Below are 115,343 nucleotides of genomic sequence, written 5' to 3'. Positions count from 1 at the left end.
CGCCGATCAGGATCGCATCATTGCGCCCAGCGCCCTGTTCCAGCACCGCCGACAGCCAGGCAATCAGACTGTCCCGGTCCTGCACCTGAGCGTCCGCAATCGCGCTTTCCAGCCCGTGCGAAAAGACGAATGCGCCCACCGGATAGGCGGGCGACAGCCATTGCGTCAGGGTCAGTAGCTGTTCAGTGGTGATGGTCATGGCGATGGGGGCGCAGGTTCGGCACGCCCTCGTGGGAATGATCGTGGTCGTGGTCATCATGGTCGTGGTGATGGTGACCATCCTCGGCCCCCGCAGGGGCGTCGCCCGCCATCAAACCATGCAAGCGGTCATGGCCATCCACATGGGCGTGATCATGCGCCGTGTCGGGGCCATGCGAATGACCCCCATGCGAATGTCCCATCGTGCGTCCGTGGCCATAGGCTCCGCCTTCGGGGCGAAAGGGCTCGCGGATGGATTTCACCGCCGCGCCAAGGCCGCGCAGCATGTCTTGCATCACCTTATCCGCGCGGATCACAAGGCGGTCCATCTCGATCTGGCAGGGCGCGTGGCGGTTGCCGATGTGCCATGCAAGGCGGTGCAGATCGCCCTGCACTTCCAGCAGATCCTCGTCCGCCGCGATGATTGTGACCTGCCGCCCATCGCTGAGGACAAAGGCGTCGCCCTCGTCCAGACCGACCGTTTCGGGCAGATCGACCATGAACGACAGCCCGCTGGCGGTGGTGACGCGCTTGCGCCGGATCAGCCGCTCTTCATAGCTCATCTGGATGAAATCGGCCGGGGTCGCGTCGCTTTGGCGGGCAATATCATGGGCATGCAGGGTCATTGGCGTCTCAGAACAGGAAATAGCGCTGCGCCATCGGCAGGGTCTTGGCTGGCTCGCAGGTCAGCAAGACGCCATCGGCGCGCACCTCATAGGTTTCGGGGTTCACCTCGACCTTGGGGGTCGCGGTGTTCAGCTTGAGATCACGTTTACCAATATTGCGGGTGTTTTGCACGCCAATCAATCTCTTGCCGAGGCCAAGGTTGCGCCCCAGATCCGTCGCGGCGGCGGCGGCAGACACAAAGGTCACCGCATTATGCTCGACGGCCTTGCCAAAGGCGCCGAACATCGGTCGCGTATAGACCGGCTGCGGCGTCGGGATCGAAGCATTGGGATCGCCCATCTGCGCCGCGACAATGCTGCCGCCGATCAGGATCATTTCCGGCTTTACGCCGAAAAACGCCGGGTTCCACAGCACAAGGTCAGCCCGCTTGCCCTCCTCGATCGAGCCGGTCTCATGGCTGATACCATGCGCGATCGCGGGGTTGATCGTGTATTTCGCAATATAGCGGCGGACGCGGAAATTGTCGTTCAGGCCAGTTTCCTCGGGCAGACGGCCACGCTGCACCTTCATCTTATGCGCGGTTTGCCATGTGCGGATGATCACCTCGCCCACGCGGCCCATGGCCTGGCTGTCCGATGCGATGATCGAGAACGCGCCCATGTCGTGCAGGATATCCTCGGCGGCGATGGTCTCGCGGCGGATGCGGCTTTCGGCAAAGGCGACATCCTCGGGGATGGATTTGTCGAGGTGGTGGCACACCATCAACATATCCAGATGCTCCTCCAGCGTGTTCACGGTGAAGGGACGCGTCGGATTGGTCGAGGCGGGCAGGACGTAATCCTCGCCGCAGATCTTGATGATATCGGGGGCATGGCCGCCGCCTGCGCCCTCGGTGTGAAACGCATGGATGGTGCGCCCGGCCATCGCCTTTAGCGTATGTTCGACAAAGCCCGATTCGTTCAGCGTATCGGTGTGGATCATCACCTGCACATCCATCGCATCGGCGACGGTCATACAGGTATTGATCGCCGAAGGCGTCGTGCCCCAATCCTCGTGCAGTTTCAGACAGGCGGCGCCTGCGAGGACCTGTTCCTCCAGCGCGGCGGGCAGGCTGGCGTTGCCCTTGCCCGCGAACATCATATTCATCGGAAAGGCGTCAGCCGCCTGCAACATGCGGGCGATATGCCACGGGCCGGGGGTACAGGTGGTGGCCAAAGTGCCATGCGCGGGGCCGGTGCCGCCGCCGATCATGGTGGTCAGGCCCGAATGGAGCGCATCTTCGATCTGCTGGGGCGCGATGAAATGGATATGGCTGTCGATGCCGCCGGCGGTCAGGATACGCCCCTCGCCCGCGATGGCCTCGGTGCCGGGGCCGATGATGATATCGACGCCCGGTTGCGTGTCGGGATTGCCGGCCTTGCCGATCTTGTGGATGCGACCATCGCGCAGACCGACATCGGCCTTGTAAATACCGGTATGGTCGATGATCAGCGCATTGGTGATGACGGTATCGACCGCCCCGCCCGCACGGGTCACCTGGCTTTGGCCCATGCCGTCGCGGATCACCTTACCGCCGCCGAATTTCACTTCCTCGCCGTAGATCGCCGCATTCGCGCCCGAGCCGCCGCTGACCGCCGCGCCCACGTTCAGCGCGGTCAGGTCACGCTCGACCTCGATCACCAATTCGGTGTCGGCAAGGCGCATCTTGTCGCCCGTCGTCGGGCCATACATCGCGGCGTAATCGGCGCGGGAAATTTTCGTAGACATCTGGCGAACTCCCTAAAGCGGACCGGCGATCAGCGCGTTGAACCCATGCACGATGCGCGCGCCCGACAGCGGGATCAGATGCACATCGCGGCGCTGGCCCGGCTCGAACCGGACAGCGGTGCCCGCGGCGATATCAAGGCGCATGCCGCGCGCGGCGGCGCGGTCGAAATCGAGCGCCGGGTTCACCTCGGCGAAATGGTAATGGCTGCCGACCTGAATGGGCCGGTCACCGGTATTGGCGACCATCAGGGTGATGGCCTCGCGGTCAGCGTTCAGGATCAGATCGCCATCGGCGGGGAAAATCTCTCCGGGTATCATCAGGGCCCCCTGTCAGCGGATCGGGTTATGGACGGTCACGAGTTTCGTGCCATCGGGAAAGGTCGCCTCGACCTGCACGTCATGGATCATCTCGGCGATGCCCTCCATACATTGGGCGCGGGTGATGACATGGGCGCCCGCCTGCATCAGATCCGCGACCGAGCGGCCATCGCGCGCGCCCTCGACCACGAAATCGGTGATCAGGGCAATCGCCTCGGGGTGGTTCAGCTTGACGCCGCGCGACAGGCGGCGGCGGGCCACCTCGGCCGCCATGGAAATCAGCAGCTTATCCTTTTCACGGGGGGTCAGTTGCATGTCAAAGGCTCCAAGTTCGAGGCAGCGGGGCGCGGGTTAAGACTTCTAAAATCGGCACGAGGCTGCGGCGCAGCGCATAGCCGTCTTCGGCTAGAATACGGATAAACAAAACGCCGTCCCGCACAAGGCTGGCCCCCGCCGTGGGCGGCAAAAGCGTGCGAATGCGTAAAAGTTCAGCATCTGCGTCCGGCGCGGCCAGCATGACCTGCGCCATGGCCGTCGCGCCATCGGCGATGCCGATCCGATCGGCCAGATCCTGCACGGGGCCGCGCAAACGCAATGTATCAAGGAAGATCAACTCGCCGCCGCGATGCACCTGCCAGCGGTCGGTCAGATGGGCCGATGTCACCCGCTCGCCCATCGCGCGGCGGCCCAGAATCAGCGGCTCGCACAGGACAACACGCGCGCTAGGGTGCATGTCGATGTGCAAATCGCGGTCCAGCCCCGCGCCGTCAAACAAGATGGTTTCCTGCGGCAGCCAGTGCAGGGTCGCGCCCGCCTCGGCCCGCAGGCGGGTGGTAATGCTGCCGGGGCGGTCGCCCGCGATGCGATAGGCACGCTCGGCGGCCTGTGTGGATAGGGTCAAGGCGGCGCCCGCGCCTGCGACAGCCTCGGTATCAAAGCGGTCGCCGCCGGTGACGCCGCCCGATGTGTTCAGCATGATCGCCAGCACATCGCCGCGTGCGCCATGCGGAAACAGCGCGCGGAACGACCCTTGCTGGCGCAACTCGTCCAGACGCGAGCGCCCCTCCGCATATTTCGCGGTGATCACCAATTGCCCGACCGAGCGGGGCTGTTCATGGGGCAGGCGGGCGGGTTCGTGCAGCATAAGCGGCAAGTTAGGCGAGGCGCGCGCAAAGGAAAAGGGGCGGCAGCGCCGCCCCTGCCCCGTCAGTTCGGGTTATCCATGCGCACAAGGCAGCGCATCGTGCCCTTGCACGTCGCGCCAAAGGTCAGCCGCGCCTGCCGGTTGCCGGTGCCATATTCGACATCGACCAGCGGGCTTTCATAGACCGATCCGCCGTTCGATGTGGTGATCGCGCCCAGCGGGACCAGTGCCTCGACCGTGCGCAGGCGGCCATTGAAGGGCAGGTTCGATCCGCCACTGATCAGCCAAGTACGGCTTTCCGAGGTCTGGCTATGCGTGACGCTGAGGGGGTTGCGCGTCTCGTTCGTCACCGCGTTGAAGACATTGCCGGTGAATTGCACATTGCGGATCCGGCTGAAATCGAGGTCGGCAAACGTGGTATCCACCCGCTCGACCCGCTCGACCGTGCCCGCGATGGTGCGGAACACGTTGTCATTCACCGTCAGCCCCTGAATGTAATGCCCCGCGCCGTAAGGCTTGATCACGATCCAGCTAAACCATGTCGCCACATTCCCGGCGGTGAAATTGTTGCCGGTGATCGTCAGGCCGCTAAAGCTGAACTGATTGCCGAGCGCAGGGCTTGAGGAATGTTCATTGGTCCATTCAATCGAATTGTTGTCGATGTAATTGCCGACAATCGTCATGCGCGGGTTCGGCAGCGTGATGACCAAACCGCCGAACCGGATGCCCGTCCCTTCGGAATCGCCCGCGAAAAAGTGGTTGTTGCTGACGATATTGCCCGATCCTGCCATGACACCGAAATGGCGGAACATCACGGCGCGGTTGTCGCGCAATTTCAAGTCGTTGGCGTTGGTGTTGAACCCGATGGACACACGGCTGCTGACCGGCAAATGCTGCTCGGCCGACAGGAACTGACAGCGGTCGATCAATAGGCCCTGACAGCCCCGCCCGATGGATGTGATGCCGCGATCTTGCGGGCGGGTGAAGAAACAGTCGCGGATATGAAACGCAACGCCCCCGCGCGCCAACATCACGCCGCTGGCGCGCGACAGACATTGAAAGTCGATATCCGACAGCACCACCTGCGTCAGCGTCTCGTAGCCCGAGAAATCCAGCAGATATTTGAACCGCGTAAAGGTAAATTGCTGCGTGCCCTCGGCGTCATATAGCTCGGCGGAAAGCGTCAGGGAATTGTTGGCGGGATTCACCTCGGTCACATAGACCTCGCGCCCGACGCCCGCGCCGGTGACCAGACTGCCACGCTGGATCGCGCCAATCGCGGCGATGCCGGTCAGTTGGGTCGGATTGGCGGCAGAATAGGTCGCCTGCGCGGTGATCACATCGGACAGCCATGCCGTGCCCTCATCCGGTTGGAAACAGCCGTTGCGGATCACGCGGCGCTGCGCGAATGTGGTGCGCGAGGGGTCACAGGCCTGCATATCCAAGGGCCGCGTCAGCGTCACGCGCCGCCCGCCCATATCCAGCCCCTCGTGATCCGCGTTATTCAGCAGCGCCTGCCAGGCCTTGCGAAAGGCCTGTTCCTCGTCGCCAAAGGCATCGACATAAGACGGCAGGTCGAAATTGCTTTGCAGGATAAAGCGGCGGGCGTCGGGGACAATTACTTTACCTTCAAACCGGACGCGGCTTTGCAAGGTGACATCAGCATCCAGAAAATAGCTGCCCGCAGGGACAAAGACCTCGCGACCCGCAGCGGCGGCATCGGCGGCGGCAAAGGCGGGCGCGTCGTTCGTCACGCCATCGCCGCGCGCGCCGTAATCGCGCACATCAACCTGCGCCAGCATGTCGCGCAGAAAGACATGGGTGATATCCTCGATCTCGATATCATCGATGCGCAGGATCGCGCCATTGGGGCCGGTAAAGTTGATACCGAAATAACCATAGGCGGCACTGGGCCAATACATGTTCACGCCGCCGCGCAGGCCGGTGCCGACGATGGCCGAGACCTCGACCACCTGACCATAGGCCGTCAATTGCGTGGGGGCCGCGGTGACCGTCAGGCCCGATATCGCCCCGCCCGAGCCGTTCGTCGGATAGCCCGCGATCTGCACCGCAGGCAGCGCGCCCGCGATGGCCTTGACCCGTGCTTTGATCCGCAAATAAAGGCCGGGCAGCATGGGCGTTGCGACCATATAGCGGATTTTCTGGGTGGCGGTGGTTTTCTGGATTTCCAAGGCCGCGCCGAAATCCTGATCGGCAGGGACAAAGCTGCCCGCGCCCGACATGGCATAGGTATCAGACCCCGGCACCCCGTCGCCGCGCGACCATTGCCCCAGGCCCGCCGCAAAGCTTGCGGGCATCAGCACCAGCCCGTCCGTGATCACCTTATTCATCGCTTGCCCCCTCTAGCGGTTCGGGCAAGTCTTTAGGCAGCACGGGTTGACAACGCGCAGCAGCACCGCGCGTTGTCATGCGTGTTTAAGCGACCAGATCGCCCGCCAGCGCGCGCTCGATCAGGGCAATCGTCTCATTCACGCCGTAAAGCGCGATGAAACCGCCAAAGCGCGGGCCCTCGGATGCGCCCAGCAGCACTTCGTAAAGCGCCTTGAACCAGTCACGCAGCGGTTGGAATTCATGCTTATTGCCGATGGCGAACACAAGGTTCTGCAGCGCTTCGGCATCCGCGCCGCCTTGCCAGACGCGCAGCTCGGCCAGCAGGTCTTCCAGCGCGGCGCGCTCGGGCTCGGTCGGCAGGCGGAAGACTTTGGTCGGCTTCACCTTGTCATTGTAATAGCGCACCGCGAATGCGGCGGCGGCATCCATGCCGGGGTTCTGCTCGGGGCTCGCCTCGGGCACATAGCGGGCGATAAAGCCCCACAGCGTCTCTTTGGTCTCGGCGCTGGACACGGAGGCCAGGTTCAACAGCATCGCAAACGGGATCACCATATCCGAGGCCGGCACATTGCCGCGATGGATGTGATAGACCGGGTTGTTCAACTGCGCCGCCGCATCTTGCGTGGCATAACCGCGCAGTTGTTGATGGTACTCATCCACCGCCTTCGGGATCACGTCAAAATGCATCCGCTTGGCGGTTTTCGGCTTTTGATACATGAAATACGACAGGCTCTCGCTGGAGGCGTAGTGCAGCCATTCGTCGATGGTCAGGCCGTTGCCCTTGGATTTGCTGATCTTTTGACCCAGCTCGTCCAGGAACAGCTCATAGGTGAAATGGTTCGGCGCGCGGCCGCCCAGCGTGCGACAGATGCCGTCATAGATCGGCGTATTGGTCGCGTGATCCTTGCCATACATCTCGAAATCGACGCCCAGCGCCGCCCAGCGCGCGCCAAAGTCCGGCTTCCACTGCAGTTTCACATTGCCGCCGGTGACGGGCAGCGTCCATTCGCGGCCGGTTTCGTCGTCAAAGGTGATCGTGTAATCCTTGGCGTTCACCTCTTTCATCGGAACATACAACACGCGGCCGGTTTCGGGATGGATCGGCAAGAAGGCGGAATAGGTCTGCTGACGCTCTTCGCGCAGGGATTTCAGCATGATGGCCATGATGTCGTCATAGCGCTCGACCATCAGGCGCAGGGTCGGATCGAACTGGCCCGAGCCATAGAATTCGGTGGCCGAGTAGAATTCATACTCGAACCCGAATGTGTCCAAAAAGCGGCGCAGCATGGCGTTGTTATGTGCGCCAAAGCTGTCGTATTCGCCGAACGGATCGGGCACCGATGTCAGCGGCTTTTGGATATTGGCGTAAAGCATCTCTTGGTTCGGCACGTTTTCCGGCACTTTGCGCATGCCATCGAGGTCGTCCGAAAAACAGATCAGGCGCGTCGGGATGTCGGAAATCACCTCAAAGGCACGGCGGATCATCGTCGTGCGTAGCACTTCGCCAAAAGTGCCGATATGCGGCAGACCCGAAGGGCCATAGCCGGTCTCAAAAAGCACGTAGCCCTTTTCCGGCGGCGCCTTTTCATAACGTTTGAGCAGCGCGCGCGCTTCTTCAAAGGGCCAAGCCTTGCTTTGCATCGCGACGTCGCGCAGATCAGACATCTTTTTCATCCATTCTTTCACGGCCGAAGGTAGCCGCAGCGCCCCCAATTAGGGATTTGCGGGCGCAGCGTCAACAAACTCGCATCTGGCGCGGCCTGAAATGCCAGCTAATATGCCGCAAAACAGGAGCTAACCATGCTGGATATTCCCTCGCTCAGCCCGCAAGACGCGCTAGTCGCCGTGATGATCAGCGTTTCGGCTGCGGATGAAAATATCCGCACCTCGGAGTTGGTGCAGATCACCACGATCATCAACACCTTGCCGATCTTTGCAAATTTCGATTCTGACCATCTGTCGCTGGTGGCGCGGACGGTGTTTGACCTCTTGGATCAAGAGGACGGGCTGGATGCCTTATTCGGTCTGATCCGCGATGCATTGCCCGAAAAGCTGTTCGAGACCGCCTATGCGCTGGCCTGCGATGTGGCGGCTGCCGATGGCGTCATCACCAGCCCCGAAGGCCGGATGCTGGAAGAGATTCGCGACGAGTTAGAGCTGGACCGCCTGCACGCCGCCGCGATCGAGCGCGGCGCCCGCGCCCGTTACATGGTGCTGTAAAGCGCGCCCCAGCGCTGGATCAACTGCTGCTGCAAGCGCCGCGCGCGCGCGTTCCACGCGCGCGAGCCTGCGGGCACCTCGTCCAGCCGCGCCGCCTGACGCGCGGCGGGATCGGACGAGAAAATCGCAAAGACCAGATCCTCGCCTGCGGGCGGGTCGATATAGCCGACAAGGGCGCTGGTGAAATTCAGCGTGCCGGTTTTGGCGGCGACCTGCGTATCGGGGTTTGGCAGGCGGTCGCCTTCGGCATCGGTCAGTACAACGGGGCGCAGGATACCGCGCAGCGGGCCATCCGCGCCGCCGCGCAGCAGGCGCACCATCTGATCGGGCGCGATCTGCGCCGCGCCGCCAAGGCCGGAATGATCGACCAATCGCATCTGCGCGCCGTGCTGCAATAGCACCCATTCTGCCATCGCCGCCGCCGATTGCGGCAGGCTGACCACGCCCGGATTATCGCGCCGCGCGGCGGTCAGGCCGATGACCTCGGCCGTGATATTGGTGGAATATTCCAGCATATCGCGCAACATGATCAGCAGTTCAGGGCTTTGATGACGGGCATAGACATTGCCGGCGATCAAGCGACCCTCCGGCTGGGGCGTAGGCAGGGTGATACCGCGCGCGGCGCAAAGCGTGCGGAACACATCCGCCGCATAGGCACCGGGGCTGCGCACCGGCAACCAGCGCGACCCGCCGTTCCCCAGCGCGCCGCTGGCAACGGTCCAGCGGTCGATCACGCCATCTTGCCGATAGCTGAACGTCGGCGCGCCGCGATCGGCCAGCGCCATGGTCGCGATGCTGACAGCCGGGGTGACATTGCCGCCGCGCGCATCCATCGCCAAGTTCCACGCCCCGCCCGCCCGCGTCCATTCGAAATGCACGCGGTTGAAATTCAGGTTCAGCCCAGAAATCGCCGGATTGTAACCCGCCTGCGGCAGTTGGCCGCCGGGATCGATTTCGGTGATGGCGGGCAGTGCGCCATCGAAATAGGAAAACGTGCCGTTTACACGCCGCACGCCCGCCGCATGAAGCTGGTCGACCATCGCCACCAGATCGGGGGGTCGACAGGATCGGATCGCCGCCGCCCGCCAGCATCAGCGTGCCTTGCAAAGTGCCCGCCTCCACAACGCCCTGCCCCAGCACCAGCGTTTCGAAGCGGAAATCAGCACCTAGACGGTCGAGGGCGTAAAGCGCAGTGACGGCCTTGGCCGTGCTGGCGGGGGCAAGGGCCATACCGGGGTTGTTCCCCTCGATCACCTGACCGTCCGACAGGCGCGCCGCCAGATAGGATACCCCATTGCCCAGCCGCGCCTGCTGCAACATCTGCGTGGGCGTCTGGCGCAGCGCGGGATGGATACGCGCAGGCCGCGCAAGCGGGCGCAGCACCGATTGCGACAGCGCGGGCGTCGCGGCAGCGGCCAGCAGGCTGGTGAGGAAGATGCGGCGCGAATAGCTCACCAGCCCCCCTTCGCGCGGATCGCGCTGGATGACATTGCATTCAAAGGAATATGCGCAAAGGCCCAAGCGGGCGCAGGCGCAAGGCCAAGGCGCGGGCCTTCGCTTTCGCGCAGCCGCGCCCAGCGATAGGCGCGCGCCGCGGGGGCGAGTTGCGCGGACAATCCCGTGCCGGGCCGCGCCAGCACACCTATCGGCACGCTGTCCATGATCTTGCGCCAGCTTTGCCAGCGATGGAACTGCGCCAGATTATCCGATCCCATCAACCAGACGAAATGCAGATCGGGACGCAGCCGTTGCAGCGCCGCGATCGTATCGGCGGTATAGCGGGTGCGCAGGCGCGCCTCGATATCGGTGATCGAGACGCGCGGGTCGCGCATCATGGCGCGCGCAGCGTCTAGGCGACGCACCATCCCAGCAGGTCCGTTTGATTTCAGTGGGTTACCGGGGCTAACCAGCCACCAGACGCGATCCAACCCGAACCGCGCCAGCGCCTGACGTGTGATGGCGACATGACCAAGATGGGGCGGATCAAACGACCCGCCCAACAGCCCCACAACCTGCCCCCGCCCCGCGGGGGGAAGGATCAGGGCACCACCCATATTTTAGCGGGTGAACTTCTTGAACTTGACGCGCTTGGGTTCCAGCGCATCGACGCCCAGGCGGCGCTTTTTGTCCTCTTCGTAATCTTCGAAGTTGCCTTCGAACCATTCGACATGGGCATCACCCTCGAAGGCGAGGATGTGGGTACAGATCCGGTCAAGGAAGAAGCGATCGTGGCTGATGACAATCGCGCAGCCCGCGAAATCAACCAGCGCATCTTCCAGCGCGCGCAAAGTTTCCACGTCAAGGTCGTTGGTCGGCTCATCGAGAAGCAGCACATTGCCGCCGTCTTTCAGCAGCTTGGCCATGTGAACGCGGTTACGCTCACCGCCCGATAGGATGCCGACTTTCTTTTGCTGATCGGTGCCCTTGAAGTTGAACGCACCGCAATAGACGCGGCTGTTCACGGTCGCATCGCCCAGAACGATCAGCTCGGCACCGCCGGAAATCTCTTCCCAGACGGTTTTTTCGGGATCAAGCGCGCCGCGCGACTGGTCGACATAGGACAGCTTGACGGTATCACCCAGCACGACAGTACCGGAATCGGGCTGTTCATGGCCGGTCAGCATCTTGAACAGGGTCGATTTACCCGCACCGTTCGGACCGATGACGCCAACGATACCGCCGGGGGGCAGCATGAACGTCAGGTCTTCGATCAACAGCTTGTCGCCCATGGCTTTTTGCAGATTGGTGACCTCGATGACCTTACCGCCCAGACGGGGACCATTGGGGATGACGATCTGCGCCTTGGTGATCCGCTCGCGTTCGGACTGATCGGCCAATTCGTTATAGGCGTTGATACGGGCCTTTTGCTTGGCCTGACGGGCCTTGGCACCTTGACGGATCCACTCCAATTCGCGCGACAGCGTGTCTTGGCGGCTCTTGTCCTCGCGGGCCTCTTGCAGCAGGCGCTTGGCTTTTTGTTCCAGCCAGCTGGAATAGTTGCCCTCATAGGGAATGCCACGACCGCGGTCGAGTTCCAGAATCCAGCTGGTGATGTTGTCAAGGAAGTAACGGTCGTGGGTAACGACCAGAATAGTGCCCTTGTAGTTCATCAGGTGGTTTTGCAGCCAGGCGATGGTCTCGGCGTCAAGGTGGTTGGTCGGCTCGTCAAGCAGCAGCATGTCGGGCGCTTCCAGCAGCAGCTTGCACAAAGCGACACGGCGACGCTCGCCGCCCGACAGGCTTTCGACATCGGCATCGTCATCGGGACAGCGCAGAGCCTCCATCGCGATCGAGACTTGCGTGTCCAGATCCCACAGGTTCTCGGCGTCGATTTCATCCTGCAGACGGGCCATCTCGTCGGCGGTCTCGTCCGAATAATTCATCGCCAACTCGTTATAACGCTCGAGTTTGGCGGTTTTGGCGCGCACGCCTTCCATGACGTTGCCGCGCACGGTCAGCTGCGGGTCGAGTTCCGGCTCTTGCGAGAGGTAGCCGACTTTGGCGCCCTCTGCGGCCCAGGCCTCGCCGGTGAAGTCCTTATCCGTGCCGGCCATAATGCGCAGCAGCGAGGATTTACCCGCACCGTTCACACCGACCACACCAATTTTCACGCCGGGCAGGAAGTTCAGACGGATATTCTCGAATACCTTCTTGCCGCCGGGGTAGGCTTTGGACACGCCGTCCATGAAATAAACGAACTGGTAGCTGGCCATGTCGAACCCTCGTGTTGAATGTGCATGATCGGAAACTTCAGCGCCCTCACATAGGGGTAGATCAGCGAAAGGGCAACGGTATGCTTGATCACTTGCGGCTGTAGAATATGGTTTTCGCGCATATCGGCAAAGAAACGAAATCCTTTTTCTTGCCTGAACGGGCATTGCCCTTTATGGTACTAGTGCAAGTTATCTCTATCGACCATCTGACTCCCAGCCGGGCCCAGCTGCTTCGACTAGCGCTGACGAGCCGGTCCGCTGCACTTCCGCGAGCGGAATTCTACGAGGAGTTCTCACGATGGCCACCGGCACCGTGAAATGGTTCAACACTACCAAGGGCTATGGTTTCATTGCCCCCGATGGCGGCTCGAAGGACGTTTTCGTTCACATTTCGGCTGTTCAGCGTTCGGGTCTTGAAGGCCTGAAAGACAACCAAAAGGTTCGTTTCGACATCGAAAGCAGCCGTGATGGCCGCGAGTCGGCTGTCAACCTGTCGGTTGAATAAGTCTTTCCAGTTCTGGAAATGAAAAGGGCGGGGATTTCCCCGCCCTTTTCTATTACAGCCCCTGCGGTGCAGGTTTCACTTGGAACAGCGGCAAAATGTCCGCCATTTCCGGGCCGTGTTCCGCGCCTGTCAGCGCTTTGCGCAGCGGCATGAACAGGCCTTTGCCCTTGCGACCCGATTGCGCCTTCACATCATTCAGCCAGTTCGACCAGCTATCAGCGGCATAGGGCGCGGCGGGCAGGATGGCCAAAGCTTCGCGGATAAAGTCTTTATCCTCGTCGGCAACGCTGCCTTTGTCACCTGCGGCAAAGACCTGCCACCACGGCGCAATATCAGCGCGGGTGGCGATGTTTTCACGGATGATCGCCCAAAATTGCGGCGCGACAGCATCCGGGACGCCAGCGGCGGCGACATCTGCGGCGACCTGATCCAGCGACATTGCCGCCAGCACTTTGGCGGTCAGCGGCCACAGGTCGTTCTCGTCGAATTTGGTTGGCGATGCGCCAAAGCTTTCGACTTTGAAATTCGCAACGATCTCGTCGATCGAGCCGCGCATCTCGACCGGCTCGGACGAGCCGAGGCGGGCCATCAGCGACAGCACCGCCATCGGCTCGAGGCCTTTTGCCCGCAGATCGCGCAGCGACAGCGCGCCAAGACGTTTGGACAGGCCCTCGCCCTGCGGGCCGGTCAGCAGCGAATGGTGCGCAAAGCGCGGCACCGTGCCGCCCAGCGCCTCGATCATCTGGATCTGGGTCGCGGTATTGGTGACGTGATCCGATCCGCGCACGATATTCGTCACGCCCATATCAATATCATCGACCACCGAGGCAAAGGTATAGAGCCACTGGCCGTCGTTCTTGATAATGACCGGGTCCGAGACCGAGGCCGCATCGATCGAGATCGCGCCCAGAATACCGTCTTCCCATTCAATGCGCTGGTGATCCAGCTTGAAGCGCCAATGCGAGCCACGCTCGGCCCGCAGTGCGTCCTTTTCTTCGGCAGTCAGCAACAGCGCGGCGCGGTCATAGACCGGCGGCTTGCCCATATTCAGTTGTTTTTTACGCTTCAGATCCAGCTCGACCGGGGTTTCAAAGCATTCATAGATGCGACCCTCGGCAATCAGTTGATCGCGCGCGGCCGTATAACGGTCAAAACGGGCCGACTGGCTTTCCAACTGATCCCATGTCAGGCCAAGCCAGGTCAGATCGGCTTTGATGCCGTCAATATATTCCTGTTTCGACCGTTCCAGGTCGGTATCATCGATGCGCAGGATGAACTTTCCGCCCTGCTGCCTGGCGATCGCATAGTTGAACAAGGCAGCCCGCAGGTTGCCGATATGGATCCAGCCAGTTGGTGAGGGAGCAAAACGGGTCGTTGTCATCTGAAATCATCCTTAGCCGATAAGGGCGAGGCGGGCGGCAAAACAGCCGCGCGCAGTGGTCAGCCTCTTTCACAATGCGTGCATTTTGTCCATATGAAGGACATGGACCATATTGCCCCTTCGCTCGATGAAATTGAAGAACTGGCGCGCGAGACTGTCGCCAACTTCCCCCTGCCCTTTCGCGAACGTGCGCAGGCGGTAGCGCTTTGCGTTGCCGAATTCGCCAGCGACGAGATCCTCGAAGAGATGGAGATCGAGCCGTTCGAGTTGACCGGCCTTTATGACGGCATCCCCCTGACCGAGAAATCGAACTGGGACGTGCCGCGCGGGCCGGACACCGTCTGGCTGTTCCGCCGCCCCATTCTGGATGAATGGGCCGAGCGCGGAAATGTCACCATTGCCGAACTGGTCAGCCATGTGACGATCCACGAATTCGCGCATCATTTTGGCTGGTCGGATGACGATATCGCCTCGATCGACCAGTGGTGGCACTAGCAAGCATGCTAAGGTTACCTTCAGGTAACTACCTGTTTTTCGTAAACAAATGTAATGCGGCGTGTAAAGAAATGTAAAAGAAGCCCTCTCACATTCCTGTGAAGAGGGCTTTTTAATGCTTAATTTCTAAAAATTTTTACAAATTCGTGCCTGCCTAAAAAGCAGGTTTCTCTTTGAAACCCAAGACTTCGCCGGATTGTTTAACGACAAGAGGGAATTTCAAGTCTAATTTCGATCACAAAATAGGCTGAATTTTGTGATCTTGCACGCTCTGGAACATTTTTGAATCTCGATCCAACTACGGTTCACACAACGACGATACGGCCCGGCGCAAACGACCACAGCGTCCCACGCCCCGCCCCGTCGCTATAACCGAGTGCCGCGAAAACTGGGCTGATCCCAGGCGGCGATATAAGGATGACGAAGATGAAAAACCTGTTTGCTCTGACCACTGCTACTGTTCTGGCCGCTACCGTTGCGACCGCATCGTTCGCAGCTCAATCGGGCGGCTTTATCGACACCGCTGAAAAAATCTCGGCCAGCCAAGGTCTGAACATCGACCTCGTGAACGCCAGCAGCGCCGCTGTTTTGGAAGTTTACACGCTGACCAACGGCGCTGCTGACCAACTGGTGTCCAGCCGTGATCTGGCCGCTGGCGTCCACACCGACCTGCGTCTGAGCAGCACCAAAACCCCGACTGCTGACCTGATCGCTGTGCTGAAAATCAACGACCAAGTTGTCGACAGCCAAATCATCGAACTGAACTAAGCTCCAGGGTTCAGATCTTTGCGAACGGGCCAGCCTGCAAAGGCTGGCCCCTAGCGTTTATGGCATCGGAATACTTAGAACGATTCTAATATATCCCTTGACCGATGACGGCTTTGGTCACATATTAGCATCAACAGATGCAAAGGCTGCGCCATGTTCATCCAAACCGAATCGACCCCGAATCCCGCGACATTGAAATTCCTGCCGGGCCAGCAAGTGCTGGAACTTGGCACGGCTGATTTCCCCTCGGCCGAGGCGGCCACGACCTCGCCGCTGGCCAAACGGCTTTTCGCGGTGGATGGCGTCACTGGCGTCTTCCTTGGCTATGATTTCATCACCGTCACCAAGACGGATAATCTGGAATGGCCGCACCTGAAGCCCGCCGTACTTGGCGCGATCATGGAACATTTCCAATCCGGCCAACCCGTGATGGAAGGCGAGGCGGTTTCCGCCCACCGCGCGCATGACGGCGAAGACGGCGCGATTGTCGAGCAGATCAAAGAGCTGCTGGATACCCGCGTGCGCCCGGCTGTGGCACAAGATGGCGGCGATATCACCTTCCACGGCTTTGATCGCGGTGTGGTCTATCTGCATATGCAGGGCTCGTGCGCGGGCTGCCCCTCCTCGACCCTGACGCTGAAAATGGGCATCGAGAATCTGCTGCGCCATTACATCCCCGAAGTTCTGGAAGTGCGGCCCGTTGCGGCCTGATGTCCTATGATTTTGGCGATTGATACCTCGGCCGCGCATTGCGCGGCCGCTTTACTATCGGATGACGGCCAGATCTGGGTGCAGGTCGAGGCGATGGACAAGGGTCAGGCGGAACGTCTGATGCCGATGATCGCCGCGCTGCTGGCCGACCACCACGTGGCCCCCGCCGATCTGCGCGCGGTCACAGTCGGCACCGGCCCCGGCAATTTCACCGGTATCCGCATTGGTGTTGCCGCCGCACGCGGGCTGGCGCTGGGCCTTGGCATTCCCGCCATCGGCATCAGCCAGTTCGAGGTGCTGGCCCAGGGTCAGCCCCTGCCCTGCACCATCACCTTGCCCGGCAATCGCGGCCAGAATTATCGCCAATCCTTTGATGCCGATGGCGCGCCCGGCGCGCCCGCCGTTGTCGATGAGGGCGAGGCGACCCCGCTGCCCGTGCCCGCGCTATTGGTGCAGCAGATGGCCCGCATGACGCCCGCGCGCCTGACCAGCCCTCAGCCACGCCCCGCGCCGGTCTATGTCCGCGCCGCCGATGCCGCCCCGCCGCGCGATCCGGCCCCCGTGATCCTTGACGCATGACAACGCCCGCTGCGCTGGCCGCCACCCATGCGCTGGCCTTTACCGATCAGCGCCCGTGGTCGGCGGATGAATTCGCCGATCTGATGGACCAATTCGGCGTGGCCGTGATCGGGGACGCCCACAGCTTCATCCTGACCCGCACCATCGCAGGCGAGGCCGAGATCCTGACCCTCGCCACCGCCCCCGCGCACCAGCGCAAGGGCCTTGCCCGAAACCACCTGAAAACCCTGCTGGAACAGAGGCTTGATCGCGTATTCCTCGAGGTTGCGGTGAACAATGTGCCCGCCATCGCCCTTTATACAGCGGCGGGTTTTCAGATCATCGGGCGACGCAGGCATTACTATCACCTGACCTCGGGCGAAATGGTCGACGCGCAGGTGATGGCATGGGCGCCCAAGCCATAGGCGGACAGAAAACAAACCATCCAATAAAAAATTGCCGAAACGACTGGCGATTCTGGTAAATTGACGCTGTGACGCCGCGATTTCGCTGTTGCAGTCTTGGCGGACGTTAGCGAATCCGACATGATAGCCACCAGATCAGCATTGATCGGGGGATCGGAAAACCGGCCCCTAGCCAATCGGGAGAAAGAAATGAACCTGAAGTCCCTGTTCCTCGGCGCAAGTGCCGTCGCCGCCCTTTCGGCAGGTGCCGCTTTGGCCGAAGGCCCCGCAGTGATCTATGATCTTGGCGGTAAGTTCGACAAATCCTTCAACGAAAGCTCGTTCAACGGCGCAACGGCCTGGGCCAATGAGACCGGCAACAGCTTTGCTGAGGTCGAGCTGTCGTCCGACGCCCAGCGCAGCCAAGCGATCCGCAATTTCGCCGAAGCTGGCTATAACCCGATCGTCATGGCTGGTTTCACCAATGCCACCCCGCTGTCGGAAATCGCCCCCGACTACCCCGACACCAAATTCGTCATCATCGACGGCGTTGTTGATGCGCCGAACGTGCGCTCGATCCTGTTCGCGGAAGAGCAAGGCTCGTTCCTCGTCGGTATGCTGGCCGCGCTGAAATCGGAAACCGGCACCATCAGCTTTGTTGGCGGCATGGACATTCCGCTGATCCGTAACTTTGCCTGCGGCTATGCCCAAGGTGCGCTGGCTGCGAATCCGAACATCAACATCGTCGCCAATATGGTCGGCACCACCCCCTCTGCCTGGAGCGATTCGCCCCGCGCCGCCGAGCTGACCCTGGCCCAGATCGGCCAAGGTTCGGACGTGGTCTACGCTGCCGCTGGCGCCGCTGGCCTTGGCGCGCTGCAAACCGCTGCCGACAGCGAGATTTTCGGCATCGGCGTTGATAGCAACCAAAACTATCTGCACCCCGGTTTCATGCTGACCTCGATGCTGAAGCGCGTCGATAATGCTGTGCATGCCTCGTTCACCGCAGGCGCTGATGTCGAGCCGGGTTTGGTCGTGATGGATCTGGCCTCGGGCGGCGTTGGCTTTGCGCTGGACGAATTCAACGAATCGCTGCTGACGCCCGAGATGCTGGCGGCGGTCGAGGCGGCTTCGGCGCAGATCATCGCAGGCGAGATCTCGGTTCACAACTATAACACCGACCAGACCTGCCCGGTTCTGTCGTTCTAATCGACAGACCATTTAGACCCCGCCCCGGCCCGCCGCATGGTGCGGCCGGGGTTCCCTTTACCAAGCCTCGGGTAAATCTATATGAGCGATACCGCGCCCCCCGCCATCGAACTTCAGGGCATCTCAAAGGCCTTCGGCCCCGTTCAGGCCAATAAAGACATTTCGATCAAGGTGCAGCCGGGCACGATCCACGGGATCATCGGGGAAAATGGCGCGGGTAAATCGACGCTGATGTCGATCCTTTACGGTTTTTACCGCGCGGATTCGGGGCGCATCCTGATCAACGGCAAGCCGGTCGAGATCACCGATAGCCAGGCCGCGATCAATGCCGGTATCGGCATGGTGTTCCAGCACTTTAAACTGGTTGAAAATTTCACCGTCCTTGAAAACGTCATCCTTGGCGTCGAGGATGGGCTATTCCTGCGCCCCTCGCTGGCAAAAGCGCGCAAGCAGTTGATGGAACTGTCGCGCGAATATGAATTGCAGGTCGATCCCGATGCGGTGATCGAAGAGATCGGCGTCGGCATGCAACAGCGGGTCGAGATCCTAAAGGCCCTCTATCGCAAGGCCGAGATCCTGATTTTGGACGAGCCGACCGGCGTTCTGACCCCGGCCGAGGCCGACCACCTGTTCCGCATCCTCGCCAATCTGCGGCGCGAGGGTAAAACCGTCATCCTGATCACCCACAAGCTGCGCGAGATCATGGAAATCACCGACGAGGTCTCGGTCATGCGCCGCGGCGAGATGGTGACGACCGTGAACACCGCCCAGACCAGCCCGACCCATCTGGCCGAGCTGATGGTCGGCCGCAAAGTGCTGCTGCGTGTGGAAAAGACGCCTGCGACGCCCGGTGCGCCGCTGCTGGAAATCAAAAACCTGAATGTCTACGATTCCAAAGGGGTCCACCGCGTCAAGGATCTCAGCCTGACCGTCCATGCGGGCGAGATTGTCGGCATCGCGGGGGTTGCCGGCAATGGCCAGTCGGAACTGCTGGAAGTCTTGGGCGGCTATCGCGCCGCCGCCAGCGGCACCTTGCGCGTCAACGGCCGCGAGTTGGATATCACGGGCAAGAAATCCGACGGCAAGACCCGCCGTAACGATGGGATCGCCCATGTGCCCGAGGATCGCCACCGCGAAGGCCTGATCCTGGAATTCCGAGCCTGGGAGAACATCGCCTTTGGCTATCAGGACGATCCGAAATTCGTGAAACATGGCTTTTTGATGGATAACGCAGCCATCATGGCCGATTGCGACGCAAAGATGCAGCAATATGACGTGCGCCCGCCGGATAAGATGCTGGCCGCACGTAATTTTTCGGGCGGCAATCAGCAAAAACTGGTCATCGCGCGCGAGGTTGAACGCAACCCCGATGTGCTGCTGATCGGCCAGCCGACGCGCGGCGTCGACATTGGCGCGATTGAATTCATTCACCAACAGGTTGTCGCCCTGCGCGACAAGGGCAAGGCCGTGCTGCTAGTCTCGGTCGAGCTGGACGAGATCATGTCGCTGTCCGACCGCATCGCCGTCATGTTCGACGGCAAGATGATGGGCGAACGCGCCAGCGGTACAACCACAGAAAACGAACTAGGCCTGATGATGGCCGGTATGAGTGCCGGGGAGGCCGCGTAAATGGAAAAGATGCCCAAATGGGCCGATGTGGTTCTGATCCCGCTGATCTCACTGATCTTGGCGGCGATCATCTCGGGGCTGGTCATTCTGGCGCTGGGGTCGAACCCGATTGCCGCGCTGCAAGTGATGCTGAACGGCGCGCTGGGCAGCCAGTATAATTTTGGCAATACGATCTATTACGCCACGAACTTTATCTTTACCGGCCTTGCGGTCGCAGTGGCGGCCCATGCGGGGCTGTTCAACATCGGCGGCGAAGGTCAGGCGATGCTGGGCGGGCTTGGCGTTGCCATCGTCTGCCTGATGATCCCGTTTCCGCATTGGTCGCTGGCGCTGGTCTGCTCGATCGTGGGGGCTGCGGCTGCGGGGGCGGCTTGGGCGTTTGTGCCGGCCTATCTGCAAGCCAAGCGCGGCAGCCATATTGTGATCACCACGATCATGTTCAACCAGATGGCCTTTGCGCTGCTGAACTATCTGCTCGTCGGCCCGCTGAAATCGCCGGGCGGGATGGAGCCAGCCTCGGCCAGCTTCCCCGCCACGACCCATCTGCCGAGCTTTCACGATATGCTGGCGCCCTTTGGCATCGCATTCTCGCGCGGGGCGATGGCGAACTTTTCCTTTGTGATCGCGATCATTGCTGCCGCCGCCGTCTGGGTGCTGATCTGGCACACGCGTCTGGGCTATGAGATGCGATCCTTGGGCAAATCCGAGCCAGCGGCGAAATACGCAGGTATCAATCCTTTCCGTATCATCATGATTACAATGGCGATTTCAGGCGGTCTTGCCGGGATGATGGCGCTGAACAACGTGCAGGGCGAGGCCGAGCGTCTGATCCTTGGCGCGGTCGAAGGCGCGGGCTTTATCGGTATCGCCGTGGCGCTGATGGGCCGCAATCACCCTGTCGGCATCGTGCTGGCGGCGCTGCTGTTTGGTGTGCTGTATCAAGGCGGCATGTCCCTCAGCCAAGACCAGACCCTGCGCATCCCGCGTGAATTGGTCGTTGTGATCCAGGCTCTTGTGATCCTGTTCACCGGTGCGCTCGATACGATGGTGCGCACCCCGCTCGAGCGGCTGTTCATCAGCCTGCGCGGCGGCAGATCGGCGAAGGCGGCGGAGTAAATCATGACCTATATGGATATTATCCTCATCCTCGAGAGCATGATCCGGATCTCGACCCCGCTGCTGCTGGCCTGTCTGGCCGGGCTTTATTCGGAACGCGCGGGGATTTTTGACATCAGCCTTGAAGGCAAAATGCTGATGTCGGCCTGTATTTCGGCCTCGTTCGCCTATTTCACGGGAAATGTCTGGTTGGGCCTTGGCGCGGGGATTATCGCGACGCTGCTGCTGTCGGGCATTCACGGCCTTGCCGCGATTACCTTCCGTGGCAACCAGCTGATCTCGGGCGTCGCGCTGAACTTCCTCGCCTCGGGCATGACGGTGATGCTGGCGAATGCATGGTTCGGTCAGGGCGGACGCACACCGCAACTGTCCGGCGAGATGCGCTTTCCGCGTCTAACGCTGCCTTTCGCCGATCAGATCAGCGAGATTGCCTATTTCGGCCCGTTCTATGCCCGCGTGCTGTCGAACCACTCGATCCTAACCTATATCGCGTTCTTGGCGGTGCCCTTTACGTGGTGGCTGCTGTATCGCACGCGCTTTGGCCTGCGAATGCGCGCTGTGGGTGAAAATCCGGCGGCGGTGGATACGGCGGGGATCTCAGTCGTCAAACTGCGCTATGCGGCGGTTGCGATCTGTGCGGTGCTGTGCGCACTGGCCGGCGCGCAACTGGCGACCGCCGTGCCTGCGGCAGGCTTTGTCAAGGATATGACCGCCAACCGCGGCTATATCGCCCTTGCCGCGCTGATCTTTGCGAAATGGCGTCCGTGGCATGCCATGTGGGCCGTGCTGCTGTTTGGCATCTTGCAAGCCGCCGCGATCCGCTATCAGGCGATCGAGATTTTCGGCACCCGTATCCCCGGCCAGTTCATGGATGCGCTGCCCTATATCCTGACCGTCATCATCCTTGCGGGCTTTGTCGGCAAAGCCATCGGCCCGCGTGCCGGAGGCGTCCCCTATGTCAAAGAGCGCTGATCTTGTTGCAGCGATAAAATCACGCGCGGACGATCAGCCCGTGCGTCTGGGCCTGATCCTTGGATCGGGCCTTGGCCATTTGGCCGATCAACTGGAGGGCATTGCGATCCCCTATAGCGACCTGCCCGGCTTTCCGGTCGGCAATGTCAGCGGCCATAATAAAAAGCTGGTCATTGGAAATCTTGAGGGCGTACGCGTTGCGGTCTTTGGCGGTCGCAGCCATTATTACGAGGATGGCAACCCCTCTGTCATGCGCCTGCCGCTCGAGGTGTTGCAGGGCCTCGGTGCCGATCATGTCATCGCGACGAATGCGGCAGGCTCGCTGCGCGCCGATTGCCCGACCGGCTCGATCATGCTGATCAACGACCATATCAACTTTTCCGGACTGAACCCGCTGATCGGCGAGGCGACCGACCAGCGTTTCGTGCCGATGGGCGATGCCTATGACCCCGCCCTGCGCGCCGCGCTGCTGGCTGCGGCGGCCGCGACTGGTACCGCCCTGCCCGAGGGGGTCTATGCCTGGTTCTCTGGCCCGAGTTTTGAAACGCCCGCCGAGATTCGCGCCATCCGCATCCTTGGCGCCGATGCCGTCGGCATGTCGACCGTGCCCGAGGTGATTTTGGCGCGGTTCCTTGGCCTGAAAGTCGCCGCGATTTCGACCATCACCAATATGGGTGCGGGCCTCAGCGACGAATCCCTCAGCCATGAACAGACCAAAGCCATGGCCCCAATTGGCGCGGCGAAACTGGAACTGGTGCTGCGGCGCTACTTACAATCACTTTCCTGAATTGAACCCTTGTCGCGGCGGCATAGGGATGATTTGACTGGGGGCAGACCCATCATTCACCCCTCATGCCCGGGCGCACGATGACGATCTATCTGCCCATAGCCGAAGTTTCGGTCGATGCTCTTTGGATTTTCGGGCTTGGCTGGATCGTTGGCATCCTGTCGGGAATGTTTGGCGTGGGCGGCGGCTTTTTGATCACGCCGTTGCTGATCTTTTCGGGCATCCCATCGGCCGTCGCCGTTGCAACCGCAACGAACCAGATTGTCGCCTCATCCGTATCGGGGCTGTTCGCGCATCTGCGGCGCAAGAATGTCGATCTGCGGATGGGCACGGTGCTGATGATCGGCGGCCTTGTGGGTGCGGCGATCGGGGTGGGTATCTTCAACTGGATGCGCCGCATGGGTCAGGTCGATCTGATGATCACCCTGTCCTATGTGATCTTGCTTGGCACCATCGGCGCCATGATGCTGGTCGAGGGCACCCGCGCCCTGCTGCGCCAGCGCAGCGGCGTGGTGCCGGCACGCAAGCGGCACAACTGGGTGCATAACCTGCCGCTGAAGATGAAATTCCGCGTCTCGGGCCTTTATATTTCGGTGATCCCGCCGCTGCTGGTGGGCACGGGCGTGGGCGTTTTGTCGGGGATCATGGGTGTCGGCGGCGGGTTCATCATGGTGCCCGCGATGATCTATCTGCTGGGTATGCCGACAAAGGTGGTTGTGGGCACGTCGCTGTTCCAGATCATCTTTGTCACCGCCTTTACCACGATGCTGCACGCGACGACGAACTATACCGTCGATATCCTGCTGGGGCTGATGCTGATCCTGGGCGGCGTTGTCGGCGCGCAGATCGGCACCCGCATCGGGATGCGCCTGCGGGCGGAACAGCTGCGCATCTTGATGGCGCTGCTGGTGCTGCTGGTTGCAGGACAGCTTGCGCTGGGGCTGATCCTGCGCCCGGACGAGCTGTATTCCCTAGAAGTATTGCGGGGACGCTGATGATCCGTCTGGTGCTGATGATCCTGCTGCTGACCCTGCCCGCCCGCGCCGAACAGATCGTGCTGGGGTTGTCTGCCGATTCGGTTGGCATTACCGCCCGTTTTGATGGCGAGGATATTCTGATCTTTGGCGCTATCAAACGCGATGCGCCCGTGCCTGCGGATGCTGCACAACTGGATGTGATCGTGACCGTATCGGGCCCTCTCACTCCGGTTCTGGTGCGCAAACGTGACCGCGTTTTTGGCATCTGGCTGAATGCCGAGGGCGAGCGGATCAGCCTTGCCCCGTCTTTTTATGCGGCGGCCTCGACGCGGCCCTTGGCGGATATCCTGCCCGCCTCGGTCGATATTGTGCATGCAATCACCGTGCCGCGTGCGGTTTACGCCACGGGCACCACGCGCGAGGATGTAGATGCCTTTTCCCAAGCGCTAATCCGTATCCGCACGGCCGAGGGCATGTACCAAACCCGCGAGGGCGATGTCGTGCTAGAGCAGGATGCGCTGTTTCGCACCCGCATCGCCCTGCCCGCCAATCTGACCGAGGGCAATTACCGCGCCCGCATTTTCCTGTTGCGCGACGGTCAGGTGATTGATTCGACCGAAACACCGATCGACGTCCACAAAGCCGGGATCGAGCGGTGGCTCTATACCGTCGCGCATGAGCAGCCGTTCTTTTACGGGCTGCTCACGCTGCTGATGGCGCTGGTGGCAGGCTGGGGCGCGTCCGAGGCCTTCCGCCACTGGCAGCGCCGCTGATCAGCCGCGCTGTTGCAGCCTGCGCCGCAGGGCCTGCCAGCCGCCGGGCGCAACCACAATCGCCGTCAGACCGCCAAGGACAAAGCCCGACAGTTCGGCAATCCATGCCGGATGCGCGCCAAACAGCAGGCCGAACACCAATTGCAGCCCCATCAGTAAACCGATCAGTTGAAAGGCCTGAAACCGGCGACTGTCGCCGCGCCCGAACCGCAGCCACAGCGCATAGGTATAGCCACCGATCAACCCATAAGCCGCGGGATAAAGGCCCGACAGCCACGCTTGGTCGGGCGCGAACAGGCCAAAGACGACCGCGCCGCCAATGGTCGAGACCAACAAGATCGCGACAACCGACAATTGGCTGAATGCCTCGCTGACGAATTTACCCAGCGCCAGCAGCAGCACGATGCCAAAAATGGCGCCCATGGTCGAAAAGTTCACAAAGACATAGGTGACGAAATTTTTCAGGATCATCGGGTCCAGCCGTCCGGCCAGCACATAATCCAGCATCTGCGGGTTGAACCCAAAGGCCAGCATCGCATCGCGCCGCCACATCCGGCCGTCTGATCCGAAAATCCCGGCATCCGCCACAGCCAGCAGTAATTCGACCGCAACCACGATCAAAAAGGGCACAATGACCACCGGCGGCAGCGGATTTACCGCGCTTTCGGGCTTAAAGGGGCTCGGGTGTCTCATGACCTCTCCTTGACGTCGTTTTGCCGCATGGGTAAGCCCATTGGCACTGTTAATCCAGCGGGACAATCACCATGACGGAAACGACGGCCAAGGCGAATTTCGCCAAGCGCGTGTTCTCGGGCATCAAGCCCTCGGGTGGTCTGCAACTTGGTAACTATTTGGGCGCGATCAAGCGGTTCGTCCAGACCCAGGACCAAGGCGAATTCGAGACCACGCTATACTGTATCGTAGATCTGCACGCGATCACCGTCTGGCAAGACCCAGCTGACCTGCGCGAAGCGACCTATGAAGTGACAGCCGGCTATCTGGCGGCTGGCATCGACCCAGAAAAATCGATCCTGTTCAACCAAAGCCGCGTGCCTGCGCATGCGGAACTGGGCTGGATTTTCAACTGCGTCGCGCGCGTGGGTTGGATGAACCGCATGACGCAGTTCAAGGAAAAGGCGGGCAGCGGCGCTGAAAAGCAGTCGCTGGGCCTTTATGCCTATCCCTCGCTGATGGCGGCGGACATTTTGCTGTATCACGCAACGCATGTGCCGGTGGGCGAAGACCAAAAGCAGCATGTCGAGCTGACCCGCGATATCGCGAATAAGTTCAACCACGATTACAAGGTCGATTTCTTTCCCGAAACGATTCCCGTGATCGAGGGCCCCGCCATGCGCATCATGAACCTGCGCGACGGCACCAAGAAAATGTCGAAATCCGGCGAATCCGACATGGAGCGGATCAATATGCTGGACGACGCGGATGCGATCTCGAAGAAATTCAAGAAAGCCCGCTCGGACATGGAGGCCCTGCCCGAAACGGCGGCCGAGCTGGACCACCGCCCCGAGGCCAAGAATCTGGTGAATATCTATGCCGGTCTGGCCGATCTGTCGGTCGATCAAGTGCTGGCGCAATATGCCGGCGAAGGCTGGGGCAAGTTCAAGCCTGCGCTGGCCGACCTGGCCGTGGACCAGCTTGCGCCCATCTCGACCGAGATGAAGCGCCTGATGGGTGACCGGGCCGAACTCGACCGCTATCTGGCCCGCGGGGCTGAACGCGCACGCGAAATCGCGAATCCGATCCTGCAGCAAACCTATGATATCGTAGGGCTTGTGCGCTGATTACCGCAGGCCCGCGCCCCCCACATCACACCACCCCGCCGCGCAAAGTTAAAAAGCGCGGTTGGGTGGCACGCGATGCGGTTTCAAAGGGGGGGCGCGGGCTGCATTACGCGCTGCTGCTGGGGTTGGCGGCCTATACCACCAGCCACACGTTCAATGTGCTGCGCAATACGCCCTTTGCGGCGATCACGCTGCAACAGACCGGCGCGCAGCTGCAAGCCAGTCTTGCCCGCGCCGTCAATGCCGAGGCGACGCCCGAGCGTCTTGCCATCCTCATCGACAATGCCGTGACCAACACGGATCGCGAAATGGCCGATGCGCTGATCGCGCTGGCGGACGCGCGCGACCTGACCCTGCCAAGTGATGTGCTAGAGCGGCATTCCGCCCTGGTCGATCGGCTGGACAATCCCTTTAACCGTGCAACCGATTGCGTCGCCTGCATGTGGGATTTCGACAATTGCCAGTCGATCAGTCAGGCCCTGTGGTGCAAGGGCCCGGTGATCCTGACGCCTGTGGACGATGTATTCGTGCTGACCCAAGCCGGAATTGACGCCGCAACCGGGCAAGAGGTCGACCAGCTCGACGTGACCCTTGCCGTCGTGGGGTTGGGCGCGACGGGTCTGGTGCTGGTCTCGGGCGGTAGCAGCTATATCGTCAAGGCCGGCGCGGGCGCGCTAAAGGTCGCAAAGGGCATGGGCAAACTGCCGCCCGCCCTGCTGCGCACCCTGCGCGAGGCGGCGGATGTGCCGGTGAACTGGGGCCGCGTCGGTGATCTGACCATTGGCCGCGCCGCAGTGGGCGATGTGGTGGACATGACCCGCATCGCACCCCTTGGCCGTATGGCGGGGGATTTTGGCCAGATCGTCACCCGCACCTCGCCCGCCGATGGCATCCGCCTGCTGGCGCATGTGGATAACGGCGCCGATATGGCCCGCGTCGCCCGCGTGACCGATGCGGTAGGCGTCGATGCCCCCCGCACATTCGAAGTGCTGGGCAAGTCCCGCGTCTTTCGCATCGCCGCGCGGCTGTCGGACGATGTTTTCGCCGCGATCACCGGCATTTTGCTGCTGGCTGGCCAATGGGCCGCGTTGCTGGGCGGCTGGGCGGCGCAGTTTGGTCTGCGCGTGCTGCGGCGGTCCTTGCGCTAAAAGCCGCGCACTAAACGCCTTGCGCGGCGCGCTTTGATGGGTGAAACATGCCCGAAGTTATCGGAGACAGATCATGCGCAAATCCCTAGTCGTGTTGGACGAGACGCGCGAATGCCTGAACGCCATCCGTTTTGCCGCCATGCGCGCCGCGAAAACCGGCGGTGCCGTCCAAGTGCTTTCGGTGATCTCGCCCGAGGAATTCGGCCAGTGGATCGGCGTGGCCGAACTGATGCGCGCCGAAGCGCGCGAGCGGATCGAAGTCCATTTCGAGGTTTTCGCCAAATGGATGCGCGACCGCCAGAATATCGACCCCGAACTGGTGATCCGCGAGGGCGACACCGTCACCGAGATTCTGAACCAGATCCGCGATGATGCCGAAATCGGCGTGCTGGTACTGGGCGCCTCGAGTGACAACAAAGGCCCCGGCCCCATCATCACCGCGCTGATGCGTCAGGCGGGCACGCTGCCTGTACCCGTGACGATCGTACCCGGCGAGATGACCAAGGAACAGCTGGAAAAGATTACCTGATCAGCAATCGGTAATGACGACCGAATGCTTTGCCCCCATCGCATTCGCAAGGTTCTTCAGGCGCGCCTGCGCCACCTCGCCAAAGAGCGGCTCGGCCCGGCGCTCCAGCGATAGCTCGACCTCCAGCTTATCGCCGTCGCGGCGCAGCACCAGTGTGCCGGGCGCTTCATGCGCGCCGATCCACAGCATTGCGCCCAAGCGCATGGCGCGGCCCAAAATGGCGGCCTGCCGCTGCTCATCCTCGGGCAGGTAGGCAAAGATATCGGCGAAACGCTTTTGCTTTTTGCTGGAATAGCGGTGCATCAGCGCCATGCCGAGGAAGATGCGTTCCTCGTGTTTCAGCCCGCCAAGGTTCGCGCGGGTCGCGTTTTCGAAACACACCTCGGCGCGGAAATCGGGGTGGGCGCGCCAGCTGACATCATGCAGCAGGCAGGCAGCGCGGATGATCCGCTTGCGCTGCCAATCGGCATCCGGGAAGAGCGGCATGATGAAATCATAAAGCACATCGCCAAAACCCGGCAGGCGGGCGTTCTGCGCCTCGGAATGGCGGGCCGAGGCGATCAGGGGGTCGGTCTCGCGCAGGGCGGGCGACATCTGCTCGTAAAGCAACCCCTCGCGAATGCCATAGGAGGAGACCGCGATATCTTTGGGCTGGAAGGTCTGGCACAGCGCGTCCAGCACCTGAATCGCCAAAGGCACCAGTGCCATGCGATCTTCGGAAATATCGCAGCGGCCGCGCAGATCGTTCAAATCGGCATCGGCGATATAGGCACGGGTGGCGGCGACGGCTTCGGCGGTCATGCGATATTCATGCACGATGGTCAGCGGGTAGTTGCGCCGCTCCATATCGATACGCGCGATGGCCCGCCACGATCCGCCGACCAGAAACAAGCGCATGGCGGCTTCGAACTGCATGGATTCGTGCAAGGTTGCGATTTCGCGCGCGATATAGGCATCCAGACCCGCCTGCCCGCCCTTGACCTCGCGCAGTTTCAGCGGGCCGAGGGGGGATGTGACGCGTTGGCCGATCTTGCCATCCGCCAGATCGGCCAGCTCCATCGACGAGCCGCCGATATCACAGACCATACCATAGCTGCGTGGCCAGCCCAGCAGCACGCCTTGTGCAGACAGACGCGCCTCTTCCTCGCCAGGGATCACGTGCAGCTCGATCCCCGTCTCGCGCAGGACCTCGTCGCAAAAGGCGGGGCCGTCGCTGGCCTCGCGCACGGCTGCGGTCGCAACGGCCGAAAGTTCGATCCCCATGCCGCGCGCCAGTGCCGCAAACCGCGCCAGCGCAGCCATCGCACGCACCTTGCCCTTTGGGCTAAGCCTGCCGGTTTCGGAAAACCCCTCGCCCAGCGCGGCCATGACTTTTTCATTGTAGAAATAGGCAGGGCTGCGCACCGCGCCATCAAAAACCACCAGACGGATCGAGTTCGACCCCACATCCACCACGCCGATACGCTGGATGGCCATGCAGTTTGCCGGATCGCTTTGGCCAAGATCTTCGCCAAAAACCCGATCGTCAAACGGAAGCCATGCGCCGGTGGCGGTTGCGATCTTACCCATGAGGACCCCTCGTGCTTGCGGCAGGCGCCCCGCGCGGGGCGCCGTTATCGCTAGCTATCCCCTAGTCGTCGGCGTGGGTCAACTGCGGAACGTCCGCCGCCCCTGCCGAGCCGCGCCCCGACAGCGAGGGATTTTCCATAAAGAAGCGATGACAGTTAAAGGCAAAGGCCCCCTCTGGCACCGGATATTGATGGAAATCGCCGCTGGCATCGCCCACCCAACTTTGCGCAACGTCAGCCATATTCGCCGCCATGATCTGATCGACGATCTGCGCCTTGACGGTCGGGTTCACCGCCTCGACCAAGGTCTCGACGCGGCGATTGAGGTTGCGCTCCATCCAGTCGGCCGAGCTGATGAACACCCGCGCCTTGGGCGACGGCAGGCCGCGACCATTGCCGAAACACACGATACGGCTATGTTCCAAAAAGCGGCCAACGATGGATTTCACACGGATATTTTCGGAAAGGCCGATGATCCCCGGGCGCAGGCTGCAAATGCCGCGCACCACAAGGCTGATCTTCACGCCGGCCTGACTTGCCGCATAAAGCGCGTCGATCACATCTTCCTCGGTCAGCGAATTCATCTTGGCCCAGATCTCGGCCGGGCGGCCTTGGCGGGCATGTTCGGCCTCGGCGGCGATCAGCTCCAACAGGCGCGGCTTCAGCGTCAGGGGCGAGATGGCAAGGTTGGTCAGCCCCTCGGGCTGGGCATAGCCGCCGATGTAATTAAACACTTTATTCGCATCGCGGCCCAGACGATCATCGCAGGTGAACAGCGACAGGTCGGTGTAAATCCGCGCCGTGATCGGGTGGTAATTGCCGGTGCCAAAGTGGCTATAGGTCACCAGCCTATCGCCCTCGCGCCGGACAACGACCGACATTTTCGCGTGGGTTTTATAGTTGGTGAAGCCGTAAACCACATGCGCGCCCGACAGCTCCAACCGGCGGGACTGGCGAATATTCGCGGCCTCGTCAAAACGGGCCTTCAACTCGACCAAAGCCGTGACGGATTTACCATCCTCGGCGGCGGCGCAAAGCGCGTCGACGATCGGCGAGTTGCGCGAGGTGCGATACAGCGTCTGCTTGATCGCCACCACATCGGGGTCGCGCGCCGCCTGCTGCAAGAACCGCACGACCATGTCGAAGGTCTCATAGGGGTGATGCAGCAGCATGTCTTTTTGACGGATCGCGGCGAACATATCGCCGTCGTAATCTGTCACACGCTCGGGCACGCGGGGCGTAAAGGTCGGCCACAGCAGATCGGGGCGGCTGTCGATCACCATTTCTTTCAGGCGGCCAATGTCGATATGACCGGCGATCTCGAAAATCTCGTCGTCCTGCACATGCAGCTCGCGCGTGATCAGCTTGCGCAGGCCGGGCGGTGCGTCGGCAGAAATCTCAAGCCGCACCACCTCGCCGCGGCGGCGACGCTTTAGTGCGGTTTCGAATTCGCGTACCAGATCCTCGGCCTCTTCCTCGACCTCGATATCGCTGTCGCGCAGCACCCGGAACGTGCAGGCGCCGCCGATGCGATAGCCGGGGAACAAACGGTCGATATGCAGTTGCAGCAGTTCCTCGAGCAGCAAAAAGCGATCCTCGCCCGGATCAGACGGCAGCCGGACAAAGCGCCCGATATGGTTCGGCACCGGCAGCAGCACTTTGAGCGAGCGCTTATCCGCCTTACGCTCGAGTTGCAGCGCCAGCGCGAAACCTTCGTTCGAGATGAATGGGAAAGGGTGCGCCGGGTCGATCGCCAGCGGCGACAGCACCGGGAACACCTGGTTCATAAAAATGTCATCCAGCGTCGCCTGATCGCTTTCCGTCAGATCGCCCCGCGACAAAAGGATGACGCGGTTCTGGGCCATCTCGTCGCGCAGCGCGACAAAGACACGCTCTTGCCGTTTCATCAGGTCGCGGGCGCGGGCGTTGATGCGCAAAAGCTGCTCGGCCGGGGTCAGGCCATCGGCGGCGGGCGTTGTATTTCCGGCTGCGGCCAATTCGCGCAGACCCGCTACGCGGACGGTATAAAATTCGTCCAGATTGGTGCCCGAGATCGACAAGAACCGCAGACGTTCCAACAGCGGAACGCGGCGATTCTCGGCCTCTTCCAGCACGCGGGTGTTGAAGCTGAGCCAGCTGAGTTCGCGGTTATAAAACCGTGCGGGGCCCGTGAAATCAGCCTCGACCGCAGGCGGGAACGGCGCGGCGAGGAAATCGGCGAGATTGGCTGGGATTTGGCTTTCGGCGTGCATGGCGACCTGTCATTCCTGTCTTCACGCCGTCCTTGTCATGATGACATGACGGATTGATGACACGCCGCTATTTCACCCCTGCGCCGCGCGGTTGTCCAGCACCTGCCGCGCCATAGGGCGGTTCAGCGGGCGACGTTGTGCAAGGGCTGCCGCATCCATTTGCGCCACGACTTCGGCGGCAACGGCCAGCGAGCGCGGCAGGCGCGACACCAGATAGGGCAGCACGTCGGGGGTGGGCACCAGTTGGCGATCGGCGAATAGTTTCGCCAACACGGCGGTCATCAGCCATTCATCCGGATCGCCAATCGGCACCACCGCCATGGCCTGCATCCGGCTGGCCAGATCCGGCAGGCGGATCGCCCAATCGCCGGGGCCACGATCCGAGGTCACCAGCAGATGCCCACCGGTGTTCATCAGATGGTTGTGGACGTGAAAGACATATTCCTCGGCGCGGCGGGGCAGATGTTCGATATCCTCGATCACCAGATTGGCGCCATCAGGCGGCAGGCCGCCTTGCGGATCGAGCCCGCCTGCCTGCCAGACATGGCCGCCCTCTTGCGCCTGCCACACGCGCGCGAGGTGGGTTTTACCTGCCCCCGGCGCACCGATCAGCGCCAGTTTGTTGATCGGCCAGGGCTCTTCGCACAGCATGACATAGGCGGCTTCATTCGCCTCGGATACGACGTAATCCCCCGCCGCCAGCGAGGGGCGGATCGGCAAATCGAAGCTAAGTTGTTGCGCCATGAGACCCCTAGATCAGAGCATGTTCGATGGGCCGCGATACATGGGGCCTTCTTTGTATTTCTGCAAGCCAAAGCGTATCAGCACGCCGATAATCGCCGCGACAGGCACCGCAACCAGCATCCCCACAAAGCCGAACAAGGCGCCGAACACCGAAATCGCAAAGATCAGCCAGACCGGATGTAGCCCGACCGAGCCGCCCATCAGCTTTGGCACCAGCACGTTCCCCTCTAGGAACTGGCCGATCAAAAAGATCGCGACGATAATCGCCACATGCAGCCAATCGCCCCAGAACTGGTAAAGGGCAAGGCCGATGGCCGCGACGCCGCCAACCAGCGTGCCGACATAGGGAATGAACGAGATCATCCCCGCGCCAAAGCCGATCACCAGACCGAAATTCAGCCCCGCCAGCATCAGCGTCACCGCATAGAACACGCCCAGCACGACACAGACCAACCCCTGCCCGCGAATGAAGGCCGACAATGTCTGATCAATTTCCGCAAAAATGCGGCGCACTTCAGCACGGCGCGGCAGCGGGATCAGATCATCGACATGGCGCACCATGCGATCCCAGTCGAGCAGCAGATAAAAGGCGACGACCGGCGCGATGAACAGCACCATGGCGATCGACACGACACTCATGGCGCTGCCGACAAGGCCGCCGATCAACTCGCCGCCGCGCGACTGGATCGCATTGCCGATATTGGTCAGTGTGGTGTTAAGGGTCTGGCGCATCTGGCTTTGCTCGTCCGACAGCTCGGGGAAACTGTCGCGCGCCCAGTTGGTCAATTGCTCGACAAGGCTGGGGACGGTGTTCACCAGTTGCAGGGCCTGATTGATCAGCGTCGGCACCAAGATCAGCAGCCCAATGGTGAACAACAGCACCCCAACCAGCGAAATGATCGAGACCGCCCAGACCCGGCCAATGCCCCATCGCTCCATCCGGTCGGCGACCGGGTCCAGCAGATAGGCAATCGCCGCGCCCAGAACAAAGGGCAGCAGCACGCCGCTGACGGTATAAAGCAGCGCCAAAAAGATCGCAGCGGCCGATAGCCAATAGATCGCCTGCTTTTGCACCTTAAATCCCCTTGCATAATATGGCTCAACTTGTGGCCCAGCTTTGCCAAACTGGCAAGGGCGCCGATTGCCGCCCTTGCTTCACCCCGCCCAAGCGCCTATCACCTTCGGCTAAGTAAACCCTTCCCCAAGGACCCGATATGCGCCTCAGCCGCTACTTCCTGCCCGTTCTGAAAGAAAACCCGGCCGAGGCCCAGATCCTCAGCCACCGCTATATGCTGCGCGCGGGCATGATCAAGCAAGAGTCGGCCGGCATCTATGCCTGGTTGCCCCTGGGATATAAGGTGCTGTCGCGGTTGGAAAAAATCGTGCACGAGGAACAGCAACGCGCAGGCCACATCCCCCTGCTGATGCCGACGCTGCAATCGGCTGATCTGTGGCGCGAATCCGGGCGTTACGACGCATACGGCCCCGAAATGCTGCGCATGACCGACCGCAACAAGCGCGAAATGCTGTTCGGCCCGACGAACGAGGAGATGATCACCGACATCTTCCGCAGCTATGTCCGCAGCTATAAAGATCTGCCGCTGACCCTCTATCATATCCAGTGGAAATTCCGCGACGAGATGCGCCCCCGCTTTGGCGTGATGCGTGGCCGCGAATTCCTGATGAAAGACGGCTATAACTTTGACCTGACGCGCGAGGATGCGCTGCATGCCTATAACCGCCATATGGTCAGCTATCTGCGCACCTATGAGCGGATGGGCCTGACCGCCATTCCGATGCGCGCCGACAGCGGCCCCATCGGCGGCGATGACACGCATGAGTTCCTTGTGCTGGCGAACACCGGCGAGTCCGAGGTTTTCTACGACGAGGACGTGACCCGTCTGAAGCTGGGCGAGCGCGCGATCAACTATGACAACCGCGAGGAAGTCGCCGCGATCTGCCAAGAGTTCACGACCCCCTACGCCCGCACTGACGAAACGCATGACGCCGCCTTGTTCGATGCCATCCCCGAAGGCCGCCGCAAGGTCGGGCGCGGGATTGAAGTGGGCCAGATCTTTTATTTCGGCACCAAATATTCCGAACCGATGGGCGCCACCGTCCAGAACGCCGAAGGCAAGCAGGTTCCCGTTGAAATGGGCAGCCACGGCATCGGCGTCAGCCGCCTGATCGGCGCGCTGATCGAGGCGAACCACGACGACAAGGGCATCATCTGGCCCGAGGGTGTCACCCCCTTCCACGTCGGCATCGTGAACCTGAAACAGGGCGATGCCGAGGCAGACGCCGCCTGCGAGGCGCTACATGACAGCTTTGTCGCGCTGGGTCTGGACCCGCTCTATGACGACCGCGATGAACGCGCGGGCGGCAAGTTCGCCACGATGGATCTGATCGGCCTGCCTTGGCGCATCACCGTCGGCCCGCGCGGCCTGAAAAACGGCGTGGTCGAGCTGACCAGCCGCCGCACTGGCGTCTCCGAGGAACTGCCCCCCGAAGAGGCCATCGCCCGTATCGCCGCGATCTACGCGAATATCTAAACGGCTTGCCTCCCGACTATCGGGGGGCATCCGCTGCCGGAGGCCGCCATGGCGCAATCCACCCTGCCCTTCGCCCGTTTCGAATGGATGATCGCGTGGCGCTATTTGCGCGCGCGCAAGGCCGAAGGCGGTGTCTCGGTCATGACATGGATCAGCCTGATCGGCGTGACGCTGGCGGTATTCGCGCTGGTCGCGACGCTGGCGATCCGCGAAGGCTTCCGCGAGGAATTCGTCGATTCGATCCTGGGCGCCAATGCCCATGTGACGATGATGCAATATCCGGTGATGGATAGCGCGGGCAGCAATGACCGCACCATTACCGATTATCAGGCCATGGCCGCTGATCTGGCCGCAGTTCCGGGCGTCACCCGCGCCGCCCCCCTTGTGCGGGCCACCGCGCTGGCGACTGCCGGACAATATAACGCGCCCGTGGATATCTATGGCATCAGCGCCGCTGATCTGGCGACCATTCCCAGCATCGCCGATCCCGCGAACCAGCAAGGCAGCCTTGCTGATTTCGAGGGCGGCGTGGCAATCGGTTCGGGCGTTGCGCAAAGCCTCGGGCTGCAAGTCGGCGATAGTATCCGCATCACCTCGCCCAATGGCGCGCGCACCCCGATGGGTGTCGTGCCGCGCGCCAATGCCTATACGGTGACGATGATCTTCAGCGCAGGCCGCTATGACATTGACCGTGTGCGCCTATACATGCCGCTGGCCGATGCGCAGTCGTTTTTGAACCGCGATGGCGTCGCGGACGAGATCGAGGTCATGGTCGCCGACCCCGAAAACGTCGATGCGATCGTCCCCGCGCTGATGAATGCCGCTGGCCCCCGCGCCATGCCATGGACGTGGAAAGACAGCGCGGGCGCTTATCTGCGGGCGCTGACGATCGAGGATAATGTGATGTTTGTCCTGCTGTCGATCCTTGTGCTGATCGCGGCGATGAACATCATCTCGGGCCTTGTGATGCTGGTGAAAAACAAGGGCCGCGATATCGGCATCTTGCGCACCATGGGCCTGTCCGAGGGATCGGTCCTGCGGATCTTTTTTATCTGCGGTGCATCCATCGGCACCATCGGCACGCTGGTTGGCGTCGCGCTGGGGGCGCTGTTCGCCCTTTATATCGACCCGATTTTTGCCATGGTGAACACAGTGGCGGGCGGCGGCGTCTGGGACCCGTCGGTGCGCGGCATCTATCATCTGCCCGCGAAACTGCAGTGGCACAATATCGCCTCGGCCATGGGGCTATCGCTGGGCCTAAGCTGGATCGTTACGATTTTCCCGGCGCGCCGCGCGGCCCGCATGAACCCGATCGAGGCTTTGCGCTATGAATGACATCGTGCTGCACCTTGAAGGGGTGGAAAAGACCTATAACAAAGGCCGCGCGGATGCGGTGCAAGTGCTGCATGGCGTTGATCTGACCTTGCGCGCGGGCGAGGTTGTCGCGCTGGTGGCCCCATCGGGCGCGGGCAAATCGACGCTGCTGCATATCGCGGGGCTGCTGGATAGCGCCGACGGCGGGCGCGTGTCGATTGATGGCGTGGATCTGACGCGTGCCAATGACCGCCGTCGCACGCTGGCGCGCCGCACCAGCATCGGTTTCGTCTATCAATTTCATCACCTGCTGCCGGAATTTTCCGCCGCTGAAAACATCATCCTGCCGCAAGTGATAAATGGCACACCGCGCGCCGCAGCAGAGGCCCGCGCCGCGCAGCTGCTGGAACGCGTCGGCATCGCGCACCGCGCCGATCACCGCCCTGCGGCCCTGTCGGGCGGCGAGCAGCAGCGCACCGCCTTTTGCCGCGCATTGGCGAACGCCCCGCGCCTGCTGCTGGCGGACGAGCCGACCGGCAACCTTGATCCGGCTACATCGGAACAGGTTTTTTCCACTTTGATCGGCCTTGCACGTGAAACAGGGCTTGGCGCGCTGATCGCAACCCATAATCTGGACTTGGCCGCGCGTATGGATCGAATCCTGCGCCTTGATGGCGGCAAACTCTTGGAAGCTAAGCCTTAGGGAGGCCAGCCACATGAACTCAACCTCGATCCCGCTGGTCGCCGCGCTGGCGCTGGTGCCTTTGATCGCAGCCTGCGCCGCCTTTATGCCGGAACGCGAATTCGACGGCGCGCAGATGTTTGCACAGAACTGCGCGGCCTGTCATGGGGCGGATGGCACCGGATCGCGCGCCATGGGTATCGCGATGGAGCCGCCCGCCACCGACCTGACGCGTATCGCGACCCGCAATGGCGGCACCTTCCCATGGAACAGCGTGATGTCGACCATCGACGGCTTTGGCCAAGGCGGCCATAACGGCGCGATGCCGGCTTTTGGCGATGGTGATCTGGGCGAGCCGGTGCTGATCGAGAATAACGGCGTCTCGACCCCGGTCCCTGCAGGCCTGCTGGCTGTTGCGAACTATGTCTACGGCCTACAGAAATAGAGAATGGCTAAGCTTTACTTCAACTATTCGACGATGAATGCCGGCAAGTCGACGGTGCTGCTGCAGGCGTCCTATAACTATCTGGAACGCGGCATGCAGACCTATCTGCTGACCGCCGCCTTTGACGACCGCGCAGGTGTGGGCCGTATTGAAAGCCGCATCGGGATCGGTGCGGATGCCGATACCTATCGCGCGGGCGACGATCTGTTCGCCCGCATCCGCGCGCGCCAAGCCGCGGGCGAGATCGCCTGCGTCTTGGTGGACGAGGCGCAATTCCTGACCCCGGACCAAGTCTGGCAACTGGCCCGCGCCGTCGATGACCTGCGCGTGCCCGTCATGTGTTTTGGCCTGCGCGTCGATTTTCGCGGCGAGCTATTCCCCGGCTCGGCCACGCTGCTGGCACTGGCCGATGAAATGCGCGAGGTGCGCACCATCTGTCATTGCGGGAAAAAGGCCACGATGGTCGTGCGCTATGGCCCAGATGGCACCGTCGCCCATGATGGCGATCAGGTGGTGATCGGCGGCAATGAAACCTATGTGTCCCTTTGCCGCCGTCATTGGCGCGCCGCGATGGGCGAGGATGTGCCCTTTTAAACGCGATTAGGCAGTGGCTGACCGGCGGCAAAGGCGTCGATATTATCCAGCACCATCGCGCCCATCTCGGCCCGCGCATCATGGGTCGAGGTGCCCAGATGCGGCAGCAGCACGGCATTGTCCAGCGCGCGAAGGCTAGCTGGAATGCTCGGCTCGTCGCGGTACACATCCAGACCCGCGCCCGCGATGGCACCGCGCTGCAACACCTCGATCAGCGCATCTTGGTTCACCACATCGCCGCGCGCGATATTGACCAGAACGCCCGTAGGTTTCATCGCGCCCAGCGCGTCCGCATCGATCAGATCGGGATTGCCGCCCGGCACCGCGACCACGACGATATCCGCCGCGCCCATCAGCGCATGCAGATCGTCGATCTTGCGCGCGGGGAACGCGGCCTCTTTGGCCGAGCGGTTATAATAGACCACATCCATGCCAAAGCCGTAATGGCAGCGCTGCGCAATCGCCTGCCCGATGCGGCCAAAGCCGACGATGCCGACCGTCTTGCCGGTGACATGCTGGCCCAGCATCTCGACCGGGCCCCAGCCTTGCCACTCGCCGGACCGGGCCAGACGCTCACCCTCGGCCGCGCGGCGGCAGGTCATCAGGATGAGCGTCATTGCGATATCGGCGGTGGCATCCGTCACCGCACCGGGGGTATTCGTGACCTCGACCCCTGCCGCGCGGGCGGCCGTGACGTCGATATGGTTAAAGCCGACGCCGAAATTCGCGATCAGCCCCGCCCGCAGGCCCGCCGCCTTGGCGCGTTCAAACACCGTCTGGGTCAAACGATCGCCCAGCGTGACCAGCAGCGCATCGTGGGTGGTGAGGGCCGCGACCATCTCATCCTCGGTCAGCGGCTTGGTCGCCTCGGCGCGCAGGGTGACGTCATATTGCGCGCGGGCGCGGGCCAGCGCCCCGTCGGGCATCAGGCGAGAGATAAACAGTTTCAATGCAGGCGCCCTCCCAGTGGCACGTCGTGATCAGGGGTCATTAGCACCACGGCACCATCGGCATCCGGCACGCCCAGCACCAGCACTTCGGACAGCACCGGCCCGATCTGGCGCGGCGGGAAATTCACCACCGCCATCACCTGTTTGCCGATCAGCCCCTCCAGATCATAATGCACGGTGATCTGGGCCGAGGATCGCTTTTCGCCAATCTCGGGGCCGAAGTCGATCCAGAGTTTATAGGCGGGCTTTCGCGCCTCGGGGAAGGCTTCCGCGCGGGTGATACGGCCCACGCGGATGTCCAGCTTTAGAAAGTCGTCGAATGTCGCGCTCATTTGCCAGAGGCCAATTCGGCGGAACGGTCCCGCGCGGCTTTGATCGCTTTGGGAACGATGGCGGGAAAGCCGGTCTGCTCGTCCATCAGCACGTTCAGCGCAGCGAGCGTGGTGCCCTTGGGCGAGGTCACGTTGATACGCAGCTGGGTCGGCGTCTCGTCCGAGGCCTCTGCCAGCGCGCCCGCCCCCGCGACGGTAGCCTTGGCCAGGGTCATCGCCATTTCGGGCGAGAGGCCGACCTGTTCGCCCGCAGCGGCCAAAGTCTCGATCAGGTGAAAGACATAGGCGGGGCCGCCGCCCGATAGCGCGGTGACGGCGTTCAGTTGTTCCTCGCTGTCCAGCCGCACGGTTTGACCCACAGCGCGCAGCAGGCTTTCGGCCAGATCGACCTGCGCGTCCGAGGCATGGGCGTTGCCGATCAGCGCCGTAATGCCCAGACCGATGGCCGCAGGCGTGTTCGGCATGGCGCGCACGATGGGGGTGTGATCGCCAAGGATCTCTTCATAGCCGGCGATGGTGATGCCAGCGGCAACCGATAGGAACAGCGTATCCCCATTGCCCAAAGCCTGCAGCGTCGGCAACGCATCGGCCATCATCTGGGGTTTCACGGCGATCAGCACAACGGCGGGTTTGGACGGCAGCGGACGGTTCACATTCACGCCCTGCGCCAGCAGCCAATCGGAGGGCGTCGGATCATTCACCCAGACCGAGGTCGGCGGCAAGCCGCCCGACAGCCAGCCCGCCAGCATGGCCGAGCCCATTTTCCCACAGCCCAGCAGCACCAGACCATTCATGCTTACGCTATCGTCGATCATCATCTTCCCCGAAACTTAAATCGTTTGGGGAAAGGCTAGCGCCTTGGAATTGCGGGCGCCAGCCCGAAAGGCCTAGGCGTGGCCATGCACCTCGGTGATCGCGGTGCGCAGCGCCTCGGAGGGCGTTTTTTCGCCCCAAGTCGCCATTTGCAGGGCGGGGTAATAGCGCTCGGCATTGCTGATGGCGGTTGCGATCATCATATCGACCTGCGCGGTGCAAGGCTGCTGGCCCCCGGCCAGAAACAGCGCATATTTGAACGCCATCATCTGATGATCGGGCCACCAGCTGAACGATCCCGCCCAGCAGCGGTCATTGATCAGGTTCAGCACCTCGTACAGCGCCGCCAGACGTGCGGGGGGCGGCTCCATCTCGAATGTGCAGAACAGGCGCAGGGCCTCGTCCTCGGGGCTCCAGGAAAGGGTGACGGTATAGGACCGCCACAGCCCCTCGACCACCATGGCGATATCATCGCGGGTGATACGGTCGAACTCCCAGGCGTGATGCTGGGCAATGTCTTCGACCAGATCGATCGGGTGCGACAGATGATGTCCAAGATCGGGCATGGGGCCTCGCTGCGTAAAATCTGCGATCATAAGGTCAGACCCACGCCCCCCGCAGCAAGCGCAACTTGTGCTATCCCGATTCATATCCACAAGATTTTGCGTCTGCGGCGGATTCACCCTAGGTTATACACAGGCAGGTGCGACTTATACCCAAGCTGGGCGCGCCGCCGCCATGGGGGGTGATTCCCCCGCTTTTCCATTGAAGGGCGCGCCAAAGCCCTTATCTTTGGAATGAATGAACTGGCTTTGAAGGGCTGTCATGCAGGATACGACCATGCGCACCACGGGCCTGCCGCAACCCGCCGCTGTGCCGACATTGTGGCTGCTGGGCAAAACGGGCGCGGGCAAAAGCAGCCTGATCGCCAGCCTGACGGGCCTGAGCGATGTCGCCATCGGCAACGGGTTCCAAAGCTGCACCAAAACCTCGCGCGCGCTGGATTTCCCGCCCGATGCGCCGGTGATGCGGTTCATGGATACGCGCGGCCTTGGCGAAGTCGGCTATGATCCGGCCGAGGATATCGCGGCGCTTGCGGGTGTCACCCATATGATACTGGCAGTCGCGCGGCTGGACGATCCCATTCAGGGCGAGGTGCTGGACGTGCTGCGCCGCGTGGGCCGCAAAGCGCCCGTGCTGCTTGTCGCAACCGCCGGCGATCTGCTGGGCCCCGAGGCGCACGCCCGTTCCCTGCGCCTGCTCCGCCAGGATTACGAAGAAGCCGTGGGCCGCGCCCTGCCCTATGTCGAGCTCGGCCACACCCCCGCTGGCGGCTATACCGCCGAGGGGATGAATGCGCTGGTTGATAAACTCTCGACCCTGCTGCCAGAGGTCGCCGATATTCTGGCCAAGGCCAGCGCCGCCGATGCCGAGGCGGCGCGGTTTGCAGCACTGCGCCCGCGCGTGCTGACCTTCGCAGGTGTTGCGGGCACCACCGATCTGGTCCCTGCGGTCGGCGCGTTTTCTGTGCCGGGCGTGCAGTTGACGATGATGAACTGGTTGGCGGGGGAATATGGCGCGAAATGGTCGCGCGGATTGATGATGCGGTTCCTGACCGCTTTGGGCGCAGGCACGGCGGCGCGCTATGCGGCACTGTTTGGCCTGAGGCAACTCGGGAAATTCATCCCCGTCTATGGCCAGACGATTGTGGCTGCCGCATCGGGTACAGTCAGCTTTGGCACGACCTATGCCTTGGGCCGCGCAGGCGCTTATTTCCTGTTCCATCATATGAACGGCGCCACCCCATCGCCCGATGCGCTGCGCAGCGTCTATGCCGATGCGCTGCGGCGCGAGCGTGACAAAGCATGAAGCCTCGCCGCCCGATCAGCGGCTGGCTGATGCGTGCCGAGCGGCTGGCCGCTGTGGGCGCCGTCGCAATCCCCATGGCCGCCGCCGTCATCTTTGGCTTTTTGTATCTGATCGAACACGGCTGGATCTGGTATTTCGCCATGGTCTCGGCGGCATTGTCACTTATCGCTTTCGCCATCCGCCGTTGGCCGCGTCGCAAATCCGCGCGGGTGCAATCGCCAACCGCCGAGACAGGCGTGGCCGCGAATCCCGAATGGGACGCGCGGGCGGGCAAGGCCTATGAGGCGGCCACCCAGCTGATTGACGCGCGCCTCGCCGCCCCGCTGCCATGGGATCAACTGCAACCGCTGGCCATCGAAGTGATCGAGGTCATTGCCGCCCATTCCGGCGACAAGGGCAAAAGCGCCTTTGACTTTACCCTGCCCGAGGCCTTGCTATTGACCGAACGCGTCTCGTCGCGCTTTCGGGCCGATCTGCGCCGCCATGTGCCGTTTTCCGACAGCCTCTCGCTGCGCTCGGTGATCTGGCTGTGGCAGAACCGCGACCGTGCGCAGGCACTGTGGCACGTCGGGCAAAATGCTTGGCGCGTCTTTCGCCTGCTGCGCAACCCGCCCTTGGCCGTCATTCAGGAAATCGACCGCGCGGCGGCGGGCGGGCATCAGAATATGCTGACCGGCGAGGCTGTTGCCCTGCTGCAAACCGTGCTGCTGCAAGAGGTGGCAAAGGCAGCGGTCGATCTTTACTCGGGCCATTTGCGGTTCTCGGATGCGGAGCTGCTGGCGCTGCGCCACGCCGACGCCGCCCGGGACGAGGGGCGTGCCGCCGCACCCGACGCCCCATTGCGTGTGGTATTCGCCGGGCAAATCAGTGCCGGAAAATCGACACTGATCAATGCGTTGCTGGGCGATCAGCGGGCGGAAACCGATATGCCGCCCACGACACCGGGCGCAACCGCCTATAGCGGCACCGTGGCCGGAATGCGGGCGACCTTTCTTGATCTTGCGGGCCTTGATGGCAGCCAAAAGGCCCGCGAGGAGACCCGCGCGCAGCTCATGGGCGCGGATATGGTGGTCTGGGTGCTAAAGGCCAACCGCCCCGCGCGCGCACCCGATGTTGCGGCCCTGCGCGATTGGCTGGAGGCGCTGGCACAGGACCCGGCGCGCCGGATGCCGCCGCTTGTCATGGTCGCCGCATGGGTCGATGCGCTGCTGCCCGGTGACACCAGCGCCGCCTTGCCGCCCGAGACGGTGGCAAAACTATCGGGTGCCATGCGCGAGATCGGCGATGAAATCACCGCCGCCGTCGGCCAGCCGCTGCCCCTGCCCATTCCGGTGCGCGGCACGCCCCCTGCATGGAATATCGAAACTCTGCGCCAGACCCTTGATGCCCATGCGATTGAAGGGCTAATGGTGCAGCGCAATCGCGTGCGCTTGACGCCTCAGGGCGGCGCCATCCAGCAAGAGCTGGGCCGGGCGTGGCAGGGGATCAGCACCGGGCTTGGCTTGGGGACAAAGCTGGGGCTGCAACGCTTTGGCTTTGGCCGCGCGCGCGGCCAAGATGCAAAAGACCCCCCCGAGGGGTAATGGCGCATCGAATTTTATCTGGCCGTTCCCGAGGGTTCGCGCTAACGAAAAGAACCGGCGGCCAGCGCACCATGCAGGCGTGCGGTCGGCCACTCGCAGGAGGAATGCGGATGCAGACGACGAAGGCAGACCTTGGTGTCCTGGGTCTAGGTGTGATGGGCGCGATGCTGGCGCTGAATTTTGCGGATAACGGCAAGTTCAATGTTGGCCTGTTCAACCGCACCGTTGAAAAGGCGACCCGCCTGAAGACAGACAACCCGGATCTGGCAGAGCGGTTGCATCCCTCTGAAACACTTGAAGATTTCGTGGCAAGCCTTGCCACCCCCCGCGTCATCGTCCTGATGCTCAGCGCGGGCTCGGCGGTCGATGAGCAGATCGCCCAACTGCAGCCGCTGCTGGAAGATGGCGATATCGTCATCGATGCGGGCAACGCCGATTTCAACGACACCCGCCGCCGCAATGCGCTGTATGACGGCACTGGCCTGCACTTTGTCGGCATGGGCGTATCGGGCGGGGAATCGGGCGCACGCCACGGCCCGTCGATCATGGTTGGCGGCTCGGCCGAGGCATGGACGCGCCTGAAACCGCTGCTGGAACCCATCGCGGCGAAATATGACGGCAGTCCGTGTATTGATTGGTTGGGCACCGATGGCGCGGGCCATTTCGTAAAGACCATCCACAACGGCATCGAATATGCCGATATGCAGATGATTGCCGAAATCTATGCGATCCTGCGCGACGGCGCGGGCCAAGGTGCGGGCGATATCGGCGCGGTTTTTGCCGATTGGAACACGCGCGGCCTGTCGTCCTATCTGATCGAGATCACGGCAAGCGTCCTCAAAGAGGTCGATGCCGAGACCGGCAAGCCGCTGGTTGATTTCATCGTCGATGAGGCTGGTCAAAAAGGCACCGGCCGCTGGTCGGTGATCGAGGCGCAAAAGCTGGGCATCGGCGCGACCGCGCTTGAGGCGGCCGTGGCTGCCCGCTGCGTCTCGGCTGCGCGCGCCATGCGCCTGACCGCCGCTGGCATCTATGACGATATTCCGGTTGAAAGCGGCGTGTTCGGTGCGACTGCCGCCGATATCGCCGAGCTGGAATCGGCGCTGGAAATCGCGAAAATCGTCGCCTATGCGCAGGGCTACGCCGTGCTGGATGCCGCATCGAAAGAATTCGGTTGGGATCTGCCGATGGGCGAGATTGCCCGCATCTGGCGCGCGGGTTGCATCATCCGCTCGGTCCTGCTGCAGGACATCATGCAGGCCTATGCGGGCGGCGCGAAGGTTGAGAACCTGCTGCTGGTCCCCGCCTTTGCCGACCGCATCAAGGCCGGCCAAGGCGCATTGCGCAAAGTTGTCGCGAAAGCGGCGGCGGCAGGCATTCCGGTGCCGGCACTGTCCTCGGCCCTCGCCTATTTCGACGATCTGCGCCGTGCGCGCGGGGCTGCGAATCTGGTGCAAGGCCAACGCGACTATTTCGGCGCGCATACCTTCCGCCGTCTGGATCGCGACGGCGTCTTCCACCACATCTGGCCCGAAGCCTGATCGCATATCAGTTGCGCGCGGCGAATACCGCGCGCAACTTTCGACCCTTGCCCCGTCGGCGGCCTTGCTACTGCGTCTAAATCCTCGTCAAATGCCTGGCAGTCATGATGAGGATGTCTTTGGCCATGCAAGACTTCAGTTTGGACACCTCCACTCTGCCCGAGACGATGCGCGCGACGGCCTATGAATCCGTCAACTTTCCGATGGCAAAGCTGCAAGTTGCGGCGGGCGCGCCCGGATTTCGATCACGCAGACGCATCACAACGCTGCCGGCGGGCAGTATGGTCGCTATCGGCCATCACAGCACATCGTCATTGCGTCGCTCGCTGCCACTGGCCAGTGGCGAGGGTGAAAACCTGATGGCGCATCTGGTTATTAGCGGCGAATGCACCTTCACCCCGATAGGCGGGCAGACATTGCGCTGCACCCCCGGATGGATCGTGCTGGACGCGCTGCAACGACAGGGCAGTTCCGAAATTCTGGCCCCCGGTGCGGTGCTGGTCTATGCGACAGTGCCGATGCAACGGCTATATGACAGCGTACCCACGCTGCGCGATATGATCCGCACGCGTGTGCCCGCCAACCTGTTCTGGCAACAGATCATTCTGGCCATCCACAAGGCGCATCAGGACATCGACAGAGGCCTGCCGTTGGACGAAGCCCTGTTCGAGGCAAAGATCATCGACCTGTTCATCGCCGCCTGTAATGCCAGCGCCGCCACCCTTGGCCTGCGCGGACGGATCGGCAGCAATGACGTGCTACGCCGGCTGTCGCAGATCAAACGTTCGATCGATCTGCATCTGGATGATGATGCCCTATCGCCCGATCAGATCGCGGCTGTGAACAATATTTCGGCGCGCTATCTGCGCACATTATTTGCCACTGAAGATATCTCCTTCACCGACTATGTCAGCGCCCGGCGGCTGTCGCGGGTCTATCACTTGATCTGCGATCCGGAATTTATTGATGTCTCGATCACCAAATTGGCGCAAAGCTGCGGCTTTACCGATGCGTCGTGGTTTGCCAATCAGTTCCGCCGCGCCTATGCCGCGACCCCGTCCGATGTCCGTGCCAAGGCACAAATTCAATGGCGTGCGATGGGTCTAATTTCAGATAAATGCGCCGCAGATCTGGCGGTTGTCTGAGACGGCGAACGACATCCGCTGCTTGTCACGCGCAGGGCAGCTGGTTAATTCTATTGCAATGCAGCCAAAGGGGTTTGGGTATGGACGGTTCTGAACAGTCGCAAGCTAAAACAGTATCCAACGACGCAAACGCCGAAAAACCCGCACGCAAGCCGCGCGCCAAGGCGAAAGCAAAGGTTAACAGCGATGCTGCGCTGAACGTCCCTACAGTCGCAAAATCCGCGTTCAATATCCTCATCGTCGCACAGGCCGGCCGCCTGCAATACGAGGCGCTGCTCTTCGCCGCCGCCTTGCGTCAAAACACGCCGAACTTTGCCGGTCGCTTGATCGTGGCCGAGCCGCAACCCTCGGCGCATTGGGATCACGATCCGCGCATTGCGCCCCATATCCGCAAACTGTTGCAAGAGACATATGGCGCGACGATCAGGCCATTCACCAACACCCTCTTTGGTCAAACCTATCCCTATGGGAATAAGATCGAGGCGCTTGCCACCCTGCCCGCAGGCGAGAATTTCATCTTTTTCGACACGGATACGATGATCCTTGGCGATCTGTCGCAGGCCCAGATTGATTTCAGCCATCCCACCGCCTCGATGCGGCGCGAAGGCACCTGGCCGGTCGAGGATCTGTATTGGCCGGGTTACACTGCGATCTGGAAGTCGCTTTACGATAAATTCGATCTGCCATTTGAACAGACGCTAGATCTGTCCGAACCCGATGAATATTGGGAGCGCTATCTGTACTTCAACGCAGGCTGGTTCCTTGGCAGCGATCCGGTGGCGTTCAGCAACCTCTTTACCCGCTATGCGACCGAGATTAACGAGGACCCGCCAGAAGAACTAGTCATCCAACCGCTGAACCCTTGGCTGGATCAGGTCGCGCTGCCGCTGGTTGTGACCGCCCTTGGCGGCGGGCGTCCGGGCCCGGCGTTGGACGGCTTTGATGGTGCGCTGACCTGCCATTACCGCACGCTGCCGCTGCTTTATGCGCGCGAAAGCGACACTGTCGTCGCGCAATTCGAGCAGATCGTGAATAATCCTGATTTACGCCCTGTTTTCGCCGAATACGCACCGTTCAAACGGATGGCGTTCCAAGGCGATGGCGCAAAAGTGCGCGGGTTGTTCAACCGCGAAAAGCTGCCCCGGTTCGAGAACCGCTATCGGCAGATTATCAAAGCCGAAGGGCTATGGATGCGCTAGCACCCATAGCCCGTTCGGGTTGTCTTACTGCTTGATCTCATAGACCAGCGTGACCGAGGTGCTCAGTGTCAGCTCGCCGCCGGCGACCGGCACGCTGTCGGCGGCCATCGCCATCATGCGGCCTTCGGCGATGGGCATGGGGCGGACGGGCGCATATTGCTCGGTCAGGTTTTGCAGATCGCCCAGACGCACACCAGCGGCATCGGCGAACAGGTTCGCCTTGGCCACGGCATCGGCAACAGCCGCGCGCCGGGCGTCGTTCATCGCGGCTGCGGGGTCCTGCACGTCAAAGCTGATCCCCGAGACGCGGTTCGCGCCATCGCTGACCGTCGCATCCAGAACCGAGCCCAGCGCATCCAGATCGCGCACGCGCAATTGCAGGTTCGATGCGGCGGTAAAGCCGACCAGCACCGGCGCGCTGTTTTCAGGATAGTCGTAACGCGGGTTCAATTCGATACTGCTGGTCTGCACATCACGCGCCTGGATCCCGGCCGCTTCGACGCGCGCCATGACAGCGGACAGATCCGTACTCATCCCAGCCATGGCTTCGGCGGCGGTATCGGCGTCGAACGACACGCCAACGCTGACATGCGCCATATCGGGGGCCAGCATCACCTGACCGGTGCCGGTCACGGTCATCGTCTCATCTGCAAAGGCGGGCGCGGCGATGGCAAGCACAGCAGCAGTGGCAAGGGCCGAGATGGAATGGTTCATGATGTCCTCTTATACATCCAGCGGATCATTTTAGCCTAAGGCATGGACGATTTTATCGCCAGCGCTGGTCCCATACGGGCTGCGCACAAATGTTTTATCGGGCTTCGCGCCCAAGGCGCAGCGCAATTCGCAACTCTGTCTTGCTCCGGCGAATTTCTGCTATAGGTGCTGGATCACGGGCCTGCGGTTGTTTCACACAAAGGCCGTGCGTGTTAAGGCTGAAGAATGACGGTTGAACTTGCGCTTGCTTTGACTTTTGACGGTATTCGCCTGCTGCGCCTGCGGGACTCTGCGCCCGGGGAACAGCTTGATGCGGCCTGGGAACGGCTGGGAGAGGCGGCGCTGGATGCGCCAGATCTGGCCCAGCACTTGGTCGGTCTGCGCGATCAGGGCGCAAGCCTGCTGGATCTGGGGGCCGATGCGCCTGTTCCTGTCCAGATCGTGCTGCCGCCCGAACAATTGCGCTATATGGCGCTGGCCGGCCATCTCAGCGACAGCGATGCATTGGCAAAGCTAGAGGGGGCGACGCCCTATCCGCTGGACGATCTTTGCACCGACCTCGCGCGCGATGAGACCAAGGTTTACCTCGCCGCTGTCGCCGCAGAAACATTGTCCGAGGCCGAGGATTTCGCCCGCCAGCACGGCTTCCAGCCGCTGTTCCACACCAGCCTGCCTGCCGCTGATGTCTTTCCACGCGCGGCCCGCTTTTCCGTTGTGAACGAAGTGCCCGCGGCTGACGCGGCCGAAGAAACAGCAGATGTTACGACGGTTATCGACGCGCCTGCCGCGCCGCCAGTCGTTGTGGCCGCGCCCGCCGTCACGGTCGATGGGCCGGTCGAGACGCCGGTGGCAACAGATGACATGCCCGCGCCCCGCCCTTCCCCCTCGCTGGCCGCCCCACTGGCTGCGCGGCGCAATCTGCCCGAGCCTTTGCCCGAGACCGAGGACGAGGCCCCAAAGCCGGTCACGACCGAGCAGATGCTGGATAATGCGACGCAGCTTGCAAATCGCCTGACCAGCTTTTTTGGCGCGCGTGGCGCCGATCTGGCCAATGTCGCCGCCAAACTGCCCAAGCGCGAGAAAAAGCAGGCTCCGGCGCTGCCGCCTCTTGTGCCAAAAGCCGCAGCCCCCAAAGCCGAGGGCTTCATCGCGGCAAAGCCGATTGTTGCGAGACCTTCGCCGACCAAACCGGTCACGGCCAAGGTGAACCAGTTCGAACGGATGCCGCCCCGCCGCGCCGCGCCGCGTTATCTGTGGATCATCCTTGCCGCCGCGTTGCTGTTAGTGATGCTGGTCATCGCGCTGCTGACACCGGCTGGCCGCATGGTCGGCGCGCTATTCGCGCCCGGCCCCGCTGCGGTTGCCACCACCGCACCTGATGCTTTGCCCGACACCGACGCCCAAGATGCAGCGGCGGCGGCCGTCGCCCTTGCGCTGCAAAACGGCGCGGCGAGCGCGGGCACGCAGGCGCTGATCGCGCCCCTTGGCAATGGCCCCGTCACCCAGGACGAGGCGGAAAGCTTTCACGATTCCACCGGCGTCTGGATTCGCAGCCCGCGCCTGGCCGCCGATCCGCGTCTGGGCGAGACGGATTTAGGGGCCGCAACGCAGGATCCAGGCGCTGGCCGCGCTGCAAGACGGCCAAGCGCCGCTGAATGACCCCGCCGAGATGACCGAAGCCGCGCTGATTGGCGATACACCGGCCGCGCAACCCGCCCCGCCTGCCGCGGGCACACGCCTGCCCCGCGATGCTCGCGGTTTTGTCGCCGCCACGCCCGAAGGCACGCAAATGCCTGATGGGATGATGATTTACGCCGGACGTCCCGCCACTGTGCCGCCGAACCGGCCTGACGATCTGGTGCCAGCCGAAGCGCTTATAGCGCCCGACGCGACCCTAGACGCCACCGCTGAATCAGAGGCGGCCCTTGCGCCAGAGGTTGACGCCACCGCCGCAGGCATCGCCGCAACCGCCTTGGCCGCACTGACCGAGGATGCCGCACCTGCGGCCGCGCCTGCCCCCGCCGTCATGCGCCCCGCCCTGCGCCCCACCGCGATTGAGGAGGCCGCCGCGCTGGCGCTGAACGCGCCTGTCGTGCCCATGCCGCTGCAGCGGCCCCAAGCCATCGTGGCGGCAGCCGCTGCCGCCGCAGCGGTCGCGGTGGCCGAGCCTGTCCCCGCCGCCAGCACCAATGGTGATGTGGTCGCGGCGCTGAGTTCCATCATGCAAAACGCGCCCGACCCAGTCGCCGCCGCGCAGCAGCAAGCCGCTGCCGAGGCCCAGCGCCAAGCGGCCGCGCAAGCCGCTGCCGCGGCAGCCGCCGCAAACCCCGCCAATGCGCCGACGCGCGAGGAGGCCGCTGAGGAGGATGAAGTCGTCGTTCCCGGATCACCGACCGGTGCCGTCCCGCAATCGGTGGCGCAATCCGCCACAATCGCCGGCGCAATGAACCTGCGCGAGATGAACCTGATCGGGGTGGTGGGTCGCCAAAACGACCGCCGCGCTTTGGTGCGCCTGTCAAATGGCCGCGTCGAAGTGGTGCGCGTGGGCGATGCGCTGGACGGCGGTCAGGTGACCGCCATCGGCGATAATGTCATTAACTATGTGAAACGCGGGCGCACCTATGCGTTGCAAATCGCAGGCGCGACCTAAGCTGCGTCTCTCGCCAGATCAGATCTGACGCTCGGGCATATCGACGCGCAACCCGTCAAGGCTATCGTTCACGCGCAATTGGCAGCTCAGGCGCGAGCGCACCGGATCGGGGGCCAGCGCGAAATCGAGCATGTCTTCTTCCATCGGATCGCGCTGCGGCAATTGATCGACCCAAGCGGGATCGACATAGACATGACAGGTCGAGCAGGAACAGGCACCGCCGCAATCAGCCTCGATCCCCGGAATGCCGTTATCACGCGCGCCTTCCATCACTGTCAGGCCGGTCGGCACATCCACCACATGTTCGGTTCCGTTGAATTCGACATAGGTAATGCGTGCCATTTGCGTGCCTTTGACTTTGATATCGGCGGGTTCTTAACGCCCTTGCCCCGGCGATACCAGAGCGCGGGATACAAAAAGGGCGCCCACATGCGCAGGCGCCCCAAGATTGCTTATTCCAGCGGCAGTGCCACGAAACGCGGATCGCCACCGCGACGCACCAGCAGCATGACCGAGGTGCGACCGGATTCGCGCGCCGCTGTCACGATCTCTTCGACCTGTGCGGGGGTTGCGACAGGGGTGTTCGCGACATCGCTGACGACATCGCCCACCGCCAGACCGCGCGCAGCGGCTTCGCTTGCGGGATCAATCTCGGTGATGACCAGACCGGTATCGGTGCCGAGGTTGAATTGCTGCGCGATTTGCGGCGTGATCTGCGACAGGGTCAGGCCAAGGCCCTCATACTGCGACTGTTCGGTCGGCAGGCCCTGCGGGGTTAGCTGGCCCTCGGCCTCTTCGCGGCGCCCCAAAGTCACCGCCAGATCAAATGTTTCGCCATCGCGCAGCACGCCCAGCGTCACGGTCTGATCCGCACCGGCTGCCCCGATCATCTGCACAAAGCCGCGCGAATCCGTGACCGTCGCGCCGTCAAAGGTCAGCACAACATCGCCAGCCTGCAGGCCAGCCTCGCGGGCCGGACCCTCGGGCACGTCAGAGATCAACGCGCCGCGTGCATTCTCTAGCCCCGGCAGCGCGCCGACCATATCCTGCGTCACGGCCTGCACGCGCGCACCCAGCCAACCCCGACGGGTTTCGCCAAATTCGCGCAACTGGCCAACGACGCCGCTGACCACCTCGGAGGACATGGCAAAGCCGATCCCGATCGAGCCGCCGTTGGGCGACAGGATCGCGGTGTTCACGCCGATCACCTGACCTTCCATATTGAACAGCGGCCCGCCCGAGTTGCCCCGGTTAATCGCCGCATCGGTCTGGATGTAATCGTCATAGGTGCCAGACAGCGCCCGGTTGCGGGCCGAGATGATCCCGGCCGAGACCGAGAAGCCCTGCCCCAGCGGGTTACCCATCGCCATGACCCAGTCGCCGACGCGCGCCGCAGTTTCGCTGGAATCGCCGAATTCAACATAGGGCAGATCGCTCGCCTCGACCTTGAGCAGCGCGATATCGGTGTTCGGATCGGTGCCAACCACAGTGGCAGGCAGGCTGTCGCCTGAGAAGAATTCAATCTGGATCTGATCGGCATCGGCGATCACGTGGTTGTTCGTGACGATATAACCATCCGCCGAAATCACGAAACCCGAACCCAATGCATTGGCGCGTTGCGTCGGGGCCTGCTCGCCCGAACGGGGGCCGAACTGACGGAAGAAATCTTCGAACGGGGTGCCCTCGGCGGGGTTGTTTCCACCCGGCGCGGCCACAAGCATACTGGTGGTAATATTCACCACGGCGGGGCTGACCTGTTCGGCCAGATCGGCAAAGGACAGCGGGCGCATTTCGACGGGGGATTGCTCAGGCGTCAGGGCCTGAACGGGGGTCACGACCTCTTGCGCGGGCAGAACTTGCGGCAGCAATGCCATCGTCAGGGCACTGCCGAGCATCAGCGCGGAAACAAGTTTGCGGGGCCGGACAAGCGACAGAAGGCCTAGATCAGGTTTCTGTGTCACGACAGTCTCCTCAGGTTAGCAGGGCAACATAGGCGTCGCCACGCGTCGAATATTTAACGTGCCGCCCCTCTTTCGCAATGGCCGCACCGGACAACTCGGCGTGCTTCATACGGAAGTGAGGATTGTTTCAAATGAAATGGGGCGACCCTGACAGGCCGCCCCACCCTGTTATTGCTGTGCGCTAGCCGGGCCGTCCGACGAGTAAAGGTAGTTAAAGAACTCGTTATCCGGGGTCAGCACCATGCGGGTATTCCCCTGCGTCAGCGCAGTCTGATAGGCCTGCATCGAGCGGTAGAAGGCGAAGAATGCCGGATCTGCGCCGTAAGCGTCGGCAAAGACACGGGCCGCTTCTGCATCCGCCTCACCGCGCACGACATTGGCCTCGCGCTCGGCTTCCGAGATCGTCTCGGTCACGGTACGATCCGCCAAGGCGCGCACACGCTGTGCGGCTTCGTTACCGCGCGCCACCTCGTCCGTGGCCTCGCGCTGACGCTCGGCCCGCATACGGGCAAAGGTCGCGTCCAGGTTCTGGCTGGGCAGGTTCGTCTGTTTCAGACGCACATCAACCACGTCCAGACCCATGCTCGCGGCGGCATTGCGCGCGCGATCACGGATGCGGTTCATCAGCTCGCCCCGATCCGACGACAGGATCGTATCCGAGGTCACCTGATTTGCCCCCAAGACTTCGCGGATTTGCGAGTTCAGGATGGATTGCAGACGATCTTCGGCCAGACGCAAACCGCCGGTGCCCACCGCTTGGCGGAACCGCACCACATCGGCGATGCGATAACGGGCAAAGGCGTCAACGACCAAACGGCGGTCATCAGAGGGGGTGACTTCGATCGTGTCCGTGTCCAGCGACAGGATACGGTCGTCATATTTGACCACATCCTGAATGAACGGCAGCTTAAAGCCGATGCCGGGCGTCTCGCGCACGTCACGGATCTGACCGAACTGCAGCACCAGCGCTTTTTCACGCTCGTCCACGACGAAAATCGAATTTGCGGCGACAAAAGCAATAACAGCGACGCCGATCAACAGTCCAATTCCGGTAGAGCTTTTCATCTTAGTTCCCCTGACCGTTCGTCGTTCCGACCACTGCGCCGGCTGCATTGTTCGTGTTCATCATATCCGTCAGCGGCAGCAGCGGCACGACACCATTGCCCGCGCCTGTCAGCGACGGGTCAAGCACAACCGCGCCTGTGCTGCTGAGGACGCTTTCCACCGTTTCCAGATACAGACGTTGACGCGTCACATCCGGTGCCAGTTCATATTCGACCCGGACCGAGTTAAAGCGCGATGCCTCACCCAAAGCCTGGTTGACGGTTTGCGCGCGGTACGCCTCGGCCCCTTCGATCACCTGGGCAGCCTGACCGCGCGATGCGGCCATGACGCGGTTCGAATAGGCATCGGCCTCACGCTCCAACCGGTCACGCTCCTGCTCGGCGGCCTGCACTTCGCGGAAGCTGTCGATGACTTCCAGCGGCGGGTCGGCGCGCTCGAGGTTGACACGGATGATGGCGATGCCGCTGTCATATTCGTCAAGGATCGCCTGAATACGCTCGCGCGCGGTGTCGGCAATCAGGCCGCGGTCGCGGTTCAGAATGGGCGACAGCAGCGATGCGGCGATAATCTCGCGCATGACGGATTCCGAGACAGCATTCACGGTCAACTGCGGATCTGCGATATTGAACAGCAGCTTGGCCGGATCATTGATGTTCCAGACCACTTGGAAGCCGATATCAACGATATTGGAATCGGTGGTCAGCATCAGACCCGCACCCGACGCCGCCGACCCTGCGGTCGATGCACCGACGATTTCGGTCCGCTCGGACGTGGTGTTGACGACGGTATGCGTGATGAGCGGCCAAGGCGCAAAGTTCAGGCCGGGCTCGCCGATCTGGTGATAGCTGCCAAGGAACAGCTCAACCGACTGCTCTTCGGGGCGCACCGTATAGAACGACGAAAAGGCCCACAGGCCAATCGCACCAACGACACCCGCGATGATGATACCGCGATTCATTTTCGGACGGGGCATCTGGCCACGACCATTGCCGCCCTGCCCGTTGCCGCCGCCATTTCCGCCCATCAGAACGCGCAACTGCTCGCGTCCGCGATTCATCAGCGCGTCAAGTTCGGGGACATTGCCCCCTTCGTTATTACCCGGACGACGGGGGCCGTTATTATTCCCCGTTGGCCGATTATCCTCTTCCCCATTGCCACGATTTCCGCCGCCGCCCCAGGGGCCCCCGTTGTTTCCAGACATAGAGCCTCTGCTTCCCTCTTTCGGGGGCGGTGAAACCGCCCATCTTACTCGCTTCTCAAATGGGGTTTCAGCCCTGTAAATCAAGGCCAAAACGTCCCAAACTACATACGGGTCACATTGCGTAGCGTGACCAGTTCCTCCGCCATCGTCGGATGGACCGCGACCGTGCGGTCGAAATCCTCCTTGGTGGCCCCCATCGTCACGGCAATTGCCGCAAGTTGGATCATCTCGCCCGCCTCGGGCGCGACAATATGAACGCCCAGCACCTTGCGCGTCGCCTGATCGACGACCAGCTTCATCAGCACCCGCTCTTCGCCGCCTGCAAAGGCGGAACGCATCGGCTTGAAGGTGGTGGCATAGACCTCGATCGGGCCGCGCGCGCGGGCGTCTTCCTCGGACAGGCCCACGGTGCCGATCTCGGGCTGCGTGAATACCGCAGTCGCGACAAGGCTGTGATCCATCGCAGTCGGCGTACCACGGAAAACCGTATCGACAAAGCACATCGCCTCGCGGATCGCGACGGGCGTCAATGCCGCGCGGTCGGTCACATCGCCCACAGCATAGATCGAGGGCACGCTGGTCTGCGAATACTGATCCACAGGCACCTCGCCCCGCGCGCCGAGCGTGATGCCGACCGCCGACAGGCCGAGATCACGCGTATTCGGATTGCGGCCGGTGGCAAACAAGACGGTATCGAATTCTTCCTCGCGCCCGTCGCTGAACCGCACGGCAATTGGTCCGCGGTACCCCTCGGGGGCAGGCTGGTCGGGGTTTCCTGCGGGACCCATGGCGGCGATTTCGGTATTCAGACGCAGGTCAATGCCGCGCCGCTGCATCCCGGCAGCGACGTGGTCGCGCGCCTCGCCATCAAAGCCGCGCAGGATCTGCGCGCCGCGATAGGCCTGCGTCACGCGCGTGCCAAAGCCATTGAAAACGCCTGCAAATTCACTGGCGACATAGCCGCCCCCGATGATCAGCATCCGCCCCGGCAGGTTGGGCAGCGCAAAGACATCATCCGACACCAGGCCCAAGCCCGCGTTCTGCATTTCGGGCCGTTGCGGGCGGCCGCCGGTGGCGATCAGGATATGGCCGGCGGTGAAACTCTCGCCGCTCGACAGGCGCACCTCGTTCGGGCCGGCGATTGCGCCGCGCGCCTTATAGGTGGTGACGCCCGAGCCGGACAACAGGCGCTCGTATACGCCCTCGAGCCGGTCAAGCTCGGCATTCAGGCTGGTGCGGAACCGCGCCCAATCGAACGTGCCTTCGCCAAATTCCCAGCCAAAGGCGGCCGCTTCCAGCGGCAGCTCTGCAAAGCTAGATGCGTAGACCATCAGCTTTTTGGGAACGCAGCCGCGAATGACGCAGGTGCCGCCCATACGGTCGTCCTCGGCCAGCGCAACACGCGCGCCCGCCGCAGCCGCCATACGCGCAGCCCTCACCCCGCCCGAGCCGCCACCAATGACGAAAAGATCGTAATCATATGCCATGGGTTAATCCGCGATGTCCTTGAAAATATTATCCGACGCGTCACTATCATCGGTCAGACCGCTATCTGCAACAAGGTCAATCACCTCGTCCGATCCGTCTGGGTGACCAATGACGACTGTATCGCAGATATCGACGAACAACCCGTTTTCAACCACGCCCGCAATTTGATTGAGCATCAACGACAACTGCCGCGCATTCGCGATTCGGCTGAGGTGCAGGTCGATGATCAGATTGCCCTCATCCGTCGTATAGGGCTGGGTGCCGTTCATGCGCAGGGTGCTTTTGCGCGCGCCAACATCAACGCCCAGCAGCGATTCCTCGATCAGGTGGCGCGTCGCCTGCCAGCCAAAGGGGACGATCTCGACCGGCAGCGGAAAGGCCCCCAGCGTATCAACCTGCTTGCTGGCATCGGAGATCACAATCATGCGGTCACTTGCAGTTGCAACGATTTTCTCGCGCAGATGTGCGCCGCCGCCGCCCTTGATCAGGTTCAACGCGGGGTCGAATTCATCCGCGCCGTCAATCGTCAGATCGAGCCAACCCACATCTTGCAAGGTGACCACGTCGATCCCCTCGGCGCGCGCCTGTTCGGCCGTGCGCTCGGATGTTGGCACGGCGCGGATCTGCAGGCCCTGCTCGCGCACCATATGGCCCAGCACGCGCACCAACCAAAATGCCGTTGACCCGGTGCCCAGCCCCAGGCGCATCCCCTGTTCGACGAAATAGCTGGCACGCCGGGCCGAGGCGAATTTCGCCATCTCCACAGGTGTCAGCCCGGTCGGTGCAAATTCAGCGGGATTAAAAGTCGTCATTGGGCCCTCGTGTGCAGCGCGAAGGCCTTATAGGGCTTTTCAGCTCAGGGCGCGAGGGGGCAATCCCCGATCCGCAAAGGAAAGCCCCGCAAACCAAGGCTTGCGGGGCTGATTTCTGCTAATTTTGTCGGGGCTTTACGCCGCGCGGCCTACCAGCAAGGTGCCGATCTCGCGCGCCATCGAGACCTCGTCCTTGCCGTTCACAGCGGCCAGCTCGCGGGTCAGACGCTCTAGCGCGCGTTCATAAAGTTGACGCTCGGAATAGCTTTGCTCGCGCTGGTCATCGGCGCGGTGCAGGTCGCGCACAACTTCGGCGATCGCGATCAGATCGCCCGAATTGATCTTTTCGTCATATTCCTGTGCGCGTCGCGACCACATGGCCTTTTTAACCTTGGCCTTGCCCTTCAGCGTCTTCAGCGCGTGATCGACCACATCGCTAGAGGCCAGCGCGCGCATACCAATCTCGATCGCCTTATTGGTCGGCACGCGCAGGGTCATCTTATCCTTTTCAAAGGCGATGACGAACAGTTCCAGCTTGAAGCCGGCGACTTCCTGTTCTTCGATGGACAGGATCTGGCCAACCCCATGCGCGGGATAGACGATATAGTCATTCGGGTGGAATTCCGGCTTCTTCGACTTGCTCATAATATCCTTTCCTGTCCCGACAACTGCCGACAGCCCCGACGGGGATTACCCCTTCGAGGCGGTGCATGCCGATGCCATCATGGGATCGCGGTACAACCTTTAGGCTATATATAGCACAAAATTAGCATGCTTCAAAGCGGCCATCGCCGCCAATTCAGCCACCCAGACCGGGATTTTCCGACAAAAGCGCCAGTTTACCGGGCTTGCCGTCCATTTCCTCATATCCGGGCAGCGGATCGCGGCGCGATGTGATCACGGGCCACATCTCGGAATACTTGCGGTTGAACTCGACCCATTTTTCCATATCCGGCTCGGTGTCGGGACGGATCGCGTCGGCGGGGCATTCCGGCTCGCAGACACCGCAGTCGATACATTCGTCGGGATGGATGACCAGCGTATTCTCGCCCTCGTAAAAACAATCGACCGGACACACTTCGACACAGTCGGTGTATTTGCAGGCGATACAGTTTTCGGTCACGACATAGGTCATAGGCAGGCTTCCACAAGACAACGGCTTCGGCGGCGCGCCGCCCGGCTAATCTGGGGCCGAGGGATGCGCCCAAGCATCCGCCATGTCAAGGCAGGCCGGATGATTTGCGGATCAGATCTACGGCACCGGGTTCTTTGGCACTTACATCTCTGGCACAACGGCAGAGGGTGCAGTGTCGGCTGTCAGATCTTCATACAGCAGCCGGGCTTCCTCTGCCGGGCCGCGACGGGTGCCGATATCCAGCACCCGCACGACCCGCACGCGTCCACCTTGCATAAAGGTCAACACATCGGCATAGCCGACCGCCCTTGCGGGTTTATCGGTCGGCTGGCCATTCACGCGTATGCGCCCCTCGACCACCAAAGCATGGGCAATGGCACGACTTTTGCAAAAGCGGGCGTGCCAAAGCCATTTATCCAGTCGAAGAGTTAAACGCGGCTCGCTCACTTGGTCTTGAAACTCGCCAATGCCATTGCAAACGGGTTGTCGGGGTCGATTTTGGCCGGACGGGGCGCCTGCGCCTCGAACGGAGCCTGACGGCCTGCGGGCTTATCGCCGCGCGGTTTGTCACCACGACCTTGGCCGGGCTTGCCGCCCTTGCCGCGCGGACGACCACCTTCGCTACGCTCGCCTTCGGGTTTCGCATCCGATTTGAAATCGCGACGGGGGCGGTCACCACCCTTGCGGGCCGGTTTGTCGCCGGTCGCACCCTCGGGCGCGGTGGCGGCAGCGGCGGCCGGACGGCGACGCTGACCCTCGGGACGCTCGCGGCGCTGCGGACGCGCACCCCAAGTGAAGGTGTAAAAGACCTCGACCTCGGCAGGCACATCCGTGGCACCTTCGGCGGGGGTTTCAACAGCTTCGGGGGCGGCTTCAGCGGTTTCCTCAGTGGAAACAGCAGGCTCTTCGGCCTTCACCGCGCGGACTTTCGGACGTTCGGCTTTCACGGCCTGATAGCCGATGCCTTCCATCAGTGCGGCAAATTGTTCCAGCGACAGGCCGGTGATCGAAAGCATGTCGGCCGAGGCCTCAAAACCCGCGCGGCTGTCTTTGTCGCGCAGCATATCGGCCAGGCGTTCCAGCATATCGATGCGAATCGCACGCTCGCCTGCGGCGCGGTAACCCGCCATCGCATAGTAGCCTGCGGGCGCACCTTGCACGGCGGGCACGGTCACAAGACCGGGCGGCGGCGCATCGGGGAATTCGTTCAAGCCCTTAGCCAGCGACCACAAAACCAGACGCAGACGGGTCGGCGCGGGTTTCAGCAGCAGCGGCTGGAACACGGTCATTTGGCCAAAGCGGATGCCATGCTTGCGCAGGGCAGAACGCGCCTCTTGGTCCAGCGCCTTCACCTCGTCGGCAACTTCGCCGCGGGGAATGATGCCGAAATGCTCGCCCATCCGATACGCAAAACCGCGGGCAAGGCCGGTCAAAGCCTCGTCCTTTGTCAGGGCCAAAAGCGGCTCCATCGCGGCGGCGATTTTGCGGTCGATAAAGTGCTGCAGACGGCGCTGCACCTTTTGGATGACCTCAGCGCCAGCCTCTTCATCAACGAAAACAGTCACTTGCGGGCGCAGCGGTTCGGACCCGGCGACCAGCTTGCCGACGGCATGCTCGCCCCACATCAGACCACCTTGCTCGGTGAAATCAATCTCAGTATCGGGGGCGTTATAGAAACGGTCGGCCCGCAGATGGAATTGCGGCGCCAGCGCAACAGCGGCGGCCTGACGCAATGTCTTGGCCTCATCCGGTGTTGCGGCCTTATCGGCACGGAAACGGAAACCCTCAAGCCGGCCGACGAATTCGCCTTCGACCGTCACTTCACCCTTGTCGCTCACTTCGGCCACGAGGACCTCCTTCTGCTTGAGCCGGCGGGCGAGGACGCTTGTCCGCCGGTCCACAAATCTTTGCGTCAGCGCATTATGCAATGCGTCTGACAGACGGTCTTCTACAGCGCGCGTTTCGGCGCGCCAATGGCTTTCTTCCCGCACCCAGCCTTTGCGTTGGCTGACATAGGTCCAAGTGCGGATATGCGCGAGGCGCTTGGCAAGAGTGTCAATGTTCCCGTCGGTGCGGTCAAGACGCTGAACTTGCTGCGCCAGATAATCGCCGGGAACCGCACCAAATTGGTGCATAAAGTTGTAAATCGTTGCCAACATGCCAGCATGTTCGCCCCGGCCAAGGCCGCGAAAATCGGGGATTCGGCAGACATCCCACAGAAGTTGCACGGATTTTCCATCCGTCGCGCGGGCGAAAACCTCTGGGTTGCCCGCCAGCGCCTTGAGCGCGGCCAGATCGTCACTTTCGCGCACGCGGCCCAACCACGGGTTCTGAGTCTTTTCCTCGAGCGTCTGGATCAGGCGGTTCACGCTGCCAAATTGCAGACGGGAATTGCGCCATTGCAGACGCGAGACGGGACGGAACTGATGCGCCTCGATCGCGGCGACATCCTCGGCGTCCATTTCCGGCACATCGCCGGTGACGCCAAAGGTGCCGGGGGACAGGTGGCGGCCCGCGCGGCCTGCGATCTGCGCCAGCTCGTCTGCGTGCAGATCGCGCATCCGGTGGCCGTCGAATTTACGCAGGGCCGAGAAGGCGACATGGCTGATATCCAGGTTCAGCCCCATACCGATCGCGTCAGTTGCGACCAGATAGTCGACGTCGCCGCTTTGGAACAAAGCCACCTGCGCATTGCGGGTGCGCGGTGACAACGCGCCCATCACCACAGCCGCCCCGCCCCGCGTGCGGCGGATATATTCCGCGATGGCATAAACCTCGTCGACCGAGAAGGCGACAATCGCCGCGCGCTCGGGCATACGCGCGATTTTCTGCGGGCCGGTATAGGTCAGGGTCGAGAATCGCTCGCGCCGGATGAACTGCACGCCGGGCACCAGCGCCGCAATCGCGGGACGCATGGTTTCAGACCCCAGAAACAGCGTCTCATGCAAGCCGCGCGCATACATCAGGCGGTCGGTAAAAATATGGCCGCGCTCCGGGTCGGCACAGAGCTGGATCTCGTCAATCGCGACGAAATCACAGCCCATACCGTCGGGCATCGCCTCGACCGTGCAGACCCAATATTGCACGCGGTCGGGGATGATCCGCTCCTCGCCCGTCACCAGCGCCACGACCGAGGGGCCACGCGCCGCAACGATGCGGTCATAGACCTCGCGCGCCAAAAGGCGCAAAGGCAGGCCGATGATGCCGGTGCGATAACTCAGCATCCGGTCGATCGCGTAATGGGTTTTGCCGGTGTTCGTTGGGCCAAGAACGGCGGTCACGCGCGTGGGCGTTGGCATGTTTCCCCCTTGACCCGTAATCGGGTGTCGTCAGATTGCCGTGCCGTCAGCCGCGCCATCGGGGCCCCATTGGCCCCCGCGCGGAGCAGGCATGGCAGGATAAAGTGCAAGCGCGCGCGCATACGCGAGATCGGCGGCTTCGGTATCACCAATGATCGCGAATGTAATGCCCAACAGGCGCAATGCGTCAAAATTTTCGGGGTTGGCTTTTATGACAGTGGCCAGATCGGCAGCGGCCTGACCGGCCTGCCCCTCGCGTAAAAAGGCGCGGGCGCGTTCCAGATAGGCCTCGGGATAATCGGGCGCATAGTCGATGACGGTGGACAGATGCCAGATGGCACTGCGGTTATCCTCGGCCTCGCTGGCGGCTTCGGCGCGGCGCATCAGCAGGTCGATGGTGGCCGAACCGGAATGCGCCCAGATCGCGCGGATTTCCTCGGCGATGGTCGCGGCCTCGGGGTCCTCGGCGGTGCGCAACTGTTCCATCAGCTCGGATTCAGTGGCTTCAGCCAACACGGGGCCAGCCGTCACCAGCAGCATTGCCGCCACGAGAATCTGTTTTGCTATTTCCGACGCCTTACGCATAGTGCCAGTGTAAATGAAATCGGCCGCCGCGCCAGAGGGCAGGCTTCACATCCGGTCGATTACCGCCCACCTCTGATAGACGAGCAATTGAATGAGCGATTTTCTGAACCATGTAGCCGCGATCCTGACCGACAAAGTCGCAGGTCAAGATATTCCGGGCACAGTGAAATTTCACATCACCGACCGCGGCGCCGTGCTGGCGGGGCCCAATGGCATTACCGTGGGTGACGGTCCCGCTGATGTGACGCTATCGGCCAGCGAAGAGGTGTTCCAGTCGCTGATCGCCGGCCATTCGAACCCCGTGACCGCGTTTATGACCGGCAAATTGCAGGTCGATGGCGATATGGGTCTGGCGATGCGGCTCTCTACATTGTTTGAATGACCGACCCTGTTTGAATGAATGGCGGCGCAGGGTTCCAATACCCTGCATCTGCCCCTATCTCTTGCCTGAACAACAAAGGCTTATACGATGAAAACCCCTGTTTTCGATGCGAATGCGATTGGCGGCAACGCGATCGGCCCCCTGCCCGAATGGGATCTGACCGATCTTTATCCCGGCGAGGACAGCCCCGAGCTTGCCCGCGATCTGGACTGGCTGGCGGGCGAATGCACCGCATTCCAAGCCGATTACGAGGGGAAGCTGTCGTCGCTGTCGGCGGGCGATATGCTGGCCGCCGTCAAACGCTATGAGGAAATCGACATTATCGCGGGCCGCATCATGTCGTTCGCAGGCCTCAGCTATTACCAGATGACCACTGATTCCGAGCGGGCGAAATTCCTGTCGGATATGCAGGACGAGATCACCAATGACACCACCGCGCTGGTGTTCTGGGGGCTGGAATTCAACCGCCTGGACGATGCGCATCTGGATGGCTTGATCGCACAAAACGCAGATCTTGCCCGCTATCAGCCTATTTTCGAGCGGATGCGCGCCATGCGCCCCTATCAACTGTCGGACGAGCTGGAAAAGTTCCTGCACGATCAATCGGTGGTCGGCGCCTCGGCCTGGAACCGTCTGTTTGACGAGACGATGGCGGGCCTGTCGTTCGAGGTGAACGGCGAGACGCTGAATATCGAAGCCACGCTGAACCTTTTGACCGATGACAACCGCCCCACGCGCGAGGCGGCGCATGTCGCGCTGGCGAAAGTGTTCCGCGAGAACGTCAAAACCTTTGCCCGCATCCACAACACACTGGCCAAAGAGAAAGAGGTCGAGGACCGCTGGCGCGGCTTCCCCACCCCGCAAACCGCCCGCCACCTTGCGAACCATGTCGAACCCGAGGTGGTCGAGGCGCTGCGCAACGCCGTGGTCGCCGCCTATCCGCGCCTGTCGCACCGCTATTACCGCCTGAAAGCGAAATGGATGGGCCTTGATGTGTTGCAGGTCTGGGATCGCAACGCGCCCCTGCCCCGTAATCCCCAGCGCCCGATCAGCTGGGAAGAGGCAAAGGATACGGTGCTTGCGGCCTATGGCGATTTCGATCCGCGCCTGGCCGATCTTGCCGCGCCCTTCTTTACCGATGGCTGGATTGATGCGGCGGTGAAGCCGGGCAAGGCGCAGGGCGCATTCGCGCATCCGACCGTCTCGACCGTCCACCCCTATGTGCTGGTCAATTACCTTGGCAAAACGCGCGATGTGATGACCCTTGCGCATGAGCTGGGCCACGGCATCCACCAGCGTCTGGCCGCAGGTCAGGGCGAGCTGCTGTCCTCGACCCCGCTGACTTTGGCCGAGACCGCATCGGTGTTTGGCGAGATGCTGACCTTCCGCAAAGTGCTGGACCAGACCACCGACAAAGCCGCGCGCAAGGCGCTGCTGGCCAGCAAGGTCGAGGATATGATCAACACGGTCGTCCGTCAGATCGCCTTCTATGACTTTGAATGCAAATTGCACGCCGCCCGCGCTGAAGGCGAGCTGACCCCCGACGATATCGCGGTGCTGTGGATGTCGGTGCAGGCGCAAAGCCTGGGCGATGCGTTCGAATTCGCCGATGGATACGAGAATTTCTGGACCTATGTCTCGCATTTCGTCCATTCGCCCTTCTACGTCTATGCCTATGCCTTTGGCGACGGGCTGGTGAACGCGCTTTATGCCGCCTACACCGAGGGCGATCCCGACTTTCAGCAGAAGTATTTCGACCTGCTCTCGGCAGGCGGATCAAAGCACCATTCGGAACTGCTGAAGCCCTTCGGCCTGGACGCGACCGATCCAAAATTCTGGGACAAGGGCCTGTCGATGATCGAAGGATTCATCGACGAGCTTGAATCCATGGAAGATTAAAGCCAAACAATGGCCCGCAGCCCCCTTGCGGGCCATTTTGCGCTGGATGGTCATGAGCCCCTATATCGAGATTCTGCTGTCGCAGCTGCAGCTGCAACAAGATCCTGCCGTCCTTGCGGATTGGCCAAAACTCAAAGAGCTGGTCTCGCTTGGCGACAGGCTGGATCAGGCCGAGGTCGCCAGCGTCCACGCCCTTGTCGCGCGGATCATCGCGGCGCAGGTCGATGCGCGCAAAGCGCTGCGCGATGATGTGTCCGGCTTTTTACCCGGCACCGATACGCCCGCGCCTTTTATCGTGGGCATCGCCGGATCGGTCGCGGCTGGCAAATCAACGATTGCGCGCATTCTGCACCGCCTGATCGAAAACTGGCCTAGCGCGCCCAATGTACAGCTGATCACAACGGATGGCTTTTTGCGCCCCAATGCCCAGCTAGAGGCGCGCAATATGCTGAACCGCAAGGGATTCCCCGAATCCTATCGCCGGCAATTGCTGCTCGATTTCATCTCGGATGTGAAATCCGGCAAACCTGTCGTGACCGCGCCGGTTTATTCGCACCTGACCTATGACATTATCCCCGGCAAACGGGTCGAGATCAGCCGCCCCGATATCTTGATCATCGAGGGAATCAATATCCTGCAGCCCGGCACCGTCGCGCCGTTCGTGTCAGATTTCATTGATTTTTCAATCTTTGTCGACGCCGATCACGACGATCTGCTGGCCTGGTATGTCGAGCGGTTCCTGACCCTGCGCGACACAGCCTTTACCGATCCGAACAGCTATTTCAGCAAATATGCCAGCCTGTCGGACGCGGAATCGGTCGAGATGGCCCATCGCATCTGGGCCGATATCAACGAGCCGAACCTGCGCCAAAACATCCTGCCCACGCGCGAGCGCGCCGATCTGATCTTGCACAAGGGCCGCGATCATCGCGCGGATCTGCTGCAAATCCGGCGGATGTAAGCCACCCTTGCGATAGGCCCGCCTTCGCCCTAAATTACCTCCGACATGGCGGCAGATCTGCCGCCCGCTGATGGAGTGTGGATGTCAGAGCTTGTGAAATAAGGCTCTCTGCCCCCGCGCAGAGAGCCACGTGAAACAAAAACCGCCGGGCGCGCCGCGCATCGGTTGTCTTTTCACGCCTTTCTACGAGCCATCCATGAATATCTCGAAATACGAACAGCGTGCTTTGCACGTTCTGGCCCTTGGTGGCCGCATTTTGCATGAGCGCGAGAAAAACGCCAAAATCACCGCCGTCACCTGTTTCACGCGCGAGGGGATGATCCTGTCGGATTTTGATCTTGCGACATTCCAGAAACTGCTGCGCAAGGGCCTGATCGAATCCCGCCTTGGCAGTCCCTATCGCATCTCGCGCCGCGGACGGATGTCGGTGCGCGCGCAGTTGAACAACCAAGGCTGACAGCATGAAAAAGGGCGCCCCGCGGGGCGCCCTGATTGATTTTAGGCCATTTCCAACATGCCCTTGTCGCGGGCCAATTGGGTCATACGCTTTTGCAGCTTTTCAAAGGCGCGGACCTCGATCTGGCGGATCCGCTCGCGGCTGACGCTGTATTTCTCGGACAGCTCTTCCAGCGTCACCGGCGGATCTTGCAGACGGCGCATCATCAGCACATCGCGTTCGCGATCATTCAGATCTTCCATCGCAGCTTCCAGCAGCACGCGGCGGGCGTCCAGCTCGTCGCGGGCCTCGAAATCGGCGGCCTGGTCGGAATCCTCGTCCTCAAGCCAGTCCTGCCATTGGGTCGAGCTATCGTCATCGCCCCCCACCATCGCGTTCAGCGAGGCATCACCCCCCGACAGACGGCGGTTCATGTTGACGACTTCTTCCTCGGGCACGCCCAGATCATGCGCGATGCGCTGGACATGTTCGGGGCGCAGATCGCCCTCTTCCAATGCACCGATGCGGGCTTTGGCCTTGCGCAGATTGAAGAAAAGCTTTTTCTGCGCCGAGGTGGTGCCCAGTTTCACCAACGACCACGAGCGCAGGATATATTCCTGGATCGAGGCACGGATCCACCACATCGCATAGGTCGCAAGACGGAAGCCCTTTTCAGGGTCAAAGCGTTTCACAGCCTGCATCAGGCCGACGTTCGCTTCGGAAATCACCTCGGCCTGCGGCAGGCCATAACCGCGATAGCCCATGGCAATCTTGGCGGCCAAACGCAGATGGCTTGTCACCAGCTTATGCGCGGCTTGCGTATCACCATGATCGACCCAGTTGCGGGCCAGCATATATTCCTGCTCGGGTTCGAGCATCGGGAATTTACGGATCTCTTGCAGGTAACGGGAAAGTCCCTGCTCGGGTGAAGGAGCGGGAAGGTTCGTGTAAGTCGACATATGTCCCCCTTCTTATGTATAAGAGCTTAACATGCCATATGGGGCCGGATTGTTGCTTTTCAAGATCGGCCGGGGCAGCAAGTCTGTTGGATTACTTTTCTTAACACAGAAGTCTTGATCCGGTTCCATTGCGGCACCATCGCGCGCCCCGCCGGGCCTGCCCAGCGGATTTCACCCTCTTCACGCAGATGCGAAAGATATTACATCAACCGCGCATCAAGCCGATCAACTGGGAAATATCCGGCGGCAGCGGCGATTCGAAACGCATCTCCTCGCCCGTGAACGGATGGACGAAGCCCAGCGTCGCGGCATGCAGCGCCTGGCGCGGGAAATCATGCGCCATCGCGACCGCCGCCTCTGGCAGGCTTTTCGGCGACAGGCGCTTGCGCCCGCCATAGGTCGGATCGCCGATCAGCCCATGGCCGACATAGGACATATGCACGCGGATCTGATGCGTGCGGCCGGTCTCTAGCCAGCATTCGATCAAGGATGCGGCGCCGTTATACTCCTCGACCACGCGGGCACGGGTGACGGCATGGCGGCCACCCTCCCAGATCACCGCTTGGCGCTGACGGTCGGTGCGGTGGCGATCAAGGCGGGTCTGGATTTTCAGAATATTGCCCAGCTCGAAATTGACGCCCTTTAGGCCGCGCACGCGCGGATCGGCGGCACTGAGAACACCATAACACAGCGCCAGATACCGCCGTTCGATATCATGCGCCTCGAACAGGGCGGCAAGGCCGTGATGCGCCCGGTCGGTTTTCGCGGCAACCAGCAGGCCCGAGGTGTCTTTGTCGATGCGGTGCACGATGCCCGGACGCTTCATGCCGCCGACACCCGACAGGCTCTCGCCACAATGATGGATCAGCGCATTGACCAGCGTGCCATCGGGGCTGCCGGGCGCGGGATGCACGACCATGCCGGCGGGTTTGTCGATGACGATCAGATCATCATCCTCGTAAACCACGTTCAGCGGTATATCCTGCCCGACGATATGGCTTTCATTTGCCTCGGCGATTGTGATCTCGACCAGCGCGCCCTCGGTCACGCGGGCCTTGGCATCTTGCACAACGGTGCCGTCGATGCGGATCGCGCCCTCGTCCAGCAATTTGGCAAGGCGCGAGCGCGACAGGGACGCTTCCTCTGGCACGTCGCGCGCCAGCGCCTTATCAAGGCGGGGCGGCGGATCGGCCGCGATATGAAAAGACAGCAAGTGGTGATCCATGACCCCGGTTCCTGAACCTGACCAGAACGCCCCCCTGCCCCCGCAGCTGGCATGGCTGCGACGTCTGGTGACGACGCTGATGGTCGTGATGATTCTGGGCTTCCTAGTGCTGATTGCCGTGCTTGTCACCCGGCTTGGCCGTGCGCCGGCCCTATTGCCCGATGAAATCAGCCTGCCGGCGGGTGAAAGCGCCCTGTCGCTGACGATGGCCGAGGGCTGGTATCTTGTCGTCACGGCATCTGGCCGCGCGCTGGTCTATGACCGCGACAGTGGCGCATTGCTGCAAGAGGTAGAGCTGATCACCGCGCCTTAGGGCGCGATGAAAGAGATCCCCGGCATATTCGCGATGATATCGAGGTCTTCCTCATAGGCCATTGTCATATCGGCGACGGTGCGATGGCTCCAACCGGTCAGATCGACATTATCCCACATCTGTTCGGGGTCGCCGTATTCAGCCAGCAAATCCTGCGCCAGCGCCTGACGGTCCGCTTGGCCAACAGGTGTGCCTTGGCCCAAACGCTGTTTCAACAGGCCCTGCCCCTCGGGCAGCAGCAGATCGTGCAGCAGGTCATGGTCGCCGAAAATCGGATCTTCGTCCGCGATGCCCAGCATTTCGCGTAAGATCGTGCCCCAGATCAGCGGCGCATCCTCGTTCGCCCAAAACGTCAGTTTCACCCCCGGCGCGGCATCGCGCAGGCGGGCGACAACCTCGGACCAGCGAAAGCCCAGAATGTCGTAGCCGCCAAGGTAATTGCGAACATCATTGTCACCCAGCGCCTTCATCATCGTGTTGACGAAAGCGGCAGGATTGCGCAGGGCGACGAATATTTCGACCTCTGCCTCAGGAAATAGCGACTGCATGACCTGAATGCGGGCGGCCGCCTCGGGCAGCGGAATACCGTCGTCGAACATGTGGCGCGGCGCGGCCAGATAGGCGGGATTCGCTAGCGCAACGCGCGCCAGATTCGGCGTCTCTTTCAGGAACTGATCGGTCACCAGCGTTCCCAGCGTCGACATATCCTGCCCGCGCAGGCGCGCCTCGGCCAATTCACGCAGCGGCCGGCGATAGCGGCGCACGCCGGGGGCGCGAATCCCATGCTTGGCCAGGCCCTCATCATTGCGCACCAACGAGCGGACAACCTTGTCCTCGTCAGTTTCGTTCATTCCCGCAAAGAAAGCGATCTTCATCCGTCTAGCCCTGATTAAGCCCTTGTTCCTTTTGCAGGGATTACGCAACGAGGTAAAGCGCAAAGCCCGCAGAGGCGCTTGCATCTGCCCGCGCTGCCCGCTAAAGGAGCGCTGCGCCCCTATAGCTCAGCTGGTAGAGCGTCTGATTTGTAATCAGAGGGTCGGGAGTTCGAGTCTCTCTGGGGGCACCAGTATTCAAGGGCTTAGGCAGGAATGCCTAGGCCCTTTTGCTTGCCCCGTCGATCCGCGAAACCCGTGCGAGCAGCAGGCGATCCCCTGATGCCGCTGCACCAGACAGGCCCGGTTTCCAACGCCAATGACGGCCAGCAATAACCGATCCCGTGCCCGAGGTCATAGCCTCATACGCCCAGTCACATTTGCCTGCCCGGCGCACAGGTAGACGCCCGCGTACTTGCAGCCAGAGGGAATAATCCCATTGCTCGCCGCCGCATGGGGCAAGCAAGGCTTGGGGGGCTGCGGATTGACAGTCTGTCCGGACGTGCTTCCCCATCAGATGCGGCCGCGTCCCAGACCGACGCTGATTGGCGATCTGGATCGACCGGCTGCGCTCAACCAGCTTTTCGGTCGATTGCTTCGCCACTCGGGGGCGTTGGTGCACATAAATACCGCGGCCAGAATGATCCGCCCGCGGTCTATCGTTGCAGCCTGTGCTTACTGGCCAGTCAGCTTGGGGTGCTGCAGCAAAGCCTCAAAACTGGCGTCCGTATCGGCGAGGAATAGCAGATAACGTGCGCGGCTAACGGCGGCCAAACGCTGCAGCTCGGATGGCTGTGCGACCAGACCGTCCAGGGCTTCAACCAGATCGGTCAAGGTTTCATGCCCGTGCAGGGGATCGCCAGTCTCGATTCCCTTGATGCCGACGCGCGTCGACAGCAAAGGCATACCAAAGGCCATAGCCTGTACCGTTTTGACATTGATGCCTGTGCCCATTGTCACGGGCGAAATCACAAGATCAACGCTTTCGTAAAAGGCTTTTATGTCCGCCACAAAACCAAGCTTGTTCAGCCAAGGGCGGTTAAAAACCTGTTGCTCGTGCGCTGGTAGATCCTTGACCATGCCACTGACCTGCCCGGCAAGCTCGACCGTAAAGGGGCAGTTATCGCCGTATTTGGCGGCCAGCACGTTCAGGAAATCGCGCACGATTACAAGATTAATGCGGTTCGCGCTTGCAACGATGCCGACACGGTTCAGCGCCGTAAAGGAGCGATCAAGGAAACGGGCCTCTTCGACATGCGGCAGGACGATGCTCATTGATCTGCCGGCCACCTCATCGAAATAGCCCGCTTCCTCGGCGCGGCGCGCACCGACCAAATCAGCCCGGCGCAGATAGGCGCCCTCTTCCTCCGGTGTGCAGGAAAAGAACTCGACCGGTTGCCCGTTGGCGCGCAGCATTTCATAGCGCCCGCCCATCCGGTCATGTGTGTCGATCACCTTCAACACATGCTCAGGCACATAATCCAACAGCTTTGACTGAAAGACATACGAGCAGAATACGACATCGATATCATATTTATCGCACAGGACGCGCATCGCCTCGCCAGTGCCGTCTTGATACCAACCATCAAACGCGATCGCCTCGCCGTTTGATCCTAGGGGATGCACATTGGGCAAAATATCCAACGAATCCCACGCTGCTTTCATCGCAGCCATGCTGTTTTCATCGTACATATCGCTGCGCAGCAGCGCAAAATGCACCTTATGCCCCATCGCTTTGAACCGGCGACCAAAAGATTGAATCGTCGCTTGGTTGCCATGATTGTCCGGGTGCGAAGGAAACGGGCTAAAATAAAGGATATTCAGTTTGCCGCTTGCCCGTCGCGCGATGGCGGCAGCGCTTGCATGTCGCTCGGCATGGGCGGCCACGATCATCGGCGCGGTCTGCGGCGGCAAGTAGTGAGCCGTCAGATCCGCTTGCCATTTATCGACAAGACGCACCAAATTGGCAGTCGCCCGTTCCTTTGGCTTTTGTGTGATCTGCTGCCCATAGCTGGCATGTTCAAAATGCAGCACCTGCGCATGCGCTGCACACCAGACCTGATACCCACGGGCCCGCGCGGCAATCGCAAGATCGGAATCCTCGCAATAGGCCGGGGCATAGCGCGCATCAAAGCCGCCAACCTCGTCCCAGAACTCACGCCTTACAAGAATCGACGCGCCGGTCGCATAGTCGACTTCACGATCAAATGTGAACAGCCGGTCATGTGGCGACCTGCCGCGTCCAATGCAGCTTGCGCTACCATCCGCAAACAAAGCGCCCCCAACCTCTTGGATTGTGCCATCGGGATAAAGCAGTTTAGCGCCGATGATCGCCGCATCGGGATGCGCATGCAGCGTCGCGAACATTGCATCCAACCAGCCCGGCAGCACGATTGTGTCATTGTTCAAAAACAGCAGATTCTGCCCACGCGCCTTTTCTGCAGCCGCATTTGCATTCAGCAAAAAGCCAAGATTTTCCTCATGCCGCATAACCCGCAAACCTGGGAATATCTGGGCCGCCTGCTGTGTTTCATCGCTTGAGGCATCATCGGCAAGGATAACTTCGGCCGTTATACCGGTGGCTTTCATGGCCCGCTGCACGGCAATCAAAGCAGCCTTTGTCAAAGCCCATTGGTCATGCACGGGTATGATAATGGACACATCGACCGTCACTTCGGGCGGCAAATGCGGGAAAGCCGCAGGCGATGACGCCGCGATGAAGTTGCTGTAAAGATCGACGGGCAGTGCCCGGGCGCGCTCTAGCATACGATAGACCGAGGCGCGATTGGCGGCCTCGCTAAAGTTCTGATCGACCAGATCCGCGCCGTTTACGGCAAGCCTCTCCCACAAAAGCTGATCGCCATAAAGCGCGATCAGCGCTTCGGCAAAGGCATCAGGATCGTCACGCACAAGGCCGTGGATACCGTCGACAATGCTCATCCCCTCGGCTGCGATGGTGCTCATGACGGTGGGAACGCCCGCGCCCATCGCCATGCCGACCTTACCCTTGATCCCCGCCCCAAACAAAAGCGGTGCCGCGCTGATGCGATATTGCGCAAGCACGGGATCCAGATCGGCGACATAGCCGACAAAGCGTACGCCCGGCACCCGCCCAAGCGAGACGACGTCGCCGGGCGCTTCGGCACCAACAATATGGAATTCCACATCAGGCAGCGCCGCATGCACCTTTGGCCATACGTTTTGCACAAACCATTTTACCGCCGAGATATTCGGCAAATGCTTAAAGCCACCAAGGAAGAAGATATCCTTGCGCGCTGCGAATCCGGCAGGTTCAGCCACAACCGGGCAGTAAAGCGCCGGTACAACAGAGATTTTTTCGCACGGGATGATATCGGTCAGATAATCAATCTCGGCGGCACTGACCAAAACAACATGGTCAGAAGCCTGCATGATCTTGCTTTCGCGGGCACGGGTTTTGGCGGCCTCACGCATATCGTCAGCATTTTTGCTGTGTGCGGCGGCGCGCTCTTCGCGCAGGAAATACAGGTCAGGCGCGTGGAAAATGATCCGCGCTTGCGGCGAAGCAAGACGCGCAGGCGTCAGCAGGGCCTCAGCGACATCTACACGAATAAAGTAGAATGTGCCAAACTTGTGACCATGTATATCGATGTAATCATTCGCATAGGCGTAGCCCTGCGTTGCGGTGATCACCTCAACCCCGATCGCCTCTAGCTGCGCGCGATAAGGTGCGGTGTCTTGCATATCGGTCGAAATGAAGGTGACCTGATAGCCCATCGCCACCATATCCGCGATCACGCCGACGGTCGCTTTTTCGCCCGCAGACACGTCAGGGCGAGGCAAACGGTAATCCGCGACGAGGATTTTGCGCAACGACATGCTGGAGGGCGCGATCACACCTTGCCCGTCGCCAGCCAACTGGTGCTGCTGCGCGATCGCAGGATGATGACCACCAGCACGCAATACCGCCGCTTGCCACATCTCGATATGGCGCTTGGGCTTTCGCTTGGCCAGCGAGCGCCGCAACCTTTCGGCCCGCGCCTGCGACATGCGCCCCTCGGCACGCAGCAGCAGTTTGGTCAAACCATAGCGCAAACGACGTTTCAGCATCCGTAGCGGTTGTGCCTCGGCGCGGCGCGCGCTTTCGGCAATATGGGCGCCCGCACGCGCCAGATCGCTGATTACATCGGCATGGCCTGCACGGGTTTCTTTCAGAAATTCGTCCGCGGCGGTAAATTTCAATTCAGCAAGCTCTAGGGCAGCCTGCAGTTCGGCCTGCTGCGCTGCCGCCGTTTGAACGATCTCCGCGCGCTCTTGCATGATCGTATCATAAGCGCGCTGCAAGGCGTCATGCGCCTGACGCGCGGCCTCAAGTGCGGCTTGGTCTTGTCTGGCAATCGCAAGTTCGCTTTCCAGCTTTTCGATAATACTCATTCTATAGGCGTTCCTTGCGGTATGTTCGTCCGGGCTCATTTCGAACATGTGTTCAGTGCGTTCTGCGATATTCGCGAGTAGATCCGACTTCTCGCGGTTGCTCTTGGCTTCCAGCGCGCTGTTGTAATCGTGCAGCGCGCGCGCGCCCTGGGCCAACAATGCGGCGGAAATAGCCCCCACCTGCGCCAAATCATCCACGACACCCATATCCGACCCCAAATGGGTCAAAAAAGCGCCGCGCATTTTGTCGATGGAAGTGTAGCCTTTGCCTTGCCCCATAACGACCAGCGGCATCGTGCCCGCGCGCATCGCGGCAAGCGCCAAATGCATGCGTCCCGTCACCAGCAAATCACAGCTCGCCAGCAGCGCGATATTATCGGCGTAATGACTGGCACGCCCCACTTGTACGAAACGCGAAGGGGCAAGCGTTGTGGTGATCCATTTGGCCGCCATATCGCTATAATCGTCGTCGGGCGGATGGTTCTCGAACCTGCGCCGATCGTTAGAAAGCAGGACAAAAGACGCGGTGGGATTCGCATCGACGATCTGGGTCAGAACCGCCGCGACAAAGGCCCCGCGCGCGGCGGTATCATGTGTATCGCTAAACGAACGAAAGCTATGCTCGGCAAAGTTCAGGCCAATGATCGGCTTTGACAGCGCGCTGATGCTGTCGCGCAGCGCAACCGCGCGCGGTGTATCGCGTCCTTGCCGATAAAAAAACGACATATCAGAAAAAGCATGGCCGCGCCGCGCCGTCTGACGCTCGAAATTCTGCATAGACAGGCCGTCGCGTAGCAAAAACACAGCATGTTTCAGCCTGTCAATCTGCGCGAGGATCTCGGGCGCGACATCTGACCGGAAAGAGCAATGTGCGTAAACCGGCACCCCCGCTTGTTCTGCGGTCTGCATCAGATCAAGACGGTATTTTGCAGGCATCATCCCGCAGGTGCCGTCCAGCACATCTGCGCCAACCACAAAAAGCAGGTCCCCGTCGCGAAAGATATCATGGCTGGCCGCGATCGGCTGGGCTAGCCATGTGATCCGGCCTGCATCTTCAGGCGACAAAGCCAGATCAGCCGCCCAATCCCCATCGCCATCAGGCCCGATGATGACAATCGGCAATGTATCGAACAGATCAAGAGCCCCGCGCACCATCCCCTCATCCCCTTTGCTACCGGGGTCGGCGGGCGGCACAAGACAAACGCGTTTTATATGCATGGGGCCCTCTTGCCGTTTGGGTTTCACCCGATCTTGGTCACGATCGAGCCGCCATTCGTCATCGAGATCGGAATAACATTATCCGCGCCAAAACGTTCAACGAATGCCGGATGAAGGTCAGGGTCGGCAAGGAACAACACAAAGCCGCCGCCGCCCGCACCCAGAAGTTTGCCGCCGCGCGCGCCCAACTCTTTTCCGGCGATATACAGATCGTCGATAGCCGAGTTGCTGACCGCTTCTCCCAGCTGACGTTTAAGCTGCCAGCCCAGATCCAGCATTTCGGCAAAGCTTTGCAAGACGCGCAGATCGTCGCCATCTTGTTCCAAAAGGGCAGCGCCCGTTTTGGTCATGTTATACATCTCTTTGAGGTAATCCGCATTCGCGCCCTGCTTTGTGCGCTTTTCCTGCGTAGTCAAAGTCTGTGATGCGCTACGTTGGCTGCCTGTGTAGACTAGCAACATCGAACGGTTCAGCAGGTTCATGCGCTGGGTCGTCAGGCGAAGCGGCTCGATTGAAAAGCCATCACCCGTGAACTCATAGCGCGACAATCCACCAAATGCGGCATGGATCTGATCTTGCACGCCGACGTTTTCCTGCAAGATGTCCTGTTCCATATGGATGGCCTGACGCGCCAGTTCATAGCGCGTCAGTTCATCACCGCGCATCTGGTGCAGCAGGTTCAAAAAGCCGACCGTGAACGCAGATGAACTGCCAAGGCCGGTGCCGCCCGGCAGATCCGACATGGTCGCGATATTCAGCGCCATATCACCGCCCCAGCGTTTGACACTTTCGCGGATCACCGGGTGCCGAATCTCGTCCACCGTTTGCACACTTTCAGTGGTGCGATACGTGACGCGGTATTTCTGCTCTGCTACCGCAGCCAGCGGCAGGGCCTGAATATAAACGTATTTGTCGATTGTGCTACCCAGCACTGCGCCGGGATGATCCCGGAAGTAGGATGGGTAATCCGTACCGCCGCCGAGAAAACTGGCACGCAGAGGCGTTTTGCTAATCCACATATTCTCACAACCTTATTTCAGATGGTCCAGGACCAGCGCATGCAAGGAGCCACCTTTATAATGAACCCCCGTGATCCCGGCGGCCTTCGCAGCCGCCATGTCCGTTTCAGCATCGCCAATCATCAGGCTGCGCGCCATATCGACGGGCCAAAAGGCCAGTAGATCGTTAATCATGCCGGGCGCAGGCTTACGACGCGGACAGTCTTTGCGATAGGCTTCGACCGTCGCATCGACATGATGCGGGCACCATTCCAACGCATCGATATGGGCACCGATCTGCGCAAGATCTGCCTGCATGGCGTCATGGAACTGACGCACAGCATCCTCGTCATAAAACCCGCGGGCGACACCCGCTTGATTGGTAACGACAAAGACATAATAGCCGCGATCATTCGCCAGCTTGATTGCCGCGCGCGCGCCTGGCTGCCATTGCAGCGTGGCCGGGTCGTGCGTGTAGCCGCGATCAACATTCAGCGTGCCATCGCGATCCAGAAACAACGCCGGGCGCGTACGCTGCGCAACAAACTCATCCTGCACCTGCGCGTAAGTGACAGGCAAGCCGATATCAATGAAATATGCCCCGTCAGGCGCAGCCACGCCGGCGACCTGGCCCGCAGCGACAAGACGAGGAAACACCTCGGCCTCTAGCGAGCATGCCTGTTCTGTCGGGATCTCGGCGATAACCGCGCGCGACAGGATATAAACCCCGGCATTGATCTGACCTGCCTGACCAGCGCGCTCGGGGGTCTTTTCACGAAAACCGGTGACGCGCCCTTGCGCCGTTTCCACAGCCCCATAGCGACCACTGTCGGGCACGCTTTGCAGCAATATCTGCGCGAACACGCCCGATTCCTCGCGCTGATAGGCATTCCAGTTCTGCACAAAGACGGTCAGATCCATGTCGATCCATGAATCACCGTTCATCAACAGGAAGGCCGGATCGAGCGCACCCAGCGCATGGGCATAGGCCAAGGCGCCGCCAGTGCCCCGCGGTTCAGGCTCGATGATCACATCAACCCGTGCACCATTGATCACCCGACCGTCATAGGCCTCCTGCACTTGCTCGCCAAAGCGTCCGGCCAAGAGCGTCACACGCTTGAACCCATAGCGCGCGGCCTCAAGGATCAGATATTCAACGAACGGTCGTCCAGCGACGGGCAGCATGGGCTTGGGCGTCGAGGCCGTCAATTCCCCAAGACGCGTCCCTAGCCCACCACAAAGTATTACGGCTTGGGCGAGCACAACTGCACCTCAACCATCGCGCAGATCATGTGACCGATGGCGATATGGGCCTCTTGGATGTAATTGGTCTGCGCATGCGGGACCGCCAGCAAAAGATCCGACAGCGGGGCCATTGCGCCGCCGCCTGCTCCGGTCATGCCAATCGTGGCAATGCCCAACTCGCGCGCAACTTCAAACGCTTTCACCACGTTCACGCTGTTCCCCGAGGTCGACAATCCGACGATGACATCCCCGGCAACGCCGATCCCGCGCAGCTGACGCGCGAATACGTTTTCGTAGCCATAGTCATTGCCGATTGCCGTCAGGGCCGAGGTATCCACCGTCAGAGACAGCGCGGGCATCGGTGCGCGGTCGAACAAAAAGCGTCCCATCAATTCAGCGGCAAGATGCTGTGCGTCTGCAGCCGATCCGCCATTGCCGCAGAAAATAACCTTGCGGCCGTTTTTCAACGCGGACTTCCAAATATCAACGGCGGATAAAATCTGTTCGTTTAACGCTTTAGTATCCTGCAGCACCTGAATAGTAGCGTCTAGATAATCACTTACAAAGTTAACGTCGTTCTTCATACTCTACCCTTGGAATAGCCCGTTATTGCCTGCTGCCTGGAGTGTTTCGGTCTGCCCGTGCAGCTCAAGTCTTAACTCATGCCCCACTGTTACCCGATGAATCGCGCGCCCGCCAAGCGCCGTTCACTCTTTCGGCAAACCTCCACCTATGATTGTGCATCAATACAAGAATTTCTTTCAATCACCAGCGTCCATAGGCGGCATCGATAGAAAAACATTCCAATATAAGAATATATAACAAGCTCAGATCACTTACGCATTGCACCCAATGGTATATCGGAAAGCCAACCTCATACCGAGGCGCAGCCGAGATTATCATGCAGGTGCGCCGGAAAGCTGGTGCCAAGAAATATGACATCCATTCGCTGAGATACTCAGCTGCGGCAAAGCTGGCAGCACCAGGCTGCGGCGATGAGCTGATAGCGGCTGCAGCGATGGTTCGCAAATATGCCAGATCCGCGCGCCAGAAGGTCAGAGTGATCGGGGCGCAAAAGCGGCGCGAATAGCTTAAGAACGTACGGGGGGGGGTGAACAGGAATGTTGCCAGCGCTGTTGCCAAATCTTGCAACATGCCAAAGCGCCCAGCGCAACATACTGAAGTATTGGAGGCGAGTACCGGAATCGAACCGGTCTCCACGGATTTGCAATCCGCTGCATAGCCAGCCTGCCCACTCGCCATCGGGGTGCTATGGCGGGCGTGTAAGGGCAATTTCGGCGATGCGCAAGGGAAAGATCACGCCCGCACCGCATGGCGCTACGGCAATTCAACGCCTTACCGCTCAAGCGCGCCTTTGCCCTCGAATATCTTGGGGCGCAGCTTTTCGATGCGGTCGCGGCGGGTTTGCGCGGCTTTGGCGCCCGAGAGGGCGATCAGATAGCTTTTGCGTCGCCCCGGCGTCAGCGCGTCAAAGGCGGCGGCAAAGCTGGGGTCCTCGTCCAGCGCCTCTTGCAGCTCGACCGGCATATCGACATGTGTTTCGATCTTGGGCGGGCGCAGACCGGCGGCGGCGTTGGCCATCGCCTCGGCCAGATAAGCGCTGATCACATTCCCCATCGCACCCACCTGCGCGCTATCGGTAAAACGTAACATATCGGGGTGCGGGGTGTTGGCGCCCTGGCGCTGCAAGACGCCCGCCGGGTCCTTCAACAGGGCCGCATCAAAGAATGACAGCCGGAAATCGTCGCGAAAAGCACCAATGATGGCGATATTCCGCCCAGCATGCATATAGCACGGATGCCCCCATTTCGCGACCTCGCTAAGGCCCGCATCCCGGCAGATCTGCCGCAGCGCCGCCAGCCCCTGCCCCCACCGCCGTGCCGCGCAATCGTCACTGGCATAGCGCGCGCAACGTCCACAGCCATCCGCGAAAAACACATCCGGGTCCGTGATCATCTCGGCCATCAAGCGCGCCCTTTGGTTGCTGCATGACATCATGCGCTGCCTTTGCCGGCAGCCTGCCGCCTGAACACTTCCGCGTCAACTTGGCAAAATACGGCCCGTCAAATGACGCATCAAGGGCGCTGCCTCCATCCGGCCCTTTTCGATAGGCATCGCGCGACCTATAAGGCCAGGATAGTTTCGGCAAACAGGCGGCGGACGGCCCCCGAATCGGGGCCAGCCTTTTGTTTGCGCGCGTGGCACGATCAACGGGAAGAAGACGGTATGGCAATTTTTGGGGGCTTGTTCTCGTCGGATATGGCGATCGACCTGGGGACAGCGAATACGCTGGTCTATATCAAAGGGCGCGGCATTGTTCTGTCCGAGCCCTCGGTGGTCGCCTATCATATTAAGGACGGCGTGAAGAAGGTTCTGGCCGTGGGCGAGGAAGCCAAGCTGATGCTGGGCCGCACGCCCGGCACCATCCAGGCCATCCGTCCAATGCGCGAGGGGGTCATCGCGGACTTTGCCTCGGCGGAAGAGATGATCAAGTATTTCATCCGCAAAGTGCACCGCCGCACGCCCTTTGCACCCAAACCCAATATCATCGTCTGTGTGCCGCACGGCGCTACTCCTGTTGAAAAACGCGCGATCCGTCAGTCGGTTCTGTCCGCAGGTGCCCGCCGCGCCGGCCTGATTGTCGAGCCGATCGCAGCCGCCATCGGCGCGGGAATGCCCATCACCGACCCCACCGGCAGCATGGTTGTCGATATCGGCGGCGGCACAACCGAAGTCGCAGTCCTATCGCTTGGCGATATCGTTTACGCCCGCTCGGTCCGCGTCGGCGGTGACCGCATGGACGAGGCGATCATCAACTATCTGCGGCGCCAGCAAAACCTGCTGGTCGGCGAGGCAACGGCCGAGCGGATCAAAACCACCATCGGCACGGCCCGTATGCCCGACGATGGCCGTGGCCAGTCGATGGTCATTCGCGGCCGCGACCTGATCAACGGCGTTCCCAAAGAGACCGAGATCACCCAAGCGCAGATCGCCGAGGCTTTGGCAGAACCTGTCAGCCAGATCTGCGAGGCGGTGATCACCGCGCTGGAGGCGACGCCCCCCGATCTGGCCGCCGATATCGTTGATCGCGGCGTGATGATGACAGGCGGCGGCGCATTGCTGGGCGATCTGGATCAGGCCCTGCGCGAGCAAACCGGCCTTGCGATCTCGGTCGCCGAGGAATCGCTGAATTGCGTCGCACTCGGCACCGGACGCGCGCTGGAGTATGAAAAGCAACTTCGCCACGTGATCGACTACGATAGCTGATCCGGGCAGACCTAAACGGGTTTGAGGACAGGATTTGGCGCAAGACCGCAAATCTTCAGGGGGTAAGGCCTCGGGCGACGAATACGTTCGCCCGGTGCGCCGCCTTGTTGTCGGCACATTGGTCATGGTGATGATCGCGCTGTTTCTGGTCTGGCGCATCGACAGCCCGCGCGTCGAGCGGATGCGCACTGCCGTCATCGACACCGTCGTGCCGCGTATGCAGTGGATCGCAGCCCCTGTGACCGGCGCGACCAAGCTGATCGCCGATTTCCAAAGCTATCGCCGCATCTATGACCAGAACCGCGAATTGCGCCTCGAGCTGCAACAGATGCGCGCCTGGCGCGAGGCGGCGCTGCAGCTCGAGCAGGAAAATGCCAAGCTGCTGGATCTGAACAACGTTCGCATCGACCCGACGCTGACCTATGTGACGGGCGAAGTGCTGGCCGATAGCGGCTCGCCCTTTCGCCAGTCGGTGCTGCTGAACGTTGGCGCGCGCGATGGTATCATCGATGGCTGGCCTGCGATGGACGGGATCGGCCTTGTCGGGCGGATCTCGGGCGTGGGCAGCCACACCTCGCGCGTGCTGCTGCTGACGGATAGCTCTAGCAAAGTGCCGGTACTGATCCAGCCCTCGGGGCAACGGGCGATTCTGTCGGGCGACAATACGATCTATCCGGTGATCGAATTTTTGGAAAACGCCGACCAAGTACGCCCCGGGGATCGCGTTGTCTCATCGGGCGACGGCGGGATTTTTCCGGCGGATATGCTGGTTGGGCAGGTCGCGCTGGGGACGGACCGCCGCCTTCGCGTGCGCCTCTCGGCGGATTACGAACGCCTTGAATTCCTGCGCGTGTTGCGCGCCCCGCGGATCGAGGCGATCACCGACCCCGGCGGATTGCTGGTAACACCGCGGCTAGAGATCGCAGGCCCGCCCGCACCCGAGGGAGAGCTGCCCGATGGCTGAGACCAGCGCCCTGCGCGGCTGGCGCGGCCAGCTGACCTTTGTGCTGCTGGCGCTTGCCATTATCACCCTGCGCCTGCTGCCCCTGAACACGGTGCCGCCCGGCCCCGTGGTGCCGCCTGATCTGCTGCTGCTGATCACGCTGGTCTTTGTTACTCGCCGCCCCGACTACCTGCCGGTCACGACGATTGCGGTGATCTTTTTACTGGGCGATTTGCTGTTCCAGAATCCGCCCGGCCTCGAGGTGGCGCTGGTCATCGTCCTGACCGAGGCGATGCGCCGCCGCGCCGCCCGCCTGCGCGAGGCGCCGTTCTGGATCGAATGGATGACGGTCACCTTTGGCATCGTGCTGCTGGTCTTTGCCCGCCGCGCCGTCTTTGCGCTGCTGTCGGTGCCGCAGCCCGGCCTGTCCGCGCATCTTTCGCAAATGGTGATGACGATTCTGTGTTATCCTATTGCGGTTGGAATCATGTATTTCGGCTTTGGTCTGCGCCGTCCGGCGGCGGGCGAGGTCAATGCCATGGGACAAAGGTTGTGAGATCAGGACATCGCGATACATCCGAACGTGGTCCCCGCTTTACCCGGCGGGCGCTGCTGATGACCACCGCGCAGGCCGGTGTCATCGGCCTTTTGGGCTGGCGGATGCATCAGTTGCAGGTGAACCAATCGGATGAATTCCGCATGTTGGCCGAGGAAAACCGCATCTCGATGCAGTTGATCCCGCCCGCGCGCGGATTGATCTATGACATCAACGGCGTCGCGCTGGCCGCAAACGAGCCCGTCTATCGCATCACCATCGTGCGCGAGAATGCGGGCGATGTGGATGACGTGCTGAACCGCCTGGCGCAGATCATCACGCTGCGCCCCGAGGATATCGCCCGCACGAAAGAGGAAATTGCCCGCCGCGCCGCCTTTGTGCCGGTGACGGTGATCGAGCGCATTTCCTGGGAGGAGGTCTCGCGCGTGCAGGTGAACGCCCCCGCCCTGCCCGGCATCTCGGCCGAGGTCGGCCTCTCGCGCGTCTATCCGCACGGGCAGGACACGGCGCATGTGGTGGGCTATGTCGGCCCGGTCAGCGATTATGACCTGAGCCTGATGACCGAGCCTGACCCGATCCTGCAAATCCCGCGTTTCCAGATCGGCAAGACCGGCGTTGAAAACCGCCTCGAGGCTGCCATGCGCGGCAAAGCTGGCACCCGCCGGATCGAGGTGAACGCCCTTGGCCGCGTCATGCGCGAGCTGGACTGCCAAGAGGGCGACAGCGGTGCCGACATTCAACTGACCCTTGATTCCAAGTTGCAGGCCTATGTCGAGGCGCGTCTGGACGGCGAAAGCGCCTCCTGCGTGGTGATGGATTGCGAGACGGGTGATCTGAAAGCCATCGGCAGCGCGCCATCCTTTGACCCGAACCTGTTCGTGCGCGGCATCTCGGTCGCCGACTGGACGGGTCTGAACGAGAATATGTATCGCCCGCTGGCGGCAAAGGCCTTTCAGGGCACCTACCCGCCCGGCTCGACGTTCAAAGCGATCACCGCACTTGCGGCGATGGAAGCGGGCGTGCTGACACCCGAAGAGACGATCTATTGCCGCGGCTATACCGAAGTGTCGGGTACGCGATTCCACTGCTGGCGCCCCAGCGGCCATGGCAATGTGAATTTCCACGACAGTCTGAAATTCAGCTGCGACTGCTATTACTACGAGGCCGCCCAGCGCGTCGGCATCGATGCGATGGCGGTGATGGCGCGCAAATTCGGCCTTGGGACACGCCACGACCTGCCGCTGTCTGCCGTGGCCTCGGGCCTTGCGCCCGACCGGCAGTGGAAACGCGAAGTGCGCGGCGAGGATTGGCGGATCGGCGACACGGTCAATGCCTCGATCGGTCAGGGTTATGTGCTGGCCTCGCCGTTGCAACTGGCGATTATGACCGCGCGCCTTGCCTCTGGCCGCAATATCGAGCCGCGCATGATCCATGCGATTGATGGTGTCGTCCAGCCGCTGATCGGCGGCGAAAGCCTTGGGCTGAACGAGAATTTCCTGCGCCGCGCGCGCCTGTCGATGTATGATGTGGTGAACCATCAACGCGGCACCGCCTATGCGACGCGCTTTGACATCGCGGGCCAGCAGATGGCGGGCAAGACCGGCACCAGCCAAGTGCGCCGCATCACCGCCGAGGAACGCGCCCGCGGTGTGACCCGCAACGAGGATCTGCCGTGGGAGCGGCGCGACCACGCGCTATGGATCAATTACGCGCCCTTTGACCGCCCGAAATATGCGGTGGCGGTGGTCGTCGAACATGGCGGTGGCGGCGGCACTGTTGCGGGGCCGATTGGTCGTGATGTGACCATGCAGGCGCTGGCGGGCGGCTTCCCCGAATTGACCGCCTATCCCGCCGCCACGCGCGGCCGGGCCGAGGAAATTCAAAACCGCGTCCGGGCCCTGATGGAAGCCCGCGACCGCGCCCATCAGAACCGCGCATGACCTATCTGAATTACAACCTGCGCTCTGTGCCCACGGGCATCCGCAAGCTGCTTTACCTGAACTGGCCGATCATCTTGTTGGTGGTCGCCCTGTGCAGCGCGGGCTTTTTGATGCTCTATTCCATTGCCGGCGGGCGGATGGAAACCTGGGCCGAGCCGCAGATGAAGCGTTTCGCCGTCGGCATGGTGGCGATGTTCGTCATCGCGATGGTGCCGATCTGGATCTGGAAGAATATGTCCATCATCTTCTACCTGATCGCACTGGCGCTGCTGGTCGGGGTGGAATTGTTCGGCCATGTCGGCATGGGCGCGCAGCGCTGGCTGGAACTGGGGCCGATCCGCATCCAGCCCTCCGAGCCTGCCAAGATCGCCATGGTGATGATGCTGGCGGCCTATTATGACTGGCTGCCGGTGAAAAAGGTCTCGCATCCGTTTTGGGTGCTGCTGCCGGTGCTGCTGATCCTGATCCCGGCGGGGCTGGTGTTCTTGCAGCCGAACCTTGGCACATCGATGCTGATCATCATGACGGGCGGCATTATGATGTGGGTCGCGGGCGTGCATTGGGCCTATTTCGCAACGGTCGTCAGCGCAGCGGCAGGCGGGGTTTGGGCGATTTTCGCAGCGCGCGGCACCAGTTGGCAATTCCTGCACGATTACCAATACCGCCGGATCGACACGTTCCTGAACCCTGCAAATGACCCTCTGGGCGCGGGTTACAATATCAATCAGGCGACGATTGCGCTGGGATCTGGGGGCCTGACGGGGCGCGGCTTTATGCAGGGCACGCAGTCGCGACTGAACTTCCTGCCGGAAAAGCAGACGGACTTTATCTTTAACACGCTGGCGGAAGAATTCGGCTTTATCGGCTCGATCACGCTGCTGTCGCTATATGCGCTGGTGATGTTCTTTTGCATCTCATCGGCGCTGTCGAACCGTGACCGCTATGCCTCGCTGATGATCGTGGGGATTTCGGCGACGTTCTTCACGCTATTTGCGGTGAATATGATGATGGTGATGGGACTTGCCCCCGTGGTGGGCGTGCCGCTGCCGCTGGTGTCTTATGGCGGATCACAGTTGATGGTGATGCTGGCGGCATTTGGGCTGCTGCAAAGCGCCCATGTGCATCGGCCGAGATAGAAAAGGGCGGCCCCGATGGCCGCCCTTTTTATTAGTTTTTCACCATCGTCAGCGTGGTCCAGTCCGTCACCTCGTCACGCCATTTCAGCGTGAAACCAGCGGTGTTATAGACCTCGATCACGCTATCGGCCTGCTCGTTGAGGATACCCGACAAGATGATGACGCCGCCCGACACGACATTGCCGCCCATTTCGGGGGCAAGGGCGACCAGCGGGCCTTTCAGGATATTGGCAAAGACCAGCTCGAACGGCGCACGGGCGCGAATCTCGGCAGCATCAAAGCCTGCGGCTTCGACACAGATGACGCGACCCTTCATACCGTTCGCCTCGGCATTGGCGGCGGCGACATCAACGGCGACGGGGTCGATATCGCCCGCCACAACCGTTTCAGGCCACAGATGCGCCGCGGCCATCGCCAGAACAGCGGTACCCGCGCCGATATCGGCGGTGTTCGCGGATTTGAACCCTTGGGTCTCCAGCCGGTCCAGCGCGCGCAGGCAGCCCAGCGTCGTGCCATGGTGGCCGGTGCCAAAGGCCATTGCGGCCTCGATCAACAGCGGCAAGCGGCCTTCGGGGACTTTGTCGGCATCATGGCCGCCATAGACGAAAAAGCGGCCCGCCTCGACGGGGGACAGCTCGCGCTTGACCTTGGCGACCCAGTCGACATCCGGCACTTCCGAGACGACAAAGGGTTTCGCGCCAAAGCTTGCGGCCAGCAGATCGAGGATGATCTCGTCGGGCTGCTCTTCGAAATGAACACCGATCTCGTATAGGCCCGAGCCGTCCTCGATCTCGAATACACCAACGCCAAAGGGTTCCAGATCCTCCAGCGCCTCGCCCAGCGCCTCGGCGCTGTCTTGATCAGGCAGGGTCGTATGGGCCGAATACATCGTCATAAAGTCGTCTTTCCGTTAAACGCCAAGGCCGATCGGGCAAGTGACGCCCGTGCCTGCGATGCCGCAGTAACCATCGGGGTTCTTGGCCAGATATTGCTGGTGGTAATCCTCGGCATAGAAATAGTTCGGCACCGACAGCACCTCGGTCGTCACCGCGCCAAAACCTGCGGCGGCCAGACGCGCGCCATAAGCCTCACGCGCGGCCAGCGCCGCATCTTTTTGTGCGCCGCTATAGGTATAGATGGCCGAGCGGTACTGCGTGCCCTTATCGCCGCCCTGACGCATGCCTTGGGTCGGATCGTGGTTTTCCCAAAATGTCTTCATCAGATCGTCAAAGCTGATCTTTGCCGGATCAAAGACGATACGGACAACTTCGGTATGACCGGTGAGGCCGGTGCAGACCTCTTCATAGGTCGGGTTCGGCGTATAGCCGCCCGCGTAACCGACCGAGGTCGAATAGACACCCGGCAGCTCCCAGAACAGGCGCTCGACCCCCCAGAAACACCCCGCGCCGAACATGGCAACTTCCATGCCAGCCGGCACTTTGTGCAGGTCAGAGCCGTTGACGAAATGGGTTTGCGCGGTCTGAATGGCGTTTGCACGGCCCGGCAGGGCGTCTTGCGGAGCCACCATGACATCCTTGGCGCCAAAAAGCGAAAACATGGCATTTGCCTTTCAATGAATCGGGTTGGCCTAGATATAGGTGGTCTTGTCGCGGATTGCGACGGCTTTGCCTTACAAGAAAGATTGTGGGTCAATGTCAATGGTCAGCCGCAGATCGGGCGGCAGCGGGATGGCGATCCACTGGGCCAGCGCGGCCTGCAGCGCGGCGCCTTTCGCGGCTTTGACCAGCAGCCGCACGCGGTGCCGCCCCCGCACGCGGGCAATAGGCGCAGGCGCAGGGCCGTAAACCTCGGCCCCGACCTGCAACAGCGGGCCTGCGTTGCGCGCCAGCCGGTTGCCGACATCGAACGCCGCCTGCAAATCCGGGGACGAGATAATCACCCCCGCCATCCGGCCAAAGGGCGGCACGCCCGCCGCATGGCGCTGATCGGCCTCGGCCTGCCAGAACCCCTCGTCATCGCCCGACATGATCGCGCGCAGCACCGGATGTTCGGGTTGATAGGTTTGCAGCAGCGCGACGCCCGGCGCCTCGGCCCGCCCGCCCGTCCCGCCACCTGCCGCATCAGTTGAAAGGTCTTTTCGGCGGCGCGCAGATCCGACCCTTGCAGTCCCAGATCCGCGTCGATGACGCCGACCAGCGTAAGCTTTGGAAAGTTATGCCCCTTGGCCACGATCTGGGTGCCGATGATGATATCCGCCCCGCCCGCCGCAATCTCGGCAATCCGATCTTTTAGCGCGCGGGCGGTGCCGAACAGGTCAGACGATAGTACAGTGGCGCGGGCCTCGGGAAAGACGGCTTTCACCTCTTCCTCCAACCGCTCGACACCGGGGCCGACGGGCACCATTTTGCCCTCGACACCGCAGGAGGGACAGGCGTCTGGAACGGGGCGGTTCGCGCCGCATTGGTGGCAGACAAGGCGGTTCTGAAAGCGGTGCTCGACCATGCGTGCATCGCAGTGATCGCAGGCGACCTGCTGGCCGCAGGCGCGGCACAGGGTCACCGGCGCAAAACCGCGCCGGTTCAGGAACAGCAGCGATTGCTCGCCCTTTTTCATCCTGTTCAGAATCGCGCCCTGCAAGGTGGGGGAAATCCAGCGCCCGCCCGGCAGCTTCTCGGCCCGCATATCGATGGGGCGCATATCGGGCATCACGGCCACGCCAAAGCGCGCATCCAGCGTGATGCGGGCGTATTTGCCCGTATCGGCATTCACCCATGTCTCGAGGCTGGGCGTGGCCGAGGCCAGCACCACCTGCGCCGCATTCAAACTGGCGCGCAGCACCGCCATGTCGCGCGCGTTATACAGCACGCCATCGCCCTGTTTATATGATCCGTCATGCTCCTCATCGACCACGATCAGCCCAAGGTCTTGGAACGGCAGGAACAATGCGGATCGCGCACCCACCACCACCTGCGCATCGCCCGTCCCGATCATCTTCCAGACGCGGCGGCGTTCGGTCATGGTGATGCCAGAATGCCATTCAGCGGGGCGCGCGCCGAAACGCTCCTCGACGCGGCGCAGGAATTCACCCGACAGCGCGATTTCAGGCAGCAGCACCAAGGCCTGACGGCCCGCGCGCAAGGTTTCGGCCACCGCCTCGAGGTAAACTTCGGTCTTGCCCGATCCCGTCACCCCTTTCAGCAGCGTCGTGCCATATTGCCCGCTGCGCACCGAGGTGCGCAGGGCATCTGCGGCAGCGGTCTGCTCATCAGTCAGCGCCTTGCCGGGATGGGCGGGGTTCAGGCGCTGGAACGGCAGATCCTTTGGGGCGACCTCCTCGGATATCGCGCCCGCTTTCACGAGACCCTTGATCACCGAGGGCGTCACATCCGCAGCCCCGGCAAGCTCACCCAGTGTGAACGACAACCCGCCAAAATCGCGCATCACTTGCAGCACTTTTTCGCGCGCAGGCGTCATGCGATCGGGCACAGCGCCGGTGGCGCGATAGACCAGCCGCACCGCATCCTCGAGCGCGGGGGCGCGCACCGTCATGCGCAGCATCTGGAACATCGGGGTCAGCGTGTAATCGGCCACCTTTTCCAAAAAGCGGCGCATCTCGTCGCGCAAGGGCGGCACATCATGCAGGCGCAGAATGCTGCGCGCCTTGGCGGGGTCAAAGCCGCCCTGCCCCGGCCCCCAAACAACGCCCAGCACTTTGCGCGGCCCCAAGGGCACCTCGACCAGCGCGCCGATATCGCAGCCGCCTTCGGGCGCGCGATAATCCAGCATCCGGTCGATGGGCTGGGCGGTTAGAACCGCCACCAGCGCGCCTGCGGGGAAATCAGGCTCCATCAGTCCTGGGCAACCTTGGCGACGGCCGCCTCGATCATGCGCAGGCAGGCGGGCGTGGAAAAGCGGTGATCGGCGCCTTTGACCACTTTCAGGCGGATATCACCGCCGGTGACATGATCCAGCAGGCGATAGGCGACCTGAGGGGGCACATCGACATCCGCCGTGCCTTGCAAGAACCGGGTCGGGAATGGCAGATGCAGCGGGCTGCGCAGCACCAGATTACGCCTGCCGTCCTCGATCAGCTTCCAGGTATAGGGATAGGGATCGCCGTATTCCGAGGGGCGCAGCACCTTGCCAAAGCGCTGCATCTGGGCTTGTTCCTCGGGCGACAGGCGCGGCCAGACCAGATCCTCGGTAAAATCAGGGGCAGCGGCGATGGTCACCAGCCCCTTGATCCGCTCGGGAAAAGCGCGTGCCAGCAGCAGGGAAATCCAGCCGCCCATGGATGAGCCGACCAGCACCACCGGCCCGTCGATCCGCGCCATGACCGCGCGCGCATCCGCCGCCCAATCACCGATCGATCCATCCTCGAACACGCCGCCGGATACGCCATGGCCCGAATAATCGAACCGCATAAACCCGAGGCCCTTGTCGGCCGTCATCTCGCGCAGGGCGATGGCCTTTGTCCCCTCCATATCCGAGCGGTAGCCGCCGCAGAACATGACGGTCGGCCCCTTTGCGGGCAGGTGTTCAAAGGCGATCTCGCGCCCCTCGGAGGTGGTGAAACGTTCGATCATGGCGGCCTCCTGGGAAATACTGTGCTGAAACTGGCCCTGATCGGCGACAAAGACAAGCCTAGACGCCCCCTTGACGTCAGCGCGCGCCAGTATCACAAAGCGCGCACACATAACCCGCAACCGGGCGTTCAGTGGGCGCCAAACCGACGAGGAGCTATAGGCCATGAGCCTTATTTCCCTGACATTCCCTGATGGTAACAAACGCGAATATCCCGCCGGGATCACCGCCGCTGCCGTCGCCGAGTCGATCTCGAAATCGCTGGCAAAGGCCGCGATTTCCGCACAGCTGGATGGCCAGCATTGGGATCTGCAATGGCCGATCACCGCAGATGCCTCCATCGCGCTGAACACGATGAAGGACGAAGCCCCCGCGCTAGAGCTGATCCGCCACGACCTGGCGCATATCATGGCGCGCGCCGTGCAAGAGATCTGGCCCGATGTGAAAGTCACCATCGGCCCCGTCCGCGATTACGGCTGGTTCTATGACTTTGACCGCGCCGAGCCCTTTACCCCCGAAGATCTGGGCGCGATCGAGGCGCAGATGAAAAAGATCATCAACGCGCGCGAGCCTGTCCGCACCGAAGTGTGGGAGCGCGCCCGCGCCCTCGCCTATTACGAGGATCGCGGCGAGCCCTATAAGATCGAATTGGTGAACCGCATTCCGGGCGACGAGCCTTTGCGCATGTATTGGCACGGCGATTGGCAGGATCTGTGCCGCGGCCCGCACCTGCAAAGCACCGGCCAAGTGCCCGCTGACGGGTTCAAGCTGACCCATGTCGCCGGTGCCTATTGGCTGGGTGACAGCAGCCGCCCGATGCTGCAGCGCATCTATGGCGTCGCCTTCCGCAACCGCGAGGATCTGAAGGCGCATATGACCATGCTGGAGGAGGCCGCCAAACGCGACCACCGCCGCCTTGGCCGCGAGATGGATCTGTTCCACATGCAGGAGGAGGCCCCCGGTCAGGTGTTCTGGCATCCGAACGGCTGGACGGTCTATACCGCGCTGCAAGATTACATGCGCCGCCGCCAACGCAAGGACGGCTATGTCGAGGTGAACACCCCCCAAGTGGTAAACCGCGTGCTGTGGGAGAAATCCGGCCACTGGGAGAACTATCGCGACAATATGTTCATCGTCGAGGTGGACGAGGAAGGCGCCAAGGAAAAGGTGGTCAACGCGCTTAAGCCGATGAACTGCCCCTGCCATGTGCAGATCTTTAACCACGGGCTGAAATCCTATCGCGAATTGCCGCTGCGCATGGCCGAGTTTGGGTCCTGTGCGCGGTATGAGCCGTCGGGCGCGCTGCACGGCATTATGCGCGTGCGCGGCTTTACGCAGGACGACGGGCATATCTTCTGCACCGAAGATCAGATTGAATCGGAAACCAAGAAATTCATCGAATTTCTGGCCAGCGTCTATGCCGATCTCGGCTTTGAAAGCTGGCGCGTGAAGCTGTCGACCCGCCCTGAAAAGCGCATCGGCACCGAAGAAAGCTGGGATCACGCCGAGCAGTCGTTGGGCAATGCCTGCCGCAAGGCCGGTTATGATTACGAGCTGCAAGAAGGCGAAGGCGCGTTTTACGGGCCAAAGCTGGAATTCGTGCTGACCGACGCCATCGGCCGCGACTGGCAATGCGGCACACTGCAGGTCGACCCCAACCTGCCCGAGCGTTTGGACGCCAATTACATCGGCCAAGACGGCGCGAAACATCGCCCGATCATGCTGCACCGCGCCTGCCTTGGATCGTTCGAGCGGTTCGTGGGCATCTTGATCGAGAACTTTGCCGGCAAGCTGCCCTTCTGGCTGGCCCCGCGCCAAGTGGTCGTCGCCTCGATCGTCTCGGATGCGGATGATTACGTCCACGAGGTTGTGGCGGCACTTTCCGCCGCCGGCGTCCGCGCCGAGGCCGACACCCGCAACGAGAAGATCAACTACAAAGTGCGCGAGCATAGCCTGGGCAAAGTGCCGCTGATCCTGGCGATCGGCGCCCGCGAGGTCGAGGAGCGCACCGTGACCGTCCGCCGTCTGGGCGAGAACCAGACCGCGACCATGTCGCTGGATGCGATCTTGGCCGAAACCCGCGCCTCGGCGCTGCCGCCCGATCTGGCGTAACGATTAAGGGGGGGCGATATCGCCCCCCTTTTTAGTCCAGCACCGCCTGTTGCTGTGCGGGCTTCCACCCCAAATGCCACATGCCGTCTTTCAAGATGGCCGGGCGTTTCAGCAATGTCGGATAGGCCGCCAGCAATTCCGCCGCCGGCTTTTCTTTTTCGTCGTCGGACAATCCGCGCCATGTGGTCGAGGATTTGTTGATCGCGCTATCGCCATGCGCGTCCAAAATGCTGGAAATCAGCGCCTGATCCAGCCCGTCTTTGCGAATATCCGTGATCTCGATCGGCAGCCCTGCCGCGGCAATTGCCGTGCGTGCTTTTTTACACGTGTCGCAATTTGATAATCCGATGAATTTCATTCCTGCCCTTTCACTGCACGTTCAATGCTGTGTCTGTGTGCATATTCGAATTTTGCACGCAATTTCATGGCGCGCGATATGCTTCGTATTTGATTTTTGTCGTTGATAATCGAAAGCTGGACAAGTGAAGGCTGGCATTGACGCTTGGGCAATCTGCGTCTCACGATTACGAAAGCCCGCTGCGGGCGGCGGAACGACAAGGGAGAATGGCGATGCCGAACGGCACCGTAAAATGGTTCAACACCACCAAAGGCTATGGTTTCATCGCGCCAGAAGGCGGCGGCAAGGATGTGTTTGTGCATATCTCGGCCGTCGAACAGGCCGGGCTGACCGGCCTTAGCGATGATCAAAAGGTGACTTTTGACCTGATCGAAGGGCGCGACGGGCGCCAGATGGCGGGCAATCTCAAGCCAGAATGAAAAATGGCGCTGCCCATATGCAGGCAGCGCCAGCCTTGGTTACTCGGCCGCAGCCAGCGGCTGATAATCCACATCATATTTAAAGTAACGCGGGCCTGCGACCTCGATCCCCAGTGGCGTGCGCCACATCGGGTTGCAGGGATAGGCAAGGCACACAAGGCGCTGACCATAGCGCAGCGAATCCGTCGTCACCGCAAGGCCGGTTTCCGCATCGACCAGACTGATCAGATCGGGCGTAGTCACGACAACTTCGCCGTCGCGCATCGCCAGCAAAAACTCGTTCTGGAAGTCGATGGACATCTCATGCCCCTTCCAATCGTCGGTGCCGTTCAGGATCACCTTGCCGCGGGCAAAACCGCCGACGGTGCGCCGTTCGATATCGACGATGCGGCCTTCGAACATATTATGCGCCTGCAAAAGGCTTGCCAGCGCCTTGACCGGCTCGCCGTGGTTGGCCTTGGCCTCGCGCAGGGTGCGGCCGATGGATTCGCAAAGGGTCAGCGTGCCGCGCACAACGCATTCCTTGGCCTTGGCACCCGACATCGAATAAAACGCCAACAGCGCCGAGCCGCCCATTTCCACCGTCGCCGCCCGCGCCAGACGTTCCGTCCAGCGGTTCGAGACGGTCTCGAACGTCACTGTATTGCCCTTGTCATCACACAGAACCATCGGCGTCGCGCTAACACCGGCAAGGGCGAATGTTTCCATCTGAAGTTCCGGAAACGCGCGGCCCATACCGTCGCCATCGACCAGTGGCAGGCCGGTGGCCGCCGCGACAACAAAGGGCGTCATCGAGTTCACGCCCCCCGCCTCGCCGCACAACACTGCGTCGATCTTGCGGCCCAGCAGCTTTTCCAGCGCGACAAAGGCATTCACCAGCTCGTCGCCCTGCGGCAGTTTTTCGGTCATCACGGTGGGCGCGCCCATCATGCAGACCGGCACGACCAGCGCGTCATCGGGCAGATCCTCGGTACGGACAAGTTTCACCTTGCCGAACTTGCGGATCGCCTGTTGCGCCATCAGTTTGCCGATATAGGGATCGCCGCCCCCGCCGGTGCCCAGAACGGCACCGCCTGCGGCCATATCCTCGATCTCGGCGACATCCACTTCGCGAAAGATTTTCATGACTTGTCCTTTCACGCGGTAATCTGGCCCAGCGCCAGCGGCTTAAATGCGATATCGGGATAGCCAAAGGCCTTGGGGCCGACGATGGCCATCGCCTCGGGCGTTTTCATCAGATCATGCGCAGGCAGGCCCAGTACTGCGACGCGCTGGCCGAAACGCAGCACTTCGGTGGTGATCGGCTCGCCCGTTTCCGGGTCGACGTTCATAATCAGGTCGGGGACCATCAACACGGGTTTGTCGTCGATCCACAGGATCAGGTTCTCGTTCTGGATGGCGATGCGCGCGGTGGAACCGGCCCATTCGCCCGCGCCCTCGATCACGGCGGTGCCACGGTTAAAGCCGCCCGACATGCCCCGTTCGACATCGACAACCTTGCCGGTAAAGAACAGCGTGGCGCCGGTCGCGCCGCAGATGCGGTCGACGACATTATGGCGTTTTGCGCGCGCATCCAGCACCACGCGGCCCAGCTCTAGCGCCTGTGTGACGGTGCCCGGAACGGCGACCTTTTTCACGAAATCGCCGCGCATCGGCGCAATCGCAAGGCCCGCCGCCGCGCCCATTGCCACAGCGGTATCGCGGGCAAAGCGTTCCAGCCAGAACATATCCTGCACATGGCGAAAGACGACGACATTGCCCTTTTCATCCGCAATCGCAGCCGGAGAGGCCTTGGCGCCATAGATGAACCATGTGCACATCTGCACTTCGGGAAAGGCGCGGCCCATGCCGTCGCCGTCCACCACCGGCAGGCCCGATTGGGCGGCGGTGATGATTGGCTCGAGCGCGTTCGAGCCGCCGATCTCGGCCGAGATCACCGCATACATCTGCACGCCTGCGGCTTCCTCGACAGCGCGCATCGCGCGCAGGCATTCCTCGCCCTGCTCGATCTTTTCAATGCCGACGACCGGCGCGCCGATGCCGCCAACTTCGCCGATATAGGCGTCGTCCGGCAGCGCATGCAGCGGCAGCACGCGCACAACCGCGCCCGCCCGGATCAATTCGCGCGCACGCAGCATCCCGATATAGGGATTGCCGCCGCCGCCCGTGCCCAGGATCGCCGCCCCGATGGACAGGGGCAGCAGATCCTCCTCACGCAGGATATAGCCTTCAGCCGACATGCAGCTCACCCACAGCTTTGACGCGGACGCGCGTGGCATTGCCGGGCAGATAGGCCAGGGGCACGTCCTCGACGTCAACGATTTCAACGGTTTCGCGTTTGGCCCCTGCCGCAACGGCGGCGTTCACCGCCTGCGTCTTGGCATCCTCCAGCGCCTTATCGCGCGAGATTTCGGCCATGGCGTAGACGCGATCCACCTCGCCCGAGACCTGCGCAATGGCCGCGCCCACGGCGTTCGCGCAGGCGAAATGGTTCGGCTTGATCAGTTGCAGACCGGCAATCGGCCCGCCCACGATGACCGAGCCGCCGCCCACAACAATCACCGGCAGCGGATCGGCAGAGACGCGGGCGCGCTCGACACAATCGTCCAGCATTTCGGCGATACGCGCGCGGCCGCGGGCCACCAGATCCTTGTCCAGATGCGCGACCTTGGCGGGATCACCGATCACCGCGCCGCCATCGGCGACCACCAGATCGGTCGTCGTCAGCGTGCTGCCGCCAAAGACCAGCGCCTCGGTCGCGATGCGATAACCGACCGAGGTCGGGCCGACTTTCACGCCACCCGCCGCATCAACCACAAGGCTGCCACCGCCGAGGCCAATCGAGAACACATCCGGCATACGGAAATTGGTGCGCACGCCGCCCACCTCGACCGCAACGGTCGCTTGGCGCGGAAAGCCCTTTTGCAAGCTGCCAACGTCGGCGGTGGTGCCGCCGATATCGACCACAATGGCGTCCTTGACGCCCGACAGGAACGCCGCGCCGCGCATCGAATTGGTCGGACCCGAGGCAAAGGTCAGCACCGGGAATTTCTCGGCGAATTCGGCCTCCATCAAAGTGCCGTCGTTTTGCGTCAAAAAGAAACGGCCCGTAAAGCCGATCCCCGCCAACGCATCGCGAAACGCCTGTATCACCTCATGCGACAGATCGCGCAGGCAGGCGTTCATGATGGCGGCGTTTTCACGCTCTAAAAGACCGATCCGGCCGATCTCGCTCGAGACAGTGATATGCGCGCCGGGCAGTTCACGGGCGAAAATCTCGGCGGCTTTTGCCTCGAACTCGGCCGAGACGGGCGAGAAGACCGAGGTGATTGCGATCGTGTTGATCCCCTTGGCTTTGATATCGGCGGCGATGCCGACCAGCTCGTCCTCATTCAGGGGCGAGATCACGCGGCCGTCGAATTCATGACCGCCATGCGCCAGATACCAGGTGTTGCCGATGACATCGCGCAGATCCTCGGGCCAGTCGACCATGGGCGGCAGGCTTTGGGTTGCGGGCAGGCACAGGCGCACGGCGGCGGTCTGCGCCAGATCGCGACGCTGCACGACGGCGTTGGTGAAATGCGTGGTGCCGATCATAACCACATCGACATCGCTTGCCGATTTGCCAGCCTCGGCCAGCACAAGGTTCAGCGACGAGACGACACCCGACATCACATCCGATGTGGTGTGCGATTTGACGGCGGCCAGAACATCGGCGCCGTCCATGATGACAGCGTCGGTGTTGGTGCCACCCACGTCAATACCGATACGGATCATGTCACTTCCTTTCCTGAACGCCACCGGCTTGCCGCAGGGCAAGCAATTCTTCTGCGGTGGGCAGTTCGCCATTGATTAAGGGGATTATGGGACGCAGGGCTTCTTCCTCGGCGGAAACAACCGGAACCGAGGCCAGCAAAAGCCGCGTGTAATCATGCTGGGGATGGGTAAAGACCGCAGGCGTCGCGCCGGTTTCAACCACATCGCCGCGATACAGGACGCCAACACGGCTGGTAAAATTGCGCATCAGCGACAGGTCATGGCTGATGAACAGATAAGTCAGGCCCATCTCGCGCTGCAGGCCCTCGAGCAGTTCGATCACCTTTGCCTGCACCGAGACATCGAGCGCCGAGGTCGGCTCGTCCAGCACCAGCAGTTTTGCACCCACAGCCAACGCGCGGGCGATGGCAACGCGCTGTTTCTGGCCGCCCGACAGTTCATGCGGATAGCGGTTCGCGAAAGCGGCGGGCAGTTGCACCATTTCCAGCAGTTCCGCGATCCGCGCGGCGCGATGGCCGCCATAGCCATGCGCCACCAACGGCACGGCAATCGACTGCCCCACGGTGCGGCGCGGGTTCAGCGAGGAAGACGAGCTTTGGAACACCATCTGCACCCGCGACTTCAGATCGCGCGGCGCCTCTTTCGAGAGGATACTGACACCATCGACCAGAATGTCGCCGCTATCGGGCAGCGCCAGCCCCATGATCATCCGCGCGATGGTCGATTTGCCCGAGCCGCTTTCCCCCGCCAGACCAAAGCTTTCGCCAGGCATGATCGACAGCGAGACATTATTCACCGCCGTCGTCACCGATTTCACGCGGCCAAAACCACCCTTTAGGGTAAAGGTCTTGGTCACATTGCGCAGTTCCAATGCGGGGGTCATGGGCGCACCTCGGGCATCTTATCGCGTCCTGTCAGTTTTGGCACCGCCGCGATCAGATCGCGGGTATATTGCTGCTGCGGATTGGCGAACAACGCACTGGTGGCCCCGTGTTCCACGATCTCGCCCTTGTTCATCACATAGACATATTCCGAGGTTTCCCGCACAACGCCGAGGTTATGGGTGATCATCAACAGCGACAGGTGATGTTCGCTGACCAGATCTTTCAGCAGCTTCAGGATCTGCGCCTGCGTCGTGACATCCAGCGCGGTGCCCGGCTCGTCCGCGATCAGCAGGCGCGGCTCGGACAGCAGCGCCATTGCGATCAAAATGCGCTGACGCATCCCGCCCGACAGCATGACGGGATAGGATGCTGCGACACGTTCGGGCTCGCGCATACGCACTTGGGTCAGCACTTCGATCACGCGGGCATAACGGCCCGCTTTGCTGCGGTCGCGGCCAAGGCGGCGGTCGGCGTATTTCAGGATCGTCATCAACTGATCCTTGATCGTAAAGACCGGGTTCAGCGAGGACATCGGGTCTTGGAACACCATGCTCATAGCGGTGCCGCGCAGCCGCAGACGGTCGCGGCGCGGCATGGTCAGCAGGTTCTGCCCGTCGAACATCATGGCGCCGTCGGTAATCGTCGCATTGCCCGGCAGCAGGTCCATGATGGTTTTCATCGTGACCGACTTGCCCGAGCCGCTCTCGCCCACCAGCGAGACCTGCGCCCCTTTTGGCACCGTCAGATTGACGCCTTTCAGCACCTCGGTCGTGCGGCCATAGGTTTTGAAGCTGACATGCAGGTTTTCAACATGAAGCGCGGGCTGCATTACACGTTCTCCACATCGAACAGATCGCGCAGGCCGTCGCCCAGCAGGTTAAAGCCCAGCGCGACGAATAGAATCGCAGCGCCCGGCAGCAGCGCCTCCCACCAATAGCCCGGCAGGAATGCGGCACCTGCCGCGACCATGGTACCCAGATCGGGCGTCGGCGGGCGGATGCCAAGGCCGATGAACGACAGCGAGGCCCCGACAAGGATCACAAAGCCCGCATCAAGCGAGGTTTTCACCGCCACAGCCGAGATGCAATTGGGCAGGATCTCGCGGAAGATGATGTGGAATTTCGATGCGCCCAGCGTCTCTGCCGCCTCGATATATTCCTGCGCGCGGATCTGGCGGGTCAGGCTGAACACCAGCCGCGTGTGCCATGTCCACCATAGGGCCGAAATCGCCAGCATGGCATTGGTCAGCGAAGGTTCTAGCACCGCCGCAACCGCCAGCGCCATCACCAAGGGCGGCAGCGCAAGGGCAATATCGGTCAGGCGCATGATGACAATCTCGGTCCAGCCGCCAAAGTATCCGGCCAGCATCCCCAAAAGCGTGCCCAGCGGCACCGCGATCACCAGCACGACAAAGGCCAAAGCCAGCGAGACGCGCATCCCGAAAATCACACGGGTAAACTGGTCGCGGCCCGCTTGATCCGTGCCGAACCAATGCTCCCAGCTTGGGGGCTGGTGACGATTGCGGAAATCGACGACCGCGCCGACATGATCGGGATAGGGCGTGATATAGGGCGCGAAAATCGCGGCAAGCAGGCAGATGATCACGATCAGCGCGCCGATCACCGCCGTTGGATTGCGCGAGAAACGATACCAGTTCTGCGCGGCGTGGCTCATATTCTGGCTCATGCGCGTTTGCCCCTGATACGAATGCGCGGATCGACGATGCCGACAAGAATGTCGATCAGCAGGTTGACGATGACAAAGAACAGGCCCGACACCATGACCACGGCCATGATCGCGTTCAGATCCTTTTGCGTGATGGCGCGCAGCCCGTAAGCGGCCATCCCCGGCCAGGCAAAGATCAACTCGACCACGAAAGCGCCGCCGATCAGCGAGGCAAACTCAAGGCCAAGGATCGTCAGCGGCGGCACGAAACTGGGGCGCAGCTGGTATTTGAACATACGCAGGAAACTGGGCACCCCAAAGGCGCGCGAGGCCTCCATATAATCCTGACGCGATACGTCGATCATCGAGGCGCGGGTAATCCGCGCGATCTGCCCCATCGTGGCCAGCGCCAGTGCGGTTGCCGGGAAAATCACATGGCGCGCCGCCTCGGCCACCACATCCAGCCGCCCGCGCAGCAGGCCGTCGATCAGCAGAAGTCCGGTGATATCGGCGTTGAATTCAAGGCCCATCGGCAAGCGGCCGGTGGTGGGAAAGCCCTTCAGCACATAGCCCGCCAAAAGTTGCAGCAGCAGCGCGATCAAAAAGGACGGCATCACCGCCGAGACAATCGCTATCGCCCGCACAAGGTTATCGGGCCAGCGGTCTTTCCAATGCGCGGCCACCACACCTAGCGGCACGCCAAAGGCAAAGGCCAAAAGGATCGTCACCAGCACCAATTCCAGCGTCGCAGGAAAGGCGGCGGCGATATCCAGCGAGACGGCGCGCTGCGTCAGCAGCGACAGGCCCAGATCGCCCTGAAAAAGCCCGCTGATAAATCGGACATATTGTTCATAAAGCGGCAGGTTCAGACCCAGCCGTTCTTGTAGTGCCAGCACCTGATCGGCACTTGCGGTCGGGCCCAGCGCCATACGGGCCGGATCACCCGGAACGACGCGCGCGATGGTGAAAATGATCACCGACAGGCCAAACAGCACCAGCAGCGACCACAGCAGCCGCCGGACAAGGAAAGCCAGAAATTCCATTGTCGCCCCTTGAGTTTACGCGAAAGGTGGCGCGGCCAGTGGGGCCGCGCCGAAGGTGTTAGCAGTCCCAGTGGAACTTGCGGAAATCGAACTCAAAGCTCATCATCGGGACCATTTCCATGCCTTGCAGACATTGGTCGATGGCATGCATCTGCAGTTGCGACAGCAGCGGGATGGTCACTTGCTGATCCGCCAGAATTTGCTGCACGTCGCGGTAAAGCGCGGCCTGTGCCTCGGTATCGCCGGTGGCGCGCGCGGCATCGATCAGGGCATCAACCTCGGGCGAGGCCGCCCAATCCATCGAAATCCACGTCCCTGCCCCGTTCGAATGGTATTGCGGAAAGAACATGCTGTCCGGCGAGGGATAGGTCGGACCGTAGAAAATCTGGTTCAGGTTCGGGGTGCCCTCGACGGTGGCGGCCAGTTCCGTCACACGGTTCCATGGCTCGGGCTGCTGAGTCACAACAAAGCCGAGGCTTTCAAGGTTCGCCTGCATCAGCAGCGAGATATCTTCCTCGAACTGGGTGCCTGCGACGTACGACAGGGTGATCGGGATCTGCTGGCCGGCATAGGCCGACAGCGCGATTTCGGCGGCAGCTTTTTCCAGATCATAGGTCGGCGCGACGACATCCGTGTTCAGGAAGGCCGAGAAGCTGCCGGGCAGTACGGTATTCATCGGCTCGCCGGGGAACAGCACTTCGCGGATCGTGTCGAAATCGGTCGCATAGGCAATGGCGCGGCGGATATGCACGTCATCGGTCGGCGCGGTCTGGTTGTTCAGCTTCATGTAGAACGCGGTCGGCGTGGCAAAGCTTTCGACGCGGAAGCGGCCCATCGCCGCCAGCGCGTCATAGGTCTCGGTCGATTGATATTGCGAGGTCATGGTCAGCTCGCCCGAGGCGGCCATCGCGCGCACCGTCGCCTCGTCGTTCGTGACGACCCAGCGCACTTCGTCAATCGCGTTTTCGGGGAAGCCGCCGTAGTAATCGGTGTTGCGGCGGATCACCATGCGCGCGCCGCGATCCCATGTCACCAGATCATAGGCACCGGCGCCGGCGACATTTTGCGCCAGATAGCTTTGGGCATCGTCATCACCCGCGTTCGCCTCGACCAGATCGGCGTTGACGATCATCAGCGCGGGCATGGTTGCCATAAAGGGCGAGAAGGTCTGCGACAGGGTGAATTTCACCGTCTTGTCGTCAATCGCCTCGACCGCGCCGGGGGCGACAATACCCGCAAACAGGTTCGAGGGGCCTTGGTTCAGGCGCAGCAGACGCTCGAACGTATAGACGACATCCTTGGCCTCAACGGGCGAGCCATCGGCGAATGTCGCATCGGCGCGCAGGGTAAAGACCACCTCGGTCGCATCATCCGAAACCGTCCAGCTTTCGGCAAGGCGCGGGATCAGGCTGCCGTCGGGCGCGACGGTGATCAGCCCATCATAGAGGTTCACCGCCGCCATATAATCGGTGTAATCCGAGATTTTGGCCGGGTCGATCGAGCCAAAGATCTGCACCGTGTTCATCGTCACGATATTCTGTGCGACAGCGCCCGTCGCAGTGGTGATCGCACCTGCCAGCAGCGCGGTCGCTGCGGTGGCGGTCAGAAACTTTGCCTTCATAGCCCTAATCCCTGTGATGTGGTTCTGTCAGTCCCGGGTTATTGGCCCCCGTGCGTCTGGAAAGTCTGATCCAGCGACTGCCCTGTCGCAACCGCGCGCAAGGATAGGTTTTTCCATCATATGGGTAGGTATAGACGTGATCGGCGCCTATAATTTTAGCAAAAGTTGCGCAAGATCACCGTTTAACGTGTCAAATCTAACGCGGCAGCGGCGATGCGCACCTCGGCCCGGGTCGCGCAGCCAAGTTTACGATACAGATTTTTCAGGTGAAATTTCACCGTCGCCTCGGACAGACCCAGCAGTTTCGCGATTTCCTTATTCGTCGCCCCTTCGATCAGGGCATACATGGCGCGCATCTCTTGCCGGGTCAGGCCCAGCGCTGCGCCGCGATCTGAATCAACGCCGCCCTGCACATGCTGCGACAGCAGGCTGGATTGCCGCAGGAAACGGCGCAGGCGGGGATCATGTTCAACCGCGTCCAGCAGACGTTTGCGGCGCAAAAGATCGGCAAGCGTCGCCGCCTCTTCATCCAAAATCGCCACTGCGCCGCGCGATTGCATCGCGCCCAGCGCATGCAGCAGCAGAGTTTGCGCCTCGGCCATATTGTTCTGGCGCGCCTCGTATTGCGCCTGCCACAGGCTGACGGCGATATGCTGGCGCCATGTCAGATGGGTATTGCCGCGCATCGCATCCAGCTTGTCGCCCAAACCGGACAGGCGCGGTGTTTGATGCACGAAATGCCGCAGCCACAGCAGGGCGATGGCGACTTCGCCGCGGCCCTGCACCTCGGCAAGGGCGGCGTCCCCCTCGATCCCGGCGCGGGTGATCGGACCGGACAGGCTTTGCGCCTTTTGCGCGGCCTCGATCCAGCGGCCGGCGTTTTGCATCAGCAAAATCTCGCGGTTATCAATCAGCGCACTGAATTGATGCGACCGCTCGCCCGTCACGCGCCAACGGTCGAGCAGCGCCCGCGCCGCCAGATGCGATTGTGTCAGCGCCAGCGCCTGGGGGCCATAGGTCAACAACAGCTCGACAATCGAGCCCCAGGTCTCACCATTCACAAAGGCATCATGGTCCTCGGCAATGAACCGCAACAGCCCATCCACCTGTCCCATCTCAAAGGCGACGCAAGCCTCGGCCAGACGCAGCAGCCGCGCGTCGGATGCATTGTCATCGACCTGATGCAGCCACCCCCATGCCGCTTGTACATGGGTTTGCGCGACCAAAGGCTCGCCCATGAACAACCGGATCACCACGCTATGCAGCGCGATATAGAACGACAGCACCGGCACGCCCGCGCGGGCATAGTGGATGGCAGCTTGGCGGGCGACTTGTTCAGCCTCGGGAAAGCGGCGCAGGCGCACATAGATGTCCAGCACGACATTATAAATCGAGCCGCGCCGCAGATCGTCGTCGACCGGCACTTCGGCCAGCAGGTCATAGACCGGCGCGACATCGGCTTCGGTCAGATCGGCATCCTCCCAAATGCGCAGCAGCAGCCGGAACAGGCGCGCCTGAAAGCTGAAATGGCGGGCGTCACGGATGAAGGCGACAGGGTCGCGCGTCGCGTCGCCATAAAAATCGCGCATGATCAACTGCGCCAGCCGCACATCGCCCTGCTTTACGGCCACCATCGCGCGGCCCAGCACCAGCGCCTCGGTCTCGTTCTGCATCTGCTGCGGAAAGCCCGCCAGCAAACGGCGGCACGCCTCGGGGCCAAAGCGGTGGATCGTATAGAACCCGCCCGCCGCCTCATAGACCTGCAGCGCGGTGGTCGTCGCGCCGACGCGCTGTAGCGTTTCGATCGCCTGCGGCACAAGGCCCAGCGCCACTTGGGTGCGGGCGATGGCACGGGCATGGGCCATGTTTTGCGACAATTCCCGCAGGCGCTGCGCGGCGGCAGCTTGCAGCGCGGGACGAATGGCGGCCACCGCCGGGGCCAGCACCGCCGTCCCCAAAGGCGTGCCGCGCAGCACAGCCGGATCGGGACGCAAGCGCGGATCAACCAGCATCGCATGCAGGCTGGCGATCTGCGCGGGCGAAAGGCTCACCAGCATCTCGTCATGCAAGAATGCGGTCAGATCATCGGGATCGGGTGCCTCTGCACTGGCCCAAGGCAGCAGGCAGGGCCAGCCGCCGCTGCGGGTAAAGACCGCAGGCGAAAGGCCAGCGGCAGCGATATCATCGCGCGTAAAAACCAGATCCTCGGCGCGATAAAAGCTGGTGCGGCCATAGATCACCGCCCGTGCAAGACCGCGTAGCTGCACTTCGGGGCGTTTCGCGATGATCATGCCGCGCGGCCCGGGGTCGTCTGGGATCACGGGCGATGGCCCTGCCCCGACATCATGCAGCGCGCGTCCCGTGTCCTGCAACTGCCGCAACAGCCAGCTTTTCCCCATGCCCGCGGGTGCCTCGATCACAATAATCTCGGCCGGATCGGCAAGGATACGCGCGATCAGGGCGCGGCGCGGCAGGGGGGAAATGGTCACTTTTGCATCCCAAGGCTTGACCCCACAGCTTTATCATCTCTGGCCGGGCCGCGCACCCTTGCATCGTGGAGGCACGGACGACATTCTGCGCCTGTACAAGCGGAATGAGGCAGATGCAGCGCAAGTTGGGGATTATCGGCGGCTCGGGTCTTTATGACATCGCGGGACTAGAGGGCGCGGCTTGGCATCAGGTGGACAGTCCGTGGGGCACGCCATCGGATGCGGTCCTGACCGGAGTGCTGGGGGGATTGCCGATTGCCTTCCTGCCCCGCCACGGGCGCGGCCATGTCCATAGCCCGAGCGCCGTGCCTTACCGCGCCAATATCGACGCGTTAAAGCGGCTTGGCGTCACGGATATCGTCTCGATCTCGGCCGTTGGGTCGTTCCGCGAGGAACTGGCCCCGGGCGATTTCGTCATTGTCGACCAGTTCATCGACCGCACTTTCGCGCGCGACAAGTCGTTCTTTGGGACCGGCTGCGTCGCCCATGTCGGCTTTGGCCATCCGACCTGCACGCGTCTTGGCGATGCGGTCGCTGCGGCGGGCGCGGCATTCGGACTGAACATGCACCGCGGCGGCACCTATCTTGCGATGGAGGGGCCGCAATTCTCGACCCGCGCCGAAAGCCTGATGTATCGCGGCTGGGGCTGCGATGTGATCGGCATGACCGCCATGCCCGAGGCGAAACTCGCGCGCGAGGCCGAGATCTGTTACGCCACAGTGGCAATGGTCACCGATTATGATAGTTGGCATCCCGGTCACGACTCTGTCGATGTCGCCGCCGTCATCGCGACGCTGACCGCAAATTCCACTGCGGGCAAGGCGCTGGTCGGCGCGCTGCCTGCGCATCTGCAACCCTTTGACCCCTGCCCCTGCGGCTGTGATCGCGCGCTGGATCATGCGATCATGACTGCGTCTGATAAACGCGACCCTGCCCTGCTGGCAAAGCTGGACGCTGTCGCCGCCCGCATATTGTGAAAGACTGCCCATGAAAACCGTTCAGGATTACATCCGCACCATCCCCGATTTCCCGCATGAGGGGATCTTGTTCCGCGATGTGACGACGCTGTTTGGCGATCCGCGCGGCTTTCGCATGGCGGTTGATCAAATGCTGCACCCTTTTGCGGGTCAGCGCATCGACAAGGTCGCGGGGCTAGAGGCGCGCGGCTTTATCCTGGGCGGCGCGATCGCGCATCAACTGGGCGTCGGTTTCGTGCCGATCCGTAAAAAGGGCAAGCTGCCATGGAAAACGATCGAGCAGGATTACGCGCTGGAATATGGCACCGCCACTGTCGAAGTGCATGAAGACGCGATCCTGCCGGGCGAGCGTGTCCTGTTGGTCGACGACCTGATCGCCACCGGCGGCACGGCCGAGGCCGGCATCAAACTGATCCAGCGCCTGCAAGGCGAGGTTGTCGCCTGCTCCTTTGTCATCGACCTGCCCGACCTTGGCGGGCGCGCGCTGCTGGAAGGGCTTGGCATGAATGTCCAAGCCCTCTGCGTCTTTCCCGGCCATTAAGACCGCAGCATCGCACCGGGGTTCATAATGCCGTTCGGATCAAAGCTTGCTTTGATCCGGCGCATCAGGTTCAGGCGGACGGGGTCGTTATATTGCTCGACCTCGCCCACTTTCAGGCGGCCAACGCCGTGCTCGGCGCTGAACGAGCCGCCCATCTCCACCGCTAGATCATGCACAATGGCTGAGACCTGCTTGCGGATCGGGTCATAGGCTTTGCGATCCTCGCCCTTGGGCGCAAAGACGTTGTAATGCAGATTGCCGTCGCCCAGATGCCCGAAACAATTGATCCGAAGCGGCCCCAGCGCCGCGATGCGCCGCGCCGCCTCGGGGATGTAATCCGCGATCCGCGACAGCGGCAACGAGATATCATGCGAGGCGATTGACCCGATCAGACGGTTCCCCTCGGGGATCGTCTCGCGCATGGCCCACAGGCGATTGGCCTCGTCAGTGGTGGTCGCAATCAGCCCGTCTTGGACAAGGCCCGCTTCGCTCGCGGCAGTGAAAATCCGTTCCAGCGCGTCATCAGCATCCGATCCGGCGGAAAGGCCAACGCGCAGCAGCACCTGCCAATCGGGCAAGGGTTGCAGGGGCGGTGCCGCCATCAGCCCGGTTTCCATCATGAAATCAAAGCCGACACGCGACATCAGCTCGAACCCCGACAGCCCCTCGCCGACGATATCGCGTGCCAGTGACAGCAACGACAGGGCGGCGGCGGGATCGGTGACGGCCAGCAGGGCAGATCCCTCGACCGCCGGAATGGGCGAGAGTTTCAGCGCAGCGCCGGTGATAACACCCAATGTCCCCTCGGCCCCGATGAAAATATCGCGCAGATCATAGCCGGTGTTGTCCTTGTGTAGTCGGGTCAGGCCGTGCCAGATCTCGCCCTCGGGCGTGACAACCTCGAGCCCCAGACATTGCGCGCGGGCGGTGCCATAGCGCAGCACGTTCAGGCCGCCTGCATTGGTGGATAGGAGGCCCCCGATGCGCGCCGTGCCCTCGGACCCCAGCGACAGGGCGAACATCTTGCCCGCATTCAGTGCAGCAGTTTGCAGATCGGCCAGAACCGCACCCGCATCGGCGATCATTACGCCCTCTTCCGCGTAGATCGCGCGCACACGGGTCATGCGCGACAGCGACAAGATGATCGGCACTGCGCCCTCCACCAGCACCTGCGCGCCGACAAGGCCAGTGCCGCCGCCATGCGGCACGACGCCGACGCGGGCCGCGTTACAGGCACGTATCAGCGCGGCGACCTCATCCGTCGTGGCGGGCGCGACGACGACGCCCTTGCCGCGATAGCGTCCGCGCGGCTCGGTCAAGAATGTATCGCTGGCGTCCAGAAAGGCGGCGGCAGGCAGCAGGCCACGCAGATGATCGACAAAGGCCTGATCCGCATCGTTCAATCTATCCGGCATCGGTCTTTCCCCGTCTATCAATCCGCAAATTCGCATAAAGCACATGGTTGCGCCAACGGCCATTGATCTGCAAATAGCTTTGCGCCACGCCCTCATATTTATAGCCGCAGGTTTCCAGCAGGCGGCGCGACGGCGTATTTTCGGGCAGGCAACCCGCCTCGATCCGCGACAGGTTCAAATGCGTGAAAGCGTAATGCACCAGGCCGTTCAGCGCCTCGCGCATATAGCCGTGGCGGGCATAGGGCGCACCCATCCAATAGCCGGTGGTGCCGGTTTGTGCGGGGCCGCGGCGGATATTGTCCAGCGTGACGCCGCCCAGCAGCGCGCCGTCGGTGCGACGATACAGCATCAGCGGCACCGCGATTCCATCCCTGATCGCGCGGCGCGACCAGTGGACGCGGTTCATAAACGCGCGGCGGGACAGGTGATCGGGCGCCCAGACCGGCTCCCACGGTTGCAGAAAATCGACCGAAGCAAAGCGCAGGTCGCGCCAGGCGGCGAAGTCTTGATGTTCCGGCGGCCGCAGCACAAGGCGCTCAGTCTCGATCTGCACCAAGGGAGAACGCCGGAACATCAGCATCTTAGGCGGCGAGCCTTGCTTTCAGATCAGCAAGGCTGGGCGCTTGATCCGCGGGGCCATAAAGGGCCAGTGACATCGGCGCGGCGGCCATCTGCGCCGCAAAGCCGCGCAGCTCGGACAGATTGACCGCGTCGATTTTCGCCACCGCCTCGGACAGATCGGGCACGCGGCCCCACAGCGCCAGCATCCGCGCCAAACGCTCGGCCCGGTTGGACGAGCTTTCCTGCCCCATCAGCAGCCCCGCCTTCATTTGCGCGCGTGCGCGGTCCAGCTCGGCTTGGCTCAGGTCATCCGCCGCGCGCGCCAGTTCCGTCATCGTGATGCGCGACAGATCAAGGATCTGCTCGGACGAGGTGCCTGCATAGATCGTGGTGGCGCCAGTGTCTTCGGAGGCGCCGGTCTGCGCGAAAATCGTATAGCAAAGGCCCCGCTTTTCCCGCACCTCTTGGAACAGGCGCGAGGACATGCCCCCGCCCAGCGCCGTCGACCATAGCTGCGCCGTGTAAATATCGGACGCACGCACGCCCGGACCTTCGATCGCTAGGGCGAAATGCACTTGTTCCAGCGACTTTTTGATCTCGCGCCGCTCGCCCACGGTAAAGCGGGCGGGTTCAATCGCGGAAAGCCGGTTCGCGGGCGGCAGATGGCCGAACAGGCTTTCGGCCTGACGGACGATGGCATCATGATCGACACCGCCCGCCGCACAGAGGATCATCTGCTCAGGCGTGTAATGCTGCGCGACAAAGCGGCGCAGGTCAGCCTGCTGAAAGCTGGATACGCGCTCGGCCGGGCCCAGAATGCTACGACCAATCGCTTGATCCTGATAGCAAACCTCTTGCAGCCAGTCGAAGATGATATCATCGGGCGTGTCCAGCGCCTGACCGATTTCTTGCAAGATCACGCCGCGCTCGACCTCGATCTCGTTCAGATCAAAGGTCGGATTCAGCAAAATATCTGCAACGATATCCAGCGCCAGCGCGGTATCACCGGACAGGACACGGGCGTAATAGGCGGTCGTCTCGCGCGATGTATAGGCGTTGATATAGCCGCCGACATCCTCGATCGCCTCGGCGATTTGCAGCGCGCTGCGGGTCTTCGTGCCCTTAAAGGCCATATGCTCCAGAAAATGGGCGATGCCATTTTCCTGCGGCGCCTCGTGGCGGCCACCCGCGCTGACCCAAATACCGATGGTCGCGGATTGCAGGCCGGGCATCACCTCGGTTGCGATGCGAAAACCGTTGGAAAGGGTGTGAATCTGAACGGTCAAGGGTTCAGTTGCTCCGTAATAAAGGCTTCCAACGCCGAAAGGTCGTTGGGCAGTTTTGTCTGACGCTCGGGCCGGTCGAACAGATCGGCCATATGCGCGGGCAGCGCGGGGCGGACGCCCGTGGCGCGTTCGACCGCATCGGGGAATTTTGCGGGATGGGCGGTGGCCAATGTGATCATTGGCACTGTGCCCAGATAGTCACGCGCAACCTTCACCGCAACGGCGGTATGGGGGCAAATCAGCTCGCCCGTCTCGGCCAGCGTCTGGGCGATCTCGGCCAGCGTTTCCTCTTCCGAGGCGCGACCCGAGGCAAAGCCGTCGCGCAGGAATTCCAGCGCGCCTTGTCCGACGGTAAAGCCGCCCTCTTCCGCCAATGCGCGCATTTGTTCCGCCACCACTTTGGGATCGCGGCCATAGGCGTCGAACAGCAGGCGTTCGAAATTCGACGAGACCTGAATATCCATCGAGGGGCTGATCGAGGGATTGACCCCCTGTTTGGTATGCGCGCCGCTTTGCAGTGTGCGGTGCAGGATGTCGTTCTGGTTCGTCGCGATAACCAGCTTTTCAATCGGCAGGCCCATCTGGCGCGCGATGTAACCGGCGAAAATATCGCCGAAATTGCCGGTCGGCACGGTAAAGCTGACCGGACGCATCGGCCCGCCAAGGCTGACGGCGGCGGTGAAATAGTAAACCACCTGCGACAGCACGCGCGCCCAGTTGATCGAGTTCACACCGGCAAGGCTGACCGCATCGCGGAAGGCAAAGTCGTTGAACATGTCTTTCAGGCGCGCCTGGCAATCGTCGAAATCACCGGCCAGTGCGATGGCGCGGACATTTGCCTCGGAGGGCGTGGTCATCTGGCGGCGCTGTACATCGGACACGCGGCCGTCGGGGAACAGGATAAAGACATCGACATTGGCAAGACCGCGAAACGCCTCGATCGCGGCCGATCCGGTATCACCGGATGTGGCGCCAACGATGGTGATGCGCTTGCCCGAACGCGCCAGCGCCGCCTGCATCAACTGGCCGATGACCTGCATGGCAAAGTCCTTGAACGCCAGCGTCGGGCCGTGGAACAGCTCTAGCAAGAAGTGGTTCGGCGCAAGCTGTACCAGCGGCGCACGCGCATCGTGGTTGAACCCGGCATAGGCAGCGGTGATCAGGCTGCGCAGTTCGTCTTGCTGAAAGCTATCGCCGACAAAGGGGGTCAGCACGCGCAGCGCGACCTCGGCATAAGACAGGCCCGCGAAAGCCGCGATCTCGTCCGCGGTGAATTGCGGCACGGTTTCGGGAATATACAGACCGCCGTCGCGCGCAAGGCCGGTCATCATGGCCTGTTCAAACGTCAGAACGGGTGCCGCGCCCCGGGTCGAGATATAGCGCATCCTTAGTCCTTCTTCTTTGATTGCGTGCCGCGCAGCACAAAGGCGGCGGTCATAGCCGCCCAAGCCGCGGCCAAGGTAAACCATGTGATGGCATAGCCAAGGTGGTCGTTTTTAACGCCATCGGTGGTGACCGGCCAAGGCTGGGCAGGCAGCGCGGGCGTGGTTTCGCGGGCGATCACCAAAACGGGGTCGGTCTGCAGCGCGCTCGCCATCGCTGTCACATCGCGGGCGTACCAGACATCGCCCTCGGGCGCGGGGGTAAAGCCGTCGACCTCGACCGGCCAATGGACATTGCCGGTGACTTGCAGATTTTCGACGACATAGGGGGCGGCGCGCTGGTCCTGCGGCACAAAGCCGAGGTCGACCATGATGCGGCGCCCATCATCCGTCTGCATCGCGGCGATGACGCGGTACCCTGCCCCATCCAGCGGCGCAAAGACGAAAAGCTGCTGGCCCGGCAGATCCCCGGCAACCGTCACCGCCAGACGGGTATCGGTGGCGGGGTCGGGATTTGCAGGCAAAGGCACGGGCGCGGCGGCGATGCGCGCAGAGATTTCGGCAAGGATCGCCTCTTTCCACTGCAAGCGTTCCAGCTGCCAGATGCCAAGACCGATCAGAATGGCAAACCCGCTTAAGCCGAACAGCAGCGAGAACCCGAGTTTGCGTGAAAATGAGGCCACGTGCCACCTCGTCCTAAGAAAAAACGCGCGAGGCCTTAGACCCGCGCGTCCCGCTTAAACCAAAGCGATGGCAGCGCCAAGGGCGCTGCCAGTCTATCCTTAGTGAGCGCTGACGCCGCCGGCGCCCCAGATGTAGACGGCGACGAACAGGAACAGCCAGACGACGTCAACAAAGTGCCAGTACCATGCGGCCATCTCGAAACCGACGTGCTGTTTTGCCGACATCGCACCGCGCAGGATGCGGATCAGGCAGACCAGCAGGAAGATCGAACCGATCAGAACGTGCGCGCCGTGCAGACCCGTCGCCATGAAGAAGACCGCGCCATACACATTGCCCGAGAACGAGAACGCTTCGGTATGGACGATTTCATAATATTCATAGGCTTGGCACAGGGTAAAGATCCAGCCAAGGCCGATGGCAATCGCTAGGCCAATCGCGGTTTTCTTGCGGTCGCCGTGGACGATGGCGTGGTGCGCCCAGGTTGCAGCCGCGCCCGAGGACAGCAGCAGGATGGTGTTCACCAGCGGCAGGTGCCACGGGCTGAGGGTCTCTACGCCTGCAGGCGGCCAGACGCCGTAGTTCAGCGGGAAAGTCCCGTCGACGGCCATCGGGTGCAGCGCGTATTTAAAGAACGCCCAGAAGAAGGTCGCGAAAACCATGACTTCCGAGGTGATGAACAAGATGAACGAATAACGCACGCCGATCTGAACGACGGGGGTATGCTCGCCCTCATTCGCCTCGCGGCTGACGGCCGCCCACCACGAATAAAGGCAGAAAATCGCAGTCGCAAACGCGACAAAGCCGATGATCATATAGGTGCGGCCGGCTTCCGGCGACAGCGTGGCGTTTGCACGCATGCTCTCGAACCAGTGCGCTGCACTGAAAAGCGTTGTAAACAGCGCAGTCGCTGTCGCAAACGGCCAAATCGAGGGCGGTAGGATTTGGTAATCGTGATTCTTGACGCTTGCCATTGGTGATGTCCCTCGGGATGTCTTCAGTTTTGTATGGCGACTGTCTCGTCGCTTGTCAAAGGTGCAGCGGCACCGCCCTGTAGCCCAGCTTGCAGATTATCTGCCGGCATCGGGCTTTCGTAGAAAGTGTAATTCAACGTGATGGCGTTGATATATTTCGCCTCGCGGTGATTCACCATTTCGGGGTCGACATAAAAGCTGACAGGCATCAGCACAGTCTCGCCCGGTTGCAGCACTTGCAGCGTAAAGCAGAAGCACTCGATCTTGTCGAAAAACTCGCCTGCAGCATAGGGCGCGACGTTATAGGCCGCAGTGCCTGCAATGGGTTTGTCGGACATATTGGTCGCCTCGTAAAAGGCAAGGCCGGTCTCGCCGATACGGATGCGCATCTCGGGCTCGACCGCGCGGAAACGCCACGGCATGTCATCGGCCACAGCGGCCGAGAAACGCACCAGAATTTCGCGGTCCAGCACGATTTCCGATTCGCCATCCGCCAGCATCGTCGTGCCGCCGTAGCCCGTGACCGAACAGAACCAGTTATAGAACGGAACTGCCGCCCAGGCCAAAGCGCCCATCACAACAACGACGCCGGTTGCGGTCGCAGCCGTGCGCGCCACCGGGGACATGTCTTTGAATTTCTTCATTGTGTGCCTCCATCAATCTGGCCGGGCACCAGCTGAGGACGGGCAACGTGGTCGAAGGCCTCGAACTGCGAGATGTCATCAAGGCTCGTCACCTTTACAACAGTCAGTCCGAAAACGATGGCGACAAAGCCGATCAGAACAGCCAGCAGGCCGTAATTGCGTCCCTTGCGACGCTGGTGCAACTCATGTTCGACGCGAATGGCCATTAGAACCACCCCATGATGTAGGCCCAGCCATCAATGCCAAAGCCCCGCAGTGCCGCTTCGATCAAAAGCGCACCAAAATGCAGGAACAGATAGCTGAGGGACAGGCGGAAAAGTTTGCGTTCGCCGGCGTAATTGTCGGCGTCCGAGATGTCTTTATTACGCGACCAGACCCGATAGGCGCCCAGCACGAACTGCAGGTTCAGTACAGCCGAAATCGCGAGGTAAACCGGCCCGCCAATCGTGGTAAAGCTGACGCCAACCGCGAAAGGGATCAACAAGATCGCATAGACCAGAATATGGATGCGCGTCGCCTTTTGACCGCGGGTGGCGGTCATCATGGGCACGTTGGCGCTGGCGTAATCGCCCTTCATGAACAGATCCAGCGCCCAGAAATGGGGCGGCGTCCACATGAAGATCAGCATGAACAGCAGCATGCTTTCAACCGACACACCGCCGGTGACAACAGCCCAGCCGACCATGGGTGGAAAGGCCCCTGCGGCGCCGCCGATCACGATATTCTGCGGCGTGCGGCGTTTCAGCCAGACCGAATAGATCACGACATAGAAAAAGATGGTAAAGGCCAGCAGGCCAGCGGCGACGATATTGGTCGCCAGATACAGCATCACGACCGCGAAACAGGCCAGCGTGACACCAATGCCCAAAGCTTCGCCGGGCTGGACGCGACCTGCAGGGATCGGGCGGTTACGCGTGCGGCGCATGATGGCGTCGATATCGGCGTCCCACCACATATTCAGCGCGCCCGCCGCACCTGCACCAACGGCGATGCATAAGATTGCGACGAAGGCGATAAAGGGATGAATGCCACCAGGTGCGACGACCATACCGACAAAGGCGGTAAAGATCGAAAGCGGCATGACACGGGGTTTGAGCAGCGTAAAATAATCGCCGAACCCTGCCTCGCCAGGTTCTGTCCTGACGCCCGGTTGGATGCTGCTGTCGCTCATGGCGGTTCCTCATCTTTTAGCGGATCGCCACATCCGCCAAACTCCGGGACGCACCCCGGACTTGAAATTTATCCCGGCCAGTAATGGCCGGGATGTGATGGCGTTGGCGATGCCAGCGGGCCTGATTAGTAGGCCGGATACTCGTCGGCGGCTGCAACCAGCCACTCTTCATAGACTTCGGGCGTCACGACTTTGACGGTGATCGGCATGTAGGCGTGGTCTTTGCCGCACAGTTCCGAACATTGACCAAAGTAGATGCCTTCCATGCCCGGATCGACTTCGAACCAGATCAGGCCAACACGGCCAGGAACCGCATCTTGCTTGACGCCAAAGGCCGGGATCGTCCACGAGTGGATCACGTCACCGCCGGTGACTTGCAGCAGGATCTTGCGGCCCGACGGGATGACCATGGCGGTATCGGTCGCCAGCAGGTAATCGTCTTCGGTATAGCCGTAATATTCCAGGTCCGACTGATCCAGCATATAGCCGTCCAGCATGATGCCGTCGTTCGGGTAGGTGTAGTTCCAGTACCAGCTACGACCCTCGACGTTGATGACGATGTCACCCTCGGGGAACTCTTGCTGTTTGAACAGCACCGGCAGCGAGAACGCACCGATGAAGACCAGAATCACAACCGGAACAATCGTCCAGACGATTTCCAGCGGCGTGTTATGGGTGAACTGCGAGGCTTTCGGATTCCGCTTTTCGTTAAAGCGGAAAATGATGATCGCCAGCAGCGCCAGCACAAAGATGCTGATCGCGAAAATGATGACCAGCAGCATGTTATCCAGGAAGTGGATATCACGCGCCAGCTCAGTCGCGGCAGGCTGGAAGTTGATGCCATTGGGCACCGGACGGCCGATAACGGGCAGGTCTGCGGGCAGAACCTCGTCGTACATGTTCTGCGCAAAGGCCGCAGCCCCGCTCACCATGCCTGCAACAGCGGTAATGCCGCCCAACCACAGCTTCCCAAAGGTCTTGGTGATATTCATCTCTATCCCTTGTCTCGTGCAATGCGCGCGCAACCGCCCCGGGAAAGGGCCAGCATCCGCTTATCCTTTGCCCGTGTCTTTCACATAAACCGCAGGTCAGGGCAAGCAAAAGGATCGGCGCGCGCGCCCCGAATATGACGAAATTCTTGCACCTTCCCTGTTTTTCCGACGCACAAGGCTTTATCTGGTCTTAACAGCGATCTGCAGGACAAGGCTCTGACGATGACCGATACAACTTTCCGCCCTTTTGATGAATCGCTCGACCGCGATGTGGCGCTTGCGCAGCTGCGGGCGGCCGTTGCGGGCGCCGATGACGGAGAGCTGTTCATGGAGCGCCGCCATTCCGAGGCCATGGCCATTGATGACGGCACGCTGAAAACCGCAAGTTATGACGCCAGCGAAGGCTTTGGCCTGCGCGCGGTGAATGGC

The 115,343-nt window shown here is 61.7% G+C and carries 109 protein-coding genes, 2 tRNA genes and 2 pseudogenes (2 of these 113 cut by a window edge); 45 read left to right on the top strand and 68 right to left on the bottom strand.

What is annotated here, in order from left to right:
• From KVU_RS02175 to KVU_RS02140, 8 genes are all read right to left on the bottom strand, one after another.
• Positions 1-280 carry the beginning of an urease accessory protein UreF gene (locus KVU_RS02175; protein WP_236953136.1) on the bottom strand. Its footprint begins 437 nt before the window's first position, so only the first 280 of its 717 coding nucleotides appear in the window; its start codon is at positions 278-280; its stop codon lies off the left edge, out of view.
• Positions 183-824 (bottom strand): urease accessory protein UreE, encoded by a 642-nt coding sequence (locus KVU_RS02170; RefSeq protein ID WP_014537528.1) that lies wholly within the window; start codon positions 822-824, stop codon positions 183-185. Before KVU_RS02170 ends, KVU_RS02175 begins: the two co-directional genes overlap by 98 nt.
• A gap of 7 nt (positions 825-831) precedes the next feature.
• Positions 832-2,592 carry an urease subunit alpha gene (gene ureC / locus KVU_RS02165; RefSeq protein WP_014537527.1) on the bottom strand — a complete coding sequence of 587 codons (1,761 nt, stop codon included), beginning with the start codon at positions 2,590-2,592 and terminating at the stop codon, positions 832-834.
• Between the two features lie 12 nt (positions 2,593-2,604).
• Positions 2,605-2,910: an urease subunit beta gene (locus KVU_RS02160; protein WP_013383676.1), complete on the bottom strand. Its 306-nt coding sequence runs from the start codon at positions 2,908-2,910 to the stop codon at positions 2,605-2,607.
• A gap of 12 nt (positions 2,911-2,922) precedes the next feature.
• A complete protein-coding gene (locus tag KVU_RS02155) occupies positions 2,923-3,225 on the bottom strand; it encodes an urease subunit gamma (protein ID WP_013383675.1) in 303 nt (100 codons plus the stop codon).
• Between the two features lies 1 nt (position 3,226).
• Positions 3,227-4,054 (bottom strand): urease accessory protein UreD, encoded by an 828-nt coding sequence (locus tag KVU_RS02150; protein WP_014537526.1) that lies wholly within the window; start codon positions 4,052-4,054, stop codon positions 3,227-3,229.
• A gap of 62 nt (positions 4,055-4,116) precedes the next feature.
• Positions 4,117-6,405, bottom strand: a complete 2,289-nt coding sequence (locus tag KVU_RS02145) for a glycosyl hydrolase family 28-related protein (RefSeq protein WP_013383673.1) — start codon at positions 6,403-6,405, stop codon at positions 4,117-4,119.
• 85 nt (positions 6,406-6,490) lie between these two features.
• Positions 6,491-8,071, bottom strand: coding sequence for a lysine--tRNA ligase (locus KVU_RS02140; protein ID WP_044008131.1), 1,581 nt, complete (start codon positions 8,069-8,071; stop codon positions 6,491-6,493).
• A gap of 135 nt (positions 8,072-8,206) precedes the next feature.
• Between KVU_RS02140 and KVU_RS02135 the strand changes: the two genes are divergently transcribed.
• Complete coding sequence (locus KVU_RS02135) at positions 8,207-8,626, top strand: tellurite resistance TerB family protein (RefSeq protein WP_013383671.1); 420 nt, start codon at positions 8,207-8,209, stop codon at positions 8,624-8,626.
• On the opposite strand, the gene KVU_RS02130 is transcribed toward KVU_RS02135, so the two are convergent.
• From KVU_RS02130 to ettA, 4 genes and pseudogenes are all read right to left on the bottom strand, one after another.
• Complete coding sequence (locus KVU_RS02130; protein WP_302622012.1) at positions 8,611-9,672, bottom strand: D-alanyl-D-alanine carboxypeptidase; 1,062 nt, start codon at positions 9,670-9,672, stop codon at positions 8,611-8,613. The two genes, KVU_RS02135 and KVU_RS02130, sit on opposite strands and share 16 nt — an antisense overlap.
• 25 nt (positions 9,673-9,697) lie before the next feature.
• Positions 9,698-9,946, bottom strand: a pseudogene (locus KVU_RS16385) (D-alanyl-D-alanine carboxypeptidase); the annotation flags it as partial.
• A 131-nt stretch (positions 9,947-10,077) separates the two neighbouring features.
• A complete protein-coding gene (locus KVU_RS02120) occupies positions 10,078-10,680 on the bottom strand; it encodes a nicotinate-nucleotide adenylyltransferase (protein WP_081447060.1) in 603 nt (200 codons plus the stop codon).
• 3 nt (positions 10,681-10,683) lie between these two features.
• Positions 10,684-12,339, bottom strand: coding sequence for an energy-dependent translational throttle protein EttA (gene ettA, locus KVU_RS02115; RefSeq protein ID WP_013383668.1), 1,656 nt, complete (start codon positions 12,337-12,339; stop codon positions 10,684-10,686).
• A 298-nt stretch (positions 12,340-12,637) separates the two neighbouring features.
• Here ettA and KVU_RS02110 point away from each other — a divergent pair, with 298 nt between their 5' ends.
• Positions 12,638-12,844 carry a cold-shock protein gene (locus KVU_RS02110; protein ID WP_013383667.1) on the top strand — a complete coding sequence of 69 codons (207 nt, stop codon included), beginning with the start codon at positions 12,638-12,640 and terminating at the stop codon, positions 12,842-12,844.
• A gap of 52 nt (positions 12,845-12,896) precedes the next feature.
• On the opposite strand, the gene gltX is transcribed toward KVU_RS02110, so the two are convergent.
• Positions 12,897-14,225 (bottom strand): glutamate--tRNA ligase, encoded by a 1,329-nt coding sequence (gene gltX, locus KVU_RS02105; RefSeq protein WP_013383666.1) that lies wholly within the window; start codon positions 14,223-14,225, stop codon positions 12,897-12,899.
• 102 nt (positions 14,226-14,327) lie between these two features.
• Here gltX and KVU_RS02100 point away from each other — a divergent pair, with 102 nt between their 5' ends.
• The 12 genes from KVU_RS02100 (at position 14,328) to KVU_RS02045 (ending at position 24,624) form a co-directional block, all read left to right on the top strand.
• The gene (locus tag KVU_RS02100) at positions 14,328-14,720 is read left to right on the top strand and encodes a metallopeptidase family protein (RefSeq protein WP_193365325.1); all 393 of its coding nucleotides are present in this window, start codon (positions 14,328-14,330) and stop codon (positions 14,718-14,720) included.
• 426 nt (positions 14,721-15,146) lie between these two features.
• Positions 15,147-15,488: a hypothetical protein gene (locus KVU_RS02095; protein ID WP_013383664.1), complete on the top strand. Its 342-nt coding sequence runs from the start codon at positions 15,147-15,149 to the stop codon at positions 15,486-15,488.
• A gap of 153 nt (positions 15,489-15,641) precedes the next feature.
• A complete protein-coding gene (locus KVU_RS02090) occupies positions 15,642-16,199 on the top strand; it encodes a NifU family protein (protein WP_013383663.1) in 558 nt (185 codons plus the stop codon).
• A gap of 6 nt (positions 16,200-16,205) precedes the next feature.
• Positions 16,206-16,778 carry a tRNA (adenosine(37)-N6)-threonylcarbamoyltransferase complex dimerization subunit type 1 TsaB gene (gene tsaB / locus KVU_RS02085; RefSeq protein WP_013383662.1) on the top strand — a complete coding sequence of 191 codons (573 nt, stop codon included), beginning with the start codon at positions 16,206-16,208 and terminating at the stop codon, positions 16,776-16,778.
• Positions 16,775-17,182: a GNAT family N-acetyltransferase gene (locus KVU_RS02080; RefSeq protein WP_013383661.1), complete on the top strand. Its 408-nt coding sequence runs from the start codon at positions 16,775-16,777 to the stop codon at positions 17,180-17,182. The genes tsaB and KVU_RS02080 overlap by 4 nt, the downstream gene beginning before the upstream one ends.
• A 189-nt stretch (positions 17,183-17,371) precedes the next feature.
• Entirely contained in the window at positions 17,372-18,370 is a 999-nt protein-coding gene (locus KVU_RS02075; RefSeq protein ID WP_013383660.1) for a BMP family lipoprotein, read from the top strand.
• 81 nt (positions 18,371-18,451) lie between these two features.
• Complete coding sequence (locus tag KVU_RS02070; protein ID WP_013383659.1) at positions 18,452-19,999, top strand: ABC transporter ATP-binding protein; 1,548 nt, start codon at positions 18,452-18,454, stop codon at positions 19,997-19,999.
• Positions 20,000-21,115, top strand: coding sequence for an ABC transporter permease (locus KVU_RS02065; protein ID WP_013383658.1), 1,116 nt, complete (start codon positions 20,000-20,002; stop codon positions 21,113-21,115).
• A 3-nt stretch (positions 21,116-21,118) separates the two neighbouring features.
• Entirely contained in the window at positions 21,119-22,087 is a 969-nt protein-coding gene (locus KVU_RS02060) for an ABC transporter permease (protein WP_013383657.1), read from the top strand.
• Positions 22,071-22,874 carry a purine-nucleoside phosphorylase gene (locus KVU_RS02055; protein WP_013383656.1) on the top strand — a complete coding sequence of 268 codons (804 nt, stop codon included), beginning with the start codon at positions 22,071-22,073 and terminating at the stop codon, positions 22,872-22,874. The genes KVU_RS02060 and KVU_RS02055 overlap by 17 nt, the downstream gene beginning before the upstream one ends.
• 80 nt (positions 22,875-22,954) lie before the next feature.
• Entirely contained in the window at positions 22,955-23,869 is a 915-nt protein-coding gene (locus tag KVU_RS02050) for a sulfite exporter TauE/SafE family protein (protein ID WP_013383655.1), read from the top strand.
• Entirely contained in the window at positions 23,869-24,624 is a 756-nt protein-coding gene (locus KVU_RS02045; protein ID WP_014537523.1) for a TIGR02186 family protein, read from the top strand. The genes KVU_RS02050 and KVU_RS02045 overlap by 1 nt, the downstream gene beginning before the upstream one ends.
• Here the strand turns inward: KVU_RS02045 and KVU_RS02040 are convergent, their stop codons facing one another.
• A complete protein-coding gene (locus KVU_RS02040; protein WP_013383653.1) occupies positions 24,625-25,317 on the bottom strand; it encodes a rhomboid family intramembrane serine protease in 693 nt (230 codons plus the stop codon).
• Between the two features lie 71 nt (positions 25,318-25,388).
• Here KVU_RS02040 and trpS point away from each other — a divergent pair, with 71 nt between their 5' ends.
• The 3 genes from trpS to KVU_RS02025 all read left to right on the top strand — a co-directional run bounded on the left by trpS (position 25,389) and on the right by KVU_RS02025 (position 28,100).
• Complete coding sequence (trpS, locus tag KVU_RS02035; protein WP_013383652.1) at positions 25,389-26,423, top strand: tryptophan--tRNA ligase; 1,035 nt, start codon at positions 25,389-25,391, stop codon at positions 26,421-26,423.
• A 65-nt stretch (positions 26,424-26,488) separates the two neighbouring features.
• On the top strand, positions 26,489-27,571 hold the full coding sequence (locus KVU_RS02030; protein WP_013383651.1) for a hypothetical protein: 1,083 nt from the start codon (positions 26,489-26,491) through the stop codon (positions 27,569-27,571).
• Between the two features lie 73 nt (positions 27,572-27,644).
• The gene (locus tag KVU_RS02025; protein ID WP_013383650.1) at positions 27,645-28,100 is read left to right on the top strand and encodes a universal stress protein; all 456 of its coding nucleotides are present in this window, start codon (positions 27,645-27,647) and stop codon (positions 28,098-28,100) included.
• Here KVU_RS02025 and KVU_RS02020 read toward each other — a convergent pair whose 3' ends face one another.
• From KVU_RS02020 to KVU_RS02005, 4 genes are all read right to left on the bottom strand, one after another.
• On the bottom strand, positions 28,101-29,669 hold the full coding sequence (locus tag KVU_RS02020) for a Ppx/GppA family phosphatase (RefSeq protein WP_014537522.1): 1,569 nt from the start codon (positions 29,667-29,669) through the stop codon (positions 28,101-28,103).
• 61 nt (positions 29,670-29,730) lie between these two features.
• Positions 29,731-31,920: an RNA degradosome polyphosphate kinase gene (locus KVU_RS02015; RefSeq protein ID WP_013383649.1), complete on the bottom strand. Its 2,190-nt coding sequence runs from the start codon at positions 31,918-31,920 to the stop codon at positions 29,731-29,733.
• Between the two features lie 72 nt (positions 31,921-31,992).
• Positions 31,993-32,664 (bottom strand): HdaA/DnaA family protein, encoded by a 672-nt coding sequence (locus KVU_RS02010; protein ID WP_013383648.1) that lies wholly within the window; start codon positions 32,662-32,664, stop codon positions 31,993-31,995.
• 12 nt (positions 32,665-32,676) lie between these two features.
• Positions 32,677-33,738: an AI-2E family transporter gene (locus KVU_RS02005; RefSeq protein WP_060486244.1), complete on the bottom strand. Its 1,062-nt coding sequence runs from the start codon at positions 33,736-33,738 to the stop codon at positions 32,677-32,679.
• 140 nt (positions 33,739-33,878) lie between these two features.
• Here KVU_RS02005 and proS point away from each other — a divergent pair, with 140 nt between their 5' ends.
• From proS to KVU_RS01980, 5 genes are read left to right on the top strand one after another with little or no spacing between them, the layout of a single operon-like run.
• On the top strand, positions 33,879-35,216 hold the full coding sequence (gene proS / locus KVU_RS02000; RefSeq protein WP_013383646.1) for a proline--tRNA ligase: 1,338 nt from the start codon (positions 33,879-33,881) through the stop codon (positions 35,214-35,216).
• Positions 35,217-35,264: 48 nt separating this feature from the next.
• A complete protein-coding gene (locus KVU_RS01995; protein WP_013383645.1) occupies positions 35,265-36,551 on the top strand; it encodes a lipoprotein-releasing ABC transporter permease subunit in 1,287 nt (428 codons plus the stop codon).
• Positions 36,544-37,233: an ABC transporter ATP-binding protein gene (locus KVU_RS01990; protein ID WP_013383644.1), complete on the top strand. Its 690-nt coding sequence runs from the start codon at positions 36,544-36,546 to the stop codon at positions 37,231-37,233. The genes KVU_RS01995 and KVU_RS01990 overlap by 8 nt, the downstream gene beginning before the upstream one ends.
• A gap of 13 nt (positions 37,234-37,246) precedes the next feature.
• A complete protein-coding gene (locus tag KVU_RS01985) occupies positions 37,247-37,657 on the top strand; it encodes a c-type cytochrome (RefSeq protein ID WP_013383643.1) in 411 nt (136 codons plus the stop codon).
• A gap of 3 nt (positions 37,658-37,660) precedes the next feature.
• Positions 37,661-38,251 carry a thymidine kinase gene (locus tag KVU_RS01980; protein ID WP_013383642.1) on the top strand — a complete coding sequence of 197 codons (591 nt, stop codon included), beginning with the start codon at positions 37,661-37,663 and terminating at the stop codon, positions 38,249-38,251.
• On the opposite strand, the gene KVU_RS01975 is transcribed toward KVU_RS01980, so the two are convergent.
• The 4 genes from KVU_RS01975 to KVU_RS01960 all read right to left on the bottom strand — a co-directional run bounded on the left by KVU_RS01975 (position 38,248) and on the right by KVU_RS01960 (position 40,912).
• Positions 38,248-39,201, bottom strand: a complete 954-nt coding sequence (locus tag KVU_RS01975; protein ID WP_013383641.1) for a 2-hydroxyacid dehydrogenase — start codon at positions 39,199-39,201, stop codon at positions 38,248-38,250. The genes KVU_RS01980 and KVU_RS01975 overlap by 4 nt on opposite strands.
• Complete coding sequence (locus KVU_RS01970) at positions 39,198-39,533, bottom strand: tRNA-binding protein (protein ID WP_014537521.1); 336 nt, start codon at positions 39,531-39,533, stop codon at positions 39,198-39,200. Before KVU_RS01970 ends, KVU_RS01975 begins: the two co-directional genes overlap by 4 nt.
• Positions 39,530-40,351: a pyrroline-5-carboxylate reductase gene (gene proC, locus KVU_RS01965; protein WP_013383639.1), complete on the bottom strand. Its 822-nt coding sequence runs from the start codon at positions 40,349-40,351 to the stop codon at positions 39,530-39,532. The genes KVU_RS01970 and proC overlap by 4 nt, the downstream gene beginning before the upstream one ends.
• A 69-nt stretch (positions 40,352-40,420) precedes the next feature.
• Entirely contained in the window at positions 40,421-40,912 is a 492-nt protein-coding gene (locus tag KVU_RS01960; RefSeq protein ID WP_013383638.1) for a type III secretion system chaperone family protein, read from the bottom strand.
• A 259-nt stretch (positions 40,913-41,171) separates the two neighbouring features.
• On the opposite strand from KVU_RS01960, the gene KVU_RS01955 reads away from it, so the two are divergent.
• The 5 genes from KVU_RS01955 (at position 41,172) to KVU_RS01935 (ending at position 47,683) form a co-directional block, all read left to right on the top strand.
• Entirely contained in the window at positions 41,172-42,215 is a 1,044-nt protein-coding gene (locus tag KVU_RS01955) for a YcjF family protein (RefSeq protein WP_013383637.1), read from the top strand.
• Positions 42,212-43,798 carry a GTPase gene (locus KVU_RS16345; RefSeq protein ID WP_014537520.1) on the top strand — a complete coding sequence of 529 codons (1,587 nt, stop codon included), beginning with the start codon at positions 42,212-42,214 and terminating at the stop codon, positions 43,796-43,798. Before KVU_RS01955 ends, KVU_RS16345 begins: the two co-directional genes overlap by 4 nt.
• 110 nt (positions 43,799-43,908) lie before the next feature.
• Complete coding sequence (gene gnd, locus KVU_RS01945; RefSeq protein ID WP_014537519.1) at positions 43,909-45,339, top strand: NADP-dependent phosphogluconate dehydrogenase; 1,431 nt, start codon at positions 43,909-43,911, stop codon at positions 45,337-45,339.
• 140 nt (positions 45,340-45,479) lie between these two features.
• Positions 45,480-46,484, top strand: coding sequence for a helix-turn-helix domain-containing protein (locus KVU_RS01940; RefSeq protein ID WP_236953135.1), 1,005 nt, complete (start codon positions 45,480-45,482; stop codon positions 46,482-46,484).
• A gap of 80 nt (positions 46,485-46,564) precedes the next feature.
• Positions 46,565-47,683 (top strand): GT-B fold glycosyltransferase domain-containing protein, encoded by a 1,119-nt coding sequence (locus KVU_RS01935; RefSeq protein ID WP_013383631.1) that lies wholly within the window; start codon positions 46,565-46,567, stop codon positions 47,681-47,683.
• Between the two features lie 24 nt (positions 47,684-47,707).
• Here KVU_RS01935 and KVU_RS01930 read toward each other — a convergent pair whose 3' ends face one another.
• The gene (locus KVU_RS01930; protein ID WP_013383630.1) at positions 47,708-48,397 is read right to left on the bottom strand and encodes an SIMPL domain-containing protein; all 690 of its coding nucleotides are present in this window, start codon (positions 48,395-48,397) and stop codon (positions 47,708-47,710) included.
• A gap of 225 nt (positions 48,398-48,622) precedes the next feature.
• Here KVU_RS01930 and KVU_RS01925 point away from each other — a divergent pair, with 225 nt between their 5' ends.
• Both KVU_RS01925 and KVU_RS01920 read left to right on the top strand, forming a co-directional pair.
• The gene (locus KVU_RS01925; RefSeq protein ID WP_164928150.1) at positions 48,623-50,056 is read left to right on the top strand and encodes a hypothetical protein; all 1,434 of its coding nucleotides are present in this window, start codon (positions 48,623-48,625) and stop codon (positions 50,054-50,056) included.
• 10 nt (positions 50,057-50,066) lie between these two features.
• A complete protein-coding gene (locus tag KVU_RS01920) occupies positions 50,067-51,047 on the top strand; it encodes a hypothetical protein (RefSeq protein ID WP_164928149.1) in 981 nt (326 codons plus the stop codon).
• Between the two features lie 18 nt (positions 51,048-51,065).
• On the opposite strand, the gene KVU_RS01915 is transcribed toward KVU_RS01920, so the two are convergent.
• From KVU_RS01915 to KVU_RS01865, 11 genes are all read right to left on the bottom strand, one after another.
• Positions 51,066-51,389: a 2Fe-2S iron-sulfur cluster-binding protein gene (locus KVU_RS01915; RefSeq protein WP_013383628.1), complete on the bottom strand. Its 324-nt coding sequence runs from the start codon at positions 51,387-51,389 to the stop codon at positions 51,066-51,068.
• A 110-nt stretch (positions 51,390-51,499) separates the two neighbouring features.
• Complete coding sequence (locus KVU_RS01910) at positions 51,500-52,942, bottom strand: Do family serine endopeptidase (RefSeq protein WP_162467603.1); 1,443 nt, start codon at positions 52,940-52,942, stop codon at positions 51,500-51,502.
• A gap of 234 nt (positions 52,943-53,176) precedes the next feature.
• Complete coding sequence (hflC, locus tag KVU_RS01905; RefSeq protein ID WP_013383626.1) at positions 53,177-54,073, bottom strand: protease modulator HflC; 897 nt, start codon at positions 54,071-54,073, stop codon at positions 53,177-53,179.
• A gap of 1 nt (position 54,074) precedes the next feature.
• Positions 54,075-55,274 carry an FtsH protease activity modulator HflK gene (hflK, locus tag KVU_RS01900; protein ID WP_193365324.1) on the bottom strand — a complete coding sequence of 400 codons (1,200 nt, stop codon included), beginning with the start codon at positions 55,272-55,274 and terminating at the stop codon, positions 54,075-54,077.
• A 101-nt stretch (positions 55,275-55,375) separates the two neighbouring features.
• Positions 55,376-56,761, bottom strand: a complete 1,386-nt coding sequence (gorA, locus tag KVU_RS01895; RefSeq protein ID WP_014537517.1) for a glutathione-disulfide reductase — start codon at positions 56,759-56,761, stop codon at positions 55,376-55,378.
• Positions 56,762-56,764: 3 nt separating this feature from the next.
• The gene (gene rpiA / locus KVU_RS01890) at positions 56,765-57,574 is read right to left on the bottom strand and encodes a ribose-5-phosphate isomerase RpiA (RefSeq protein ID WP_013383624.1); all 810 of its coding nucleotides are present in this window, start codon (positions 57,572-57,574) and stop codon (positions 56,765-56,767) included.
• A gap of 135 nt (positions 57,575-57,709) precedes the next feature.
• A complete protein-coding gene (locus KVU_RS01885) occupies positions 57,710-58,219 on the bottom strand; it encodes a CarD family transcriptional regulator (protein ID WP_013383623.1) in 510 nt (169 codons plus the stop codon).
• 154 nt (positions 58,220-58,373) lie between these two features.
• Positions 58,374-58,709, bottom strand: a complete 336-nt coding sequence (gene fdxA / locus KVU_RS01880) for a ferredoxin FdxA (protein ID WP_013383622.1) — start codon at positions 58,707-58,709, stop codon at positions 58,374-58,376.
• 141 nt (positions 58,710-58,850) lie between these two features.
• Entirely contained in the window at positions 58,851-59,156 is a 306-nt protein-coding gene (locus KVU_RS01875) for an RNA-binding S4 domain-containing protein (RefSeq protein WP_014537516.1), read from the bottom strand.
• Complete coding sequence (locus KVU_RS01870; protein WP_013383620.1) at positions 59,153-62,008, bottom strand: helicase-related protein; 2,856 nt, start codon at positions 62,006-62,008, stop codon at positions 59,153-59,155. Before KVU_RS01870 ends, KVU_RS01875 begins: the two co-directional genes overlap by 4 nt.
• Positions 62,009-62,038: 30 nt before the next feature.
• Complete coding sequence (locus KVU_RS01865) at positions 62,039-62,548, bottom strand: tetratricopeptide repeat protein (RefSeq protein WP_013383619.1); 510 nt, start codon at positions 62,546-62,548, stop codon at positions 62,039-62,041.
• A 136-nt stretch (positions 62,549-62,684) separates the two neighbouring features.
• On the opposite strand from KVU_RS01865, the gene KVU_RS01860 reads away from it, so the two are divergent.
• From KVU_RS01860 to KVU_RS01845, 4 genes are all read left to right on the top strand, one after another.
• Positions 62,685-62,975 (top strand): SCP2 sterol-binding domain-containing protein, encoded by a 291-nt coding sequence (locus tag KVU_RS01860; protein ID WP_013383618.1) that lies wholly within the window; start codon positions 62,685-62,687, stop codon positions 62,973-62,975.
• An 87-nt stretch (positions 62,976-63,062) separates the two neighbouring features.
• A complete protein-coding gene (locus KVU_RS01855) occupies positions 63,063-64,874 on the top strand; it encodes a M3 family oligoendopeptidase (protein WP_013383617.1) in 1,812 nt (603 codons plus the stop codon).
• A 52-nt stretch (positions 64,875-64,926) separates the two neighbouring features.
• Entirely contained in the window at positions 64,927-65,835 is a 909-nt protein-coding gene (gene coaA / locus KVU_RS01850; RefSeq protein WP_013383616.1) for a type I pantothenate kinase, read from the top strand.
• Positions 65,836-65,965: 130 nt separating this feature from the next.
• Positions 65,966-66,292 (top strand): YjhX family toxin, encoded by a 327-nt coding sequence (locus KVU_RS01845; RefSeq protein ID WP_013383615.1) that lies wholly within the window; start codon positions 65,966-65,968, stop codon positions 66,290-66,292.
• 41 nt (positions 66,293-66,333) lie between these two features.
• Here KVU_RS01845 and rpoH read toward each other — a convergent pair whose 3' ends face one another.
• Positions 66,334-67,230 carry an RNA polymerase sigma factor RpoH gene (gene rpoH, locus KVU_RS01840; protein WP_013383614.1) on the bottom strand — a complete coding sequence of 299 codons (897 nt, stop codon included), beginning with the start codon at positions 67,228-67,230 and terminating at the stop codon, positions 66,334-66,336.
• Between the two features lie 205 nt (positions 67,231-67,435).
• Positions 67,436-68,455 carry an RluA family pseudouridine synthase gene (locus KVU_RS01835; RefSeq protein ID WP_013383613.1) on the bottom strand — a complete coding sequence of 340 codons (1,020 nt, stop codon included), beginning with the start codon at positions 68,453-68,455 and terminating at the stop codon, positions 67,436-67,438.
• On the opposite strand from KVU_RS01835, the gene KVU_RS01830 reads away from it, so the two are divergent.
• Positions 68,454-68,768 (top strand): DUF6476 family protein, encoded by a 315-nt coding sequence (locus KVU_RS01830; RefSeq protein WP_013383612.1) that lies wholly within the window; start codon positions 68,454-68,456, stop codon positions 68,766-68,768. The genes KVU_RS01835 and KVU_RS01830 overlap by 2 nt on opposite strands.
• On the opposite strand, the gene KVU_RS01825 is transcribed toward KVU_RS01830, so the two are convergent.
• Positions 68,765-69,643 carry a hypothetical protein gene (locus KVU_RS01825; RefSeq protein WP_013383611.1) on the bottom strand — a complete coding sequence of 293 codons (879 nt, stop codon included), beginning with the start codon at positions 69,641-69,643 and terminating at the stop codon, positions 68,765-68,767. The genes KVU_RS01830 and KVU_RS01825 overlap by 4 nt on opposite strands.
• Before the next feature lie 115 nt (positions 69,644-69,758).
• Between KVU_RS01825 and KVU_RS01820 the strand changes: the two genes are divergently transcribed.
• Positions 69,759-69,834 (top strand) — tRNA-Thr (locus tag KVU_RS01820).
• Positions 69,835-70,315: 481 nt separating this feature from the next.
• On the opposite strand, the gene KVU_RS01815 is transcribed toward KVU_RS01820, so the two are convergent.
• From KVU_RS01815 to KVU_RS01785, 7 genes are all read right to left on the bottom strand, one after another.
• A complete protein-coding gene (locus KVU_RS01815) occupies positions 70,316-75,271 on the bottom strand; it encodes a glycosyltransferase (protein WP_236953134.1) in 4,956 nt (1,651 codons plus the stop codon).
• Between the two features lie 23 nt (positions 75,272-75,294).
• The gene (locus KVU_RS01810) at positions 75,295-76,290 is read right to left on the bottom strand and encodes a GHMP family kinase ATP-binding protein (protein WP_013383609.1); all 996 of its coding nucleotides are present in this window, start codon (positions 76,288-76,290) and stop codon (positions 75,295-75,297) included.
• 12 nt (positions 76,291-76,302) lie between these two features.
• Positions 76,303-77,532 (bottom strand): HAD-IIIA family hydrolase, encoded by a 1,230-nt coding sequence (locus KVU_RS01805; protein ID WP_065739314.1) that lies wholly within the window; start codon positions 77,530-77,532, stop codon positions 76,303-76,305.
• Positions 77,514-78,098: a D-sedoheptulose-7-phosphate isomerase gene (locus KVU_RS01800; protein WP_013383606.1), complete on the bottom strand. Its 585-nt coding sequence runs from the start codon at positions 78,096-78,098 to the stop codon at positions 77,514-77,516. Before KVU_RS01800 ends, KVU_RS01805 begins: the two co-directional genes overlap by 19 nt.
• 181 nt (positions 78,099-78,279) lie before the next feature.
• Positions 78,280-78,669: a hypothetical protein gene (locus KVU_RS16160; protein ID WP_193365323.1), complete on the bottom strand. Its 390-nt coding sequence runs from the start codon at positions 78,667-78,669 to the stop codon at positions 78,280-78,282.
• Positions 78,670-78,701: 32 nt separating this feature from the next.
• Positions 78,702-78,775: transfer RNA gene (locus tag KVU_RS01790), tRNA-Cys, on the bottom strand.
• Positions 78,776-78,870: 95 nt separating this feature from the next.
• A complete protein-coding gene (locus KVU_RS01785) occupies positions 78,871-79,500 on the bottom strand; it encodes a YdeI/OmpD-associated family protein (protein ID WP_013383604.1) in 630 nt (209 codons plus the stop codon).
• 261 nt (positions 79,501-79,761) lie between these two features.
• Here KVU_RS01785 and KVU_RS01780 point away from each other — a divergent pair, with 261 nt between their 5' ends.
• From KVU_RS01780 to rodA, 5 genes are read left to right on the top strand one after another with little or no spacing between them, the layout of a single operon-like run.
• A complete protein-coding gene (locus KVU_RS01780; protein ID WP_014537512.1) occupies positions 79,762-80,802 on the top strand; it encodes a rod shape-determining protein in 1,041 nt (346 codons plus the stop codon).
• A 34-nt stretch (positions 80,803-80,836) separates the two neighbouring features.
• Positions 80,837-81,766: a rod shape-determining protein MreC gene (mreC, locus tag KVU_RS01775; protein WP_014537511.1), complete on the top strand. Its 930-nt coding sequence runs from the start codon at positions 80,837-80,839 to the stop codon at positions 81,764-81,766.
• Positions 81,759-82,301 carry a hypothetical protein gene (locus KVU_RS01770; RefSeq protein WP_013383600.1) on the top strand — a complete coding sequence of 181 codons (543 nt, stop codon included), beginning with the start codon at positions 81,759-81,761 and terminating at the stop codon, positions 82,299-82,301. The genes mreC and KVU_RS01770 overlap by 8 nt, the downstream gene beginning before the upstream one ends.
• The gene (gene mrdA, locus KVU_RS01765; RefSeq protein ID WP_060486243.1) at positions 82,298-84,241 is read left to right on the top strand and encodes a penicillin-binding protein 2; all 1,944 of its coding nucleotides are present in this window, start codon (positions 82,298-82,300) and stop codon (positions 84,239-84,241) included. Before KVU_RS01770 ends, mrdA begins: the two co-directional genes overlap by 4 nt.
• Positions 84,238-85,377 carry a rod shape-determining protein RodA gene (rodA, locus tag KVU_RS01760; RefSeq protein ID WP_013383599.1) on the top strand — a complete coding sequence of 380 codons (1,140 nt, stop codon included), beginning with the start codon at positions 84,238-84,240 and terminating at the stop codon, positions 85,375-85,377. The genes mrdA and rodA overlap by 4 nt, the downstream gene beginning before the upstream one ends.
• Positions 85,378-85,408: 31 nt before the next feature.
• On the opposite strand, the gene KVU_RS01755 is transcribed toward rodA, so the two are convergent.
• The 4 genes and pseudogenes from KVU_RS01755 to KVU_RS01740 all read right to left on the bottom strand — a co-directional run bounded on the left by KVU_RS01755 (position 85,409) and on the right by KVU_RS01740 (position 89,924).
• Positions 85,409-86,272: a 50S ribosomal protein L11 methyltransferase gene (locus KVU_RS01755; RefSeq protein ID WP_013383598.1), complete on the bottom strand. Its 864-nt coding sequence runs from the start codon at positions 86,270-86,272 to the stop codon at positions 85,409-85,411.
• 15 nt (positions 86,273-86,287) lie between these two features.
• A complete protein-coding gene (gene msrA, locus KVU_RS01750) occupies positions 86,288-86,935 on the bottom strand; it encodes a peptide-methionine (S)-S-oxide reductase MsrA (protein WP_013383597.1) in 648 nt (215 codons plus the stop codon).
• A gap of 72 nt (positions 86,936-87,007) precedes the next feature.
• Positions 87,008-89,187: pseudogene (locus tag KVU_RS01745) on the bottom strand (primosomal protein N').
• Positions 89,187-89,924: an alpha/beta fold hydrolase gene (locus KVU_RS01740; RefSeq protein WP_013383595.1), complete on the bottom strand. Its 738-nt coding sequence runs from the start codon at positions 89,922-89,924 to the stop codon at positions 89,187-89,189. Before KVU_RS01740 ends, KVU_RS01745 begins: the two are co-directional and overlap by 1 nt.
• Before the next feature lie 163 nt (positions 89,925-90,087).
• Here KVU_RS01740 and thrS point away from each other — a divergent pair, with 163 nt between their 5' ends.
• Complete coding sequence (gene thrS, locus KVU_RS01735; protein WP_013383594.1) at positions 90,088-92,034, top strand: threonine--tRNA ligase; 1,947 nt, start codon at positions 90,088-90,090, stop codon at positions 92,032-92,034.
• Between the two features lie 31 nt (positions 92,035-92,065).
• Here the strand turns inward: thrS and KVU_RS01730 are convergent, their stop codons facing one another.
• A complete protein-coding gene (locus KVU_RS01730; RefSeq protein WP_013383593.1) occupies positions 92,066-92,392 on the bottom strand; it encodes an arsenate reductase family protein in 327 nt (108 codons plus the stop codon).
• Between the two features lie 212 nt (positions 92,393-92,604).
• Between KVU_RS01730 and KVU_RS01725 the strand changes: the two genes are divergently transcribed.
• Positions 92,605-92,811, top strand: coding sequence for a cold-shock protein (locus tag KVU_RS01725; RefSeq protein WP_013383592.1), 207 nt, complete (start codon positions 92,605-92,607; stop codon positions 92,809-92,811).
• A gap of 39 nt (positions 92,812-92,850) precedes the next feature.
• Here the strand turns inward: KVU_RS01725 and KVU_RS01720 are convergent, their stop codons facing one another.
• The 9 genes from KVU_RS01720 to KVU_RS01680 form a co-directional block, all read right to left on the bottom strand.
• Positions 92,851-93,936, bottom strand: a complete 1,086-nt coding sequence (locus KVU_RS01720; RefSeq protein ID WP_014537508.1) for an S-methyl thiohydantoin desulfurase family protein — start codon at positions 93,934-93,936, stop codon at positions 92,851-92,853.
• 11 nt (positions 93,937-93,947) lie between these two features.
• Positions 93,948-95,051: an S-methyl thiohydantoin desulfurase family protein gene (locus KVU_RS01715; protein WP_044008008.1), complete on the bottom strand. Its 1,104-nt coding sequence runs from the start codon at positions 95,049-95,051 to the stop codon at positions 93,948-93,950.
• Positions 95,041-96,588, bottom strand: coding sequence for a hydantoinase/oxoprolinase N-terminal domain-containing protein (locus KVU_RS01710; protein WP_060486241.1), 1,548 nt, complete (start codon positions 96,586-96,588; stop codon positions 95,041-95,043). The genes KVU_RS01715 and KVU_RS01710 overlap by 11 nt, the downstream gene beginning before the upstream one ends.
• A 1-nt stretch (position 96,589) precedes the next feature.
• Positions 96,590-97,471: an ATP-binding cassette domain-containing protein gene (locus KVU_RS01705; protein WP_013383589.1), complete on the bottom strand. Its 882-nt coding sequence runs from the start codon at positions 97,469-97,471 to the stop codon at positions 96,590-96,592.
• Positions 97,468-98,301 (bottom strand): ABC transporter ATP-binding protein, encoded by an 834-nt coding sequence (locus KVU_RS01700; RefSeq protein ID WP_013383588.1) that lies wholly within the window; start codon positions 98,299-98,301, stop codon positions 97,468-97,470. Before KVU_RS01700 ends, KVU_RS01705 begins: the two co-directional genes overlap by 4 nt.
• A complete protein-coding gene (locus tag KVU_RS01695) occupies positions 98,301-99,158 on the bottom strand; it encodes an ABC transporter permease (protein WP_013383587.1) in 858 nt (285 codons plus the stop codon). Before KVU_RS01695 ends, KVU_RS01700 begins: the two co-directional genes overlap by 1 nt.
• Positions 99,155-100,180, bottom strand: a complete 1,026-nt coding sequence (locus KVU_RS01690; RefSeq protein WP_013383586.1) for an ABC transporter permease — start codon at positions 100,178-100,180, stop codon at positions 99,155-99,157. The genes KVU_RS01695 and KVU_RS01690 overlap by 4 nt, the downstream gene beginning before the upstream one ends.
• 58 nt (positions 100,181-100,238) lie before the next feature.
• Entirely contained in the window at positions 100,239-101,801 is a 1,563-nt protein-coding gene (locus KVU_RS01685; RefSeq protein ID WP_013383585.1) for an ABC transporter substrate-binding protein, read from the bottom strand.
• Between the two features lie 182 nt (positions 101,802-101,983).
• Positions 101,984-104,290, bottom strand: a complete 2,307-nt coding sequence (locus KVU_RS01680; protein ID WP_013383584.1) for a LuxR family transcriptional regulator — start codon at positions 104,288-104,290, stop codon at positions 101,984-101,986.
• 113 nt (positions 104,291-104,403) lie between these two features.
• On the opposite strand from KVU_RS01680, the gene KVU_RS01675 reads away from it, so the two are divergent.
• Together KVU_RS01675 and KVU_RS01670 are read left to right on the top strand one after the other, a co-directional pair.
• Positions 104,404-105,267, top strand: a complete 864-nt coding sequence (locus KVU_RS01675; protein WP_014537507.1) for an S-methyl-5'-thioadenosine phosphorylase — start codon at positions 104,404-104,406, stop codon at positions 105,265-105,267.
• 10 nt (positions 105,268-105,277) lie between these two features.
• A complete protein-coding gene (locus tag KVU_RS01670; RefSeq protein ID WP_013383583.1) occupies positions 105,278-105,808 on the top strand; it encodes an adenine phosphoribosyltransferase in 531 nt (176 codons plus the stop codon).
• Here the strand turns inward: KVU_RS01670 and KVU_RS01665 are convergent.
• The 10 genes from KVU_RS01665 to coxB all read right to left on the bottom strand — a co-directional run bounded on the left by KVU_RS01665 (position 105,805) and on the right by coxB (position 114,914).
• On the bottom strand, positions 105,805-107,223 hold the full coding sequence (locus KVU_RS01665; protein WP_013383582.1) for an FAD-binding oxidoreductase: 1,419 nt from the start codon (positions 107,221-107,223) through the stop codon (positions 105,805-105,807). The genes KVU_RS01670 and KVU_RS01665 overlap by 4 nt on opposite strands.
• A complete protein-coding gene (locus KVU_RS01660) occupies positions 107,213-107,803 on the bottom strand; it encodes a GNAT family N-acetyltransferase (protein WP_013383581.1) in 591 nt (196 codons plus the stop codon). The genes KVU_RS01665 and KVU_RS01660 overlap by 11 nt, the downstream gene beginning before the upstream one ends.
• 1 nt (position 107,804) lies before the next feature.
• On the bottom strand, positions 107,805-109,070 hold the full coding sequence (locus KVU_RS01655; protein WP_013383580.1) for a M16 family metallopeptidase: 1,266 nt from the start codon (positions 109,068-109,070) through the stop codon (positions 107,805-107,807).
• A complete protein-coding gene (thrC, locus tag KVU_RS01650; RefSeq protein WP_013383579.1) occupies positions 109,067-110,455 on the bottom strand; it encodes a threonine synthase in 1,389 nt (462 codons plus the stop codon). Before thrC ends, KVU_RS01655 begins: the two co-directional genes overlap by 4 nt.
• Positions 110,456-110,457: 2 nt before the next feature.
• Positions 110,458-111,135: an SURF1 family protein gene (locus KVU_RS01645; RefSeq protein WP_013383578.1), complete on the bottom strand. Its 678-nt coding sequence runs from the start codon at positions 111,133-111,135 to the stop codon at positions 110,458-110,460.
• A gap of 99 nt (positions 111,136-111,234) precedes the next feature.
• Positions 111,235-112,107, bottom strand: coding sequence for a cytochrome c oxidase subunit 3 (locus KVU_RS01640; protein WP_013383577.1), 873 nt, complete (start codon positions 112,105-112,107; stop codon positions 111,235-111,237).
• Between the two features lie 23 nt (positions 112,108-112,130).
• The gene (locus KVU_RS01635) at positions 112,131-112,751 is read right to left on the bottom strand and encodes a cytochrome c oxidase assembly protein (protein WP_013383576.1); all 621 of its coding nucleotides are present in this window, start codon (positions 112,749-112,751) and stop codon (positions 112,131-112,133) included.
• On the bottom strand, positions 112,748-112,957 hold the full coding sequence (locus KVU_RS01630; protein WP_013383575.1) for a cytochrome c oxidase system small membrane protein: 210 nt from the start codon (positions 112,955-112,957) through the stop codon (positions 112,748-112,750). Before KVU_RS01630 ends, KVU_RS01635 begins: the two co-directional genes overlap by 4 nt.
• The gene (gene cyoE, locus KVU_RS01625) at positions 112,957-113,922 is read right to left on the bottom strand and encodes a heme o synthase (RefSeq protein WP_014537506.1); all 966 of its coding nucleotides are present in this window, start codon (positions 113,920-113,922) and stop codon (positions 112,957-112,959) included. Before cyoE ends, KVU_RS01630 begins: the two co-directional genes overlap by 1 nt.
• A 125-nt stretch (positions 113,923-114,047) precedes the next feature.
• A complete protein-coding gene (gene coxB / locus KVU_RS01620) occupies positions 114,048-114,914 on the bottom strand; it encodes a cytochrome c oxidase subunit II (RefSeq protein WP_013383572.1) in 867 nt (288 codons plus the stop codon).
• Between the two features lie 222 nt (positions 114,915-115,136).
• On the opposite strand from coxB, the gene tldD reads away from it, so the two are divergent.
• Positions 115,137-115,343 carry the 5' end (the start) of a metalloprotease TldD gene (gene tldD / locus KVU_RS01615; protein ID WP_013383571.1) on the top strand. 1,215 nt of this gene lie beyond the right edge of the window, so the window shows 207 of its 1,422 coding nt (coding positions 1-207); the start codon lies at positions 115,137-115,139; its stop codon lies off the right edge, out of view.

Source organism: Ketogulonicigenium vulgare WSH-001, from assembly GCF_000223375.1.
In the GTDB taxonomy this organism is placed as follows: Bacteria; Pseudomonadota; Alphaproteobacteria; order Rhodobacterales; family Rhodobacteraceae; genus Ketogulonicigenium; species Ketogulonicigenium vulgare.
Note: the sequence above shows the minus strand (reverse complement) of the source record. Positions and strands in the feature narration are given on the sequence as shown.

Coding starts and splice junctions, on each gene's coding strand:
- KVU_RS02170 (WP_014537528.1), bottom strand. CDS start 824: ATGACCCTGCATGCCCATGATATTGCCCGCCAAAGCGACGCGACCCCG.
- ureC (WP_014537527.1), bottom strand. CDS start 2,592: ATGTCTACGAAAATTTCCCGCGCCGATTACGCCGCGATGTATGGCCCG.
- KVU_RS02160 (WP_013383676.1), bottom strand. CDS start 2,910: ATGATACCCGGAGAGATTTTCCCCGCCGATGGCGATCTGATCCTGAAC.
- KVU_RS02155 (WP_013383675.1), bottom strand. CDS start 3,225: ATGCAACTGACCCCCCGTGAAAAGGATAAGCTGCTGATTTCCATGGCG.
- KVU_RS02150 (WP_014537526.1), bottom strand. CDS start 4,054: ATGCTGCACGAACCCGCCCGCCTGCCCCATGAACAGCCCCGCTCGGTC.
- KVU_RS02145 (WP_013383673.1), bottom strand. CDS start 6,405: ATGAATAAGGTGATCACGGACGGGCTGGTGCTGATGCCCGCAAGCTTT.
- KVU_RS02140 (WP_044008131.1), bottom strand. CDS start 8,071: ATGTCTGATCTGCGCGACGTCGCGATGCAAAGCAAGGCTTGGCCCTTT.
- KVU_RS02135 (WP_013383671.1), top strand. CDS start 8,207: ATGCTGGATATTCCCTCGCTCAGCCCGCAAGACGCGCTAGTCGCCGTG.
- KVU_RS02120 (WP_081447060.1), bottom strand. CDS start 10,680: ATGGGTGGTGCCCTGATCCTTCCCCCCGCGGGGCGGGGGCAGGTTGTG.
- ettA (WP_013383668.1), bottom strand. CDS start 12,339: ATGGCCAGCTACCAGTTCGTTTATTTCATGGACGGCGTGTCCAAAGCC.
- KVU_RS02110 (WP_013383667.1), top strand. CDS start 12,638: ATGGCCACCGGCACCGTGAAATGGTTCAACACTACCAAGGGCTATGGT.
- gltX (WP_013383666.1), bottom strand. CDS start 14,225: ATGACAACGACCCGTTTTGCTCCCTCACCAACTGGCTGGATCCATATC.
- KVU_RS02100 (WP_193365325.1), top strand. CDS start 14,328: ATGGACCATATTGCCCCTTCGCTCGATGAAATTGAAGAACTGGCGCGC.
- KVU_RS02095 (WP_013383664.1), top strand. CDS start 15,147: ATGAAAAACCTGTTTGCTCTGACCACTGCTACTGTTCTGGCCGCTACC.
- KVU_RS02090 (WP_013383663.1), top strand. CDS start 15,642: ATGTTCATCCAAACCGAATCGACCCCGAATCCCGCGACATTGAAATTC.
- tsaB (WP_013383662.1), top strand. CDS start 16,206: ATGATTTTGGCGATTGATACCTCGGCCGCGCATTGCGCGGCCGCTTTA.
- KVU_RS02080 (WP_013383661.1), top strand. CDS start 16,775: ATGACAACGCCCGCTGCGCTGGCCGCCACCCATGCGCTGGCCTTTACC.
- KVU_RS02075 (WP_013383660.1), top strand. CDS start 17,372: ATGAACCTGAAGTCCCTGTTCCTCGGCGCAAGTGCCGTCGCCGCCCTT.
- KVU_RS02070 (WP_013383659.1), top strand. CDS start 18,452: ATGAGCGATACCGCGCCCCCCGCCATCGAACTTCAGGGCATCTCAAAG.
- KVU_RS02065 (WP_013383658.1), top strand. CDS start 20,000: ATGGAAAAGATGCCCAAATGGGCCGATGTGGTTCTGATCCCGCTGATC.
- KVU_RS02060 (WP_013383657.1), top strand. CDS start 21,119: ATGACCTATATGGATATTATCCTCATCCTCGAGAGCATGATCCGGATC.
- KVU_RS02055 (WP_013383656.1), top strand. CDS start 22,071: ATGTCAAAGAGCGCTGATCTTGTTGCAGCGATAAAATCACGCGCGGAC.
- KVU_RS02050 (WP_013383655.1), top strand. CDS start 22,955: ATGACGATCTATCTGCCCATAGCCGAAGTTTCGGTCGATGCTCTTTGG.
- KVU_RS02045 (WP_014537523.1), top strand. CDS start 23,869: ATGATCCGTCTGGTGCTGATGATCCTGCTGCTGACCCTGCCCGCCCGC.
- KVU_RS02040 (WP_013383653.1), bottom strand. CDS start 25,317: ATGAGACACCCGAGCCCCTTTAAGCCCGAAAGCGCGGTAAATCCGCTG.
- trpS (WP_013383652.1), top strand. CDS start 25,389: ATGACGGAAACGACGGCCAAGGCGAATTTCGCCAAGCGCGTGTTCTCG.
- KVU_RS02025 (WP_013383650.1), top strand. CDS start 27,645: ATGCGCAAATCCCTAGTCGTGTTGGACGAGACGCGCGAATGCCTGAAC.
- KVU_RS02020 (WP_014537522.1), bottom strand. CDS start 29,669: ATGGGTAAGATCGCAACCGCCACCGGCGCATGGCTTCCGTTTGACGAT.
- KVU_RS02015 (WP_013383649.1), bottom strand. CDS start 31,920: ATGCACGCCGAAAGCCAAATCCCAGCCAATCTCGCCGATTTCCTCGCC.
- KVU_RS02010 (WP_013383648.1), bottom strand. CDS start 32,664: ATGGCGCAACAACTTAGCTTCGATTTGCCGATCCGCCCCTCGCTGGCG.
- proS (WP_013383646.1), top strand. CDS start 33,879: ATGCGCCTCAGCCGCTACTTCCTGCCCGTTCTGAAAGAAAACCCGGCC.
- KVU_RS01995 (WP_013383645.1), top strand. CDS start 35,265: ATGGCGCAATCCACCCTGCCCTTCGCCCGTTTCGAATGGATGATCGCG.
- KVU_RS01990 (WP_013383644.1), top strand. CDS start 36,544: ATGAATGACATCGTGCTGCACCTTGAAGGGGTGGAAAAGACCTATAAC.
- KVU_RS01985 (WP_013383643.1), top strand. CDS start 37,247: ATGAACTCAACCTCGATCCCGCTGGTCGCCGCGCTGGCGCTGGTGCCT.
- KVU_RS01980 (WP_013383642.1), top strand. CDS start 37,661: ATGGCTAAGCTTTACTTCAACTATTCGACGATGAATGCCGGCAAGTCG.
- KVU_RS01970 (WP_014537521.1), bottom strand. CDS start 39,533: ATGAGCGCGACATTCGACGACTTTCTAAAGCTGGACATCCGCGTGGGC.
- proC (WP_013383639.1), bottom strand. CDS start 40,351: ATGATGATCGACGATAGCGTAAGCATGAATGGTCTGGTGCTGCTGGGC.
- KVU_RS01960 (WP_013383638.1), bottom strand. CDS start 40,912: ATGCCCGATCTTGGACATCATCTGTCGCACCCGATCGATCTGGTCGAA.
- KVU_RS01955 (WP_013383637.1), top strand. CDS start 41,172: ATGCAGGATACGACCATGCGCACCACGGGCCTGCCGCAACCCGCCGCT.
- KVU_RS16345 (WP_014537520.1), top strand. CDS start 42,212: ATGAAGCCTCGCCGCCCGATCAGCGGCTGGCTGATGCGTGCCGAGCGG.
- gnd (WP_014537519.1), top strand. CDS start 43,909: ATGCAGACGACGAAGGCAGACCTTGGTGTCCTGGGTCTAGGTGTGATG.
- KVU_RS01935 (WP_013383631.1), top strand. CDS start 46,565: ATGGACGGTTCTGAACAGTCGCAAGCTAAAACAGTATCCAACGACGCA.
- KVU_RS01930 (WP_013383630.1), bottom strand. CDS start 48,397: ATGAACCATTCCATCTCGGCCCTTGCCACTGCTGCTGTGCTTGCCATC.
- KVU_RS01925 (WP_164928150.1), top strand. CDS start 48,623: ATGACGGTTGAACTTGCGCTTGCTTTGACTTTTGACGGTATTCGCCTG.
- KVU_RS01920 (WP_164928149.1), top strand. CDS start 50,067: ATGACCGAAGCCGCGCTGATTGGCGATACACCGGCCGCGCAACCCGCC.
- KVU_RS01915 (WP_013383628.1), bottom strand. CDS start 51,389: ATGGCACGCATTACCTATGTCGAATTCAACGGAACCGAACATGTGGTG.
- KVU_RS01910 (WP_162467603.1), bottom strand. CDS start 52,942: ATGCTCGGCAGTGCCCTGACGATGGCATTGCTGCCGCAAGTTCTGCCC.
- hflC (WP_013383626.1), bottom strand. CDS start 54,073: ATGAAAAGCTCTACCGGAATTGGACTGTTGATCGGCGTCGCTGTTATT.
- hflK (WP_193365324.1), bottom strand. CDS start 55,274: ATGTCTGGAAACAACGGGGGCCCCTGGGGCGGCGGCGGAAATCGTGGC.
- gorA (WP_014537517.1), bottom strand. CDS start 56,761: ATGGCATATGATTACGATCTTTTCGTCATTGGTGGCGGCTCGGGCGGG.
- rpiA (WP_013383624.1), bottom strand. CDS start 57,574: ATGACGACTTTTAATCCCGCTGAATTTGCACCGACCGGGCTGACACCT.
- KVU_RS01885 (WP_013383623.1), bottom strand. CDS start 58,219: ATGAGCAAGTCGAAGAAGCCGGAATTCCACCCGAATGACTATATCGTC.
- fdxA (WP_013383622.1), bottom strand. CDS start 58,709: ATGACCTATGTCGTGACCGAAAACTGTATCGCCTGCAAATACACCGAC.
- KVU_RS01870 (WP_013383620.1), bottom strand. CDS start 62,008: ATGCCAACGCCCACGCGCGTGACCGCCGTTCTTGGCCCAACGAACACC.
- KVU_RS01865 (WP_013383619.1), bottom strand. CDS start 62,548: ATGCTGCTGGTGACGGCTGGCCCCGTGTTGGCTGAAGCCACTGAATCC.
- KVU_RS01860 (WP_013383618.1), top strand. CDS start 62,685: ATGAGCGATTTTCTGAACCATGTAGCCGCGATCCTGACCGACAAAGTC.
- KVU_RS01855 (WP_013383617.1), top strand. CDS start 63,063: ATGAAAACCCCTGTTTTCGATGCGAATGCGATTGGCGGCAACGCGATC.
- coaA (WP_013383616.1), top strand. CDS start 64,927: ATGAGCCCCTATATCGAGATTCTGCTGTCGCAGCTGCAGCTGCAACAA.
- rpoH (WP_013383614.1), bottom strand. CDS start 67,230: ATGTCGACTTACACGAACCTTCCCGCTCCTTCACCCGAGCAGGGACTT.
- KVU_RS01830 (WP_013383612.1), top strand. CDS start 68,454: ATGACCCCGGTTCCTGAACCTGACCAGAACGCCCCCCTGCCCCCGCAG.
- KVU_RS01835 (WP_013383613.1), bottom strand. CDS start 68,455: ATGGATCACCACTTGCTGTCTTTTCATATCGCGGCCGATCCGCCGCCC.
- KVU_RS01825 (WP_013383611.1), bottom strand. CDS start 69,643: ATGAAGATCGCTTTCTTTGCGGGAATGAACGAAACTGACGAGGACAAG.
- KVU_RS01815 (WP_236953134.1), bottom strand. CDS start 75,271: ATGCATATAAAACGCGTTTGTCTTGTGCCGCCCGCCGACCCCGGTAGC.
- KVU_RS01810 (WP_013383609.1), bottom strand. CDS start 76,290: ATGTGGATTAGCAAAACGCCTCTGCGTGCCAGTTTTCTCGGCGGCGGT.
- KVU_RS01800 (WP_013383606.1), bottom strand. CDS start 78,098: ATGAAGAACGACGTTAACTTTGTAAGTGATTATCTAGACGCTACTATT.
- KVU_RS16160 (WP_193365323.1), bottom strand. CDS start 78,669: ATGTTGCAAGATTTGGCAACAGCGCTGGCAACATTCCTGTTCACCCCC.
- KVU_RS01785 (WP_013383604.1), bottom strand. CDS start 79,500: ATGGCCGAGATGATCACGGACCCGGATGTGTTTTTCGCGGATGGCTGT.
- KVU_RS01780 (WP_014537512.1), top strand. CDS start 79,762: ATGGCAATTTTTGGGGGCTTGTTCTCGTCGGATATGGCGATCGACCTG.
- KVU_RS01770 (WP_013383600.1), top strand. CDS start 81,759: ATGGCTGAGACCAGCGCCCTGCGCGGCTGGCGCGGCCAGCTGACCTTT.
- rodA (WP_013383599.1), top strand. CDS start 84,238: ATGACCTATCTGAATTACAACCTGCGCTCTGTGCCCACGGGCATCCGC.
- KVU_RS01755 (WP_013383598.1), bottom strand. CDS start 86,272: ATGACGATGTATTCGGCCCATACGACCCTGCCTGATCAAGACAGCGCC.
- msrA (WP_013383597.1), bottom strand. CDS start 86,935: ATGTTTTCGCTTTTTGGCGCCAAGGATGTCATGGTGGCTCCGCAAGAC.
- KVU_RS01740 (WP_013383595.1), bottom strand. CDS start 89,924: ATGATCGAACGTTTCACCACCTCCGAGGGGCGCGAGATCGCCTTTGAA.
- thrS (WP_013383594.1), top strand. CDS start 90,088: ATGAGCCTTATTTCCCTGACATTCCCTGATGGTAACAAACGCGAATAT.
- KVU_RS01730 (WP_013383593.1), bottom strand. CDS start 92,392: ATGAAATTCATCGGATTATCAAATTGCGACACGTGTAAAAAAGCACGC.
- KVU_RS01725 (WP_013383592.1), top strand. CDS start 92,605: ATGCCGAACGGCACCGTAAAATGGTTCAACACCACCAAAGGCTATGGT.
- KVU_RS01720 (WP_014537508.1), bottom strand. CDS start 93,936: ATGAAAATCTTTCGCGAAGTGGATGTCGCCGAGATCGAGGATATGGCC.
- KVU_RS01715 (WP_044008008.1), bottom strand. CDS start 95,051: ATGTCGGCTGAAGGCTATATCCTGCGTGAGGAGGATCTGCTGCCCCTG.
- KVU_RS01710 (WP_060486241.1), bottom strand. CDS start 96,588: ATGATCCGTATCGGTATTGACGTGGGTGGCACCAACACCGACGCTGTC.
- KVU_RS01705 (WP_013383589.1), bottom strand. CDS start 97,471: ATGACCCCCGCATTGGAACTGCGCAATGTGACCAAGACCTTTACCCTA.
- KVU_RS01700 (WP_013383588.1), bottom strand. CDS start 98,301: ATGCAGCCCGCGCTTCATGTTGAAAACCTGCATGTCAGCTTCAAAACC.
- KVU_RS01695 (WP_013383587.1), bottom strand. CDS start 99,158: ATGAGCCAGAATATGAGCCACGCCGCGCAGAACTGGTATCGTTTCTCG.
- KVU_RS01690 (WP_013383586.1), bottom strand. CDS start 100,180: ATGGAATTTCTGGCTTTCCTTGTCCGGCGGCTGCTGTGGTCGCTGCTG.
- KVU_RS01685 (WP_013383585.1), bottom strand. CDS start 101,801: ATGAAGGCAAAGTTTCTGACCGCCACCGCAGCGACCGCGCTGCTGGCA.
- KVU_RS01675 (WP_014537507.1), top strand. CDS start 104,404: ATGCAGCGCAAGTTGGGGATTATCGGCGGCTCGGGTCTTTATGACATC.
- KVU_RS01670 (WP_013383583.1), top strand. CDS start 105,278: ATGAAAACCGTTCAGGATTACATCCGCACCATCCCCGATTTCCCGCAT.
- KVU_RS01665 (WP_013383582.1), bottom strand. CDS start 107,223: ATGCCGGATAGATTGAACGATGCGGATCAGGCCTTTGTCGATCATCTG.
- KVU_RS01660 (WP_013383581.1), bottom strand. CDS start 107,803: ATGCTGATGTTCCGGCGTTCTCCCTTGGTGCAGATCGAGACTGAGCGC.
- thrC (WP_013383579.1), bottom strand. CDS start 110,455: ATGCGCTATATCTCGACCCGGGGCGCGGCACCCGTTCTGACGTTTGAA.
- KVU_RS01640 (WP_013383577.1), bottom strand. CDS start 112,107: ATGGCAAGCGTCAAGAATCACGATTACCAAATCCTACCGCCCTCGATT.
- KVU_RS01635 (WP_013383576.1), bottom strand. CDS start 112,751: ATGAAGAAATTCAAAGACATGTCCCCGGTGGCGCGCACGGCTGCGACC.
- KVU_RS01630 (WP_013383575.1), bottom strand. CDS start 112,957: ATGGCCATTCGCGTCGAACATGAGTTGCACCAGCGTCGCAAGGGACGC.
- cyoE (WP_014537506.1), bottom strand. CDS start 113,922: ATGAGCGACAGCAGCATCCAACCGGGCGTCAGGACAGAACCTGGCGAG.
- coxB (WP_013383572.1), bottom strand. CDS start 114,914: ATGAATATCACCAAGACCTTTGGGAAGCTGTGGTTGGGCGGCATTACC.